Below are 115,343 nucleotides of genomic sequence, written 5' to 3'. Positions count from 1 at the left end.
TTCATTAAAACCAATTTCTAAATGAGCGTCGGGATTATCGTTAAGAAAACGTTTTTCATGTAAAAACCAATTGTTAATATCTACCGAAGTTCCCGAACCCAATAAAACAAATTGCGCTTCGCGTCCGAGAGCATAATATATAGCATGATGCACCAGATGTACGCCTTTTTGATCGTCCAAACGACCGATAAAAGCAACTATTGGCTTAGAGGAATTTTGCAGTAGTAGAGCATCTCGCAAAGCTTGTTTATCTTTGGCTTTTCCCGAAAAATCGTCGGCACTGTAGGCGTGAGGAATGAGGCTATCGGCTTCGGGATTCCAACTGTTGTAATCTATACCGTTAAGAATACCAGAAAATCTATCTTGATGAATTTCTAAAGTATGTCCCAAACCATAGCCAACATCGGTAAAACGTGCCTCCCAAGCGTGGTGAGGCGAAACGGTATTGATAAAGTTGGAGTACACTACCCCGCCTTTCATAAAGTTGACGGCAAAGGGATTAAAATTATCTTGCAAGCGGTCGTAGTGAAAGTAATACGACTCGCGATTTAAGCCCGTAGCGTGCAAAATTTCGACTCCTGCCACACCCTGATGTCTGAAGTTGTGAATGGTATAGCAAACCCGCTGTCGTTCCATGCCATAATACTGATACATTTCGTATAGCATCACTGGAATCAAACCAGTCTGCCAATCATGACAGTGAATAATATCTGGTCGCTTATTGCTTTTGAGCAAAAATTCCAAAGCTGCCTTGCTAAAAAAAGCAAAGCGCATCGGATCGTCATATCCGCCGTAGTAGTAACCGCGATCGAAAAAGCGATCGTCACTATGGGGTTGAATAAAGAAACACAGCCTGCCATGAACCCAACCGCAAAATACCGAACAGTGAATTTCTCCACCATACCAAGGTACGAATAGATCGCGATAGGCATCGTGAAGTCCCCAAATATGGTCGTATCTCATACAGTCATACATGGGTAAAATTAGCTCGACACAATGTCCTTGGTTTTCTAATTCTCTACTCAGACCAAAAACTACATCTCCTAAACCGCCTGCTTTAATTACGGGAGCGCATTCAGAAGCAATCTGTACGACGTACATATTTAACTTCCTCTTTAATAAAACTTTATTTTTTTAAATATTTTCCCTAAAATTTTAGTCTACAAAGGTGGTTTATTCGAAGAAAATGCCAAAAAAATGTTGAATTAAGTATTTTTCTCTAGGGTTTTAAGAAAACAAAATTAATATTGTTCGTATTGTTAACCTGGTTGTTTGACAACAAGAAAGTTACAGCGAGCGTAGCTAACTTAAATTAATTTCCTAAGTTGACTAAGAAAGAGGGAAAGGTGAAAAACATTTAGAGAATTGGTATTAAACTAGATGCGGTTTAATCGCGATCGCCCCTTACATAAGTTGCTTGGTGTATTGTTTGAAAAGACGAAGCGGTAGCTGTAGCGTTTTCGACTCCTGTGAAATATTTTGAATTTTTAACTGTTCTAAGCTATCAATTAAAGCTTGGCGTACTACTGGCACTTGTGGTTGACCTAACATCAAACCAAAATATTCGCTACACTGCCGAGAGTATTCGCAAGGTAAATGCTTACTTTGTAGCATCCGAGTCAACTGTCGAATGGCAATTAAACGTTTTAAAGAATCGCTATGAGTAAGATCGCCCTGTAGTTTTTCTAATTTACTTTCTATATATGGTTTTTGTCTCCGAACCATAGCCCAAACTAACAACAACAAAGCGATTAGACTACTACATCCCTGTAAAATAGAACCTACTGCTAGCCAGTGGTTTTCTGCGTCTGCCCAAATGCAGGCTGCTAAATAAGTACCAAAAGCTCCAATACTACCGCTGCCAACAGCTACAACTAACTTACGATTAAAACCCGTTAAAAAACGCCGCCATTTTGTCCAGTATTGCTGCCAACAGTGATTTTGCATCCAAAATGCCAGCAGCATACAACAGATTCCTGCTACTGTAGCCAAAAGTAGTTTCCAGTTCCACAACCAGATTGAAGCGATCGCCACCAGACCACATAACCAAAAGCTGTTTTGCCGTTGCTGGAACGCAAATTTTTCAATACGGCTCTTATTTCTGACGATTTCTCGACTAGTAGCTTGAAACAATTCCCACCAAGTTAATACTTTGGTCACAAAGATTTACCAATCACAATCCCAATATAATATACTATCGATTTTGACTCTCTGCGATCGGAAAAATTAGTTTGATTATCGACAGGCGATCGTTTTGTATATGGTGCATATTCTATATTTTGTTTTGTATAGTGTAGTTTAAACTATCTTCACTTCGGCAATAGATATATTGCACTTTATTTTACTTTTATGATCGATACCTCTAAGTCTGGTTTGCGCTCTTCAACCAACAAATGGTGGACTATTTTGGGGATTGGTCTTGGCGTTCTGATGTTTAGCCTCGACACCAGTATTGTTTATATTGCAATGCCTACCTTAGTACGCGTGTTTGACACCGATTTTACAACGGTTCAGGGAGTTGTGGTTGGCTATACCATCGTGCTAACTTCTTTTGTTTTAAGTGGGGCGCGACTGGGAGATATTTTTGGCAGAAAACGCCTATATTTGGTTGGTTTGGCTGTTTTTACCATTGGCTCTTTACTGTGCGGACTATCTCAATCGATCGAGTGGTTGATTTTTTTTCGAGTTTTTCAAGGTTTGGGAGCGGTGTTTATTTCGGGGTTGGGAACGGCGATCGTAACCGAGGTATTTCCCGATTCTGAAAGAGGTCGCGCTCTAGGTATTTTAGGGGCGATCGTGGCTACTGGTATAGGGGTTGGTCCTTCAATTGGCGGTGTGTTAGTCGGTTTGTTAGATTGGCGAGCAATTTTTCTAGTTAACGTACCTATAGGAATTGTGGCAGCCATAGTGGTAATGCGATTCGTACCGAAGCTGAAAGTTCACGATCGCTCAGAACAGTTTGATGCTATAGGCGCGATCGTTTTAGCTGTTTGTTTGATCTGTTTTACGGTTGCCATGTCTTTTGGACAACGTCAGGGGTTCGATCGCCCGATCGTTCATATTTTACTGGTTAGTGCGGTTTTGGGTTTTTTAATCTTTTTGGCGATCGAAGCTCGCGACAAACAACCGATGTTAGAACTGCGCCTGTTTCGTAACTTAGAGTTTAGTCTCGGCTTAATGACAGGGTGGTTGGTATTTATTGTCATTGCAGGTAATTTTTTTGTTTTACCTTTTTTGCTAGAAGATTTTTTAAATTACTCGACATTGACCGCAGGTTTGTTATTAGCCGCAGGTTCTCTAGCAGGAGGAGTTGGAGCATTGCTTGCTGGGACGCTGTCCGATCGCTTTACTCCCAGATTTATTAGTCTCGGTGGACTGATATTTATGGCGGCAGGCTGTCTATTGTTTAGCAGACTCAGTCCCGAAACAGGAGAGTTGGGTTATATGGTTCGAGGGATGGTATTTGGCTTTGGCTTGGGAGCTTTTCAGTCGCCTAACAACAGTGCGGTTATGGGGGAAGTATCGCGGAATAAATTTGGTGCTGCTTCGGGGCTTTTAGCTCTTTCTCGTAGTCTTGGTCAAACTACAGGTGTATCATTACTTGGCGCAATATTTAATGCAATAGTCATTTCTCAAGCTCACCTCAATTCTAGAACCGATGTCACTAAAGCACCAAAGGCGGCTCTTGCGGTAGGGTTTCAAAATACTTTTTTTACCGCTGCAATTATCTTGAGTCTGGGAATAGCTTTTTTATTAATTGCTTGGTGGTTAGACAATAAAAAAAGCAAACAATTCTTTCAACAATAATAATTATGCGATCGCGTCTTTGTAGGTGAGCAAATAAGAATTAAAGCCAAGTACAATTTTTGGAACTGCTTTTTACCTACCAAATTAATCAATCATCGACAAACGAAAAGTATTACCGTACAGCCTATTGCACCGAGATTATGTAAACTTATATTACACAAAATCTTATCCAACTTCATGCAAACCAGTCAAAATAATACTCCTATACTAAAATCCCTGCTAATAATTTCTCCCTTTTTCTTTTGGGGGACGGCAATGGTAGCCATGAAAGGTGTTATCCCCCACACTACGCCGTTTTTTTTAGCTGGAGTGCGCTTGTTACCTGCGGGAGTATTAGTGTTAATTGTGGCGGCGATGCTAAAACTTCCCCAGCCTAAAACAATTAAAGCCTGGTTATGGATTGCTATTTTTGCTGTAGTAGACGGGGCAATGTTTCAAGGCTTTTTAGCCGAGGGATTGACGAGAACTGGTGCTGGTTTGGGTTCTGTTACTATTGATTCGCAACCTCTGGCGGTAACTATTTTATCGAGATGGCTGTTTGGGGAAGTAATTGGTTTGTGGGGCTGGCTGGGTTTAGTTATTGGTATATCTGGTATTAGTTCGATTGGATTTAGCGATCGCCTGATTTATAGCGTCTTTCAGGGAGATTTTACCCCGATCGATTTTGATATTTTGCGGTTATTTGATAACGGCGAGTGGTTGATGCTGCTGGCGGCTTTATCGATGGCGGTGGGTACGATTTTGATTCCCTACGTAAGCAAACACAGCGATCCTGTAGTCGCTACTGGTTGGCACATGATTTTAGGGGGTATTCCTTTGTTTGTTTGGTCTTTTTGGCAAGAATCTGGGCAATGGAATGATCTCGATGTATCAGATTACTTAGCTTTGGGCTATGCAACGGTTTTTGGGAGCGCGATCGCCTATGGAGTATTCTTTTATCTGGCATCTAAGGGGAATTTAACTAGTCTGAGTGCTTTAACCTTTTTAACACCAGTGTTTGCTTTATTGTTTGGCAATTTGCTGTTAGGAGAGGTTTTAAGCTTTATCCAAACTATTGGGGTTTGTCTGACTTTAGTTAGTATCTTTTTAATCAACCAACGAGAAAATATCGATAGTTTGTTTGTTTCTGTAAAGGAAAAACTGGAATGAGAACTTTAAGTCGATCGCACTAATTCAAACAATATTTTATTCTCAACTTCAGTCAATTCTCGCCATTGTCCTGGCTGAAGATTACTTAAGGTTAAAGCGCGATTACGCTCCGCGTACCGCCCAAGGCGATCGCCACCAACGGCAACTCTAACTAATCTCAGGGTAGGAAATCCTACTGCTGCCGTCATCCTTCTTACTTGGCGGTTGCGCCCTTCGGTAAGAGTCATTTTTAGCCAGCAGGTAGGAACGCTTTTGCGATAGCGGATGGGAGGATGACGAGGTGGAAGCTTGGGTTCGTTGAGTAATATTTCGACTATGGCGGGACGAGTGAAATAGTCTTTGATTTTTACTCCCTTTCTGAGACGTTGCAGGGCAGCTTCATCGGGAATACGTTCTACCTGGACGTAATAAGTACGAAGGTGTGCAAACTGGCGATGGGCGAGGCGATGCTGTAGCTGTCCGTTATTGGTTAGTAACAATAATCCTTCGCTATCGAGATCCAATCTACCTACGGGATAAACAGACGGAATAGAAATATAGTCTTTTAAAGTCTGACGCTTATCTCCCGCGCTATTATCTGTAAACTGACATAAAACGCCGTAAGGTTTGTAAAATAAAATTGTCGTCATTTTTTAGAAAGTCTGCGATCTCTACCAACAATAAAAGACTTCAAACTTGGAATTTTTAATCAATTGAAATCCTCAACAAATTTTTGGATTCTAGTTAAGACTGTATCTATTAAATTGGGACTATTGCTATCAAACCATTCGATGTCAGCAGTGTTTCTAAACCAAGTGCGCTGACGTTTGGCAAATTGACGGGTGTGAGTAATTGTAAGCGCGATCGCTTCATCGAGAGTAATTTGATTTTTTAAATACTGTTTGATTTCGCCATAGCCCAAAGTATTGAGTAAGGGTAAATCTTCACCGTATTTTTGACAGAGGTATTCTACTTCAGCAATCAAACCCAACTCGATCATCTTCTGAGTGCGTTTGGCAATTCTGCGATCTAAAGCTGCCACATCACAATCTAAACCAATTTGCAATATTGGATAGTTCGGTGGGTTTTCTCCTTGCTGCTGACTAATGGGAATGCCCGTAACGTAAAATACTTCTAATGCCCGTAAAGTTCTAACTTTGTCGTTGGGATGAATTTTGCTGGCGGCATCAGCATCTACTTGAGTTAAATAGGCATAAAGTTGAGTTTGTCCTAATAAAGCTAGTTGCGATCGCAATTTTGGTTGGGGAGATACTCTGGGAATCTTTAAACCTTTAGTAATCGATTTAATATATAAACCCGTACCGCCTACCAAAAGTGAAGGAAGATTTTGGCGATCGCCGATTAGATTATTTGCCAACTGTTGATATTGAGCGAGAGTTAGGGTTTCGGTAGGTTGGCAAATATCGATTAAATGGTGAGTCACTAACTTTTGTTCGGCAATAGTTGGTTTTGCCGTACCAATATCGAATTCCCGATATACCTGACGAGAATCGGCACTAATAATTGCTGTATTCAAGCTTTGGGCTACTTGTAAAGCCAAATCTGATTTACCAGTCGCCGTCGCACCACAGATAACAATAAGCATCAAGCAAAAACTAGGTCACAAAGCGATCTAAAGCAGCCTTTAATTCTTCAATTTCTGCTTCGATGTTGCCCTCTTTAGCAGCGCGAACCAAGCATTCTTGAAGGTGTTCGTCCAGGATAATTCTCGCCACGCGATCGATCGCGCCTCTAACTGCTGCTATCTGACATAAAACTTCAGGGCAGGGTCGGCTATCTCGAACCATAGTTTTAATTCCTCGAATATGACCTTCAATACGAGATAAACGATTGGTAATTTGTTTTAATGATTGCTCGTCATGAACGTGAGGAGTTAGCTTTGTCATTTAGTATTGTCGTGCTGAAATTGTACTTTAAATGTGAGGTCGCGGTTGTGGTTTAGACAAGAGGACTATTGAAATTAGTTTATATAAATAAAGTACAAAAAATAAGCAGCGAGAGGAAATATTATAAATTCTTTCCTTTCGCTACTACTATAGAACGGCTGGCAAAAAACCAACTTAAAGACTAAATTATGATTCTAATTCGTCGTCATCTTCATCGTTATCATCGAGATCTGAATTGCCAAATCCCGTATAGGCTCTAGCGGTGCGATCGTCTAAAATAACGTTTTCATCATCACTCAAATCGGGGTAATTATGAGCGGAATTTAAATCGCTATCAGTAATAGAATCATCAGATAAACGATAGTCAAGTTCGCCGTTATAGCCATAAACCGAATTATTGCGTCCCGCATTATCCACATCGCTGCGTACGGTAGTTAAAGGCTCTTCCTGAGAGCTAAAGCCCGTCCCTGCTGGAATTAAGCGACCGATAATTACGTTCTCTTTCAAACCTCTCAGCCAATCTGATTTTCCTTCAATCGCCGCTTCAGTTAAAACACGGGTAGTTTCTTGGAAAGAAGCCGCAGAAATAAAGCTATCGGTATTTAAAGAGGCTTTAGTGATACCTAACAATACAGGTGTATATTTAGCTGGTGCGCCTCCCGTAATCGACATGGCTTCGTTGACCTGTTCGATTTGTCTCAACTCTACTAGCTCCCCTGGCAGAATAATTGTATCTCCACCATCATCAATTCTGACTTTGGCAGTCATCTGTTTGACGATGACTTCAATGTGTTTGTCAGAGATATCAATTCCTTGGCTTTGATACACCGACTGTACCTGAACCACTAAGAACTTCTGCGCTTTTTGCAGGGCAATTAAAGATGCCTCATAACAGCCTTTTTCTTCTAGGTAATAGTTGTAGAAAGTTTCTAAGATCTCGTGAGGATTGGCAGGACCATCTGTCAGAGGTTCTCCTGGTCCGACAACCTGTCCGTCGGTGACGATGGGGTTTTGACTGGGTCCAATAGGATAGTCACTAACTACGCCATCCTCTTCAACAATTTTGATGTCAACCGTTTCATTTTCTTCAAAAACTACCTGACACGAACCAGGGCGACGGCTGAGAATACAACCTTCTTTTGGTTTACGAGCTTCAAGTAATTCTTCAATCCGAGGTAAACCTTGAATGATGTCTCCTGTCTTAGACCGCTCGAAGACCAACAAAACTAAGTTATCTCCCCTTTGAACCAAATCTCCGTCGTCAATGTGTAGCACTGCTCCCGACGATACGCGATAGGGTCGAGCATGACGTATTACTATATTAGTCTTACCATCTGCCGTTTCTACCATTTCGACGATTTGACCCGATTCTTCCAGGGTTACACCAGAAGCAATTTTTGTACCTGCTACTAGTAAATTGTCTTCAGCACACTCACATTCGCTTTTGCGAGCGTCTATTTCCAGATTGATGAGATCGCTATCATCGCGGACGATTAAAATTCTTCGTACTGCTTCGGCATCGGCTTTAATACCTCTAACTATTCCCGAAGTTTGACACTGAATTTCAGTGCGAGCGATAGTCGCACCGCTAGCAATTTCTTGTCCGTCTTCTACTAATACCCGCGTTTGAATTTCGCCACTATAAGGATCGGCATCGGTATCTCTTCTCAATACCAGCGACTCTAAAATCACCATCTGCAATCTTTGAACGTCGGGATCGTTTTCGTCTGGCTGTAGTTCGATATCGGCACTAAGATTGGCTATGGTTTCAGATTCATCGCCAGCATCGATTTCCAATATTAGCTGGGTACTCAATAGAGAAACGCTTTTAACTGATTTAACTCGCTCTCCATCTTTGAAGTATAGACGCTGTACCGATCGCAGTTCGATTTGGCGACCGTCATCTTGAGCGATAGAAGCTTGGGAAGGAACGTCGGGTTCGTCAGCAACCTGAAACTCTTGAACGGGTCGCAGTAAAAGAGCTATTCCTTCGGTAGTTTCGACAACTTCTCCATATTTAAGTTCTTCTACAGTTACCCCAGGAACTACTTCGGTTCCAGGCTGGATTAACTGACCGTCCCATTCGCTGCTAACATCATCGAGGAGATGGATTTCACCAGGTTTGATGATAATTTCGCGCAGAATGTCATTTTTTTGGACGACTTCGGCAACACCAGAAGACTGAGCAAAAATATCTTTAACGACTTCTGCTCCTGCTTCTACATATTCACCATCTTCGACAATCAATAATGAAATATCTTTGTTGACTTCGTGGCTTTCTTCAGGTATCCACAACAGGCTACCGCCTTTTTCTATTTCGTATCCTTGCTTGCGGTTGCCCTTACCGATTTCTACACCGCCATACTTAATAATTCCTCCCGTATGGGTTTCGTAGCGGTCGTCGATTAGTTCTGCTACTATCTGATTGTTTTGAACTTTAGTACCTGGAGTGGCTTTGAGTAAGAATTTGCGATCGTCTGCGGTATAGATGATGTATTGTTCGCGACCGCCATCGCTTTCAATTTCTACTCTTGCCCGATCTAGTGCTACCGAAGCGGTAACAATTTCAATTTCTCTGCTATTGGGAATCATCCTGACAACTCCACCATTAGCAGATGTTAGTCTGGTTTGTGCCAGAATCGTTCCTGGTTCGATGCGATCGCCGTTTTTAACCAGGGGTTCGGCACCAGGAAGCAAGTTATAAACTTCACCCGATAAAATCCACAGCAGACCCGATCTTTGAGCAACGCGAGTAGTATTACCCTGACGGTCTTTTTTGTCTTCGGGCATCAAGTTGGCAAATAGCACTTCCCCTGCCAAATCGGAAGTTACATCTTTGGCAGCTTTTTCAGTCGATTTTTGGACTTTAGCTTTGGCAACTTCAACCAGTAACTGGTCTTTAGTAACTGATTCACCATCTGTTACGTAAACCAAAGAACCAATGGTGAGATTGTAAGAGAGGTTTTTGCCTTTATCTGTAACTAAAACCAAATTGCCTACGGTTTCAACCTGTTCCCGTTCATCTCCGTGGCGAGTACGAATCTTTCTCGTACTCAAACCTTTCTCGAATTTAATTTTACCGCTGGTTTTTGCTTTAATCTGTCTGGCTACCTCTCCTGTAAATACACCACCAGTGTGGAATGTCCGCATGGTCAGCTGGGTTCCAGGTTCGCCAATCGACTGAGCGGCGATAATTCCTACTGCCTCGCCCATATCTACCATGTGTCCGTGTGCCAAACTCCAGCCATAGCATTTTTGACAGACAGAACGAGCGGCTTCGCAAGTTAGGGGAGAACGTACTACGACCGATTCTACGCGATCGCCAATTTCTTCTGCCAGCTCGAGATCCATATCCTGGTTGCGTTGGGCAACTACCTCTTTAGTTTTTGAGTCGATAGCATCTTCAGCCAATACTCTACCCAACAAGCGATCTCTTAAGGGAATCAAGGTGCGATCGCCGTCTTTCATTGCCTGTAGCTCGATACCTCTTTGAGTACCGCAGTCTACTTCCCGCACGATTACATCCTGCGATACGTCTACCAAGCGACGGGTTAGATAGCCAGAGTCAGCAGTACGCAGGGCGGTATCTACCAACCCTTTTCTAGCTCCATAAGACGAGATAATGTATTCGGTGACGGTCAATCCTTCACGGAAGTTGGTTTTAATTGGCTGGTCGATGATTTCCCCTTGTGGATCTGCCATCAAACCGCGCATACCTACGAGTTGTCGTACCTGAGACAGGTTGCCTCGCGCTCCGCTAAACGCCATCATGTAGACGGAGTTTAGGGGATCGGTAGCTCTGAAGTTGGTAACTACTTGGTCTTTGAGATTTTCTGAGGTGCTATTCCAAGTGTCAATAACTTTTTGAAACCGTTCGACTTCGGTAATTTCGCCGCGAGCATAACGATTTTCGGTTTGTTTGATTTCTGTTTCGGCAGCTTCGAGGAGTTGAGTTTTAATTGGCGGTACTTTTAAATCTTCGACGCTAATGGACACTCCTGCTTTGGTGGCATAGCGAAAACCCAAATTTTTCAGCCGATCCGCCATAGTGGCACAGTGAGCCGAACCATAGTTGGTAAACGCCCAGGCAATGAGTTTTTTGAGCAGACCTTTATCGACAATGCGATTGTAATATTTCATGGTTTTTCTAGCTGTAAACTTGATTGAGAGAGCGAATCGGGATTAGGAAGCGATTGCTAAGGCTTCTTGAATGGTATGGTTGTAAATAATTCTGCCTACAGTAGTATTTACGTACTGCGATAGCTGTTCTCCATTAGCCGCTCTTCTGACAAAACGCTGGCGATAGTATTCAATAGTACTACCGTCCTGTAACTGTTCTGTTTCGACTATTTCATTATCGGGAGCCTCGGATTCTACCTCACCTTCATAACGCAGCCAAACATGAGCGTGAAGATCTACTAACCCCTGTTCGTAGGCTTTGATAGCATCTTCTAAATTACCAAAGCGTCTACCTTCGCCTTTGGTTGCTTGAGGATTTTCGGCGGTCAGATAATAACAACCCAACACCATATCTTGAGAGGGGGCGACGATTGGTCTTCCCGTAGCAGGGGATAAAATGTTGTGGCAGGCTAGCATCAATAATCTGGCTTCGGCTTGTGCTTCTAAAGACAGAGGCACGTGAACCGCCATTTGGTCGCCATCAAAATCGGCGTTGAAAGCGGGACATACTAAAGGATGTAGCTGAATGGCTCTACCTTCTACCAAAATTGGCTCGAACGCTTGAATTCCCAATCTATGTAACGTTGGAGCACGGTTGAGCAATACGGGATGTCCGGCAATGACCTCTTTTAATACTTCATAAACTCCAGGATCGTTACGCTGGATGAGCTTTTTGGCGGCTTTAATATTGTTGACCATACCGCTTTCGATCAGGCGATGGATGACAAAAGGTTGAAATAACTCGATCGCCATTTCTCTAGGCAAACCGCACTGATAGATTTTTAGATTGGGTCCGACGACAATTACCGAACGTCCTGAATAGTCAACCCGTTTTCCGAGCAGGTTTTGCCGAAAACGTCCCTGTTTACCTTCAATAATATCCGATAGAGATTTTAGCGGACGATTGTTAGCTCCAACTACGGTACGACCGCGACGACCGTTATCGATTAGTGCGTCTACTGCTTCTTGCAGCATTCTTTTTTCATTACGGACGATGATTTCAGGAGCGAGAATTTCTTGCAGACGAGCCAAACGATTATTACGGTTAATTACGCGGCGGTAGAGATCGTTAAGGTCGGAGGTAGCAAATCTGCCGCCGTCTAGCTGCACCATCGGACGTAAATCTGGTGGTATTACAGGAATGGCAGTTACTACCATCCATTCTGGACGAGCTCCCGTAGCGATAAAGTTATCGATAATCCGCAGGCGTTTGATGAGTTTTGCCCGTTTTTGTCCTTTAGCGTCGTTGATTTCTTCTCGTAGTTTTTCTGCCGCTTCTTCCAAGTTGACTTCTTCTAACAGTCGCTGCACTGCTTCGGCACCAATGCCCACCTCAACCCCGACTAGCTCGGAATCTTCGCTGTAAAGCTGATCTTCAATTTCAATCCACTGATCTTCGGTAAGTAACTGTTTTGCCGATAGGTTTTGAGCATTACCTGGATCTAAAACAACGTAGGCATTAAAGTAAACTACCTGCTCTACATCTCGTAAAGGCATATCCAGTAGAATGCTGAGGTAACTGGGAATACCTTTAAGATACCAAACGTGAGTAACTGGTGCGGCGAGCTTGATAAAACCCATCCGATGGCGGCGCACCCGCGATTCGGTTACTTCTACACCGCAGCGTTCGCAGACGATTCCGCGATGTCGCACTCGCTTGTATTTACCGCAGTGACATTCCCAGTCTTTAGCAGGACCAAAAATTCGCTCGCAAAATAACCCATCCATTTCGGGTTTTAGCGTCCGATAGTTGATAGTTTCGGGTTTGGTTACTTCTCCGACTAACTGACCGTTAGGCAATGTCCGTTCGCCCCACTCGCGAATTCTTTCGGGGGAAGCAATGCCAATTTTTACGTAATCAAATCTGGGTTCTTGTAGGTTTCTCATTAACTAACTATTACTGAACTTAAATTAAAACTCGTACTCGCTCGGAAATGGCGATGAAGGATAAATCCCACTTCATCCTTCATCATTTAATTAATAATTCATCGCTCCAAATTAAGCTTCTCCTTCGGTAATTTCTTCTCGCGATAGAGATTCATAAGTAGGACGGTTGGGAGTGCGTCTGGGGCTATCTGCCATCAAATCTACTTCTACATCGCTACTGCTACCGTCTTCTACGGTTTCTAGTTTGTGTACGGCAATATCCAATCCCAACGATTGAAGTTCGCGCATCAATACCTTAAAAGATTCGGGCGTACCTGGGCGAGGAATGGGTTTGCCTTTAACGATCGCATTGAGTGCTTCATTACGCCCCTGCATATCGTCGGATTTAACAGTGAGTAATTCTTGTAGGGTATATGCCGCACCATAAGCTTCTAACGCCCAAACTTCCATCTCACCGAAACGCTGTCCGCCTTGCTGGGCTTTACCACCAAGAGGCTGTTGGGTAACCAGGGAGTAAGGTCCTGTAGAACGAGCGTGAATCTTGTCGTCTACTAAGTGAACCAGCTTGAGCATATAGGCTTTACCAATAGTTACGGGGCGATCGAATGCTTCGCCAGTACGTCCGTCAAAAACCTTAATTTTACCTGGGTTTTCTGGATCGAACACCCAATCTTTTCCTGGTTTGTAAGACGCTTCTTTGATCTTGCCGTGTACGCTCTCTCTAGAGGCTTCTTTACCATACATTTCATCAAACGGCATCATTTTAAAGCGCATCGCCAGGTTTTCCCCTGCCCAGCCGAGAAGACATTCAAACACCTGACCGACATTCATCCTTGAAGGAACCCCCAGAGGATTGAGGGCGATATCTATTGGGGTACCGTCGGGGAGATAGGGCATATCCTCGATGGGTAAGATACGGGAAATAATTCCTTTATTACCGTGGCGACCAGCCATTTTATCCCCTACCTGAATTTTACGTTTTTGAGCTACGTAGATTCGTACTACCATGTTGGCTCCAGGGGGCAGTTCGTCTCCTTGCTCCCTGGTAAATACTCTAACGTCCACCACTCTGCCTTTTTCGCCGTTAGGAACTCGCAAAGAATTATCGCGAACATCTCTAGCTTTTTCACCAAAAATGGCTCGCAGTAACTTTTCTTCTGGAGGCTGATCTGATTCGCCTTTGGGAGTTACTTTTCCAACTAAGATTTCTCCCGCTTCTACCCAGGCACCAATATGGATGATGCCTCGTTCGTCTAGATGGCGCAGGGCATCTTCACCGACATTGGGAATTTCTCTGGTAATCTCTTCAGGTCCTAGTTTGGTTTGGCGCGCTTCAATTTCATATTTTTCAACGTGAATACTAGTGTATACATCGTCAAATACTAGCCTTTCGCTAATTAGAATCGCGTCTTCGTAGTTATAACCTTCCCAGGGCATATAGGCAATCAGTACGTTCTGCCCTAAAGCCAATTCGCCTCCTTCAGTAGAAGAGCCATCGGCTAGAACCTGTCCTGGCACCACATCTTCACCGATGTAAACTAAAGGTCTTTGGTTCAAGCAGGTATCCTGGTTGGAACGCTGATACTTTTGCAGCTTATAGCTGATTTCGGTTCCCACCTCGGGAGCGTATAGCCCGTTATTGCCTTCTGTAACTCTAACTTTAACTACGGTAGCATCGACGAAGGTAACAATTCCGTGTGTCCGTGAGACTACTACCATGCCCGAGTCTCTGGCCGCCTGTGCTTCTAACCCAGTTCCTACTAAGGGACGTTCGGGACGTAGTAAAGGTACCGCTTGCCGCTGCATATTAGAGCCCATTAAGGCACGGTTAGCGTCATCGTGTTCGAGGAAGGGAATTAAGCTAGTAGCTACCGAAACAATTTGTAAGGGAGATATAGCTACATAGTCAATTTCATCGGGATTACAGGTAGAAAATTCTTGGCGGTAGCGAATGGGAATATTTTCACCGACGATATAACCATCGTCGTCTGTAGCTACGTCTCCAGGAGCAACACGCAAATCGTCTTCTTCATCGGCAGTTAGATAGATCTGCTGCTGGTCATACAAGACTCTGCCATTTTCTACTCGATAGTAAGGAGTAGCAATAAAGCCGTAGTCGTTGACTCGCGCATAGGTGGCCAGCGAACCAATCAATCCTGCATTTGGTCCTTCAGGAGTTTCAACGGGGCAAATTCTACCGTAGTGGGAAGGATGAATGTCGCGAACCGCAAAACCCGCTCTTTCTCTGGTCAAACCTCCAGGACCTAATGCCGACAACCGACGTTTGTGGGTCAATTCTGCCAGAGGATTGGTTTGATCCATAAACTGAGACAGTTGAGAAGAACCAAAAAACTCTTTAATTGCTGCTACCAAAGGTTTGGGGTTAACTAAAGCCGCAGGTGTCAGACTGTTAGACTCGCTGACGGTCATACGTTCGCGAATGATTCTTTCTAAGCGATTCAAGCCGACTCGAACCTGGTTTTGCAACAGTTCTCCTACAGAGCGAACTCGACGATTGCCCAAGTGATCGATATCGTCGGTGCTACCGCCATCAAATTCGAGGTTAATTAAATAATCTACTGCCGCCATAATATCGGTAGTAGTAAGGACTCTGATAGTATCGGGAACTGTAAGTCGCAGCTTTTTATTTAGTTTGTAACGACCTACCCGACCGAGGTCGTAACGTTTGGGATCGAAAAAGCGCGATTCTAGTAGCTGTTGTCCGCCACTTACAGTAGGTGGCTCGCCGGGACGCAGCTTGCGATATAACTCTAGTAAGGCTTCTTCTTCGCTAGGATTACCTTCTTTATCTAAAGTTTTTTGATAGAAGTCAGGATGGCGCAATCCATCGAGAATTTCGTTGTCGCTCAAGCCAATCGCTTTTAACAGTACTTGAGCCGATAATTTGCGAGTTTTATCAATTCGCACCCAAACCAAGCCATTTTTGTCAGTTTCAAATTTTAACCAGGCTCCTCGGTTGGGTATTAAAGAGGCTGAATAGGTTCTACGTCCATTTTTATCAGTTTCGGCTTTGTAGTAAACCCCTGGCGATCGCACGATTTGGTTGACAATTACTCGCTCGGCACCGTTAATAATAAAGGTTCCCCGTTCGGTCATTAACGGTAAGTCCCCGACAAATACCTCCATTTCTTTGATTTCTCCGCTTTCTTTGTCAATCAAGCGCGTGGGAACGTACATTTGCACGTTATAGGTACTGTCGCGGCGTTTGGCTTCTTCCATCGAGTACTTAGGTTCTTTGAGTCGATAGTTTTCGCCAATAAAATGCAGTTCAAACTTCCCCGTATAGTCGGTAATTGGAGAAAAACTGTTAAATTCTTCGATCAATCCTTCTTCTAAAAACCAACGAAAGCTAGAGCGCTGGATTTCAATTAGGTCTGGCAGTAAGTTATTGTGAGCGGTAATGGTCATAATGTTGTTGCTGGTAGAAGAATTTGATAAAGCGATAAATAATAGATTAGCTATTGCTGTTTTTTTATTTTGCCAATTGGTAAAATAAACTCTGACTCAAGTTGCTATCGCTCCTATTTCTGCGTTTGTCGCTTTGGTGAAGGTTTTTACCCCGATATTTTAGAATGGAACTGTGTTTAAAACCCAATAGGCGATCGCCGCAGGTACTTTTACAATTGTGGTGATGAAATTGGCAATGTTTGCTCTAAAGGAATTTTAAATAACCTACAGGCGTTAGCTGTTGTTTGTTTAGCAATGGTCTCTACAGAAACATCTCGCAGCGATGCTAAATGCTCGGCTACGAAACGCACATAGGCAGGTTCGTTGGTTTTTCCTCTTTGAGGTACGGGAGCTAAAAAAGGGCAGTCGGTTTCTATAAGCAGGCGATCGCTAGGAACTATTTTAGCTGAGGCTTTAACCTGTAAAGCATTTTTAAAAGTAACAATACCGCTAAAGCTAATATAAAAACCCAGATCGAGAAACCATTTAGTTTCTCGCTCGTTGCCACTCCAACAGTGCATTACTCCTTTAACCGCTCCCTGAGTTTGCCAAAAATCCTGTAAAACGTTTCTCAATCGCTCGGCAGCATCTCGACAGTGAATAATAACTGGCTTATCCAGTTTTTGAGCTATCTTAAGTTGTTCTCGTAATACTTTTTCCTGTAAACTATAGTCGTTAGCCTTATAAAAATCTAAGCCCGTTTCGCCGATAGCTACAACTCGCGGCTCAGAGCTTGCCAGTGACAGAATTTTAGCGGCAGTGTCTTCCTGCCATTTGTCCGCATCTAAAGGGTGCAAACCAACCGCCATAAACAGTTCGGGAAACTTATCTGTTAGAGACTTTATTCCCCAAAACTCATCTGGCTCTACACAGGAATGCACCAAACGAACTACCTCTGCTTCAGTCCAACGTTTTCTAAGCGAGCCGAGGTTCCCCTGAAAAACATCGAAGTTGATGTGAACATGGGTATCGATTAACTGCATTTACTTGGGGTACTTGCTTGCTGTGATATTTCAAGTGAGATTTTAACGCTTGTAATTTCAATATTCGTCTATAAAGCGATAGTTAAATTTCTAAATTTTAAGAAGCTGCTTGGCTAACTTGAGACAAATGCTTTGCCAGACGCGCCTTTTTTCTAGCTCCGTTGTTTTTGTGCAGTACATTACGCTTAACTGCTTTATCTATCTTACTGTATGCAGCAGACATAGCTTGCCGAGCCTCACTCATATTTTCCGAGTTTGGTTCTGCTGTATAGCGGTCTACAGCATTAAAATATTTTTTCATCAGAGTTCTTACTGCTGACTTATATGCTTTGTTACGAAGCCGATTTCGTTCTGCCGTTCTGATACGTTTGATTGCCGATTTAGAGTTAGCCACAGTTATCTACTAATAATTGTCTTGCTAGTATTTTTATGAAAGATTCTGAGGAAATAGAAATTAAATAAAACTAGATTCTATATGCTAACAAGCTATAAAGATTTTTGTCAACAGATAATAGCCATAGCTATAATGGTTGTCTGGGTACGCTAATAAAAATCTGAAGCGACAACTAAGTTTAGTTTACTCTATATAGTCTATATAGTAAGTACGATCGCTAAAGAGTTAATTCGTTACCCACAAAGAGATTTTATCTCAAGCGCACGACCTACAATATAAATAATACAAGTTAAGCTAAAGATACAGCGAGCATTGTAAGCGCGGAAATTTACAAAAATAGTAGTCAGGTTCGTCTGATATATAGGCAGCATAGAACCAACTGTTATCGAATGACCGAACTTAGCTCGCATTGGGTAGTAACTCCAAGGGACATGAGAACTCGATGCTGCGAATAATCGAACGGCAAGCTGAGGCACAAGCAGAACTCCAGCGAATTAGCAATCGTACGACCGACAACGATATTCAACCTCAAGAAGCAAAGGTAAGAGAAATTATTGCTACCGTCAAATCTGATGGCGATCGTGCCTTGCTCGAATATACCAAAAAATTTGACGGACAAAGTTTAAATGCAGAACAATTAAAGGTAAGTAGTTCCGAGTTGGATGCTGCTTATCGGCATATTTCTCAAGATTTGCTCCATGCCATTCAGTTAGCCTGTCAGAAAATTGAGGCTTTTCATCGTCAACGAGTTCCCAAATCCTGGGTCAAGTTTGAAGATGATGGTGTGGTTTTGGGCAAACGCTACACTCCTGTCGAGCGAGCGGGTTTGTACGTACCTGGCGGTAGAGCAGCTTATCCGAGTACGGTATTGATGAACGCCATTCCCGCTAAAGTTGCCCAGGTACCTCAAATAGTTATGGTGACTCCCCCTGGTTCGGAAGGAGAAATCAATCCAGCCGTTCTAGTTGCGGCTCAGGAGGCAGGAGTAAAAGACATCTATCGTATTGGAGGAGCGCAGGCAATTGGGGCATTAGCTTATGGAACGGAGACAATTCCTAAAGTAGACGTAATTACAGGTCCTGGTAACATTTATGTAACCCTAGCCAAAAAAATGGTTTACGGTACGGTAGGAATAGATTCTCTAGCAGGACCTTCTGAGGTATTGGTAATTGCCGACGAATATGCCAACCCCGTACATGTAGCGGCAGATCTACTGGCTCAAGCAGAACACGATCCCTTAGCAGCAGCAATTCTACTAACTACCGACAGCAATCTAGCCAGAAAAGTCCAAACTGAAGTCAGCAGGCAACTAACAAATCATCCCCGAAAAATTTTAACCGAAAAAGCGATCGCCCACTATGGCTTAATTGTCATAGTTGAGTCGCTTGAAATCGCAGCAGAACTTTCTAATTTGTTTGCCCCCGAACATTTAGAATTGGAAGTAGAACAACCTTGGGAATTAATCGAGCAGATTCGCCATGCAGGAGCAATCTTTATCGGCAATTCTACGCCAGAAGCTGTCGGCGACTATCTAGCAGGTCCCAACCACACCTTGCCTACGTCGGGAGCCGCTCGTTATGCTTCGGCTTTAGGAGTGGAAACGTTTATGAAACACTCTAGTCTTATTGAATACTCTTCTACCGCTTTGAAGAAAATGTCAAGTACGATTCAAATTTTGGCGCAGGCAGAAGGATTGCCTTCTCATGCAGATTCGGTGAAGCTACGAACAGAGAAGCAAGAGTAATATTAGTTGAAAGCGGTTTGATTGATTAGCTTGAGGTAAAGCTGCTCCAATTGAGTAGCTACGCCTTCCCAGCTAAATTTTTCTTCAACTCGCTTTCTGGCATTTTTGCCTAATGTATCGCGCAGTTTGGAATTATTTAAAAGGCGATCGATGGCTATAGCAAATGCTCTAACATCTTTGGCTGGTGCCAGCAAGCCAGTTTCGCCGTCAACTATTGTGTACTGAAGTCCACCTACATTTGATGCAACTACAGGAGTACCGCTAGCCATAGATTCAATTGCTACTAAGCCAAAAGGTTCGTAATGACTGGGAACGACACATACATCAGCAGCAGCATAGTATAGTGGCAATTCTAAATCGCTAATTCTACCTGGAAAAAAAGTTTTTGCTTCTAGCTTCAACTCGACAACAATTGCTTCAATTCTTTCCCTTTCTAGTCCATCGCTTTCGCCAGGACGAGAGCCACCGCCAATAATTAGCTGTAGACGGTCATCGTCTTTCCAACTAGATTTACCAATGGCACGCACTAGAGTTTCAATACCCTTACGTCGGTCAAAACGTCCGATGTAAAAAATAACTTTAGCATTCTTGGGAATTCCTAAATGCGATCGCCCTTCTGTTTGACCGATAGTATAGAAACGTCTGATATCAGTACCACAAGGAATAACTTCGATGTTTCCTAGCTGAGAAACCAAAGAGCGCATGTGTTCTTTTTCTTGCGGGCTAGTAGCAATAATGCAGTCGGCTCGTTCCAAACAGTCTCGTTCTATTTTTAAACGAGTAGCACCAATTTTGGGAATTTCGGTTTCCGTCTGGTATTTTACTGCCCCCAAAGAATGATAAGTATGTATTTGGGGAATCGCTAACTGCTGCCGTAATTGTAGTCCTACCCAGCCTGAAATCCAGTAGTTTGTGTGTATTAAAAAATAGTTTAGTTTTTCCCTGGTTTGAAACTCTAAAAATGAGTTAACAAATTGCGCGCCATAATCAAAAATATCTTGCCGAGGAATAAATTTTTCAGGTCCAGCAGTCAAACGGACGGTACGACAGCGATCGCCATGTTCGACTATTTTGGGCTGTTGCGAACTACTAGCACGGGTAAACATATCTACGTGCCATCCCTGCCTTGCCAGTGCTTCACCGACTTGACGCACGTAAACATTTTGTCCTCCTGCTTCTTCTCTGCCGATTTCGACAGCAGGATCTCCATGTACGGAAATTAGTGCAATGGCTCTAGTCGCTCGATCGTTCATAAGCTGGGATTGTTTACACTTTTGTTAAATCTGCTATAATAATAAGCCATTGGAACCTTGGAGAGGTGGCTGAGCGGTTGAAAGCGGCTCCCTGCTAAGGAGTTATGAGGTGTAAACCTCATCGAGGGTTCGAATCCCTCCTTCTCCGTATCTTTACTTGAATTTAGATTGGTTTTAAAACTGAAAAGCCATCATAAAGCGATTCTACATAAATAGCGACAATTATCCTTGATTGATTGCCAATCGATTTTAGCTCGCGGTCGCTTGCTAAAATAACCATTCAAACTTTATTTTCCGTGTAAGAGTAATGGCAAACTGTGTCAAAATGTAAAGCGTGTGGATTGCATCTTCAATAGAACAGATTAAAACTCCAACAGCGATCGCCCTCGGTAATTTTGACGGCTTACATCAAGGGCATCAAACGGTCTTGGAACCAATTATCAGACTAAAAAGCGATTGTGCTTTATCAATATATCCTTCAGTAGTTAGCTTTTCGCCTCATCCCCGTGAATTTTTTACGGGCAAAAAAATTAAGCTTTTAACTCCCGTTGCCGAAAAAGCACAGCAGTTAGATAGATTTGGCATCGAACAACTAGTTTTGTTACCTTTTAATCGCGAACTGGCTGCTTTAAGCCCAGAACAATTTGTCAGACAAATTTTAGTAGAACAGTTACAGGCTACTCATATTAGCGTTGGGGAAGACTTTCGTTTTGGCAATCAAAGAAAGGGAACGGCAACAAAATTAAAAAGCATTGCTACAAATTTAGGTATCGAAGTATATCTCAACTCGCTACACAAATGTTGGGATAATAGCAAATCGGTTCGGGTTAGCAGTTCTTTAATTCGACAAGCATTAGCTAATGGAGAAGTGGAAAAAGCTAACCTCATGTTAGACCGACCGTATACTTTAATTGGTAAAGTAGTAACGGGACAGCAATTAGGCAGAACTATTGGCTTTCCCACCGCCAATTTGCAGTTATCACCAGACAAGTTTTTGCCACGCTTTGGTGTCTATGCGGTAGATATTTTATTAGAGTCTATCGTAAAAGGCGTAATGAACATTGGCTGTCGTCCTACCGTAGCAGGAAAAGACCCCACTATTGAAGTACATCTGTTAAATTGGTCGGGAGATTTATACGGTCAAACCTTAAATGTAAATTTAAAAAAGTTCTTGCGACCCGAACAAAAGTTTTCTTCTTTAGACGATCTCAAACAGCAAATTACCAAAGATTGCCAAGCCGCACTCACAAATTAATATCTGGTTTTAATCGATGAATTCTGCAAAATTATTAGAATCTGGAACGCTTTGGACAAAACTAAAACAGCAAACTAAATTAGCTCGCGAACGAGGCGCACTTCAGTCAATTAAAACCGAACACAAATTTATCGAACAAGATGGCATTACTTTCGTAGTTCATACTCTATCGAGTTTGGCGCGTAAAGAGACGGCAAAACAAAAACAAAAGCAGCACGAAATTAAAACTGGCAAAAGATCCGATCCTTTTTTACCCTACGAAAAAGATTTGTTTGTAGGTAATCTTTCATCAACACATTTTTGTTTACTCAATAAATTTAATGTTGTCGAACATCATTTACTAATCGTAACTCGTGCTTTTGAAGAACAGACAGATTTGCTCAACTTGAATGATTTTGAAGCTTTACATATCTGTATGCAAGAGATCGACGGTTTAGCTTTTTATAATGGGGGTAAAATTGCGGGTGCATCTCAAGCACACAAACACTTGCAACTATTACCGTTACCAATTATTCCTAACCTTAAAGGGGTTCCCATCGACAAGGCGATCGCTGAAGCTAATTTTAATAGTCCTCTCGCTACAATATCCAACTTTACTTTTCGTCATGCGATCGCTCTATTAGATAAAAATTATACTCCCCAAATGATGCTGGACAACTATTATGCTCTGCTAGAAAAAGTTGGTTTTGACATTGATAAAAATGTTGTTAAACAGCCTGGTGCTTATAATTTGTTGGTAACTAATAACTGGATGTTGCTAGTTCCGCGATCGCAAGAGGCTTATCATGGTATTGCAGTTAACTCACTAGGTTTTGCTGGCTCTTTATTCGTTCGCGATCGCGCCGCCTGGGAATTATTGCAGTCGATCGCACCAATTGAAGTCCTCCATAATGTAGCAATCGAGCTTTAAACAGAAAGAATGTTCGCGATTCAAAGTTTATTTCTCCTGCCAATTGAGAATCGATCGGCTACCAACAGTTTAAAATATTGGTACTAACTTGAAAGAAAAATTAGCAGTAGGAAAAATTCTTTCTGAGTTAAAATCTTGGCTGGATCGACCGTACCGTCGCGAACCAGATCTACTAAAGTTGAAATATACTTGCGATGATTGCAGTTACCCATGTTAATTGTGAGATTTTTTACGATTTTGCCTTAAGGATTAACATTGTCGCACTGCGCCTGATAACCGCTACAACAATAAGAACAATGACCGCAGGCAATTGTAGAGGGAAAGTACCACAGCGATCGCCTTGTTTTAGATTTCGCACGTTAGAACCAATCTTTTCGACAGGTACTTACATATCATGCTATCGACGTTGCTATATTTTATAGTCTTTCTCAAGATAGACATAACGAATATAAATTTACTTTTTGTGTTTAATACAGAGCAATTTAACTAATATTAAACGTTGCTATATCTGTAGAGGTATAGTTTATTTATAACTATGGTTAGAGGAAATAAAATAGAGTGATTTATATATTAAATTTAAGTTTTCAAGTTCTATCAAACTTGTATTGTAAAACTGTTAAAAAATAATTTTTATAAACCTTACAGAGCATAATTTTAATTTTTTAGTATTAAAATTTTGTATACTTTTGGCTCAAACCGTTTACAAAACATTTTTCGAGCCAAATTTAACACTGCAATGTAGTTTTGCTAGAGCGAACTTTCATGTTTTTGTTTTAAAATAAAAAAGATAATTTATTAGCTTTTGCTTTCAAAGAAAGTAGTTAATAATACTTGGTAAGCGTAGTTTTATAACCTCGTATAAAAAATACTGTTTAGATTACGTTGTTGACAAGTTAAGCTACACAAGCTGACTTTAAAAAAAAATAGTACAGTTGAGAAATAATAATGCTTAAAGATGACAAGGTACTTCAATTAAAAGAAATTTTACTTAATGGTTCAATAAAAAGCAATTTGGGCTTTGAAGAAGCAGACATTTTACCTTTGTTTGATAAATATTTATGTAAAAAGAAAATAGCATTGAATTTGTTGAGTTTGTTTAGATATATTGCAACTCTACCAATTAAAATATTTTTTATGGATAAAAAAGGTTAGTTTCTAATTAAGCTTGACTCTAATTTTATTGAAGAGCTATAGCGCTTCTATTTCATTATTTAGATATTAAAGAAATAAAAACATTTGTATTAATAGTCGCTTGCTTTGCGATCGCTGCGTTATAAATTTATGAACCTCAACCTAATTTTTTCTTAATCTTAAAATCATTAATTAATAAATTTTGTAACCTTTGATAGATAATCTACAGCAGTAAGTCGTAAATCTGATTGTGTGTGTCCTTTGTTAAAATATTATTTGAGAAAGCGTGAATCTCCTAAAGAATCCAAGCGATATTTAGTGCCGTGACGTGAAGATAGCACCAGTTAAAACCAGGAGGAACTTTTTTGCGTCTTTGAGGATTTTGTAAATATTAGAAAGTTGTTTATTATCTCGTATCGCTAGCATTAAGAAGCCTAAATATTTGCCGCTATTGTCTTTAAATAAATCGGATACACAAGCGATAGAAACATAATTGCGACTTTACATTGGATCTGCTTGTGGGTTAGCCAGCATCACCTTGAGTTTTTTGATTCTGGCTAGTGTGGGAGTGTCTTTGCATAAGTCATAGTCAATTAAAAGTTAATGATGTCAAGTCAAATTTTCTGGTAATTCTTGAGTAGACTGGCAATAAGAGCTAGAAAAATTTTTGATATCTATGAGCATTAGTACTAACTTACAGCCAATGGGTATTACTGCGGGGTCTTTACGCAGAGTACATCACATTGCCTTAAACGTAAAAGACATGGAAGCTTCGCGACATTTTTATGGCAATATTTTAGGACTTCACGAACTTAAGGGTGATGAAGTACCAGAAACCTTAATTGAGTTAGTTGCAGCTGGTAAAGTTACCAATTTTGCTACCCCAGATGGCACAATTCTCGATTTGTTTTGGGAACCAGATTTATTACCGCCAGATCCCAATCCAGAAAGGGGATTTACTCGCGCCAATCATTTAGCTTTTGATATCGATCCGCGCAGCTTCGATCGCGCTGTAGAAATCCTCAAACAAAATCAGGTAAATATAGCTGGTGATATAGTAAGCCGCCCTACTGGTAAAGGATTTTATCTCTACGATCCCGATGGTTTTATAGTTGAAATTCGCTGCGATCCCTTACCTGAATCTTAATTAAGTTAAATTTTTTAGTTGACTGTGAAGCGATCGCTTCTGCTATGTTCGAGAAAAAGTTTGGCGGCTACTTGTGTAAATTGACATTTCGAGATAATCTTTCGTAGAAAATAATATTTTCTGGCTAGCTTTAGATACAAAATAGACAAATCTATCTCCACAAGAACAAAAAATCCTTTTAGCCAGGTAAGATAATGATTTTGTCTGTTTATCTAATTTTGGTCAAATAAACTATAGTGCGATCGCTATTATCCAAGCTATCGGCAAGACTAGCCTAAGATGCTGGGATGATTTATCCCACAAAAAATCTTTTGTACCCAGCTTTAATGAGGGTTTTAGGCGATATTTCGTCGCCTGAGAAACTCACCTCACGGGTTCGGGTTTGGGAGCTTAAAGCGATTTGATTTATCCAACCCATTAAGTTGCCTGCTACTACATACAGACGCAGATTACCAAAAGTCTCACAGACACATCAAATAATGCAGAATTATTTTCTTTTTTCGCACCTATTTGCCTGGAATTCTTACCAAGACAATCGAGCTTCCGCATCCAAAACCGTTAACTCTGCTATTCATAAACTCAAGCGAGCTTTAGTCTTATTCCTGTTAGGCTTGACGTTTTTTTGTAGTATTAGTATTTTAATTTTTAATCGGCATCAGCCAGTTGCAGCCACAGAAGTTCCAGTCGAACATCAATCTGAAGCTGTTACTAATATAGCGACTGGCGATTACGCTCCGCGATGGGGCTTACAAGCAGAGGGGTCGCCTGCCGAGGCTTCCTCGGCAGTTTATGAACCCCGTCCTGAAGTGAATTCAGGTGACAGCCCCTCCACTGGCAAAGCCAATCGCTGGCAGATACTCGATTATGATTTACCCTCGAATCCTCAAACTGCAATTACCGCTCAAATACCAGTTTCTAATTCGAGCGCGACACCGATCGACAAAATTCCCAAACATCTTAATAACTTTAAAACAGAAGAAACTTTAAGTGAAAACAAAACATTGTCTAGAGAGCATAGACTAGTTAACACTGCAACTAGAGAAACCCCATCGTTCGGTGAGGCAACTTCTTCTAAGTTTGTCGATATAGAAAATAGAAAGCCGCAATCTCCAACTTCGTTAGCCAAACAACTTGCCATCGAACTTCCTCCCTTGTCTTCTCCAGAAAAATATCTTCCCGAGACATTTGATGGCTATATTTGGCCCGCACGAGGAAGTTTTACTTCTGGCTATGGCTGGCGCTGGGGAAGACTGCATCAGGGAATTGATATTGCTGCACCCGTTGGCACGCCAGTTATGGCAGCAGCAGCAGGCACGGTGATTGAAGCCGAATGGAGTTCGGGCGGTTATGGTAACTTAATTAAAATACAACACTCTGACGGTAGTATTACTGTGTATGCTCACAATAATCAAATTTTGGTTAGTGTCGGTCAGCAGGTCGAACAGAATCAACAAATAGCCGAAATGGGTAACACGGGTAACAGCACTGGTTCTCATCTGCACTTTGAAATACATCCCAGCGGCGATTTGGCAGTCGATCCGATGATCTTTTTGAGCAATAGATAAATAGATGAAAGGGAAAACCGAGCGAGAAAAAATGCTCGATGGCGAGTTGTATTTAGCTAAAGATGATGAGCTAGTTCAAATGCACCTTGCTGCCCTGAGACTACTTCATACTTTTAATAATTCTCATCCCGATAAATTAGATAAACGCTCGGAAATTATTTCTCGTTTATTAGGCAGTATTGGTTTGAATGCCGAGATTAATCCTCCATTTTATTGTGATTATGGCTGTCATATTTTTGCTGGTGATAATTTGTACGTTAACAGCGATTGTGTAATTCTCGACTGCAATACAGTATATCTGGGAGACAATGTTTTACTGGCACCAAAGGTGCAAATTTATACGGCATATCATCCTATAGAACCCGAATTGAGGTTAACTAATAAAGAATTGGCAAAACCCGTCATAATTGGCAACAATGTCTGGTTTGGTGGGGGTGCGATTGTTTGTCCTGGAGTATCAATAGGCTCGAACGTAACTATCGGTGCTGGTAGCGTAGTTACCAAAAATATTCCCGATAATGTTGTTGCTGTTGGTAATCCCTGTCGCATTATTAAAGAGATTTAATAGGGGTTCTTTAAGGCAGATGTACTTTGTTTCTAACTTAAATTAACAAGAGAACATCTGCCTTCTGCCTTCATTTAATCTCGATTGCAGCGGTCGCCCGTTTCGAGATCGAACCAGTGAATTTTTTGACTCGGTAATGTTAAGTGAATACGATCTTCATCCCATTGGCGATCGCTCGGTAGCAAGACTCTCAGGGTAATATCTGGTTCGACGCGGACGCTAATTAACTTTTCTTTGCCTAATTGCTCGACTAAAAAGACTTTACCCGCAATCGAGTTGCTGTCTTCTGGTGTAGCCAAATAAATATCTTCAGGACGAATACCGAGCAACATTTGTGGTGGATTGATAGCTAGATGTGGCAGAGGAAGTTTATAGTTACCTAAAAATGCCGTATTGCTCTCGCATTTTACCGTTAGTAAATTCATTTGCGGACTGCCAACAAAACTAGCCACAAATTCGTTAGCAGGATGGGAATAAATGCGACTGGGGCGATCGAGTTGTTGAATCGAACCCCTACTTAACACGGCGACTTTGGTAGACAGGGTCATCGCTTCGGTTTGATCGTGGGTAACATAAACTACGGGTTTGTTTTGTTCTTTAAATAACTGTTTCATCTGCGCTCTTACCTGTTCTCTTAGTAAGGCATCTAAGTTACTCAAAGGTTCGTCTAACAAAAATACATCGGGATCGCGGACTAAAGCTCTGGCTAAAGCTACCCGTTGACGTTGTCCCCCAGACATTTGACCTGGTTTGCGGTCTAAAATACTGTTTAGCTCTAGTTGATTGGCAGCGTCGGTAACTCGTCGATTAATCTCTTCCTGGGGCAGTTTTCGCAGTCTGAGGGAGGTGCTAATGTTTTCTGCTGCTGTCATATGGGGATATAGAGCGTAACTTTGAAACACCATTGCCATGTTGCGATCGCCTGGAGGAACGCGGTTGATATTTTTCCCGCTGATAATAACTCTACCTTTGGTTGGTGTTTCCAAACCCGCAATCAAGCGTAACAAGGTCGATTTACCGCATCCCGAAGGACCTAACAAAGTCAAAAATTCCCCATCATCAACCGTTAGAGAAATATCTTTAACGGGAATAACGTCGGGACGATATTGTTTTTGCAGATTTTGTAATTCTAAACTTGCCATCAGTTAAAAATCGATTAATATAGACCAACTTCTACAATAAAAAGGTAGCCGAAAAGGTAGAAAGTGCGATCGCAATGGCAGTAACGATACAACAATTAACAAAGTGGAAACAGCAACATAGATCGATTGTGTGTTTGACTGCATGGGATTATAGTCTGGCACGAGTTTTAGATAAAGCAGGAGTAGACTTGATTTTAGTCGGTGACTCTCTAGCAATGGTAGGCTTGGGTCATGCCAATACCTTACCCGTGACTTTAGATGAAATGATCCATCATGCTAAAGCAGTGTGTCGGGGAGTCGAACGAGCTTTGGTAGTTTGCGACTTGCCTTTTATGAGCTATCAAGCTAGTATTTCGCAAGCTATTAAGGCGGCAGGGAAAGTTTTAAAAGAAGCAGGTGTCTCGGCGGTAAAACTTGAAGGCGGACATCCTCGTATTATCGATACTGTAGCCGAGTTAACCGCAATTGGCATTCCTGTTATGGGTCATGTCGGTTTGACTCCTCAATCAGTACGTATCCTTGGTTACAAACAGCAGGGCAAAACCGAAGTCGCAGCTAATAAAATTATCGATGAAGCGATCGCTTTAGAGCAAGCTGGCGCATTTGCGATTATCCTCGAACACATTCCTGGCGAACTAGCAGCCACCATTACTTCCAAGTTAGCAATTCCGACTATCGGTATTGGTGCGGGCAATCAATGTGACGGTCAGGTTTTAGTAACCGCTGACTTGTTAGGTTTATCTGCCAGTCAACCGCCTTTTGCCAAAGCCTATGTCGATCTGACTAAAATTATTACCGATGCCGTTGGCGATTTTAGCCGCGAAGTGCGCGATCGCACCTTTCCCTCAGAAAGTCGATAATTGGTCTATTCGCTATGGTCGGTCTTACTTTAATTAGTTAATTCTAGAAGTAGTAGCCCGTTTATTCCAATTTGCCAGGTAAGTTAAATTTGTTCGAGCACCAAAATAGCATTTGTGGAAATTGCCAACAACTAGAAAAAATTTGTCTACGCTACTCACTAATTCCAAACCTCTACTAATTTTTGCAGGTGTTCTGGTTGGTGGGTTGCCATTAAAGAAAAACGTATGCGACTAGTGGGAACAGTAGGAGGACGAATTGCAGGGGCAAATATTCCCGCTTCCTGTAAAGTATGCGATCGCTCTAAAGCTGCTTGAGGTGAAGCTAAACCCAGACAAATAATTGGTGATTCTGAAGAAAATAAATCGGCTTGGGGTAAATGTCGCTGTAAATATTGACGATGACTTATTAGAGTTTCGCGTCTTTCTGGTTCTTGTTTGACAATAGCGATGGCTGCCAGGGCTGCTGCAGTATCGGCAGGAGAAAGTCCTGTAGTGTAAATCCAGCTTGGGGCGCGATTGCGTAGAAAATCAATGAGATTGGCACTACCAGCTACATAACCGCCCAAACTACCTAAAGCTTTACTAAGGGTGCCTACTTGAATTAATTCTGCACCAGTAAGGTTAAAGTGTTCGACACAACCCGCACCAGTTTTACCTAAAACACCAGTAGCGTGGGCTTCGTCGATTAATAACATACACTCAAACTCTTGCGCGATCGCGCTTAATTCTGACAAAGGGCATAAATCTCCATCCATACTAAAAACGCTATCTGTAGTAATCAAACAACGTCGATATAGAGAACGTTTGATTGTTAGTTTGTGGCGTAAATCGTTTAGATCGCAATGATTGTAGTTAATTAAAGTAGCACCACTTAGTTTGCCACCTGCTTTTAAACTGGAGTGATTGTAGACATCACCTAAGATCAAATCTCTGCTGCCAACCAAAGCTGCGATGGTACCTATATTTGCCAAATAACCAGAACTAAAAACTAAGGCGGCTTCAGTTTGTTTTAATTGAGCGATCGCTCGTTCCAACTGTTGGTGTAACTCGCGGTGTCCACTTAGCAAACGCGAACCAGTACTACCAGTACCATAATCTTGCGTGGCTTCTATAGCAGCTTGAATTAATCTTTTGTCTCCTGCCAAACCTAAATAGTCATTACTGGCAAAGTTAATAACTTTTCGTCCTTCTAGATTAATTACTGCCCCAGGACGACCTTTAATTGTTTTTACCGAACGATACCAGTTTGCATGATGAATAGTTGCTAGAGCTTTTTCTAACCAACTATAGGGACTTTTAGCCATATATCAGCACAAAGATTTTAGATTAGAGCGGTATTTTTATTTATTAATTTTGTGTAAAATACATTTTTAACACTTCGGTTGTTGAAAGCGATAAATATCTTCAATAACTTTTACCCAACCATCGGCAACTGATTCTAAAATGCGATCGCCCTTTTCTTTAGTAGCGGCTTTAGCATCACCCATAACGCCACTCTTACTCAATTCTTTAGTCAACCAAGCAAAGGGTAGTTTACCTTCCATACTCAACAAACTATCTTTTGGCAATCCTTGAGGATATTCGGTTACGGCGCGATCCATTTTTACCTGTTCTGGTAACAAAGACAGCATAATGCTGGTTTCGGCATCTCCTGCATGAATGCCTAACTCTTTTTCTTGAGTCGACAGAAACTCTCCAGCTACATGAGGTACTTTCCAAGTAAATAAGGGAAATACGGCGAAATCTTGCTTTTCTTGGTGAATATCTCTGGCAGCTATTTCCATAATCTGTGGTTGTCCGCCATGAGAATTCATTAAAACCAGTTTGCGAAATCCCGCTTGATAGATACTATCTGCCACTTCTTTAATTACTGATAACAAAGTAGCGGCACTTAGAGTAATCGTGCCTGGAAACTGCCAGTGTTCGTTAGATTTTCCATAGTAAAGACATGGTAAGGCATAGGCAGGAATATTGTTATTTAGTTTACTCAAAGCTTTACCCAATACCCCTACGCTAATGGCAGCATCAACGGCTATGGGTAAATGAAATCCGTGTTGTTCGATCGCACCAACTGGCTGAACGATTACCACATTCTCCTTGTCTGGCATCTCTGCAATTTCATTCCAGGTTAAATAGGAAAAGTATCGTTCTGGCGGAATAAAACCGTGCATCATGGTGGAATAATTATTTCAAAGTTCTACGAATACAGCTGTTAGTCTATCAGATGAACCGTATCTAAATTTAGTGTCAAAGTCTTTATAAGACCGAATTTAAAAGGATATAAGCGAACAAAATCTTGTCTTAATTATAGTGTTCGTAATTTTCTATTCTCTATTTTTTATTCTTAATTTTCAACAACAGATCGTAAAAAGGTTGCCAATCATTCGCTGCGATAATTGGTTGCCATACCGATTCTATTACAGGACGTAGTAAAGCTGTCTGTGGATTGAATTTTTTCAGGCGATCGCCAACTGATTCCATCTCCTCTACGGCTAATTTGTTCAAACAAAGATGATATGTACTGCACCAGCGTTCGCTAACTTGTTTACTAAATTCAGTCTTTTCTAAAATTAGCTGACTTTCTTGCCGCCAATCATAATTAAAACCACTTGCTAGTTCGGCAAAAAACGCATGATAGCCAATATCTGTATCGCTTAGTAGTTTAATAGTCTGAGTAAGTAATTCTTCAGCCAGAGAAACGGGTAACTCTGCAAAACCCAATTTTTGCAACATCAATTTTTGATACTCCGACTGATAACTATCTTCAAACTGTGCCAAACCTGCTTCTAAATCCGATTGAGAAATTATTGCCTTCAAAGGTATTTGCAGCATTTCTAAATTGTGCTTGCAAATTAGCGGTTGATTGCCATAGCTGTAGAGTCTACCATAGTCAAAATATGCGGCTGTAAACTGCGGATCGTAGGTAGGAATAAAAGCGTAAGGACCATAATCGAAACTTTCTCCTGTTATCGACATATTATCTGTGTTCAATACGCCATGACAAAAACCTGCTGCCATCCACTGTGCGACCAACCGTCCCGTTCTTTCTACCAATTCGGCATAAAATTTACTGTATTTTTCTTCGGTGTCTGCCAAATGAGAATAATAAATTTTGATAACGCTATCTAATAACTTTTCAATCAAATCCGAACGCTGAATATAATGCAGTCTCTCAAACGTGCCAAACCGAATATGCGATCGACTCAATCTAACCATTACCGAAGAACGAGTTGGAGAAGGTTCGTCACCACGCCATAAAGATTCTCCCGTTTCAATCATGCTCAAACAGCGAGAAGTTTTAACTCCTAACTGAAACAAAGCCTCGGCTGCTAATATTTCTCTAACTCCACCTTTTAGAGTTAATCTGCCATCAGCAGTACGAGAATAGGGCGTTCTTCCCGAACCCTTAGTTCCCAAGTCATAAAGCTTGCCGTCTGTACCTCTTACCTGTCCGTATAAAAAACCCCTGCCATCACCAAGATAGGGATTATATTGTCCAAACTGATAGCCATGATATCTTAAGGCTAAAAACGGACGCATTCCTTGAAACTTACCAAATGCTTCAATGAAATCAGCATCGCTAACTGTTTGAGAATTTAATCCTATTAAAGGCAACAAAGAATCATTACGAAACCGCAAAATATGCTGGGGAAATTCGGCTGCTGGTACTAAATCGTAGTAATCATCTCCCAAAGTTTCGATCGCCAATTCATAATCGAGATTTAAAATTGGATTAGAATTATTTTTAATCATATAACTCTTAATTTAATAGTAAAAATAGCTAAATCTCGTCAGATAGGCGATCGCCTTTAATTTTTGGCTAGCGATCGAGCAAACTAAGTTTGACCGTCAGACTACCTATTCATACTTTAGAAATATAGCGTAGTTTAAAAAACAATGATAAGATCGATATTAAGTAGTAATTAGATAGGAAATCTTTTGAGAAGACCGAGAAGAAAAAAAATTATCAAGCCATTCCAAAAATCTGAAAAATATAAAGTAAACAATAAAATTAATGCCGAGCGCGTCAGGATAATAGACAGCGAAGGCGAACAGATTGGTATCCAACCGCTATCAGATGCCTTAACGCTAGCAGAAGAAAGCAAGTTGGATTTGGTAGAAATAGCACCGAAAGCTTCTCCGCCAGTATGTAAGCTGATTGACTACGGCAAGTTTAAGTATCGTCAACAAAAGAAACAGGCAGAAGCGAAAAAGAATTCGGCGGAAAATACTCTCAAAGAATTAAAATTAAGATACTGCACCGATACGGGAGATCTCGATACCAAACTGCGTCATGCACGCAAATTTCTCTCTAAAGGAAGCAAAGTTAAATTCTCTATGAGATTTAGAGGTAGAGAAAAAGCGTTTGTTCATAAAGGCAAAGAAAAGCTAGAAAATATAGTCGAACGGCTTTCTGATGTTGCCGATGTAGACGAACTAAATTCTAGAAGTAGAAGTCTAATGTATCTTACTCTAGCACCTAACTAATTTTATTTTGTATAGTTTGCTAGATTGAGTATTTTTCAAAAATTAATATCAAAGGTTTTGTAATTTTTACAAAACCTTTTCTTTTTGTCTTAACATCTAAAGCTAAAGTTTTTTTGATATAGCAAAACCCCAAGTGAAATCAGTCTCAAGATATATTTTGCTAAAAATATCTCGATCTAATATTGAAATATAAAATGTCATAAATTTAAACAAGACGATGAAAAATAATCATCTACTAGTAGCTTTAAGCACTGTAGGACTTACTTTAACTTGTGGAACGGCTTTTGCTAATGAAGATAATATTCCTTTAAATGACCAAGTTCGTTTTATTGGAGAATTAGAGTCAAGAAGTTCGGATAATTGGAATTTTAATACTAACGAAAGTACTTTTGGAGAAGAAGCTTATTTGCTTCAAATGTCACAACCCGATGTAAGATTGATCGAGCAAGATCGTTCGAGATGGGGTAACGATGGTGATGGACGCAATTACTCTATTTTGGTAGATGTTTATAATAGTGACGAAGAATAAATTTTTTGTTTTTTGATAATTTCGGTACTAGCTAACAAATTTCACCAACAAAAACTGTAGAATTACGTTAAACAGGTTAAGACCTCGATCGGTCTTGGTAGATAAAAGGCAGGAAGTAATAATTTTACGTTAAGGTTCTAATATTCTCTGGTACTGTTATATTTTAATGTTAGAATTTATACAAACGCAATTATTTTGGTTAGAAAGATATGCCGATCGCCTGGTTTCTACTCAACTAACCCATCTCAGCATCGTTAGTTTGGGAATTATTTTTGTAGCAGGATTGTTAACTAGTCTTACCCCCTGTATGTTGTCGATGCTGCCGATTACGGTTGGCTATATTGGGGGTTATGAGTCTCAGGGAAGATTGCAGGCTGCGGCACAGTCAATGTGGTTTGCTTTTGGTTTGGCAACAACGCTAGCAGCGTTAGGTATCGTTGCTACTTCTGTAGGTAAGGTTTACGGACAGATAGGTATTGGACTGCCAATATTTGTAAGCTTGGTGGCGATCGCCATGGGACTTAATTTACTAGAAATTTTGCCTTTGCGTTTTCCTTCATTAGGTGCAACCGACTGGATTGGCGAAGATTTACCTAGCGGAGTGCGTTCTTATTTAATCGGTTTAACTTTTGGCTTAATTGCTTCTCCATGTAGTACGCCAGTTTTAGCAACTTTACTCGCCTGGGTAGCTGCAACTCAAGATTTAGTAGTTGGTGCGGGTTTACTAGTTGCTTATGCTATTGGCTATGTTGCCCCCTTAGTTTTAGCAGGAACTTTTACGGCTTCGATTAAAAAACTCTTAGAACTGCGCCGTTGGTCTAGCTGGATAAATCCCGTAAGTGGTGCTTTATTGTTAGGTTTTGGTATATTTTCTTTGTTAACTCGCGTTAGTAGCGCGATCGCTTAACAATGAGCAATGAACAATGAGCAGTGTTAAATGCTAAATGCTAAATGTCTTTTTTCTAAAGCCTAAATTACTTTCTACTTTCTACTTTTTATAAATGTCGGATTCTAATTCTCTGTCACCCCGTTCTCTGTTTCGCCGTTTTGTTGGCATAATTGCCGATTTGCGTTTGGCGATTGTCATGCTGCTGGTAATTGCCGTATTGAGTATTGCAGGTACGGTTATCGAACAGGGAGAATCTCTAACTTTCTATCAGCAAAACTATCCCGAATCCCCTGCTTTATATGGCTTTTTAACGTGGAAAGTCATTTTAGCCTGGGGTTTAAATCATGTTTATAGTACCTGGTGGTATTTATCTTTACTGGTTCTATTTGGCACTAGCCTAACCGCCTGTACTTTTACTCGTCAGTTGCCAGCCCTAAAAGCTGCCCGTAAATGGAAGCACTATCAACAATCCCGTCAGTTTGAAAAATTAGCTTTGAGTACGGAGTTAGATTCTGGTTCCCTTAAAACTCTTGCACCTTTATTAGAACAAAAAAACTACAAAGTTTTTCAGCAAGATAATGCTATTTACGCTCGTAAAGGTATTATCGGACGTATTGGACCGATTATCGTTCATGCAGGGATGTTAATCGTTCTCGCTGGAGGAGTTTGGGGCATATTTACGGGGTTTTTCGCCCAAGAGATGATTCCTAGCGGTAAGTTTTTTCAGGTGAGAAATATTATCGAAGCAGGACCGTTAGCCACCGCGCAAATTCCTACCGACTGGGGAGTAAAAGTAAATCGCTTTTGGATTGACTATACAGAAGATGGCGCGATCGATCAATTTTATTCCGATCTTTCGGTAATAAGCGACTGCGGTGAAGAATTAAAACGCCAGACAATTTATGTCAATCAACCCTTACGCTACGACGGGGTTACTTTCTATCAAACCAATTGGGCGATCGCGGCAGTTAGAGTTCGACTCAACAACAGCCCCATTTTTCAGTTACCGATGGCTAAATTAGAAACATTAGGCGGCGGTAACATCTGGGGAACCTGGTTGCCCATCAAACCCGATCTCAGTAAAGGGGTTTCGTTGTTGGCACAAGACTTACAGGGTACTGTTTTAGTCTACGATCGCTCTGGAAAATTAATTAATGCAGTCCGTATTGGTCAGAGTATTGTTGTCGATGACATTAATCTCCAGCTAATCGACGTAATTGGCAGTACGGGTTTACAAATTAAAGCCGATCCTGGCGTTCCCATCGTTTATAGCGGCTTTGCCCTGTTGATGTTGGGTGTCGTAATGAGCTATTTTTCCCACTCGCAAATTTGGGCGTTAGAAACGGAAGATAATTTTTATTTTGGTGGTAAAACCAATCGCGCTCAGGTCACTTTTGAAAGAGAAATTATTGGTATTATCGAACAGTTAGAAGAATCATCCGTTAGCGAATCAGTTACAGAACCAAGCAAATCGACAGTTTGATTAATTGTGTCATCTTTCTCGTACTGAAGTAGTGGAGATTCCGTGGCTAGAAAGGCAAGCGAAATTGTTCGTAATTTCTATTTACTACACGAGGTCATGGTGGTTTGAGTTTAAAAATGCTATGGGAAAAATTATCAGGAAAATTTTAGGTGGCTTTGGTACTCTATCGGGGGCGAGTTATCCTTTAAGAGCATTGTTGACTTTTAAAAGGCATCCCCGTCTATGGAAATTTATTGCCGTCCCAATTTTGGTTAATTTTGTTGTGGCGATCGCGCTGTATGGAGGCTTACTTTTTTTTGGTTGGCAAATTGTTAACGGGCTAGAAATGGATTTGGCTTTATGGCTCGATAGAATAACTACTAATTTACCGCAATGGTTGTCTTTTTTGGAATATGCCATTACAGGATTGTTCTTTGTACTGCGCTTTATTTTAATAATAATTTTATTGGTAGCTACGGGATTTGTTCTCACCCAATTTGGAGTTTTGCTTGGCGCACCTTGGTACGGTCAACTATCAGAACAGTTAGAAAAAATTCGCACTGGTAAAGTAGAAATTATTGAAATTAATATCGTCAGCGATTTAGGCAGAGCAATTTTATACGAACTAAAAAAATTAGTTTTAATAGCCATAGTAGGTATCCCTTTACTTGTATCGGGTTTATTTCCAGGTGTGGGAACCGTTATTTCTACTGTTGGCTCTTTTATCTTAACCGTTACTATTGTTAGTCTCGATTTTCTCGATTCTCCTCTCGAAAGAAGGAGACTGCGCTTTCGTCACAAACTGTCAATTGTCGGGCGTAGTTTACCCGCTAGTGCGACGTTTGGTGTAGTTTGTCTGGGCTTGATAAGTATTCCCTTAGTAAATCTAGTAACTATTCCTTTGTGTGTCGCTTCGGGAACTTTATTTGTCTGCGATCGCATCTTACCAAGATTACCCAGGCATTATTTTCTCAAAAGTTGAAAGGTTAATAGTTGACAACAACTAAAACCCAAAAAAAGGCTCTACCAATTGGGCAGAGCAATATTAAAGGGACACCATCGTTAACAGACCATGCCTGTGCTAACCGCATTTCGCAGGCACAAGCAAAATAGGCTATTTATCGCGCAAAAAAAGATATTTGCTAAATTTAAGCCTCATTTTCGATGTATATGAATAAAAGAGCCATAGCAACCCCAGCACCCACCAAGCCGACTAAAGGAACCATTGCTACGGGAAGCCAAGCTGCTGCATAATCGCCAATCATATTTTTTTTTCCTATTTTGTATTAAAACGTTGACAACTTGGATATTACTGCGAACATAGGTATGATTTGGCTAGTTATAAAGATTCTTAACAAAAATAGGGCTTAAACCAAGTTAAAGTGGTGCTATTTCAAGGATTTGTAAAATATTATTATCTAAGGAGAAATCAAATTTTATGGACGAATATACTTCAATTCAACCTGCTGCTGGAGATCCTCAAAGAGGAAATCTAGCAACCCCTTTAAATTCATCCGATTTTAGCAAGACTTTTATTGGCAACCTTCCTGCTTACCGTTCGGGATTATCTCCATTTCGTCGGGGTTTAGAAGTTGGATTGGCTCACGGATATTTTATCTACGGTCCTTTTTTAGTATTGGGTCCCCTACGGGATACGGCGAGTGCTGACATTGCTGCTTTCTTGTCTTCCCTGGGTTTGATAACAATTCTGACTTTATGTCTATCTTTGTATGCTAACGCCATGGGCGGAGAACCAGTTGCTACAGTAACTACTCCCGAAATTCCTGAAGGTTTAAAAACTAAAGAAGGCTGGAGTGAATTTGCCAGTGGCTTCTTCGTTGGTGGCGTAGGTGGAGCGTTCTTTGCCTATTTCTTGTTATCTACGGCATATATTGGGAATATTCAAGAACTAATTCCTGGTCTTTAATAGATTTTTGGTATTAAGTACCACAAAAACAACAGTTCTTTAATCTCAATTTTGAAAATAGATTTCAGCCCAGAGGTATCTCTGGGCTTTATTATTTAATTAATACAATTTACATCAGACTTTTTTGGTTGCAGATTACTCTGTAGTCAAGCGCAGTTTACAATTTTCAAAACGAAACCATATCTAGCGTAGTTAATCAAACTAACTTTACATTATGCTTAAACGCCTTATTCCTCCAATATTATTGCTTGTATTTGCCGTTTTTTCTCTGGCAATGCCAGTATTCGCTACTGGAATTTCCGATCTACCCAATCCCAATACTGAAGATGTTTGGGTCGTAGATACAGCCGATGAAATTAGCTTTTCTAATGAAAGCAAATTAACCAGTACCTTTAAAAAATTAGCTAAAGAGACTGGTCAAGAAGTCAGGATGGTAGCTATTCGTCGCTTGGATTATGGAGAGACAATCGATAGTTTGGCTGACAAACTATTTACTACTTGGTACGATAAATCGGAAAGAGCCAATCAAACTCTACTAGTTTTAGATACCCTAACTAATAACGCAGCCATTCGTACTGGCGAGAAAGCTAAAAAGTTAGTCAATGAAGAAATAGCTAAAAGCTTAGTCAATGACACTGTAGGCTACGATCTTAGAACGGGTAATAAATACAATCAGGCTTTTCTCGACTCCAGCGATCGCTTAGTAGCAGTGTTATCAGGACAAGAAGATCCAGGACCGCCAGAAATAGTTGATAACGTTCAGGTTGAAGGTACGTTTACCAAAGCCGAAGATACCAAGCAAGGTATTTCGGCAGCTTGGATTATTGGCTTTCTAGTTTTAGCAACCATAATTCCTATGGCTACTTATTTCTGGTACGTTAGCGGCACTTAGTCTTGAATGTATTCTTCGTTGTTAATTAACGCATACTCAGCCCTGGCAAACTCCCGACCCAAATATGCCGCATGATCCAACATGGTAATAGGACAGGGTTGAGGTTCTTCTATAACCTTGACGCACAATTCTTTAGCGGTTCTGCCTACATAAAGTTTGGTTGCCTGACGTTCGATTTTTTTCCCTCTAGCGGCAATCACTTTACCCGTTTCGGGGTCTACTGCCAAACCTTTGTCATTAATAATGTTGGTATAGTGTTTGGCGCAGATTAATCCCGCTTGGCGGTCTAAATAAATAATATAATATCCTCCTGGGTCTAGCGCGATCGCCCGTTTAGAAAGTTTATCATCTATAGCTTTAAGTTCTTGAGTATCAATAGTAGTCGGCATCAAAATCTAACAGTTTATAAATACATCAATACTTATGATAGTAGGTTGGAGTATTCAATAATTGATAATTAAGAATGGATAATGAATAATTGTCGATTATCAATTGTTCATCGATCGATTACTTAGACCGTTATTGTTCGTAGTCGCTGTCTATTTCTACCTCAAGAGTATCTTCATCGACACGCACGTACAGAACGTTGGGACGACAACAAACCTGACAGTCTTCGGTATATGTTTGCTGTATTCCCCCACTAATATCGACAAAGGTAGTATTGGGTTCGCCACAAAAAGCGCAAATATATTCAGATGTGGTTTGCATTAGTAAGTTTTGGGTAAATTGATTTAACTCTATTCATACTATTGACAGAAAAGAATTTCTGATAAAATACTTTTTTTAGTTCTCAATACCGATAGCGATTCAGTTGCAAACACCAATATTTTTAATCGAAATATTAATTAGATGCTTGTTAACATTAGCACTTATACTTCTTTGACATTACTGCTTAATTCTTCACTATCGGCAGAGCAATATTGTTGAATTGCCAGACAACATTCTTCCACAGAAGCTCTAGCTTTCATTGCCTCTACTAAAGCTTGATAAGATTTTTGATGTCTTTCTAACAAATTAGTAGCCTGTAACCTCGCCCAGCGTTCTTTTTGTGGATAGGCTTTTTTTTGCAAACCTGCTAGAGTTAAGGCTTTTCGTAATTGAGCGCGATCCTCAGCACCGCCTTTAGCGTCACCGTGTTGCATTTTTTCTGCGGCAATTCCTGCCATCCATACCGTACAACAGCGATCTAGAGTCAAACGCATCTGTTCTAAATCGAATGGCTTATCTGTCAGAGCTTCCGTATCGAACTCTACACCGCCATTACCCAAGCGACCTTGTTTGATTACTTCCCAAGCTGTTAGGGTATAGCCAGTAATGGGAATACCCAAAAAATAAGCGGTTAAAAAATGACCCGCTTCGTGTTCGATAATTCGTTGGCGTTGTTCTTTGGTGGCAAATAAATCGAGCAACAAACTAACTCCCCGACTATCGCAGGTTAGAGTGTCTACCGTTGCTAAACCCAATATTCCAAAGGTAGCGGCAGCAGGTATGTAGGGAGATATATCGAATAAAGGACCTAGTAAAGTAAACATGGTCATGGTAAAAATCCCGATCGCGATTAAATTTAAAGCGGTTTGTGGCATTTTATTTGTCCCGTTCAGCTATAAGTAATTATTAAGAAGTGTAAATTAAATTAATTAGATTGTAGCTAAAGGTAAGGGCGATTCGCGAATCACCCTTACCTGAATTTTCTTGATGAGATGCTCGTACAAATATATATAGAAGTTTTTATGTCCCAAGCAAAATTAAAACCCTGCGAATTATGTCAAAATCTTAGCGATATACGCTATCGCATTCAGTATCGAGAAGAAGCCGACTGGGTGTTAGTTTGTCCTCAGTGCTGGCAACAAGTAAGCAAAGATAATCCTTATTATCGCTATGGGGGAACTTGGAAAGCTCGTAAAAAATAATGAGAGGTGAAGTGGAAGACGATTAACTTTCGGTAAGTTTATGAGTCAAAATTAAGTTATATAGATAACAATTTTCCGATCTAATTCTTATAAAATATGACTCCTACAGTTTTGATTACGGGCGCATCTCAAGGTATTGGTAAATCTACCGCATTGCTATTTGCTCGTCGTGGTTACAATACAGTTATTGCCTCACGTACTGCCAGCGAACTCAATGCAGTTGCTAAAGAGATTGAAAGTTTGGGCGGTGAAGTATTAGCTATTCCTACAGATACACGCGATCGCGCCGCCGTAGAAACTCTCGTTGCTAAAGGTATAGAACGCTTCGGTCAGATCGATGTTTTGATTAACAATGCAGGTATATGCATGAGTGCGAGTATGGCACAAACCAGTATTGAAGATTGGGAAAAAATTATTAACACCAATCTTTGGGGCTATATTTACGCAATTAAAGCCGTATTGCCCCAAATGCTGGAGAGAAAACAGGGCAGCATTATCAATGTCGGTTCTTTTGGTGGTAAAGTACCTATGCCAAATATGACTGCTTACTGTACTAGCAAACATGCGATCGTTGGCTTAACCGAAACGATGCGAATCGAACTAGAACCACAAGGCATTCATGTTAGCGGCGTACATCCTAGCGTTACTAAAACTGATTTTTTAGAAAGAGCCGTTTTTAGAGATAAAGATCCTCAAAAAGAAAAACAGCGCCGCCAAGATATGGAAAAATTTATTGAAAGTCCCCTTGCTAGCGAGTCAGAAGATGTCGCCAAAGCAATTTGGAAAGCAGTTAAACACTCTCATGGTTCGATAGTTGTCGGTTCGGCTAAGTTTCCTGCTTTCTTCCATCGATTGTTTCCCAGCATGAGCAAAACTATATTGCAAGTGGCTACAAATTTGTGATTAATAAACTTATCGTGCGCCTGCCTAGTTTTGTATGAGATGTTAATAGTTAATGGTTAGTTGAGCAGTCGATCGCGTAACTAATAAAATACTAAATTTTGTTTTTGGCATTAAAGCGACTAGTTTTAACGATAACCAAAAACTAGCGACAAATCTGAGAGCTTTATGAACGAGAATTCAAACAAAATTCATCTTCCCGTAATGGGTTGCGGTACCTGGGCTTGGGGTAATCGCCTACTCTGGAATTACGATAAAAGCATGGATGAGGAGCTACAGGGCGTATTCGATCGCTGCGTCAGTAACGGGGTGACATTGTTCGATACTGGAGATTCTTACGGTACTGGCAGACTAAGCGGACGTAGTGAAGAACTATTAGGTAAATTTGCCAATGAATATAGCGGAGCAAATCGAGATAAAATTTGTCTGGCAACCAAACTCGCTCCCTATCCCTGGAGATTGACTGCTGGTTCGGCAGTTTCAGCAGCAGAAGCTTCGGCAAAACGTATGGGACGAAACATAGATTTAGTGCAAATGCACTGGTCTACAGCCAATTATTTTCCCTGGCAAGAATGGTGGTTTTTAGATGGACTGGCAGATCTATACGAACGAGGACTAGTTGAGGGAGTCGGTTTGTCTAATTATGGTCCTAAAAGACTGAAAGAAATACACCAAAAATTTAGCGATCGCGGCGTTCCCATTACTACTTTACAGGTTCAATACTCCTTGCTTTCTACCAAACCCGTTACCGAACTAGGAGTTAAAGAAGTTTGCGATGAGTTGGGAATTAAACTTATTGCCTACAGTCCTCTATGTTTGGGAATTCTTACGGGTAAATATACAGATAAAAGCACTTATCCCAAAGGACTCAGAGGTTTGTTGTTTAGAAGATTGGTTCCCCAGGCGCGATCGCTATTAAACTGCCTACAGGCGATCGCCGAATCTCGTCAGAAAACCATGTCCCAAGTAGCAATTAACTGGTGTATTGCCAAAGATACAATTCCCATTCCAGGAGCCAAAAACGCCAAACAAGCCCAAGATAACATTGATGCTAAAGATTGGTTGTTAGACAGTGGGGAAGTAGCAGAATTAGACCGCGCTGCGGCTGGTGTAGACAAACCGATGATTCAAAATATCTTTCAAACTCAATAAAAACACAAGCTGCAAGCTGTACGGGTACTATTGCCAATTCAAATACTTTTTTTCGATTTGGTTATGCTAGTTTCTAGTTGCACTCGCCCTTTTTTTCATAACTACAGATGCCATTTAAACTCAATAGTTGGAATCATTGGAATCAACTTCTAGTAAGTCTATCTATTTTAGTTTTTTTGCCTTTACAGTTTCCCCAAGTTTTGCGGAATTACGAACTAATTACTAGCGCAGATCCTGAAGCGATCGCTACTTTAGCGGTAATTCCTGCTATGGGTTATGCTTCGGGAATGCTCGGCAATTTGCTGTTAATGAACTTCTTAGCCGAACAAAAAGAGTTTTGGGGAACCACGGTGCAGGCTGTAGGCATGGTAACTTCAGGAATCGTTCTAACTCAGCTTTTTAGCGTCGGTTTAGTTTCCACATTTTTTTTTATACCTTTTGTAGCGACACTAGCATTAGGTTTAATTTTCAATTACTCAAACTTTTTTTTGAGCAAACAGCCGCTTTGGTCGGAGCGTATCTGGACTACTGGTCGTCTCTGTATGCGGTTAATTGGCATCGCTTTGCTGCCAGTTTTTGCCGTTTTACAATTACACGATGCTTTATTTCCCACATTACCGCAGTGGCCTGGTGCATTAGGTATTGCCTTACTTGCCAGTTTTTTAGTTCTGACCTTAATTCGCCAACAGGCAGAAACTTTTCCTCAATTTTTTGCCGAGAAAAATCAATGGCGACGACGAGTACTCAATCGCAGCGAATGGCTTGATGCCTGGATGAGAAGAGGTTGGCAGGGTTTAGCTGGCTGGACGGCAAATCTGTTATTTATGTTTAGTCCTTTAGCTCAACTAATAAATAGCATTATTCATCCCGACAGCTTGGGCGCACTCTCTCTTACTACTCAGTTTCTCTGTGTCGGCGGTAATTTACTCATGCTTTCTCGTTCGGGAACATTACTTATAGCAGGAAAAGATCGGATTTGGTGCTTTAGCAGTCTTTGGGACACGGCAATGCGAACTGGAATCTTTTTCTGCGTGATGTATTTTCATCTCATTACACCTACTATATTTTTTATCTATTCTTGTTTGGTTGTCGGATATCTGGGATTTATTTACATCATGGCGAAGCGAGAATACGAGAAGGCTTCTCTCATGAGAACTTTTGAGTTTTTACTTCTGGGACGAAGCGATCGAGTTCGAGCCTGACGGGAAACATTAAACATTGAACATCGAACAATAATTATTAAGCAGTTGAAAACGACAAATGCTCAATGTCGTTTCCCTATAGCCCAAAATATCTTTCTACTTCCTACTTTCATAAAGTTTTGCTACGATTTGACAGTTGTTGAGTGATGCTGCTGATTTTTTGACGCAGATTACTCCATAGGTTTTTTAGCCATTCTGGAGTTTTTAACTTTGAATTTGAGGGTGTTTCTGTCGGCAACAAATCTTCGGTAGAATCAGCTTCAATAATTTTTACTGTTTCTGTCTTAGGAAGTTCGATCTCAGCTATTGGTTTTTCTGTTTCTAAATTTTCTTCGGTTTCAATTATTTTAATAGAGGTAGTTTTATTATTTATCTCTGGTTGGGATGAATTTTCTACCTTTTCAGTTTCGCTTATTTCTACCGTTTCGGTTGGAGATACTTTAATTTCGGCTGTAGTCTCTGTTTCTGAATTGTTTTCTATTTTTATTATTTCAACGTTGCTGGCTTTTGGTTCGATTTTAATTGGCTCGGCTTGCTTTGAAGTTTCTATAGTTGTCGGTTCTGATTCTTCAAACCGCTCGGCTTCTTTCGGCTGCGTTGCTTTAGGTACAATTATTGGCTGTTCTTCAATAATTTTAATTTCTCTGTCTTTGTCTTCGTCGGGTTTGATAATTACTGGTGTTTCTACTGGTTGAGTTTTAATTTTACTTTTTGGCTCGATTATCGAACTCGCTTCGGTTGTTGATATCTGTCCCGTTACTAATCTAGCCAGCGCGTCTTGGGCTTTTGGCTCGTAAGTTACTAACCTAACCGTATTATTAAAAGCATTTTCTAAATTATTACCTTCTTCGTCGAGTAGTTCGATCTGTACCCAGTTGTTACCTCGTTCAAATCCTGTTAGATATATTGGTTGCCATTCTTCTAAAATAAAACTTTCACCGTTAATAGTTACTCGAATACGCCAGTCTTTAATATCGTCGTCGGGATTTTCTCTAGCGATAAGATGTAGTGGAGCATTAGTTAGATAAAAATCCAGTAAAATAGGCTCTGCGCCATATGTGCCTTCAGGGCTGTTATAGGTTAATAAAGGAAGATCCGAGCGAGGATTATTGTTGTTAGTTTTTGTTAAAATGTGGAAAGTTGTTTGAGCATAAGCTTCGTCGTTTTTGTAACTTTCATTCCAGGGAAGAACGGCAAACGCTCTTAAGGTATGAGTACCTGGAGCCAAATTTTCTAAAATTATTGGTTCTTCTAGATCGTATATTTGCTGCGCGGGGCGATCGTCTAAAATTAAATTTAGATGGGGTCCCAAACCTAGCTGCTTATCACGATATAATAATAAATTTTCTATTTCTAGCTCTACTTTGACATTAGAATCGTTCAAAATGCGATCGTTTTGAGGAGCGTTAAATTTAACTTGAGGCGTGCGATCGCTTTTTCTGGCTAAATCTAGAACTGTCGTTGGAGGAGCTACTTCAGAAAGCTTACCTGCCCGATTATTAAAAGCTACGGGATTTACGACTGGTATAGTCGGAGAAGACTCAATTCTATCTTTCCCAATTAAGTCGCTTCTTAATTTTCCACAACTAATTAGACTCCAGCCCAAACAAATTAATAATAAAAATATCTTAATAGTTTTCATTGAGGTCGCTCTATAATTTAAAGCCTAATTTTATGGTGTAGGTTCTAATTAATAAACTACATTAAGATGCTTGATTATTTTTACAACTTTTGTTTATTGCTTTTTATTAAGAAACTTTATTTTATATTGATTTTAAAATAAAGTTCGCTATGGCGCAAAGCTAAGTGCATCAATAATTAGCTCGTTATAAAGTTTTATTAAGTATTACCAGATTTGACGATATATCGGTCTTATCATCTATAGTTAATGCCTGTAGCTTTATTAACAACAAAGTACGCAGGTTGAATTTAGCTAAGTTATTTAAAACAGCGATTGCTAATCGCTTGTTTCTCATAAAAAGAAAACCTATTATCAAAATAGGAAAAATTTAAAGTCTATTGCCCTAAGAGGAGAATCCTCATGACAATTAGTCCTCAACAAAAAGGAGAGGAAAAAGTCAAGGTAACGGTTGATGTCGATCCTACTCCTACTTCATTTGAGAAGTGGGGTAAACCAGGTCATTTTGACCGCACTCTGTCGAGAGGTCCCAAAACTACAACTTGGATTTGGAATCTCCACGCAGATGCTCACGATTTTGACAGTCATACCAGTGACCTCGAAGATATATCTCGCAAAATTTTTAGCGCGCATTTCGGTCATCTAGCCGTAGTTTTCGTTTGGTTGAGTGGCATGTATTTTCATGGAGCTCGCTTTTCCAACTATGAAGCTTGGTTAACCGACCCTACCAACATCAAACCTAGCGCGCAGGTAGTCTGGCCCATTGTCGGTCAAGATATTCTCAACGCCGATGTCGGCGGTGGTTTTCACGGTATTCAAATTACCTCGGGTTTCTTCTATCTTTGGAGAGCCTCTGGTTTTACAGATAGCTTCCAACTATACTGCACTGCAATCGGCGGTTTAGTCATGGCTGGCTTGATGATTTTTGCTGGTTGGTTCCACTACCACAAAAGAGCTCCAAAATTGGAATGGTTCCAGAATGTAGAGTCAATGCTCAATCACCATTTAGCTGGTTTGTTGGGTTTAGGCTCTTTAGGCTGGGCTGGTCACCAAATTCACGTATCTTTGCCAATTAACAAACTCTTAGATGCGGGAGTTGCACCTAGTGACATTCCTTTACCCCATGAATTTATTTTAGACCCCAGTAAAATGGCAGAGCTATATCCTAGTTTTGCTGAAGGAATTAGACCTTTCTTTACTTTAAATTGGGGAGTATATTCCGACTTCCTAACCTTTAAAGGCGGCTTGAATCCTGTTACTGGAGGTTTGTGGTTGTCCGATACGGCACACCATCACTTAGCAATTGCCGTACTGTTTATTATTGCTGGACATATGTACCGCACCAATTGGGGTATCGGTCATAGCATCAAGGAAATTTTAAACAATCATAAAGGCGACCCTTTACTATTTGGAGGTAACGGTCACCAAGGGCTGTATGAAGTTTTAACTACTTCCTGGCATGCTCAGTTAGCGATTAACCTGGCTTTGCTTGGTTCTTTAACTATCATCGTGGCGCAACATATGTACGCCATGCCTCCTTATCCCTACATGGCTGTTGACTACGCCACTCAAATATCCTTATTCACTCATCATATGTGGATTGGCGGATTTTTGATTGTCGGTGCGGGAGCGCACGGTGCAATCTTTATGGTGCGTGATTACGATCCCGCTAAAAACGTTAATAACGTTCTCGATCGGGTCATTCGCGTTCGCGACGCAATCATTTCTCACCTTAATTGGGTTTGTATTTTCCTTGGTTTCCACAGCTTTGGTTTATACATTCACAATGACACTATGAGAGCTTTGGGTCGTCCCCAAGATATGTTCTCAGATACTGCAATTCAACTACAGCCCATTTTTGCTCAGTGGGTACAAAATCTCCATACTTTAGCTCCTGGTAATACTGCTCCTACAGCGTTAGAACCAGCAAGTTATGCTTTTGGCGGTGATGTTATTGCAGTAGGTGGTAAAGTAGCTATGATGCCCATTACTTTGGGAACGGCGGACTTTATGGTTCATCACATCCATGCCTTTACCATTCACGTAACCGTATTAATTCTACTTAAAGGCGTACTTTACGCTCGTAGCTCTCGTTTAATCCCCGATAAAATGAATCTCGGTTTCCGCTTCCCTTGTGACGGTCCGGGTCGTGGCGGTACTTGCCAAGTATCTGCTTGGGATCACGTTTTTCTAGGTCTATTCTGGATGTACAATTCCCTTTCCATCGTGATTTTCCACTTTAGCTGGAAGATGCAGTCCGATGTCTGGGGAACGGTGGCACCAGATGGTAGCGTATCGCACATTACATATGGTAATTTCGCCCAAAGTGCTATCTGTATTAACGGCTGGTTACGCGATTTCTTATGGGCGCAAGCTTCTCAAGTAATTAATTCATACGGTACGGCTCTGTCTGCTTATGGCATCATGTTCCTAGCAGGTCACTTTGTCTTTGCCTTTAGCTTAATGTTCCTCTTTAGCGGTCGTGGTTATTGGCAAGAACTTATCGAATCAATTGTTTGGGCTCATAATAAACTTAAAGTAGCACCAGCTATTCAGCCCCGCGCTTTGAGTATTACTCAAGGTCGCGCTGTAGGAGTCGCTCACTATTTATTGGGTGGCATCGTAACTACCTGGGCATTCTTCTTAGCTAGGACTCTTTCGTTTTAGAGTTTCAATCGTGTTTATCAATCTAGCAAGATGGTTAGAGCTTATAGCAAGGGCTATCTATCTTGCCAGATTGGTAACTCAACTATCTAAAGCGGGTTACACCCGATAAATAGCTAAAATGCGGTTGAGATAGTAGTTTTAAATAGCTTCGATTCTCACCGTTTAAGATAAAATTTACGACCTATAATTTTTAAGGTTGTTATAACCGAAAATGAGCAGTTAGCAGCATCAGTCTCATTTTTCATAAATCAGGAGAATTCCACTCATACCTATGGCAACTAAATTCCCGAAATTTAGCCAGGATCTCGCACAAGACCCGACTACCCGTCGTCTCTGGTACGGAATTGCCACAGCTCACGACTTTGAGCTTCACGACGGTATGACCGAAGAAAATCTCTATCAAAAGATTTTTGCCTCTCACTTCGGTCATATTGCAATTATTTTCTTGTGGACGTCCGGAACTCTGTTTCACGTTGCTTGGCAAGGCAACTTCGAACAGTGGATTACAGATCCTTTGAATATTCGTCCGATCGCCCATGCGATTTGGGATCCTCAATTTGGTGATGCAGCAGTTGATGCTTTTACCCAAGCAGGTGCTTCATATCCGGTAAACATTGCTTATTCTGGGGTTTACCACTGGTTTTACACCATTGGCATGACCAACAACCAAGATTTATATCAAGGAGCGATTTTCTTATTAATCCTCTCTTCTTTATTTCTTTTTGCTGGTTGGTTACATTTGCAACCCAAGTTTCGTCCAAGTCTGGCTTGGTTTAAAAACGCCGAGTCTCGCCTCAATCACCACTTAGCTGGTTTGTTTGGGGTTAGCGCTTTAGCTTGGACGGGTCACCTAGTTCACGTAGCTATCCCCGAATCTCGCGGACAGCACGTAGGTTGGGATAATTTCTTATCTACTCCTCCCCATCCAGCAGGCTTGGGTCCATTCTTTAGTCTTAACTGGGGCGTTTACGCTCAGAACCCCGATACTGCTAACCATGTATTTGGGACTTCCGAGGGAGCAGGAACGGCAATTTTGACTTTCTTGGGTGGTTTCCATCCTCAAACCGAATCTCTGTGGCTTACAGATATGGCGCATCACCATTTGGCGATCGCGGTTATCTTTATTATTGCTGGGCATATGTACCGTACCAACTTTGGTATCGGTCATAGCATCAAAGAGATTCTCAATACTCACCGTCCTCCCGAAGGTACACCTGGTGATTTAGGTGCGGGTCATAAAGGTCTTTACGACACGATTAATAACTCCCTACACTTCCAGTTAGCTTTGGCACTAGCTAGTTTGGGTACTATTACTTCGTTAGTCGCGCAGCATATGTACTCGCTACCGCCCTATGCTTTTATCGCTAGAGACTACACTACTCAAGCTGCTTTATATACCCACCACCAATATATTGCTGGCTTTATTATGGTTGGTGCGTTTGCTCACGGCGCAATCTTTTTAGTTAGAGATTACGATCCCGAAGCGAACAAAAACAACGTTTTGGCAAGAGCATTAGACCACAAAGAAGCGATCATCTCTCACTTAAGTTGGGTATCTCTCTTCCTTGGTTTCCACACCTTGGGTCTATACGTACACAACGATGTAGTAGTCGCTTTTGGCACTCCAGAAAAGCAAATCCTCATTGAGCCAGTGTTTGCTCAATGGATTCAAGCTTCCCATGGTAAAGCTTTATACGGATTTGATACTTTACTCTCCAATCCAGATAGTCTGGCTCAGACTGGAGCGGCTTGGTTACCTGGGTGGTTACAAGCAATCAATAGCGGTACTAACTCCCTATTCCTCACCATCGGACCTGGCGACTTCCTAGTACACCATGCGATCGCTCTAGGTTTGCATACCACAGTCTTAATCTTGGTTAAAGGTGCTTTAGATGCCCGCGGTTCCAAATTAATGCCCGACAAGAAAGACTTTGGTTTTGCTTTCCCCTGTGATGGACCTGGTCGTGGTGGTACTTGCGATATCTCTGCTTGGGATTCGTTTTACCTTGCTATGTTCTGGATGCTCAACCTCTTAGGTTGGTTGACTTTCTACTGGCACTGGAAACATCTCGGTATCTGGCAGGGTAACGTAGCTACGTTTAATGAAAACTCCACCTATCTCATGGGTTGGTTCCGCGATTATCTCTGGGCGAACTCCGCACAGTTAATCAACGGCTATAATCCCTATGGTGTTAACAACCTGTCTGTTTGGGCTTGGATGTTCCTATTCGGACATCTGGTCTGGGCAACTGGTTTCATGTTCCTTATCTCTTGGCGTGGTTACTGGCAAGAGCTAATCGAAACCCTAGTTTGGGCGCACGAGCGTACTCCTCTAGCTAACCTGGTTCGCTGGAAAGATAAGCCCGTTGCTATGTCCATCGTTCAAGGTCGCGTAGTTGGTCTAGCTCACTTTACAATCGGTTACGTACTGACTTATGCCGCCTTCCTGATTGCTTCGACTGCTGGTAAGTTTGGTTAACCGTAGCCAAAAGTATCATTTAGTCAAGTAAACAAAATCCTTTACCTTCGGGTAGAGGATTTTTTATTATCAAAAAGATAATCTTCTTTTTTATTATTGTTAAATACAATTGATGGGTATTTAATTGATGTCTACTCTGTAAAAAATAACTAAATCGATCGCGCTATAATTGTCGCAATTATTTTTTGTAAAAAAAAAATTATTCAATAGCCAAATCTAGAACGATAATGTTTAAATATTTAATTAATTTGCTAGCTACTGCCACGAGTTTGGTAACGCTGTTACTGATAGCTACCTCAGCAACTGCTTTACCTCAAAAGGTAGAGTTTCCAAAAGCTCTTGTTGATTCTCAATTGCAACGGGTTAGTTTAAATGTTATTAGTCCCGAACTAAAAACAGCTACAGAATCATATACTTCTTTTTCTCACTTTGGTTGTACCTGTGCTGTTTGTACTCAAGCGATAAAGCCACAGTTCAATTTGTAAAATTTAATATTGACTGAGGAAGAAGAGCGAGGGAAGATGTTTTTTCTCTTCTTCTTTCCTGGAGCATGGTAATGTTACCTGAAGCTTATCGCTCGCTCATAGCACTCATCGCTCCAGCTTCAGCGATTAATTCTTCTCTAGTATTTGATTTTACACGGGCGATCGCGCTATCGGACTGTCGTAATAATTCAATTTCCATTCTAAATTCGTCTTCTATTAGAATGAATTAGCATGTTTGAGCATTTTAGGAGTTAAAAAACTTAAGAACCCTTTGATGCTACGAGATTGCAAATAAATCTCACCCTCACCAGATAAACGATTGATAAAGTCTTCTCTAGAAGCCATCGAACTCAGCAAACCACCCGATAAACCAATACCCATTTCGATATAAAACCAACACGATAAGATTCGTAATTACCGCTATTTCCTTTTTTTTGCTTCTTGCATCTAGCAATAAAACGATCGCGCCAGAAAAACTTTTTCTATAATTAAGATAAATAGATTACAAATCTCAAGTTAGGGAAATATTTAGTTTTGCCCAAAGAATCGAAGTTTGGGAAATGTCCATTTTGTAAGCGAGATGTCAATCTAACCTTTCATCATCTAATTCCCAAAAAGATGCACCGTAGAGAATACTTTAAAAAGAAATATAGCAAAGAATGCTTGAACGAGGGTATAGATATTTGTAGATTATGTCATAACGGTATCCACGATCTATACGATGAAATGAGGCTGGCAAAAGAATTTAACTCAGTTGACATACTCAAACAAGACAAATCCTTGCAAAAACACTTTAGTTGGGTTGGCAAGCAAAAAGTAAGAGCGTAGTTTATAGTGGTATTTTCATTAATTAATGATGGGTAATATTTCTCCCAATTCCCCAGTCAGACGCAGCCTGCCCAAACCCCTCAGTTTAAAGATGACGGACTAATAGGGTAATTTAGGACTGGAGCAAATTTGAGAGAGTTTGCAATTGGCTTTTACACTACCAAGTTAGCTTTTTGCTATTTTCTTCATTTTCAAAATTGCGGTCGCTTAATACTCAGGCGATTGCCTGTTAATTTGAGATCCCCCAAAATCAAAAATATCTAACAACTCTAAAATTACCCCATTAGTCCAGCCAAAACCAATTTCGTTGGAGCTATAGCCGAACTTAATTTCGTCAGAAACATTAGCAGAAGCAGCGCAGACATCGTATTTTTCTACTAAAGTTCCATTTTTGTCAAATTCTTCGAAAGTCATTTCTAAGAACTTACGGGCAATACGTTTGGCATCGTCATGAAAACCATAGTTTAATAATCCTTGGATGGCAATTAAATTTAACGGTGCCCAACCAAAAGGTGCGTCCCATTGATTGCCGCTGACCTGCGTACTAGTGAGTATCCCTCCTGCAACTTCAAATTTAGCTAAATTTTGCCAGACGCGCTTGGCTTGTTCGGGAGATGCCAGACCAGCCCATAAGGGATAAAAGGTCGTAGCATATTCATATTTTCTACGCTTGCCAGTGTGAAAATTGTAGTCAAAATACAGTCCCGCTTCTTCATCCCACAAGAAACGATCTATGCGTTCGTGTCGTAACTTAGCACGATCGCGCCACTGGCTGGCAATTTCTGAATAGCCTAAGTTTTCGTAGACTTTAGCCGTATCTGCTTCCATTTGACACAGCAAGACATTGAGGCAGACGGGGGCATAGTGAATAATATCGACGCTAAAAGGACCAAAACGATTGGTAATATCAAAACCCGATTCGCGCATCGAGCGATCGCCCTTGTAAAATAATTCGGTTAGTTCATCGGTGTCGCGGTCGTAGTAAAGATTGACATCGTAATCGTCAAAATCAACCTGTTGGTAATATTCTTTGACGCGATCGAAATGAGTTCTGCCCCGTTCGTCTAGTTCCGAGGCAATTACTTCTGGTGCGGGACCATAACCAAAACTAGAATAATGAGATAGTCCAGTTGCTTGATTGAGGTGTGGCGGAACGACCCAATAGTAATAATAAGCCTCGACAGTCGGTAAGAGCGATTGCAGCCATTGTTTATCTTGAGTGTGTTCGTAAAGCTTGAGTACCGCGTGAGTAAGTATGGGAGGTTGCGATCGCGTCAAAAAATAAGTACGGTTGGCATTGAGAATCATGCCAAAATGCTCGACTTCATAAGCTAACTGCTCGACCATATTTTTCGCGAGTTCTATTTCGTCGTCCTGTAACAAGCCGAGAATAATAAAATAGCTATCCCAACCGTACATCTCGTTAAAACGTCCCCCAGGAACTACATAAGGATGGGGCAGATAGAGCAAACCGTGTTCTTTAATTAATTCGATTTCTGTAGGTAGAACCCTTAGTTCTAACTGTTGCCATTCTTCAGCAGGCAGCATTTTTTGTAGAGAGGCTTTTATACTATCTAGATCTTCTTGCGGGGAAACATAAACCAACCAGGGCTTATTAGGGTTATGTTCGATCTTGGGATCTCGTGCTGCTACCAACAGGTCTTTCTGCGAGCGAGTCAGGGTTTTCCAAGTTTGTTTGATATAAGCTCTAACTCTTTCTATCTGTGAAGGGTCGAGAAATTCCATTAATTATCTACCTACTACCAAAAGTTATTTACTATTTTCAACGATTTTTTTACTTTTGGTAGCGATGAAACCAATTTACTGCATCGGCTAAAGCGCGATCGATTGAAGATTGCGGTAAACTTAAATGGCTGACGGCTTTAGCAGCATCGTAAAACATCTTTTGACGAGACATTCGCACCCCATCTAAAGCCAAAGAAGGTTTTTTGCCCAAAGGTGCGAGAACTTTTTCATCTAGCCACGCTGCCGTATATGGTATCTGGAAGAGAATTTTTCTTTTGGGTGCGGGTAAACCCGTTATTGCCTCTAATTTAGCTAGTAGCTGCTGGAAGGTTAAATTTTGATTGCCCAAAATATAGCGATCGCCCGTTTTTCCTTTTTCTAACGCCAGTAAATGTCCCCAGGCAACATCTCTAACATCGATTAAATTTAAACCCGTATCTACATAAAAAGGCATCTGACGACGCAGAAAACGTAAAATAATTTCTCCTGTAGGGGTGGGTTTGATATCTAAAGCACCGATGGGGGTACTAGGGTTGACAATAACTATATCTTGTCCCAACTTAACGGCTTTATCTGCCTCGCGTTCGGCATAGTATTTAGATTTTTTGTAATCTCCTACTAGCTTATCGACCGCGCTTTGATAGGTTTCGTCTACAGGTTTGCCGTTTCCTCCTACCCCAATTGCCGCCACCGAACTAGTATGGACAGTACGCTCTATTTTAGCTTGCCGTGCGGCTGCTAAGACGTTACGAGTTCCCAATACGTTATTGTGATATAAAGAGTTGCGATCGCGCTGCCAGAGAGAATATTGTGCCGCAACGTGAAATAATACCCGACATCCCCGCATCTTTTGTGCCAAGTCGCGATCGTTCAAATCTCCTTTGACAATTTCTATATCTAACGAAGCGAGATTGTCCAGACAACTGTTAGCACGAACTAGAGCTTTAACTTCATAACCTCGTTCTAACAACAGCCTGACTAAATTGGCTCCCACAAAACCAGTTCCACCCGTAACGAAAGCTCGCATAAATTTGCCTTTAAAAATTGCTCTAAACTGTCTTTAAATTACCATTTTTGTCTCTTTTCAAATTACTTAAGTAGGTAGGCGAAATAATTTATAAAACTCGAACGTTAAATTTTATCCCTAATCCCCAATACCCAATCCCTAATCCCAAAATAAACTATCTTATATTTAATTACACCCACTTACTTATAGCTTTTGCTGCTGATTTTTGAAAAAGTGACTTAAGGTAAGATTAAATTACAATTTTTAGCACCACAATATGAAGTGAATATTGTATTAACATACAATACATATCAACCAATCTTTGGCTACAATTTTTAACCGTAAAAAAAGTGCAGGATCGACTATATGCTCAGGCTATCTACTAAATTATCTGTCTTGGCGATTGTTGTAACAATTTTATTACTGTTCTATTTTCAATCATTTAAAAAACCTGCTCTACCCGAAACAACAAGTACTTACTCTCTTAAGCAAGAAACTGTTGCGACTGCTACCGCTCCGCCAAAACTCGTATCTGCCATTTTAGGAGGTAAACAGGTTTATGTTTTATATGTTACTCAAGCTGACGATACTGTCTTGGTGCGCTGTTACCCTACCTATGAACCAACAATAACAGTCAGAGCGATGGGAAATAATTCCGATACCAACACCCAAAAAGAAGGAGTCATGACTTGCCGTTCTTCTTCATAACAGCAATGCTGTAAGAGGAAGCGAATCGAAGAAAATAACATTTGGGCTAATTCGTTTATGTTTAATAAGCTTTTATGCGTAGTAATGCGTTAAGGTATATCGAGATTTAGTAAATATCCTTAGCTCGACAACATGGATAGTAAAGAATTAGCACAGTATATCGAAGCTACCGATGGCATATCTAAACCCTGGCTATTGGTGCAGTTAAGGCTTAAGAAATTACAAGAGCGAAAAGACGAGCTAGATAAAAACGAATATTTTCAACAATTACAAGATATCCAGCAAGATTTACTAAATTTGGGTGAATGGTGGAAAGGTAGAGAAGAAGAAGTGTTTCGTCCTTAGTTAAATATTACTTGAGATACAGTTAACCAGAGGTGATCGCTTTCATCAAATAAATGACCTTTACTCATTCTCGAATGGTTTACCTATCAGATACAGATGCGGCAGGAGTAGTTTATTTCGCTACTGGATTGCAGATGTGTCACGAGGCTTATGAAGCATCTTTAGATTCAGTGGGAATTAGCCTGCAACAGTTTTTAGCTGAAGGAAAAATAGCTATACCCATCGTTCATGCCGCGATAGATTTTTTGCGTCCTTTACACTGCGGTGATAAGTTACAGATTAATTTGATAACCACTCGTCTGAAAGATAGTGAATTTGCGATCGCCTATCAAATAGTTTCTGTATCCGAACCAAATAAAGTATTAGTAAAAGCTAATACCAGACACGTTTGTATCGATCCTCAAGCTAGAACCAGAATCGAACTTCCCGATGCGATCGCCCAATGGCTCGATAAGATATAATTTGCAATTATTGAGAAAATCTTGATTGCGGTTATGGTTTTACAATATCCGAAAATAGCCTAATAATTTGCTATTCAAAAGTAAGAGTGTTAATTGGATTGAGAGGTAAGGTAAAAACATAATAAATAATACCTGCTCCTAACAACATCATAATAATACTAAACACTAACACCCTACGAATTGGCGGTTCGTATGAACTGTTATCTATGTCTCGACAGACAGCAAAGTAATGATAACTTGAAAACAACACGGTTAGTAATCCTACAATTGCAAAGATCGTTCCTAGCTTCCAGGTATTTCCAGGAGATGTAGTTATAGGGGGTCTAAAAAACCGTAGACGTACGATTACAACCCCAAAACCCATTAAAGAGATTGCCGTACGCATCCATGCTAGATAGGTACGCTCATTTGCTAGATGATCTCTAACGCGTGAAGAACTTGTAAGATTGAGTGTTTTTAAGTGTTCTCGACGTTTTTCTGTTTTAATAGATCGATTTGGTAACAAGGAAGGAAAAAAATTATCACTAGAAAATGTTTTTGCTTGATGGTAAGTCCTTTAAGCTATTAAACCTATGTATGGGAAAATGTAGCCAAAAAACTTATTCTTTATCTAACTAAAGATTTTGAATCAATAGAACAGTGGATAAACGAGTACGGTTATCTTAATAAGGCTATAGCTAACTGGCAATAAAAAATTAATTTATCTCAATTTTCACTGCATCTCATATCGGCTTATTAGACTGAAGATTTTTGCGCTTTATTATCTGCAAAGCTAGACATAAAGTTTTCAATTACTGTCACTCTAAAAGGTGTTGAAACATTATATGCGAGTATTCCTGCAATTATTGTAAATAATAGTAGCAAACAGTGATTAATAAAAACTTCAACTGGATTAAAATTACCTTTAACTCCAGCGCGAGCGTAAAATTCTTTATCGTCGTATAAAAATTTATTAACGCGATTGCCGAGGTTTTTCTCAGCTGATTTTTTAGATGGGCGTGAGACTACTAAACTGTTTTGAAGGCGATTCCAGCCAAATTTTTGTGAATTGTATTTGGCTTTATTTTCTTTGAGCAGGTTTATAGGAGTCGATATGGTAGACATGGTAATTTCTCAATGTGTTGGTTGTTTGTATTAAAGCGAATAAGCGTTTCGGTAAGTGCTTTAAGCGGCTATGGGAGATAGAGCAGTATCAGCAAAAGATCTGACATTTTGAGGTTTGACAAACACTCGTTGGGACGGTTGCAGATTCAATTGGGCAAACTTTTCACGGCTTAAATGTGCGACTACTGTTAGGTTATCTGGCAAAATCAGTTCTACCTGAACTTCCCAACCTAAACGGACTATACGTTTGACTATTGCTTGTGTAGTATTGCTATTAGCTGTTGTTAAAATTTCAACCTCATGAGGACGTATAAATACATCAGACTGTAAGGGATTGTGGCTGTGATGACGGAATAAATCTGCCGAACTGGGTAAAACGTTGACTTCGCCAACAAAACTCATTACAAACGGCGTAGCGGGGCGATCGTAAATCTCCGCAGGAGTGCCTACCTGTTCGATCTTGCCTTGGTTCATTACCACGATTTCATCAGCTACTTCCATCGCCTCTTCTTGGTCGTGAGTAACAAAAATACTGGTAACGTGGACTTCATCGTGTAGTCTACGCAGCCAGGCGCGGAGGTCTTTGCGGACTTTGGCATCTAATGCCCCAAAAGGTTCGTCTAGTAATAAAACCTGGGGTTGTGTAGCCAGAGCGCGAGCCAGTGCCACTCGTTGTCGTTGACCGCCAGAAAGTTGAGCGGGATAGCGATCGCCCAAACCCCGTAGCTGAATCAATTCTAATAATTCTTCAACTCTGTGTTTAATGCGCTGTCGGGGATGTTTGCGAATTGCCAGACCAAAGGCAATATTTTGGCGAATTGTCAGATGTTTGAATAAAGCATAGTGCTGAAAAACAAAGCCGATGTTGCGTCTTTGTACGTCAAGATTGGTAGCATCTCGACCATTAATTACAACTTGCCCCCTGTCTGGTAACTCTAAACCAGCGATAACTCGCAACAGCGTCGATTTTCCAGATCCTGAAGGTCCGAGTAATGCCACTATCGAATCCTCTTTTACTTCTAAAGTTACTCGCTCTAGAGCTTGAAAGTCACCAAATTGTTTGGAAACGCCTTTTACAAAAATACTCATCTGTGTTGTACCTCTTGTTTATTTGTTACCTATGTGTGTACGTCGTTCTAAAATTTCTTTAAAAATCAGCGTGATTACCGCTAGTAAAGCTAAAATCGCTGCCGCGCCGAAGGCAGCTTGAACCTGATAGTTTTTGTATGCCTGCTCGACAAAAATCGGTAGGGTTTGAGTCCGTCCGACAATACTGCCAGAAACCACCGAAACCGCTCCAAATTCGCCCATTGCTCTGGCATTGGTTAACAAAATGCCGTAGAGTAAGCCCCAACGAATGTTAGGTAGGGTTACTCGCCAAAAGACCTGCCAGTCATTCGCTCCTAAAGTTCTTCCCGCTTCTTCTTCCTCCGAGCCAATTGCCTCCAAGACTGGAATGACTTCTCTGGCGACAAAAGGTAAGGTGACAAACATGGTTGCTAAAATCATTCCTGGCGAGGCAAAAATAACTTTAAAATTTATGCTATCGAGCCAGCCACCAAACCAACCATTGCGTCCGTAAAGCAGAACTAGCATCAAACCAGCGACTACAGGGGAGATTGAAAAAGGCAGGTCGATAATGCTTAGAAGTAAAGTGCGTCCCCGAAAGCGATCGCGAGCAATGACCCAAGCCGCACACAGTCCGAAAATCGTATTTAGGGGTACGGCGATCGCTGCCATAATTAAGGTTAGCCTGGTTGCGTGCCAAAATTCTCTACTGTTAATTGCGTCAAAAAATGGTTCTAATCCTAAATGAAAAGCTTGGTAAAATACTGCGATCGCAGGAATAAACAACACTAGCAACAGGTAAATTAGGACAATGGTGATTAGTACTAGAGGAACGGCAAATTTGGGTTGGGATTGAGAACTGTTTTTACTCAACGGCATAACGACGACTCCACTGTTGTAAACCGTTGATTAGTAGCAATATTCCCAGGGATACCAGTAACAGCACCGTACCAATTACGGTCGCACCTGCATAGTCATATTGTTCTAGCTGTTGGAAAATTAGAACTGGAGCGATTAAATCTTTAAACGGAACGCTAGAGGAGATAATTACTACCGAACCATATTCCCCAACCGCTCTGGAAAAACCTAATGCTATTCCCGTTAAAATTGGCGGTATTAAGGGGGGAAATAACACGCGCCAAAATGTTTGTAGTTGGTTGGCACCAAGCGATCGCGAGGCTTCTTCTACTTCTTTTTCCATTTCTTGCATTACTGGCTGGAGGGTTCGCACGACAAAGGGTAGAGAAATAAAAATCATTGCTACGAATACGCCCAGGCGAGTAAAGGCAATTTTGATGCCAAGAGGAGCAAAAACTCCACCGATCCAACCCTTTTCGCTATACAAAGTTGCTAACACTACCCCCGCGACTGAAGTTGGCAGGGCAAAGGGTAAATCTACAATCGCATCAACCAATTTTTTACAGGGAAACTCGTAACGCACTAATACCCAGGCAACCAAAGTTCCCATCAAACCGTTAACCAAAGCAGCAAGCAAGGCGGTAATAAAGGTAACGTTGTAAGCGGAAAGAGCAATTTTACTGGTAGCAATTTGACGAAATTCACCTACGCCAACGCTTAAGGCACTGCTGAATAAAGCCGCGATAGGTAAGATTAAAAACAGAATTAAATAAAATCCCGTTATGGTTTTGGGTAAAGAAATTGAAGTCAATTTCGAGCGTAAAATTGGTAGTGGATAATTAGTCATGGCCTAGCGATCGTATACGTAAGTTAAGAGATATTAATAGTTGCGTTATTTACTACCAGCCATCGAGTTCCGAGGCTTCATTCCAAAACCGCACGTTCATTTCTGAAAGGTAAATTAAGCCACTATCGATTTGAGATTGAGTCCCATAAAGTTGGAGATCGAACCAACCGTCTCCATTAGCATTAGCATCTAGCAAAGCCGCAGCAATATTAACCTTTAAGCCATGTTGGTAAAAGAGATTAGCAATTACAGGTTCTCGATGGTATCGTTCGGGAACTTGGATCTTGATGCGAGTTTGCGTTAGTCTATTGCTATCTATTTCGCTTTTGGTTTGAGTAAGAAGTTTTTGCATTGTTAAAAGACTCCTAAGAAGTAAATTAGTAGTTCTTATTTCGCTGTGAGAGCTTTTTCCTGAATTTTGTCGAAAATTGCTTTATCGGCAAAGAATTTAGTTTGCACTTTGTCCCATCCGCCCATACTTTCGATAGTAAATAGCTTGTCGATTTTAGGGTATTGACTGGCAAACTCTGCTGCTACACTTTGGTCTACTGGACGAAAACCGACACGAGCAAATTCTCGCTGTGCTTCGGGTGTGTATAAGAAATTAACAAAGGCTTCTGCTACCTCACGAGTATTGTGTTTGTCTACATTGGCATCAACTACCGCAACTGGACTGTCAATAGAAATGTTGTAGTCGGTGGGAATAAAGTAGGGTAGTGTATCTCCCTGCTGTTTTGCCAACAGTACCTCGTTTTCATAGTTGATTAAGGCATTTCCCTGTCCCTGTTTGTAAAATACCTCTGTTGCCTCGCGAGCATCTTTAGGCAGTACGGGTACATTGAGATAAACTTTTTCAACAAAATCTTCCGCCTGTTGCTCGGTGCCACCAGCTTCAGTGACAGAACCCCATAAAGCTAAAAAGTTCCACCGCGCACCTCCAGATGTTTTAGGGTTAGCAGTAATGGCGTGAATATTATTATTAGCCAAATCCGACCATTTACTTATTTTTACGCTATCATCGCGAGTCACAACTGCCGCTACCGACTTGTGAACGATGGAGTCATTGGGCAACTCTTGTTCCCAACCTGGTTTGATTAATCCCGCTTGCTCAATTTTTTTGGTGTCTAGTGCCAGTGCCAATGCAACTACATCGGCTTCTAGTCCATCAACTACGGCGCGAGTTTGCGAACCAGAACCGCCATAGCTTTGGTCGAAAGTGACGGTTTGTCCAGTTTTTTCTTTCCACTGTTCGGCAAATTCGGGAATGATTTTTTCGTAGGCACTTTGAGTAACTGCATAAGATACCAAAGTTAAATTTACCGACTCGCTAGCCTCAGCATCATTGCTATCTGCTGGCGAACAAGCGGTACTGGTGAAACCAATTAACACTCCTGTCAGCGACAAACCTATAAATCTTTGTGGCGATTGGCGATGCCAGTGCGCAGAGCGCGATAAGTCCGAAGGGCATCCGCTTCGCGATCGCAGGTGGTGTTTGATATATCGGCTCCAAATCATGACAAGTTCCTCAACCTTTAGTTAAATCGAATTGTACCGCATAAATTCTAAAATGCAAACAAAAATGTTTTTAAAAACATTTTTAATACAAACAAGATTGGATCTTTTTTATATAATGCTTGCCATACAAGGGTTTTCTGCTTTTAGTTTGGTTATTATTGCGAAAGCTAATTGAGCCAAGATTAAATAGCGCGTAAATTTTTGACAGCAAAAAACCCAGTCACGCTTTTGGTAACTGGGCTTAATTATTAATCTATGTGACTAGAAGTGTGAACCTTTAGCTTTGAAGCACCAATTATGCAGTTTGGTTTTTAGCTTCACCAAGATTAATTTTCACTACCTTATTTTTTTCTGCTTCCGATTTAGGTAGAGTCAGATTGAGAATACCGTCTTTGTATTCGGCAGTAACATTGGTGTTTTGAATTTTTACGGGTAGAGGAATTACTCTAGAGAATTTGCCGTAACGAAATTCACTTCTGGTTTTACCACTGTCTTCAGATTTAGTTTCTGATTTGCGTTCGCCAGAAATCGCTACGCGATCTGCCATAACCTGAATATCTAGATCTTTAGCTTCCATGCCAGGAACTTCGAGTTTGAGATGCAAAGCATCATTTTTTTCGGTAATTTCGGCAGCAGGAACTCTAGACAAATTATTAAAGTCACTCCAAGATTCGGGAGTTAAAGCATCGTCGAATAAACGATTTAGTTGACGTTGTAAAGAGTTCATTTCTTGCCAGGGATTGTATCTTGTTAAAGCCATAATTAAAGTTTTCTCCGATTGCTATTTGCTTAACTTAGTTGGTTTATTTGTTTCTTTAATTATTATGTTAATTAGTAAGTTGAATATTCTTAAGTGTGGCTTGTATCCCATACATAGTAGTGCTTTCTGCCCGAACCAATAACAGCTTATTTAAGTAGAGTAAACTGCACTTCTATCGGTTCGGTTGAGTTTTTATTACCCGATCGACATTACGAACAATGAACAGTGAACAGTGAACAGTGTTTAGCGGTCCGTTGATAATTGCTCATTGCTCATTGAAAAGTTGTTCATTCGACTAACGACTAACAACACCAATTTTCGGTACGTACTGCGTAAAGTCAGTATCTAATATCTATCTAATTATATATATGCAAATTAAAAAAAGAACTTATATTTTTCTATTAAGCCTAGTCTCTACTAGCTAACTCAATTTAGCGACTAGAGAGCGGGGGAACCAAATCTGGGGCGTATCTCTAAGGAAAAAGCAGAGAAGGACAACTCTCAGTCCTAGCCCGTCAGCTAACCTCGTCGGCGTTGAGAGGAAACTGAAGGAATTTTTTAATTTATCCTCATCAGTCTTCCCGAATCATACTGTTCATTCGTGTGAATTCCTGAAACATGGGGGTTATTTATCATGAATTTGTCTATTCTTGCCGTTGCTGGGCAGATAGCCTGGAAGCGAATTAAGCCCGTAGTCATTCGTGACACTGTTTTATTACCTGCGGCGGGTTTTTTAGGTTTGATACTTGTTTGGTGGGCGATCGCGCTAGTACGCCACGAACTAATGCCCACACCCCCAGAAGCTCTAATCGAAAATTTAGACTATATTTTTCATCCCTTTTATCGTCGGGGACCTGGAGATTTAGGATTGGGTTGGCTATTGCTAGCAAGTTTGAGAAGGGTTACTATTGGCTTTTTAATCGGGGCGGCAGTAGCCATTCCCGTAGGATTTTTAATTGGAATGTCGCGATCGGCGATGCTGGCAATTAACCCCTTGATTCAAGTTCTCAAGCCCGTATCCCCTCTAGCGTGGTTGCCAATCGCTCTGGCTATTTTCAATCTTGCCAATCCTTCGGCAATTTTTGTAATTTTTATAACTTCTCTGTGGTCTACGATTATTAATACTGCGATGGGCGTAGCCAGCGTACCAAAAGACTATCAAGATGTGGCGCGAATGCTGGAAATGCCCACTTGGAAAAAGATCGTGAAAATTATTTTACCTGCCAGCTTGCCCTATATTTTTACTGGCTTGCGAATTAGTTTGGGGGTTGCCTGGTTAGTCATCGTAGCAGTAGAGATGTTGACTGGCGGTATCGGTATTGGCTTTTTTGTCTGGGATGAATGGAGTCGCCTCAATCTCAGTTCGGTATTTTTGGCTGTATTTGTTATCGGTTTGACGGGTTTGATCCTCGACTACCTCTTGAGTTTGTTGGAAACATGGATAACCCATCGTCCCGCTCGTTCTTAGTTGCCAAGTCTATTTAGCTAAGCTGGAGAATTTTTATAAATGAATAAGCTAACTCGAAGAGCCTTACTACAAGGCTTGGGGGCGAGTGCGTCAGCGATCGCCTTTGCTTCTTGTACTAATAGCAGTCGCACTACCTCAAAGTTAACCAAACCTGCCCTAGCAGTCGAACCAGTTGTAAATCCCAAAAGTTTAGAAAAACCCAATCTAACTATTGGCTATGTTCCCGTTAATGACTGTGCGCCCTTTGCCGTTGCCTGGGAAAAAGGTTTATTTCACAAGTATGGTTTAAATGTCACTCTCAGCCGCGAGGCTAGTTGGGCTAACTCTCGCGATGGGGTAATTTTTGGTCGCCTCGATGCTTCACCTGTAGTTTCTGGGGCGGTGATGAACGCTAGAGCAGGAGCCGAAGGAGCGCGTAAAGCACCCTTATGTGCGGCTATGACGATTCACCGTCACGGTAACGCTATGACACTGAGTAAAGAACTTTGGGATGCTGGTGTTCGACCCTGGCAAGATTATCGAGGAGATTTAGAACAGTTCGGACGCGATCTAGACGGTTACTTTGGCAAGGCTCCTCCAGAAAAAAGAGCTTGGGCAGTAGTGCTAAGTTCGGCAATTTATGAATATTTTACGCGCTATTTAATTGCTGCTACAGGTTTAGATCCCGTCGAGGAGTTTCGCATTTTAATCACGCCGCCACCCCAAATGGTTAGCAATATGCGTATCGGTGCGATGCAGGGCTATATGGTGGCAGAACCATGGAATACACGGGCAATTTCTGGTAATGAAGGCATTGGGTTTACTTTCGCTCAGGGTCGTGAAATCTGGAAAGGACATCCCGATCGCGTTTTGGCAGTAATGGAATCGTTTATTGACGAAAATCCCAAAACCTATCGTTCTTTAGTCAAAGCATTAATTGAAGCCTGTCAATATTGCAGCAAACCAGAAAATCGCCCAGAAGTAGCCGAAATTATTTCTGGACGTTCTTTTACAGGTGCCGAACCTAAAATAACTAGTGCTGGTATTGTGGGCAATTACAACTATGGCGGTTTTGACGACAAGCAGCGAATTGTAAAGAGCCTGGAAACTACCCTGTTTTTCGATCTTCCTAGCGATGTTTCCACTATTCCCAACGATCATTCGACTTTTTTATGGCAGTCGCAAAACTTATGGCTACTTACCCAAGCAGTACGCTGGCAACAGGTAGAAAGATTTCCCAAAAATGCCGACGAAATTGCCCGTAAAGCTTGGCGTACCGATCTGTATCGAGAAATTGCTGCCGAAATGGGCATCGAATGCCCGACAGAAAATCATAAAGTCGAATCAGCAGAGGCATTTATTGATAATAAAGCCTTCAATCCTAGCGATCCCGTTGGCTATCTCAACAGCTTTAAGATTCGCGCTAATGCACCGCGCTCATTTTTTATGTCTTGAGACGAGGCAATAGGCAATAGTAAATAGGATTCATCGAGCGCACAGTGTGTAGCGACTATAGCCTACAGCTTTAATTATTTTACTAAAACAGGAGCCTTTACAATGTACGATTATAATACTGCGACAACACATTATACGAGAGAGCGCGATCGAGAAGAATTTTTAGTAATTGAAAATTTAGTCAAAGCTTTTCCTACTCCCGATGGCGGACGGGTAGTAATTCTCGATGGCATCAACCTAACTATTGGTGCGGAGGAGTATATTTCAGTTATCGGTCACTCTGGTTGCGGTAAATCGACTTTATTGCGAATTGTTGCTGGTTTAGACAAAGCAACTTCGGGATTAGTAACTTTAGAAGGTAAAGAAATTCGTAAGCCTGGTGCCGATCGCATGATGGTCTTTCAGAACTATGCACTGTTACCCTGGCTGACGGTTAGAGAAAATATTCGCTTAGCAGTAGATGAAGTTCTCGATGGGGCATCTCGCGCTGAAAAAGCTGGTCTGATTGACGAGCATCTAGCAATGGTTAATTTAACCCAGGCTGCCGATCGCTATCCCGATGAAATATCGGGAGGAATGAAACAACGAGTGGGAATTGCTCGCGCTTTAATTACTCGTCCGAAAATGCTGCTTATGGACGAACCTTTTGGTGCTTTAGACGCTCTTACTAAAAGAAAGCTACAGAAGCAGGTACTAGAAATTTGGGAAGGACATCGACAAGCGGCAATGATGATTACTCACGATGTTGACGAGGCGATTTATATGTCCGATCGCATCATTTTAATGACTAATGGACCAGAAGCCAAAATTGGGGAAATTTTAAACGTGCCTTTTCCTCATCCACGCGATCGCCACGCAATTTATGAATCAGAAGAATATCATAAATTGCGCGATCGCGCCTTAGATTTTTTGGAACAATACCAATAATTAAATCATCAAGACTCTGTTGCAGTTGTCTTGTGAGAGATTCAGTTTACGATGCAGGCGATCGCCTGCATCGTATTTCAGTTAAATTTGCCAACAATTTACAGTTGTTAAGAATGTCACTAAATGTCTCTTAAATTTTCACGAGAAATTGAACTATTACTTATAAAATTAGCTGCTAAACCAATAACTCTCGGCGAGATGCTCGAAGAAACTGCCGAACGAGGATTTAGTTTGATTATTAGTTTATTAGCATTACCCTTTTTATTTCCGATGCCTCCTGGTTTGTCTAGCGTAATGGGTACTGGATGCTTGGTGTTGGGAGGACAAATGGCGCTAGGTAGCAAATCGCCTTGGCTGCCGCAACGAGTAGCTAAATTTAAATTCCCTCGTAGCCTTTGCCAGAAATTATTACAAAATGTTCGTCGCCTTACTCTTAGATTAGAGATAATTTTATGTCCGCGTTGGAAACGAGTAGCCACTAATATTTATGTCTGGAAAAGCAACGGCTTTTGTATCGCTTGGCTATCAATCTTACTAATGTTGCCAATTCCTTTTACCAATCCTTTGCCAGCCTCGACAATTTTGCTGTTGGCAATAGCTACTTTGGAAGCCGATGGCTTAGTAATGTGTATCGGTTATTTTTTTACTATAGTCAACACTGTATTTTTTTTCTTTATCGGCTATGCCTTTTGGCAAGCACCTAATTTATTACCCAACTTTTTTAGATGACTGATGACTTTTGCTTTAGCCCAACTTAATTTAATAAACAAAATAAATTTATGAATTTTCCTACTACTTCTAAGTCAAAAACAATACTTCAAACTAGCGAACCTTGGCAAGCAACCGATAGCGAACGAGCTATCGAATTACTACAAAGCGATCGCAAGAGAGGTTTGAATAGCGATGAAGTAAAAAGCAGACAGCACTACTTTGGCGTAAATGAACTAAAAGAAACTGGCGGACGCAGTGCCTTAAGCATTTTGTGGGATCAGTTTACCAACATCATGTTGCTGATGCTAATTGCGGTAGCGATAGTATCGGCAATTTTAGATCTACGTCAGGGCAACTTTCCTAAAGATGCCGTGGCGATCTCTGCCATCGTTATTTTAAACGGAATTTTGGGCTATCTCCAGGAAAGTCGGGCAGAACAAGCTTTAGCCGCACTCAAGCGTCTTTCTTCTCCCCAAGTACGAGTAATTCGCAACGGCAACACTCAGGAAGTCGATGCTAGAGAACTAGTACCAGGAGACATCATGTTGTTAGAAGCAGGAGTACAAATTGCTGCCGATGGACGCTTATTAGAAGCGCGAAATTTACAAATTGCCGAATCTACCCTCACGGGTGAAGCTACTGCGGTTGATAAAGATGCTAGTGCTATTTTAGCCGAAGATATTGCTCTAGGCGATCGCATCAACTTAGTGTTTCAGGGAACGGAAGTGATTCGGGGGAGAGCCACAGCAATCGTTACGCGCACGGGTATGGAAACCGAAATCGGTCGTATCGCTGCCATGATTCAAAGCGTAGAAAGCGAACCGACACCCTTGCAGCAAAGAATGACTCAACTAGGCAATGTCTTAGTTAGTGGTTCGATGGCTTTAGTAGCTCTAGTAGTTATTGGTGGGGTGTTGCGAGCGGGATGGCAGTTTTTTGACGAACTGTTAGAAATATCTTTGAGTATGGCTGTAGCAGTCGTGCCCGAAGGACTGCCTGCTGTAGTTACCGTTACTTTGGCAATTGGCACTCAAAAGATGATCCGCCGTCAGGCACTAATACGCAAACTCCCTGCAGTAGAAACCCTCGGTTCGGTAACTACTATCTGTTCTGATAAAACAGGAACTTTAACCCAAAACAAAATGGTAGTGCAGCAAGTATATACGGGTTCTTATAACTTTAGCGTTACGGGTGAAGGTTACGAACCATCAGGAACATTTGACTGTCGAGAAAGCAACAGCATTAAAAGAAAGCCAGAAGTCAACAAATTGTTTCAGGCTTGTGTCTGCTGTAACGATGCTCTACTAAAGCAAACCAAAGATCGTACCAAAAATAATATTGAGTATTCGATTTTGGGCGATCCGACAGAAGGAGCCTTACTCGCACTTGCTGGTAAGGCAGATATTTTCAAAGAAAATTTAGATTCCAAAATGCCCCGTTTGGGAGAGTTTCCCTTTTCCTCCGAACGCAAACGAATGTCGGTAATTGTGGCTAATCCTAACGAAAATGAACTGCCCTACCTGATGTTTGCCAAAGGCTCTCCTGAAATAATTTTGGCAAGATGCAATCGCTGGGAAAACAAAGATACTCCAGAAGCGATCGCCGAACCTCAAAGACAGCAAATTCTTGAAATTAATAACAAATTGGCAAGTAATGGCTTGAGAGTATTGGGTTTTGCTTATAAGCCCCTTGCCGAAGTTCCCCCCGCAGGTACAGAAGCTGAAGCCGAAAACAATTTAATTTGGTTGGGCTTGGTGGGAATGCTCGATGCACCCCGTACCGAAGTCAAAGAAGCCGTTAGACGCTGCAAACAGGCAGGAATTCGTACCGTAATGATTACTGGCGATCATCCCCTTACCGCTATAGCGATCGCCGCTCGCTTAGAGATTGCCAACAATAACGAAAGCTCTCTTACGGGACGGAAACTAGAAGCAATGTCTACGGAAGAACTAGAACGAGTAGTTGAAGAAGTAAATATCTATGCCCGCGTGGCACCAGAACACAAGCTACGCATCGTTAAAGCCTTACAAAAGCGTGGTGAGTTTGTAGCCATGACAGGAGATGGCGTTAATGATGCTCCCGCTCTCAAACAAGCCGATATTGGAGTGGCTATGGGAATTACGGGAACCGATGTCAGTAAAGAAGCCAGCGATATGATTTTACTGGATGATAATTTTGCTACCATCGTGGCTGCTACCGAAGAAGGCAGAGTAGTTTACGATAATATTCGTCGGTTTATTAAATATATCCTCGGTAGCAACATCGGTGAGGTGTTAACTATCGCCGCAGCACCATTACTCGGTTTGGGTGGAGTGCCTCTGTCTCCATTGCAAATTTTGTGGATGAACTTGGTAACAGATGGTTTACCCGCTTTAGCTTTGGCAATGGAACCAGCCGAACCCAACGTGATGCGCCGTCCTCCCTACAGTCCTAGAGAAAGTATTTTCGCTCGCGGCTTGGGTTTATATATGCTGAGAATTGGAATTATTTTTGCCTTATTATCGATTTCGCTAATGGTTTGGTCTTATAGATACGATAGTCTCGATGGCGACCCAGATCGTTGGAAAACAATGGTGTTTACTACCCTATGTCTGGCTCAAATGGGACACGCTATAGCAGTTCGTTCTGATACTAGACTTACTATCGAAATGAATCCTTTTTCTAACCTCTATGTATTGGGTGCGGTAATACTTACTACTGTTTTACAACTACTGCTTATTTATGTCGAACCTCTGCGTAACTTCTTTGATACTCACTTGCTTAGTTCTACAGAATTAGCTATATGCTTCGGTTTTAGTATGCTGATGTTTGTTTGGATAGAATTAGAGAAACTGTTTCAACGCTGGTTCTTGTCCCGTCGTCGCTCTTCTTTTTTGTAAATAAAATTGTTAAAAATGAACTCATAGTAAGATAAAACTCAACATAATGTATAAAGTCAGTCTAATCCGCGCCAGTTCTTACGACTTAACCAAACTGCGATCGCACTTGGAATATTTACTCGCACCCTTGGGGGGAATAAAAGCGATAGTTAGTAAAGGCGATCGTGTCTTACTAAAGCCCAATTTACTTACAGGTAGTCGTCCCACTAAAGAATGTATAACTCGTCCAGAGTTAGTTTACTGTATCGCTCAACTGGTAAAGGATGCAGGGGGTAAACCATTTTTAGGTGACAGTCCCGCTTTTGGTAGTGCCAAAGGTGTAGCTAAAGCCAATGGTTACTTACCCTTGTGTCAGGAATTAGATCTGCCAATTGTGGAATTTAAAGGCAAACGTTACCAGACGGAAAGCGAAAACTTCAATCATCTGCGACTTTCTAAAGAAGCAATGGATGCAGACGTGGTAATTAATTTACCTAAAGTCAAATCCCATATGCAGCTTACGATGACTATGGGGGTTAAAAATCTCTTTGGCTGCGTTCCTGGAAAAATGAAAGCCTGGTGGCACATGGAAGCAGGTAAAGATGCCGATCGCTTTGGTGAAATGCTGGTAGAAACGGCGAGAGCGATCGCCCCCGATTTAACTATTATTGACGGTATTATCGGACATGAGGGTAATGGTCCTAGCGGTGGCGAACCGAGAAATTTAGGCATTCTTGGCGCATCTACCGATGTTTTTGCTTTAGATCGTGCCTTTATCGACATTCTCAACGTCGAACCGCAATTAGTACCAACTCTAGCCGCGCAGTTTAGATTGGGGTTGTGTGAAGATTTAGCTGAGATTGAATTTCCTTACTGTAAACCCCAGGAACTACAGGTAACAAACTGGAAGTTGCCCGATGCGATAATGCCTATTGACTTTGGTTTGCCTCGCGTGATGCGATCGACCTTCAAGCACTTTTATATTCGCTTCGTGCGCGAACCGATTAAAGCTTATACCAGATGAGTTTGATAGATACAAACAATAGGCAACAGGCAAGAGATATTTGGTAAGTTTGTTATAAGTTCAAATTCATACCTCATTTATTTAAGAACCGTTATAAAAGCCTTTGGTTAATTTTGTTACAAACAAACTAGTCAATGTTTTGTAATCTAAAGTCTCCCTCCGATTGCTTATTTGAACCGCCCTGTGAGGCGGTTTTTTATTTACCGAACTTTAACCGCTTCGAGGTATCTATTTAACATCTCCTGGACTGCTCGCGGAGTAATCAGCGCGATCGCCTGTTTCTATACCGTTAATTACAAAGTTATTACTACCATCTAAGAAACTGAGTTCTATATCGATCCAATAGAATATTGTCTTAATTATTTTTATTTTTCAGGCTTTTTTAAATTTTTAGACTTAGTTAGTAGTTAATTAAAAGTGCGATCGCCCAATAAAAAAGACGAGAGTAAGTCGCCTATAATTAAACCGCCATTTATTTTGTTTTTATTTATTTAATATCGCCTGTAAGCGTCTGCGAAATTGCCCTTTGGGATGACCACCTTTTACTTCTCCAATGATGTTAAAATTGCCTTCAGGTGATTCGCAGATAATATATGTAGGCCAGCCAATGCCTTCTTTGTTAGGATATCGCGCCATTAAAATTTGACGATACTTGCGATAAGTAGTCGTGTCCTGCATTTTGACATCAATAAATTCTAAATCTAACTCGCTGGCAATTTTGCGATCGTAAAAAGACATTTTATGACAAGTGCCACAATCTTCTGAAGAAAATTTAATTAAGGTTTTGCTCATTTTTAATTAGTTAATTTAGCATTAATATGTCTGAATTATAAATATTAGTAGAGCCAATTTTACAAAAAATAATAGGAACATTCTAAAGAATATTCCTATTACTTTGTCGATAAATTTAGTTGGGTTTTAAGACTATCTAACTGAGTATTATCTTTAAAAGCCGCGCTCGTCACGCTTGCGGCGACGGCGATCGCGCCATTGAGCAGCAGAGAGATAAACAATTCCCAAACTGACGATGCCTAATAGCACCACAGCAGCTATAAACAGGATGTTTAGTAAATAATCCGTTTCCATTTTAGAATCCGTTACGCGCCCATACTACCATTGCTAAAGACCAAGTAAATAAAGCGAGCATGCCAACCCAACCTAATGTCAAAATATCCATATCAGTATTTATTTTGTAAAATATGCAGTTAATTTGCCGACTATATCTTACTATGATACTTCCTAGTGGTATTTTGCAGGGGCAATCGTGCCAAATTTAGTAACAGAAAGAATAGAATCGCTAAAAGCGGGAACTGTAGGGGCTAGCTCTTTGGCGATCGCCGAAACGACTATAGTTTTATTAGAAATACTGTTAATAGCTGAGAGCCAAATATTAGAGCCAGAATCGCTCCTCAAAATAACGATCGCTACCTTTAGCGGTTTTTTGTTTGGCGTAACTTATCGCTACATCGTTCGTAACGATCGCAACTCTCATCTTCAAGACGGTGCCGTGCTAGCTTTTGGCTTAGTTAGAGGTTTGGCACTGGCAGAAGGACAGTTAACGAACATTGAAGTTTGGTCGCTGGTGCTGATAATCGTACAAAGCTTGATTAGTTTTGCCTTCGCTCGTTGGGTTATAGATTTAGCGATCGCTCATAAGCTAATTAAACCGTTTATTTAAAGAAAAAATAAAATTTGCAGGTTGAGATGTCAATGACCGATCCCAAAGGATAAACTACAAAACGTCGATTCAATTAAACTAACTAAATAAAGTTTACGTATTCAAACTATGTCTTCAGGCACGATTGAAGTCGAACATCTTAGCAAGGTTTATGGTTCAAACACTGCTATTGAGGACGTTCATTTTTCTGTACAATCGGGAGAAATCATTGGTTTTCTAGGACCTAATGGTGCGGGTAAAACTACCACAATGCGAATTCTAGCTGGATATCTGCCCGCAACTACAGGCACAGCTAAAGTTGCTGGTTATGACGTTCATCACCACTCGCTGGAGGTACGTCGCCGTATTGGTTACTTACCAGAAAATCCCCCTTTGTATCCTGATATGAGCGTTGGAGGTTATTTACATTTTGTCGCCAAGCTTAAAGGAGTTGCCAGACGCAACCGCATCAAACAAGTTAAAGCAGCACTAGATCGCTGTCAACTGGTAGATAAAACTAAAACTACTATTCGCCAACTATCCAAAGGCTATCGTCAGCGAGTAGGTATTGCAGGGGCTATAGTTCACGAACCACCAGTGATTATTCTCGACGAACCAACTATAGGACTCGATCCGCGACAGATTATTGAAGTACGCAATTTAATTAAGAGTTTGGCAGGAGAACATACAGTTATTCTTTCTTCTCATATTTTGCCAGAGGTCAGTGCTACTTGCGATCGCGTCACCATCATTAACAAGGGGAAAGTCGTTACTACTAATACTCCTGGCGAGTTAATGAAACAGCTAAACAGTAATTCTGGTTATGAATTAGAGGTAGAAGGAGAAATTGCTTTACTGCTTCAGGAACTGCAAAACATTCCTGGGGTTGCCGAAGTAAAAGTCATCCCTCGTCAGACACCGACAAGACGAGAAGCGATCGAAGTTCTCTGTAAACCTAATTGCGAACCAGGAAAAGACTTGGCGGCAGCGATTATTACTAAAGGATTGAGTTTGCACGAAATGCGGCGCATTCGTCCGAGTTTGGAGGATGTATTCTTACAGCTAACTACAGAAGAAGCAAATTAAATGATTATTGCCAATATACTTGCGATCGCCCAAAAAGAATTACAGAGTTATTTTGCTTCGCCTTTATATTATGTTATTTTGGCGATTTTCTGGCTAATTTCGGGATTGTTTTTTGTCGAAATACTATTAGGAGCGCAAGGAATAATTCAACAGGTAGCTATAAGCGAACAGAGCGGTATTCCTACCGATGATATTGATGTGGCATATGTATTTCTTAACTCATTTTTTTCGATTCTAGGTTCTCTCTGTTTGTTTGTTTTGCCAATTCTTTCTATGGGTTTATATTCAGAAGAAAGAAAGCGCGGAACTTTAGAATTACTCGCGACATCTCCCATAACTAATTGGGTAGTTGCTTTGGGTAAGCTGGTCGGTGTGGTTATCTTTTTTAGCGTAGCAATTTTACCTTTGTTATTATACGAAGCGATCGCTTTTAGTGCTGCCGATCCTGCTTTTCCGGTTGCCGTTCCGCTTTTGGCGCACTTCGGTCTTATTTTGTTTGCAGCAGCAATTTTGTCTTTGGGAATGTTTATTTCGTCGCTGACAGATAGCACTATTCTGGCAGCAGTAATGACTTTTGCCATAATTTTGTTACTTTGGATTGTTGATTCGCTAGCTAATAATTTCCAGGGCTGGTTCGGTGAAGCTTTAAAAGAAATTTCGTTGTTAGAAAGCTACAACAATTTAATTCAGGGAGTCATTAATACTAACGATATTATTTTGTTGTTTAGTTATGTAGTTTTAGGTGTATTTTTATCCGCTCAATCGATTGAAATATTACGCTTTAATCGTCAATAATTAGGCACTAGGCTCTAAGAAAGACAAATTACATTTCTCAATCAAAAAAACAATTTAGTTGGTAGTTTTTCTATTCGATTGAAGTCGATGATAACAAAAATTTTATTCTTACTTGGTTTGGCTTTAGGGGTTGCAGGTTTAGTTGCAGGCGGTGTAGGCGAATGGAGTTTAATCCCAATTTTACTATTGGCTGCGGGAGTGATTTTAATTGTTATTAGTTTGGCGATCGCCAGTAAAAATCGAGGTATTTGGAGTAAAAGATCGACTCAGGTAGGAACTAACGCTTTAATTACTACTGTGTCGGTATTAGTTATTCTAGGTTTAATCAATTTTTTGGGGGTTCGACATGCAGCTAGATGGGATTTAACTGAAAATCAAATTTTTACTCTGTCAACCCAATCTCAGGCGATCGCCAAAAATATAGAGCAGCCGCTAAAAGTCTGGGTATTCGAGCGTAACCCCAACCCCGAATTAGAAAACCTGCTAGAAAACTATCGTCGCTATAGCTCGAACTTTCAGTACGAGTTTGTCGATCCAGACATTGAAATTGCCGTAGCGCGAGAGTTTGGCGTTACTTCACCAGGAGAAATTTATCTCGAATATAACGACAAACGCCAGCAAATAACCTTGCAATCAACTGCCTTGGGTGAAAATCTTACCGAAACCCAATTAACTAACGCGATCGCCAACATAAAGCGCGATCGCAACTATACGATTTATTTTCTTCAGGGACACGGAGAATCTTCCTTAGAAGCGGCTCAGGGAGGATTATCACAGGCAGTTGGTAGCCTAGAAAATAAAGGTTATACTGTCGAAACTTTTAATCTAGCTGCTAGCGGCAGTATTCCAGATAATGCCGATGTCGTTGTTATAGCAGGTGCGACTAGAACTTTACTCGCTGGCGAAGTAGAGGCACTCCAGCAATATATCGACAATGGTGGTAATTTATTGCTGATGCTATCACCCGATACCGAAACTGGCTTTGGTTCGCTATTAAACAACTGGGGTATAGAAATTGACGACCGTCTGATTATCGATGGTTCTGGTGCGGGTAACGTTTTGGGTTTGGGACCTGCGGTACTAATAATTAATAGTTACGGCAATCATCCAATTACAAATAGTTTTGGTAACGGCATTTCTATTTTTCCCGAATCACTTCCTTTAGAGATTCAAGAGCGTGAAGCGATCGATACTACTCCTTTGATAGTTAGCGGCGATAACACTTGGGGCGAAAGCGATCTAGCAGGAGAAATTACCTTCGATCCCGAAAGCGATCTTCGAGGTCCTTTAAACGTCGCAATCGCCAGTAGCAAACAGCAACCCCAATCTTCTCGCCTAGTTGTTTTTGGCAGTTCTACTTTTGCTACTAACGGCTGGTTCGAGCAACAGCTAAACGGCGATATTTTTCTCAATTCGGTTGACTGGCTGATAGGAGAAAACGAAACTGTTTTGGCAGTGCGTCCCAGAGAACAGACTAATCGACGCATCAATCTGACACCTCTGCAAGCAGGTCTTATTAGCTGGATGGCTTTAATAATTATGCCTTTATTGGGACTAGTTATCGGAGTAATCTTATGGTGGCGCAGAAGATAAGGTAATAGTGACTTCAAAACCCCTTAACGCCCAAAAGGAAATGTACTAGGTGGCACAATGAATTCGCCACCTGGCTTTTCAACAAATCAATGGCAAGGTATATATATAATAGTAATTTCATTAAATGAAACTCTATCTTTGCTAAAAATTGTTAGGACTTAACTCGGTAACAAAAGCAGATTGGCTGGTAGGAGCTAGAACTTCACTGTATTGTTTGGCGATAATCCTAGGAGTAAAATACTGCTCCATGTATTTACGTCCAGCATCTCCTAATTCAATTGCTTTTCTAGGATTGTTAGATAAAGTCAAGATAAATTCAGCCAAACTCTCGCTGCTATTATTATCAAAGCAAGCACCACAATTGGCATCAGAAATCAAGTTTCTTAAATAAGAGTGAGGTTCGCAAATTGCAGCGATCGCTCTTCCTGCGGCCATAATTCCATATAGTTTGCTTGGAGCTACTACTCCTTCTAAACCGGGAGCGATACTAACTAGTGCCAAATCACAAGCAGTTAGAGAATATGGTAAGTTTTTACGATCTTGATAGGGTAGAAAAATGCAGTTGTTTAACTTAAGTTCTGCTACAGTTTGACGGCAAAGATCGTGTTTAGCTCCCGCACCAATAAAAACAAACCGAACCGATTCTTTTTTGAGTAGTTTAATAGTGCCTAAAATTGTTTCTAAATCGTGACATCGCCCTAAGTTACCAGAATACAAAACTGTAAATTGGCAATCCATACCATGTTGGCGGGCAAACCAATTGTGTTTTTTTGCCATAGGTACGATCCAATCAGCATTTGCCCAGTTATGAATAATCGATATTTTGTCAGCAACCTGTGGATGTCTGGCTACGATGCGTTCTTTCATAGTGTCGCTAAGAACGACAATTTTTTTACTCCTCTGCCAGACTAAACTATTTAGTTTATGCCAGAGTTTAGTAATTGGGTGTTCGGGTGAAATTATATCTAACTCGATCGCCACTTCTGGATACAAATCGTATACCAAACAAACATAATCGAGTTTAAATAACAAATTAGCAATATAACCGACTGTGGATAAAAATGGTGGTGCAGTTGTTAATAAAACGATGTCGTTTTTTCGAGCCGAGCGCAATAAATGCAATAAAGCTCGCACACAAAAAAAGATACCGTTAAGAGTTTTGCCGCGTACTCTTTTAGACCAAAACTGTGCGGCTCGCGATCGCTTTATTCTTAATAGCCCATTTTCTTCGTAAGTTGGTGCCTGTTTTTGCTTGAAGGCATATCCAGGCTGTCCCGTAAATACACTTACCTGGATATTTTCTTTACTTAATTGAGTTGATAGTTCTTGAATGAGTTGCCCTGTGGCAGCATAGTCAGGGGGATAAAACTGAGTGACTATTAATAAGCGAAAGTTAGCATTAGCCTGCACTAATTCTTTGAAATTTTCCTGAAAAGTTTGTTTGAATAAATTTTTTACTTCAATCGCCCAAAAATTAGATAATTTAAACACCTTATATATTCACCCAAGTATTTAAGTGTAAAGTTTGCAAAGCCGATCTAAGTATTCCCAAAACTGCAAACTTTTACTCGGTATTTTCTCTGATTTATTAAATTTAAAGGCTATTTTCGTGTTTCAAATTGTTTGTTTTTCAAAAATATTTAAACATTTTTATAATATTGACAATGAAATAGCTTACAAGATACACAATCGATAAATTTAACGACCTATAAAGCCAATTTATTAAAGAGTCGGTTAATTTAATAATGTTCGAGCCACTTACGTAGAAATACGTAGTAATATACACATATTAATTTTTATATAAATAATTGATATTGTGAAATGGCTCTTAAAAAACTAATTATTAATACTTTGGTCGGTGTAAGTCTATTAGCTATACCCATCAAAGCTAATTCTAAAGATCTTATCTGCTCGGCAAACAGCGATAAAACCTATTTTTTCAACGAAAAACCTTTAAAATTTAGTACGGTAAAATCGATAATTACTGCTAAATTTGCCCCAAAAGACGATCTCGGACAACCAATAGAGTTAAGCAAACTGGCAACGAAATTGGGTTACGATCACTTTAATTGGGTTAGTTACGTCGAACGAGATCCCTACGGTATAGCCAATAATGCCGGTTCTTTAATGGTTACACCCTACAACGACCCACCAATAGGTGGATATCAGTACGAAACAGCAGACAACTTGCCTTTTTATTGGGATATGTCAAAATGTGAGGGCTGTCAGGAATACCATCACTATCAACATCCGCGCATTACTCGTAGGTTTGAGTTAGTGTTTGAAGACTTTCCCTCGGACTATAGACTAAAGCCAGGAGAAGCGATTGAGTTTGTTACCCATTTGGTAGGAGTAAAAAACTACGATCTAGATTCTAACGAAGCGCAGTGGAAAGCAATTAATACCTTTAAATGGCAATTAACAAACTCTCCTCAAGGTAGAGGTAGAGTAGCAATAGTACAACAGAATGTTGATTTAACCGAACTTTCACCTACTTTGTTAGCAGTAATGCAGGCAGACGGAGGCATATTACCAGAACGTGTTTACGAATTAGTACCTCAGTTAAAGTTGCCCGAAACAGTTGCAATTGCAGGAAAAATTGATATTTCAACACAGGCAAGTTGTAATATATGAATAAATATAAAGATGGGTGTTGCGATCGCAACACCCATCACAAGTGAAAATTACCTTAACTAAGATACTTTATTTTGTTTGAGGGTAAATACAATCTAAGCTACCACCAACCCCAATCACAAAATCATCAAAGTCAGCATCGCGATTGTTTTCTTTTACTAAAGCCAAACCAGTATCATCAAAGTTAAGTAGTAAGCCGCCATCAACTAACTTCTCAAATTTATTACCAGCAGGGCTATTTCTACGAGTAGCTACTTCGGTAGTAGAAATAATTTCGTTTTCAAATAAAGCCTGTCTTTCGCTTTGAGAGTTAATCGTATCTACGGAATAAACCGTACCAGCAGATCGGTCTTCAAACTGAGATTCGAGATAGAAAGCGTATCGTTTTCCAGCCTCAAATAAAAATTCTGCTTTAGGCTGGGGAACGGTATTACCAGGAGTTCCTGCAAAATCTGCCGAGTCTGCATTTCCTAGATTGGTCATATAGTCGGAACTGCGATAAACATTTTCGTATTGATAATTATCAGAAGGCTTAACTTCTTCTAGCAACGGAGTTTTATCGCAAGAATCAAGCATAATTGCGCCAGAAGCATCCATTTGACAAGAATCTAAATCGATCGCGCCAAAGGTAGATTGGTAAGCACCATGAGACTCGATAAATTCAAATTCTACAATCGTATCGCGCTCGAAGCTAATACCTTCATTACCAACATAATCTTCTGCTGCTGCTGGTGCATTAAGCAATCCCAAAATTCCTATAGCAATAGCCGCACTAGGTAGACTAAATAGATTGACTTTTATTGTTTTTGGCAACATTTTTTGCATCTGATGTTTGAACTTCATATTTTTCTCCTCACTACCAAAGTTCGTTTTGTGGTTCAATCGGATCTACTTGTTCGATAAATTTCTTCGACTGCTCTAATTTGCTTTCGACTTCTTGACTAGCTTTAATGTAAGGATTGACGCATGCGTCTTGACTGCTCCTTCTTACAATCCGTCTTGGTTCTAAAGCAGCTTTTTGCACTTCATCTTCAGCCCTCGCTAGCTGTTCTATAGAGCTATCTAGATCGAGTTCTAACAATTCGGCAATTTCGTTAAGGGTAATTTCTTGAGTTTCACCGAGCGATGCTTGTTGACAAGATTCGCCTACACACCCTTTTGAAATACTACTGTCAAATCTGCTTATAACTCTTGGGTCGATACTAAATTCTCCAGTAAAGCCTTCAAAACCAAAACTAATTTGTCCCGTAGCAGGATTGTAAGCTCGTCTTCTAATTCTACTCAGCGCACTAGCACTAGTCCCACCACTACCAATGGTAACGAAAGGTGCATTGTAGGTCTGATGACCCGAAGTATCTGACTGATTAGTTTGGGCAGCAACTGGGTTTGTAAAAGCAATCCCCACAAGTGCGGCAAATGAGCTTTTCCAGAGCCATTGTTTATATTGCATAATTGAATCCTCAATCTAAAGTTTGATTTAATTAAAATGATGTGCCAACACCCGCGACAAAACGCGCTCCATCTCCAGCGCCAGTAAGATCTCTTACGCCTACATTAATCGTGACGGGGATAGTTCTAAACGGTGATGCTGACAGACCTAGTGCCAAATCTTGTCCTGTCCACTCCGTAACAAAACTAACTGGAGGAGCTACACGAAAAGCCAAACTACCAAAGACATTAAACTGTTCTTCGTCATCTTCGATAGCACTTTCGGTACGAAATTGTCCGTTACCAACTCCAACAGTTGCCGCTATGCGACTAAAAGCAGAATCTAAATTTTCTCTGGTTTTGAAAATTTTGGTAGTCGTCAAGTACAAAGAATCTTGTAAGTCGTTATCGTCACCTACAGAAAGAAAGCTATTCCAACCCGCAGCAACACCCCAACCCTCTGAGAGCCGACGATGAACCTTGACATTAAAACCACCAGTACCAAAATCACGATTATTGCCAAAACTAGCTAGAGTGTAGCTGAGTTCTGCACCTACAGCTTTGCGAGCATCTCCAACCCCAAAACCAAAACCCATAGTTGCATCGCCATCGCTATCGTTGCCAAAGCGCGTATCAGTTTGATAGCTTAGACTTGAATAAAAACCTCGGTCGGAACCAAAACCGTAAGGATTAGCAATTGTTAAGGCTGGCGCACCTCGATTGGGGGTAAAATTACGCTCGCTAAGCTGTTGTAATTTAAATTTTACTTCTTCTACTTCATCCTGTTTGGCATCTGAGTCCGTCCAAGAACTATCGGCAACTTCTTCAGTTTCTCCATCAGCTTGAGCCACTTTAGGACTTAGAAATGTAGAATCTGTCACCCACTGGTTTTGAGCTAAATAGTCTTGCTTTGCAGTTACCGTACTTTGGCGATCGCCATTTGGCATCCGATTGTCTAAAGATAATAATTGTTCGGGCAATTCGACAGTAGTATTTGCGAAGGCACTCAAACTAGAAATTGGCAAAAATACCACACCACAACAAACAGAAGTTAATAATTTACGCATACACTTTAAGCAATAACTATTGCGATTGACAGCAAATCTAAAACAGTCGAATAAGAAATTTCGTTTATCTTTAATTGGTAAATAGACAAACATAGATAAACGAACACAGTTTCGATTTTTCAATCAATTAACTGCATTTAATTAGTAATACTTCTGCTGTTATACTCTGCTCTAATAAAAACCTCAAGTAAATATAATATTTTTAGTTATATTTACTTAAACAACCAAGTGTTTTTACGGAAAAATAGTTGATAATTACAGAATTGGTTGCTAGTTTTTGCCAATAAGAAATAAATTCCATAAAAATACCGAAAATTAAAGGTTAAACTAATATTTTTTTGTAAATATACGGATAGAAAACATTCGGCTTTAGTTTAAAGTAATGTTGACTAAAACAGCAAAGTAGTAACTATATACAAATTAAATTGAAACAAATGAAATTGTTTAATTTTTTAAACTTAGGATTTAGCACTTTACTTTTAGGATTAATCTCTACTCCAGCGATGGGTGTGACCATAGATTTGTTTACTACTCCATAAGATCCTCTCGTACAAACAGGAAAGGGATCTATTACTAGCAGTGTTACTACTAGCGGTTCCGATATTATTGGCGGACAGCGCAATATAGAGCTTGAGATTTTGAGCGGTGAAAGAAGCTCTCAGGTAGAGATTACTAATGAAACTGCTTACTTAGATACTCAATCGGGTGTACAATCTAAAGCTACTTTTACTTGGAACGGTGGTGACCCAATTAGTGGTTTTGGTGGCAATGGTATAGATTTAACTAAAAATGGCGATAATGCCTTTTTGATAAACGTTCTTTTTTTAGACCAAACAGCTAATTTAGAATTTATCGTTACCGACATTGAAAACGATTCTGGAAGTATTATAAAAAATGTGCCTAAGTACAATGAAAGTGTAGCTGGTTACACTCAAGGAGTCGGTAGAGATACCGCTTTTAACTATAATAAAATTGATAATAACGAAGTCAATGTTAAAAATGTTAAGTCTATATCTCTTACTACCAATAATGCACCTAGCGCACTAAATTTTCAATATAATTTTGTTCAAACTACCAAAGCTGTTCCATTCGAATTTAGTCCTAGCTTAGGAATTATTATTTGTGCTATTCTATTAGGATTTTTTAGGTTAAGAAAAATATATAAATATATATAGCCGTAGTTAAGTTAGGATTTTAATATTTTTCAAAGCTTATACCAATTCTCTAAAAAAAACGTCGTTTTTTATTCAATTATTTCTGGTTCGGAAGTTTCAGGTACGGTTTCTGAGTCATTACGATCGCCTGGTTCGGGTTGCAAATAAAAATACAATAACAATATTGTTACTAATGCAGACAAGATTAAGGCGACTGTTTTTAGTAGTTGTGAAGAGTTTTTAGTTTCAATTATTTCTGTTTTTTGGGTTGGTAAATCGTCTGAGGTATCTACAGTTTTAGTATCGGGTAACGATCTCGTTTCTGGCGCGAGCGGTGCCGATACAACAGATTCGCTAATAACAGGTTCGATCTCAGACCATGAAACCCTGACTTGAGTAGAGTTGGGTTTTGGTTTAACTCGACAATGTACCAAAGCTACTGTAGCATTGTCATGTCCATTTCGTTCGTTGGCAATTCTAATTAAAGTTTTAACCGAAGTAGCAATATCTTTTTTGTCATCTAAAACGGGTAAAACTATTTGTTTCCAGTATTGCTCGACTCGGTCGAAATCGCTCAAGCCATCACTGCATAGGAGAAAAATACAGTCGCGATCGACAAAGTGCCGCTGTATATTTGGGTGTAGCGACATCGAATCTCGCATTCCTATGGCTTGGATTAAAGCACCCGCAGAAGGATACTGAACAGAATCGCGGTAAACTGCATAACCCAGTCGTACTTCTCGCGATGCCAAATCGTCGTCAACGGTAAGCTGATGACAACTCGTTGAAGTGATACTATAAATGCGAGAATCACCTACATGAGCGAGATAGGTTTCATGAGCGCGAGATAGTGACATGACAAGAGTAGTACCCATTCGTTGCCTTTCTTGTCGCTGTTCGCTATCGTTACGTTTGCTGATAGCATCGTTGGTACTGTTGATAAATTCAATCAGTTTGGCGATTATAGTTTCTGAACTTTGACTGTCATTACTTTCAGAAAGTTTATAAATACGCGATCGCAACTGTTCGATCGCTTCAGTAGCGGCAATCTCTCCTCCTTCATGTCCTCCTACACCATCACAGACAATAGCTAAAGCTGGTTCTGTTCCTGTAATGCTTATCAGTTTGTTTTGAGGCGGGAAAACTGCATCCTGATTTTTTTGGCGATTGGGTCCCGTATCGGAAGTAGCATAAATTTGATAAGAGTATTCATAAGACTTGCTAACTAACTCGATCGCTCGATTTAATGCTGCTATTAACTGACTTACTGTGGCGATCGCACCTAGCTCTAATAGGTCGTATATTCGTTCTAACACCGATTCAATTTCAGGAGCGCGGGACTTAAGGTATTTTTTCCACACTCGACCTAAATCCTGCAAGCTAATCGAGCGATCGCGGTCGAATTCTAGCTGGAGTAATTGAACGTGTAAGCCATTAATTCCAATCGATTGTGGTACCAACAAACTTGAAACGACTTGTTTTTCTGTTAAAGGCTGCCATAATTTCGCCAGTTGGTGCAACCAATTTAGCTGTTGTAATGCTGTTGCTTGATGCCACAAATTTGTGATTCTGGGAATCATTGGTGCAATTAGTTTACCTGTATCGGTAGTAGGAACCGTTCCGAAGTCTAACAACCATACATCTGTACCTTCTAGTTGACCGTAAACTTGAGGAATATGAGGATAGAGAGAGAACAACTGCAAATAAGTTACTATGTTTGGTGGGATATTATCGGGAATCTGAGGAGATAGTCTCGGTTTGGTATCTAAAAAAATCTTATTACTTAGTGCTAAGTAACGACCGCCTATTAACCGATTAATTTGCTCTGGAGATATTGCTTCTTCAAATGCCCATAAGTAGCGTTTGGTTATTGGAGTTTTGCAGACATGACAAAGCTCGGCTTCTAACAAATTAGAAGCTACACAGTGGGGATTCGAGCATTGAATTCTCGGCTCAGAATTTGGCATAAATGTTTTAGGCTTAAATTCGCGCTCCATACTTTTTTGCGCTGAGTAAGTTTTGCTTTACGAGAGTTTATCCTACTTACAGGTTCTAAGACAAATACAAAACTCATTTGAAGGCTAGATGTTTTAGCCTTCAAATTACACTCTCTATAAAGACGGACAACTAAATTAGTTTGACCGCTCTAAGTGGATGAATTTTGCTATAAATTGCTAAAGCTGATAGCTTCAAGATCATAGTTCCCTTAATAACGACTAAACTAAACATTACTCTGACATTATTTTGAAAGCTTTTGCTTGCAGCAATTTTAAGTTGTCAGCAACCTAAAATTCACACGCTCGCATAAAAGTTACAGATTACTCCTTCATAAAAGCGGCATTCTCTTGCCAGGGAATGCTGCCCTCAAGCACTAAAATAAATTCCAGTGTCACGTCCTTGCGAACCTGTATCGCGTTTTTAAAGCCCCATTGGATCTAAGATGGATTACTGCTGCAAACGTCGATCTGATTGATGTCGTAAGCTTAATATATAGTTTATTACGCTAGCGATTATAGCGTCTAAAACTTATTTAAAAATGTATCACTCGAAATTTGTAGGCTCTAATTTGGGAAAGTTAAGTTTTACTAATGAGCGATCGCTTTTTATGCCGACTGGCTTTCGTATAATTCTTGCAGTCGTGCTTGTAAAGATTTTGTTAATTTTTGCGAACTACTGCGTAGGGATTTGCGATCGCAACTGAGAACCTTTAAAGGCGAACCAATATCAACTTTTACTCTGGTACCCCAAGTAGGATATCGCTCGTTATAGCGTATGCTGACAGGTAGTATATTTACATCTCGTTCGGGTTCCTTGAGTTTGGTTTCTAGAGCAATTGAAGCTACTCCTCTTTTTAATGGTTGAATGGTATCTTCGCGAAAAATATTTCCTTCAGGAAAAATTACTAGTATCTTGTCATCTTGCTGTAAGATGTCAATACTGTGAAGTACGCTATCAATTTGAGGACGTTCGGTATTGACGGGAAACCCGCCCATGTGGCGAATGAACCAACCCTGCAATCCTTTTACTTCATTAGTAGTAACCATAAAATGTACATCTCGCTTGCTAACTGTTTTACCCACAGCAGTAGGAACTATCACAGCATCCCATCGAGAACGATGTGTTGGAGCGACCAAAATCGCGCCAGTTTTAGGAATGTTTTGTCTACCGTTAATAACAATTTTTTTAAAGAAAAAAGGCAAAACTAAATAGCCACCAAGGGGATAGAGTATTCGTGCTAACCAAGGAGAGACGTGAGAATGTATGGAATCAGATCTTTTAAAATCGATATTACTTTTTACAGAATCTTGTTTGAGGTTAGCCATTAACGAACCAAATTTTTAGATAAGACTATATTTAATCTAGATTCAATATAATCTAATGTCTTTTCTTAAGAGGACAGTTGTTTGGTTGTCACCAAATTATTAAACTAAAAGATTTTAAAAATTAAATTTTAAGGTTTTAATAAACTAATAGCTCAGACAGAAGTAATAGAGATGACTACGTTTCTTCTCAATATAGTAAATATTTTGCAGCACCGAGTAGTTACGGCTATACTTAGACTACCAAACTTACAGGCTATAGAGCATTTAATAATGGCAATATTTATTTATGCTCTTTTAGCCTTAGTAACTGGCTTTAAAACTAAGTTTTTAACATTTGCAGTCGAACAGAACTGGATAAGTATTAGTCGTGTGACATTTACTGCTCTGCTAGCTCCTGCAATTAGCGAGGAAATCTTGTTTCGTGTTTTGCTGCTACCTCATCCTGAAGAAAATCATGGAGTAAACTATGTATTGATTTGGGTTTTAATTAGTTTACTGACATTTGTAATCTATCATCCAGTTAATGGTTTTACTTTATATACAGCAGGTGCAAAAACTTTTACCAATCCAATTTTTTTGCTTCTGGCTACTGGTTTGGGTATATCTTGTATCTATTTATATCTCGATAGCGGTTCTTTGTGGACTCCTGTAGTTTTTCATTGGTTAATTGTAGTTGTTTGGCTCCTGTGTTTGGGCGGCAGCACTAGATTGACACCATAACACCAAAATTCAAAAAACATAGCAATTTTTTATCAATAAAAAATACTTTAAAAAAGATAATCTTATTGTTAAAGTTACAGTATTTAAGTTTAATCTAAGACTAATTTTGTAATTAAATGGCGAGAGAAAACTCTAACTCCACTTCTATATTAAAAGCTAAAGAACTGTCCAAAAGCTTTGGCGGAATCAAAGCGGTAAATAATGTCAAAATAGCTGTTGAAACAGGAAGCATTACAGGCTTGATCGGTCCTAACGGTGCGGGCAAAACTACCTTATTTAATTTACTATCAAATTTTATTAAACCCGATCGCGGCAGCATCACTTTTGAAGATACTCCCATTCATCATCTGCCAACTCACGAAATTGCTGTTAAAGGCGTAGTTCGTACATTTCAGGTAGCCAGAGTTCTGTCTAAATTATCAGTATTAGAAAACATGCTCTTGGCAACACCCAGGCAAACTGGAGAAAACTTTTTTAGAATCTGGTTTCAACAATCACAACTGAGAACAGAAGAACGAGAAAATAAACAGCGAGCAATGAATATTTTAGAATCGGTAGGTTTGGCTGAAAAAGCGTACGATTATGCGGGAGCATTATCAGGTGGGCAGAGAAAGCTATTAGAAATAGCGCGTACTTTAATGACCAATCCCAAACTGATTTTACTAGACGAGCCAGCAGCAGGAGTCAATCCAGCTTTGATCGAACAAATTTGTCAACATGTTGAAAGATGGAATCAACAGGGAATTTCTTTTTTGATTATCGAACACAACATGGACGTAATCATGAGTTTGTGCGATCGCGTTTGGGTGTTGGCTGAAGGTACTAATCTGGCTGTAGGTACGCCAACAGAAATTCAAAACAACGAGCGGGTTTTAGAAGCCTATTTAGGTAAATGACACTTCCACAAAAATAGCAGGGCAATCGCCCTGCATGAATTAAATTAATTTGTTGTATTTAACTACACTAAAACTAGCTAGTTTGTATTCTAGTTAGAAAGTTCTGCTTGAGTTTTTTGTACGCGATCGCCCGCTTCATCTAAACTTCTAGAAGCTTTTTCTGGTAAATTTTCTAACTTTCCTTTAAGATTGCTAGCTTTATCTTGAGTTGCGTTGACCAACTCGTCTTTACGCTCTCCTAATTTTTGAGGAATTTCTTTTTGAGCTTGCTTTAGAGATTTGCCCGCACGCTCGCCAACACCTTCAGCAAATTCGGCTGGGTTGTCTTGACTATTAACCTGGCTCTTTGCTTGATTGATTAAAGTTTTAGCTTTTTCATTTGGTGTTTTGCCTGTAGATTTTAAAGGTTGGTCATAGCGAACATCGTCATTGTAGTTGTTCATGCCACCTTTAGCCGAATCTCTGGCATCGAGACTATCGTAACCGCGATCGCTTTTAGCTGTTATTTCTTCGCCGACCGTTTTATCAGAAGCGGTTGCTGGACCTTGGTTGCAGGCAGTACCAAAGATAAGTAACGAACTAGCCAATAAAACAATTAATAAATTACGGGGTTGGAAAGAACGGATTAGATTAATAATTCTCTTCATAATTTTAGTTCCTCTAAAAGGTTTTAAAAATCGTTAAATTGCAAATTTCCACATTACATCTTGCTAATTAAAAAGATGAGCGATCGCTTACAAAATAAAAGCCAACTAAATTATCTAAAAAGCAGGTTTGAAGATATTTGGCAATATTGAATGCATTCGACCTAGCGGAATTAAGTAATTGTAAACTAACTATACCAGTATAAAAAAATGGCTAATAGTTGCCTCTATCTAAAGTAACGTTATAGAAATAGCCGCAAAATTATAAATTCTAACTATTAATAGATATAACTTAATGCAATACGTGCCTTCAGTTAGAGCAGCAAAACAATATTTAATACTAACGAATTGTCAACGGTAGCTTATGGAATAATGAATATTTAAGTTTTAAACTTTATTTAAACTAAACTTTAGCGTTTTAGGAGTTATCTGATGTTTGTTTCTCCTGCCTAAAAGCTATTCAAACAAACTAATTTTAGCGTTAGTAGCTATTAAAAATATCAAGCTTAATATCCCTGTCTTCACTTATCGCTCGAAAATTTTGTCATAATATATTAAGAAATGTAAAAAAACTTTTATGGCATTGGCGGCAGATAGCAAACAAAACTCGATAGTTGTTGTTGGTGGGGGAATAGGTGGTCTGACTGCTGGAGCGTTGCTTGCCAAACGTGGTTATCGAGTAACAATTTATGATGGGGCGATCGTTCCTGGTGGTTGTGCTTCTACTTTCAAACGTCGTGGTTTTACTTTTGATGTTGGTGCGACTCAGGTAGCGGGATTAGAACCTGGAGGTATTCACCACCGTATTTTTCAAGAATTGGAAATCGAACCGCCAAAAGCTAGTTATTGCGATCCAGCCTGTGCGGTATTTTTGCCAGGAGAAACCCAACCGATTAATGTCTGGCGCGATGTTGGGCGCTGGCAAGAGGAAAGAGCCAGACAATTTCCTAATAGCGAAACATTTTGGCGGTTGATGAGACGTTTGTTTGAGGCTAGTTGGCAATTTCAGAAACGCGATCCCGTGTTACCACCCCGAAGTCCTTGGGATTTGTGGCAGTTAGTCTCGGCAGTAAGACTAGATACTTTAATCACCGTACCTTTTACTTTGATGACGGTTGGTGATGCTTTAAAAATCTACGGCTTGTATGATGATAAACGGTTGAAAACTTTTCTCGATCTGCAACTCAAGCTTTATTCTCAAGTAAATGCCGATGAAACAGCTTTGCTGTATGCCGCTACAGCATTGGCGGTATCACAATCTCCCCAAGGATTATTTCATCTTCAAGGCAGTATGCAGGTATTGAGCGATCGCCTGGTAGCGGGATTAGAAAAATATGGCGGTAAGTTATTGATGCGTCATAGTGTAGAGAAAATACACACCCAAGCAGGTAAAGTAACTGGAGTAACGGTTCGCAATCGCCAAGGAGAAATTAAAACTATACCAGCAAAGCAAGTAATTGCTAACGTTACCGCTCAAAATTTAGTATCTTTAATAGATACAAATGTTTCTGGTTACGGTTGGAGAGACAAACTATTAAATATTTTTCAACGCCGAGTAGATAAATTACCCCAACCATCGGGTGCTTTTGTAATCTATTTGGGTGTCAAACGCGAAGCTATTCCTCAAAACTGCCCGCCTCATCTTCAGTTTTTTTACGATGAAGAAGGCGTTATTGGCGAAAATAATTCGCTATTTGTTTCGGTTAGCAAGCCAGGAGACGGACGCGCCCCCGAAGGCTACGCGACTTTGATTGCTTCGACCTTTACCGATGTCGATTTGTGGTGGCATTCGGAAAATTACGAGACACTAAAACAACAGTATACCCAAGAAGCGATCGCTCGTTTGGGAACATATTTCGCTCTGACTGACGATAATATTATTCACGTTGAAGCAGCTACCCCCCGCACCTTTCAAAAATTCACCTCTAGAGATAAAGGCATAGTTGGCGGCGTAGGACAAAGAATATCTACTTTTGGACCTTTTGGTTTTGCCAACCGCACTCCGATTAAAAATTTATGGTTGGTGGGAGACTCTACCCATCCTGGCGAAGGTACGGCAGGAGTGAGCTATTCTGCTTTAACAGTAGTAAGACAGATAACAGAAAGCAACTAGCGTTCGAGGGTTAGTTATAAATTGTGTAATTAAGAATGGACATAGAAAGTAGGAGCAAAGATAAACAAAAAGCTCAACGTCGATTGCTTATTAGCACTGATTCACTGCTCGCTGCTAATAACTTATACTTTAAAATATGGTATAGATAATCGAAAATCTAGTTGCAATTGTTTTTATATATAACGGAGAAAATTTAATTTATGGAACTAATAGTTGCCAGCCTAATTCAGTTTTTGCAAATTTATTGGGTATTACTAATCGTCAGAATTTTGCTTTCCTGGTTTCAAACTGCATCTTGGGCAATGCAAATTATGTCTTTCCTAAGTCCTATAACCGATCCCTATCTCAATATATTTCGTTCGATTATCCCACCTATAGGCGGCATTGATATTTCGGCGATTTTAGCACTTTTGGTTTTACAATTCATTCAGCAATCCTTAGTGCCACTAACGCAAACCGCAGGATTATATTTCTAATATTCAAAATCATCATAATAGTAAGGACGTACTTTTCCAGCAAAACCAGAAGCTTTAAAATGCTCTAGTTTTAGAGGAGTTGGTTGGTTGGCAGCAACGTCAATTCTAATGGAAAAATCGCTGGTTCCAGGAGGTACTTGTTCGAGAGTGCCAATTCTGCCACGGTTTTCCATTGCAGGGTTTTCGTTCGCGTCATAAATGTACCCAAATACGTCAGCATCGACAACGGTTTTACCAGAAGGATTTTTTGCTTTTCCTTTAACTAAAAAGCAGTTGACTGGCTGCATGGTACCGCTGCTGACGCTGCCTTCTGCCTGCATTGCTTCGGGACAGGGTTCGTAGGAAAGATCGGAAAGCTTAATAGAGGTTAGAGCTTCTGCTGCTGGAGCAATTGCCCAACTTGCTAGCCACAACCAACCCGAAACTAACAGTACTGTTAACAATCGCGGTTGCATCATAAAAATATAATTTTTTTACTCAAATATAGTTTGCTTATATTTCAGCTTAACTTGAATTGTCATCTCTAGGAATATTTGGTATCGAGATATACGCTGAAAACAATGAGCAATGAACAGTGTTAAATGCTAAATGTCTTTTTCCTAAAGCCTAGTGCCTAGTGCCTAATCATGATATTGATAATAAATAGTCAATTAAACTGTTCGCTGCTATGCCCCGCGCTCCAAAACTGCAATTTGACAGAGGAACTTTGCTATTACATCCGCCTCCAAGAGGTAAAGCCTGGTTAGATTTTGCTACTTGGGACGATCGCGTCGAAAAGTTTCGTATTCCTGCAATTTATTATCGTCCCTTAGTAGAAGCTTTACAAGCAGACAATAAAGAGTTTGTTGACGAAGCCAGTGAATTTTATAATCTGCAACTCGACTCCCAAACCAATTTAGAACCATATCTCCATCAGCAAGAGGCATTAGAGGCATGGAAACGAAATGGCAGAACGGGAGTGGTAGTGTTACCGACAGCAGCAGGAAAAACTTATTTGGCACAGTTGGCAATGCAGGCAACTCCTCGCACTACCTCGATCGTCGTGCCGACTTTAGACTTGATGCATCAGTGGTACACTCAGATAAAAGCTGCGTTTCCCAATGCTGAAGTAGGTTTGTTGGGTGGCGGTTCGCGCGATCGCACGCCAATTTTAATTGCTACTTATAACAGTGCGGCAATTCATGCCGAAACTTTGGGTAATCGATACGCCTTACAAATTTTTGACGAATGCCATCATTTACCCACCGACTATTTTAAAGTCATCGCCGAATATGCGATCGCTCCCTATCGGTTGGGTTTGACAGCTACGCCCGAACGTAGCGACGGTTCCCATCGCGATTTAGACACCCTGATCGGTAAAATTGTCTATCGCAAAACTGCTGCCGAACTTTCTGGACAAGCTTTAGCACAGCACAAAATAGTGCAAATTAGAGTCGAATTAGCCGTAGAAGAAAGAAAAAAATACGACGCGGCAATCGCCACGCGCAATAATTTTTTACGCCAGTCAAATATTTCTCTGGGCAGTCTCGAAGGTTGGCAGCTATTTGTAAAAGCCAGTGCGCGATCGCCATTGGGTAGAAAAGCAATGCTAGCACATCGAGAAGCCAAAGAAATTGCTTTGGGAACCGAGGCTAAATTACGAATTCTGTCTGACTTAATCGAACGCCACATTCCCGAACCAATTTTAATTTTTACTAATGATAATGCTACTGTCTATCGCATCTCGCAAGAGTTTCTCATTCCTGCCATTACCTATCAAACACCCGTTAAAGAACGTCACGACATTTTGCAGGGATTTAAAACAGGAGACTATAAAACTTTGGTGGCCTCCCACGTACTTAATGAAGGTGTCGATGTACCTGAGGCTCGAATTGCCGTCATTTTATCTGGTACGGGTTCGACAAGAGAATATATTCAAAGACTCGGTAGAGTATTACGTAAGGGAAAAACCAACCACAAACAAGCAATTCTCTATGAAGTAGTTACCGAAAACACTAGCGAAGAGAGAACTTCCGAACGCCGTCGGGGCGAACAAACCGATAAATCTGCCTATCGTCAATTAGAAATAGTTCCTTCTCAAGTAAATAAAAATAAAAAATTAAAAGCAGCAGAAAAATCGAGTAAATGGGATGATAGATAAAGTTTATCTTGCTTGACGACAAAACAGAGCGTTTAACTTCAAACTGTTTGCTACGTTTTTGTTGCATACTTACTATAGCAATACGTTATTGGATTGTGGCATCAATTGCTTTTGTCAGGCAACTTTTTTACCTGAAAAAACAAAAAACTATGGTTTTCAAATAAAGGCAGTTTAGTAAAGACGCTCGATGACAAACACAAAAAAAATATAGGTTTGCTCGCATAGCAGATGCTTTTTTTTATCTAAAATAAATTTACTACAGGTTACGGTTAGCAGGATGGACACAGATATTGCTCGCGTCTCAAATTCTAACCCATCAAAAGGAATGCTGTTGCAGTTAGCAGACGGTAGCATTCAAGGCTGTAACGAAGACGCAGTCAAGATTTTAGGCTACAGCGTCGAGCAACTAATGGGTACTTCTTCCTTTAAACCTCCCTGGCAAACAATTCATCAAGATGGTTCTCTTTTTTTACCAGAAACTCATCCAGGGAACGTTTCAATCGCTACTGGCGAATCACATTCTGCTGTAGTAATGGGATTGTATCAACCCAGTGGAAAATTAGTCTGGTTATCTATTGACTCTCAGCCATTATATCAATCGGGCGATCGCCTGCCTTATGCTGTAGTAGTCACTTTTAGCGATATTAGCGAACAGATTGCCAAGTCAGAAGCTACGCCAACCGAGCCGATACATACTCCTTTTTTATTTACCCAGGAAGTAGCCGATGCTATACCAGGAATACTGTATTTATTTGACGCGATCGCCCAACGCAGTCTTTTTGTTAATTCTCAAGTATACGACCGCTTGGGCTATACCCCAGAACAAATACTGGCTATGGGGGCAAATTTTATTGAGGGATTAATGCATCCTGAAGATCGCGACCGCTTTGTCTCTCATATCGAGCAGCTTCATCGCTCAAGATCGTCAGCGGTGTATCCATTTGAATATCGCCTGCGTCATAAAAATGGAGAATGGCGGTGGTTTCGCAGTCAAGATCGAGTGTTTAGTCGCACTTCTGATAATTCTGTACATCAGATCTTGGGTATTGCCGAAGAGATCGCTCAACGCAAACAAGCCGAAGCCGAGTTAGTCAAAACTAATAATATTTTGCAATCTATTATTAACGATACTCCCGACGTAATTTATGTCAAAGATTTACAAGGTCGCTATGTAATCGCCAATCAAGCGGCAGCTGACTGGTTAAATATTAAGATTTCAGAGATAGTGGGGCGAGATGACGCTGCTTTGTTTCCGCCTCAAATCGCTCGATCGATTATAGAAAAAGACCGTTTGGTAATCAAAAGTGGGGAGTTTATTGCTTACAAAGAACAAGTTCCCTATCGAGATACGATGCGATCGCTACTTACTAGTAAATATCCCTGGCGCGACGAAACGGGAAATATTTTAGGAGTTATTGGTATTTCTAGAGATATTACTTCTCTAGAAGAAGCAGAACAAAAACAACAAGAACAAGAACAACTGCTCAAACTAGCACTATCAAGTGCCAAAGCAGGTTTCTGGGTTTGGCAAATTGCTGCTAATAAAGTTTTTTGGTCGCCAGAAAATTACCATTTGTATGGTATCGATCGCCAATGCAATCCCTTGCAATTTCAAGATTGGGAACGTACTCTTTATCCAGAGGATTTAGAATCAACCAATCGGCAAATAGAAAAGGTTTTAGCTGGTGAGAAAGCGGAGTTACGAATCGAATTTCGGATTTTTCATCCCCAGAAAGGAATTCGCTGGTTGTTGGGTATCGGCAATGTGACCTTTGATGACTATGGTAAACCAATTCGTCTCAGCGGCATCAATCTCGATATCACCGAGCGCAAACTAGTAGAAGCAAAGTTACAGAACAGCGAACGACACCTAAGACGTGTTTTGGACAGTTTAACCAGCTTTGTCGGCGTAATGACACCTGACGGAGTATTAATTGAAGCCAATCGTACGGCTTTAGCAGCTGCTAAGTTGCAAGCGGCAGATGTCATAGGCAAACCGTTTGCCGAAACTTATTGGTGGTCTTATGATTCTGAAGTTCAAGCGCAGTTAAATCGGGCTATTAAAAGGGCAGCAACAGGAGCAGTGGTTCGTTATGATGTTGTAGTTCGATTGACATCAAAAAACTATATTTTAGTTGATTTTAGTATTTTTCCTCTATTCGATCCTAATGGACGAGTAGAATACTTGATTCCATCGGGTATTGATGTCAGCGATCGCGAAGCAAGCAAACAAGCCCTACGGCAAAGCGAATACGAACTCAAACTAATTACTGAAGTAATTCCCCAACAGATCTGGACGGCAACCCCAAACGGTGCCGTAGACTATATCAATCAACGTTGGCAGGATTATGCGGGTGCTACTCTAGCACAAATACAAGAGCGTGGTTGGGTGACAATGGTACATCCTGACGACTTCTCTCGGCTAAATAGAACTTGGATGGACTCGGTACGTTCGGGAAAAAAATACGATATGGAAGCGCGTTTACGTAAAGCTGATGGAACCTACTGCTGGTTTTTAGGTAGAGGTAGACCATTGCGCAACGAAAAAGGAGAAATTATTAAGTGGTATGGTACCAATACAGATATTACCCGCATTAAAGAACTAGAAGAAGAACTACGGCAACAAACAGAAGATTTACTTCACGCCAACCAGCTAAAAGATGAATTTTTAGCGATTGTCTCACACGAACTGCGTACCCCACTCAATCCTATTTTAGGTTGGTCGCAACTGTTAATCGATGGCAAACTCAAAGCACAGCAAATAACTACGGGACTAAACACAATTTACAAAAACGCCACCCTACAGTTGCAGCTTATTAACGATTTATTAGATGTATCGCGGATTCTGCGGGGAAAACTAGAACTCAAACTAACTTCAGTCAACTTAAGCTCTATCATTGCTGATGCCCGAGAAACCGTAAGGCTAGCGGCTGAAGCTAAATCAATTGAGATTCTGACTATATTTGACCCCAATGTCGGTCGAGTTTTGGGAGACTTAGCCCGTCTACAGCAAATCCTCTGGAATCTGCTGACCAATGCAATCAAATTTACCAGCGAGGGTGGGCGGATAACTATCAAACTGCAGGGTGATGCTGCTCGCGCTCAAATTCAAGTTATCGACACGGGAATTGGGATCGAATCTGACTTTTTGCCCTATGTATTCGAGCGCTTTCGTCAAGCAGAAAGCAGCAATACCCGCAATTTTGGCGGATTGGGATTGGGTTTGGCAATCGTTCGCCATCTAAGCGAACTACATGGCGGAACCGTAAAGGCAGAAAGTCTTGGTAAAGGAAAAGGAGCGACTTTTACCGTTACCCTGCCAATAAGCGGTAGTTGCCTAGAAATCGAGCCAGCAGAAACGGTTAAATTGACGCCAACTAATTTAACGGGAACTAAATTTTTGGTAGTTGATGACGATGCTGACTCTCGCGACATGCTGCTGTTTATCCTCAAAGCGGAAAATGCCGAAGTAAAAGCGGTAGCATCGGGCAGTGAAGCTATAGAAATATTTAAAGAGTTTAAGCCTCACTTTTTAATTAGCGATATTAGTATGCCCGAGATGAATGGCTATCAATTACTGCAAAAAATACAAAGTTTGTCTGTAGAACTAGAAATAGAAGTTATAGCAATATCTCTTTCTGCCCATGCCACCGAACGAGATCGTCAACAAAGTATGGAAGCGGGATTTGCCAGACACATCAACAAACCAATCGATATAAACGCATTTATAGACTTAATGGTGCAATTAATTAGTAAAGATTAACAACAGTCGATAAGCGTTGATAGAATTAACTAGCAAAAATTTCGCTCTAAAGTTTGATGAACGAGGAAGCAAAATTATTACGGCAGGTTAGAATCATCGACCCTGTAGCCAACAGCGATCGCCAGCAAGACGTGTTACTCGTTAACGGTAGAGTTGCCACTATAGAAACTTCTCTAACCAATTATCCTCAACATACAGCAGTAGTCGATGCCAGAGGAATGGTTTTGGGTACGGGACTGGTTGACTTGTACAGTCACAGTGCAGAACCTGGAAACGAAAGCCGAGAAACCTTACAAGAGTTAGCAGAAACGGCGGCAGCAGGAGGATTTACTCAAATAGCCATTCTTCCCGATACGGTTCCCGCCATCAATAATCCCGACATACTGGCATCTCTACAGCAGAGAAGCAAAAATTTATGCAGTAGAGATGTTACCTTACCTCAAATTCATTTTTGGGCGGCTGCTTTTGCCAATACCCAGACAATGAACGAACTAGCAGAACTTAAAACAGCCTCTGTTGGCTTCACAGGCAAATATAATTTGGGCGAACTTTACTTGCTCAAACAAATGCTGGAATACATTAAACCCTGGCAAAAACCAGTAGCGATCGCTCTAACCGACAAACCTCTCAGCGGTATGGGTGTTGCCAGAGAAGGAGCTGCTTCTATACGTCAGGGTTTACTGGGTAATCCTGCTTATTCTGAAACGGCAACCATTGCTGCCGCTTTAGAAATTATTGCCGCCATTAACACACCCGTCCACATTATGCGGGTTTCTACTCAACGCAGTGTAGAACTAATTGCCAGTGCCAAACAACGTGGGGTACCAATTACTGCCAGCACTACCTGGATGCACCTCCTGCACGATACCGAGACGCTCGACAGCTACGATCCCAATTTGCGTCTCGAACCACCACTGGGAAATAAAAACGACCGCCTTGGTTTGATTGATGGGGTAAAACAGGGCATCATCGATGCGATCGCCATCGACCATCGCGCCTATACCTATGAAGAAAAAACAGTATCATTCGCACAGACACCACCTGGAGTAGTTGGTTTGTCAATAGCATTGCCTTTGTTATGGCAGAGGTTTGTCAGTAGCGGTGAGTGGACGGCATTAGAACTATGGAAAGCCCTTAGCAGTCGTCCCCTTAGTTGTTTGCAGCGAGCCACCCTGCCAATTTCTGCTTTAGACGCAACCGAACTAGTATTATTTGCTCCCACCCAAACTTGGTTAGCCAGCAGTAACAATCTTAAATCTCCTGCCAACAATACACTATGGCGCGATCGACAAATTACAGGCAAAGTAATTCAGACCTGGCGAGGAAAAAATAGTTAGTTTTGTTGCTAATTGGGGAAGTATAGATTTAGACGGATGCCGCCATAATTAGCATAAATCGAATGTCCAATCGAGAACAGGAGTCTGTATCCCAGCGAAATGCCCCTAAGACTGAAACCCTCGATGTTTTCTCAAATCTTGCTTCATCTCATCAAGCTAATGGTTCTGAGATTTCATCAGAACTGCTGTCTTCACTTTTAAGACGCATACAAGAAGTATTACAAGAAAATCAACAGCTAAAACAAGAGCTAAGGGAACTAGAAGAAAGAGAAGAAAGATTTAGAGAGATTGCCGAAAACGTAAGGGAAGTTTTTTTTGTTATTTCAGCCCAAACTGACGAAATACTCTATATTTCTCCCGCCTACGAAAAGATTTGGGGTAGAAGTCGCCAAAGTTTGTATGAAGATCCACAATCCTGGTTGATGGCAATTCATCAAGATGATATTTTAAATGCTCTGGCGACAGTTGAAACACAATTTAGGACGGGCGATGAATTTGAAGAGCAGTATCGTATCGTCAGACCAGATAATACTATCCGTTGGGTTAGGGTACGTGCTTTTCCCGTCCGCGATGTCTTGGGAAAAGTCAGTCGCTTTGTCGGTATTGCTGAAGATATTACTCAACGTCACGAAGCCGAAGCAGCAATGAGAAAGAGTGAGGAACAATTTCGCCTGACTTTTGAAATGGCTCCTATTGGCATGGCAATTACCGACCTCGACGGCAAATTTAAACGTGTTAATAAGTCTTTATGTTTGGCTTTAGGCTATTCTTCAACAGAATTACTACAGCTTTCTTTAACTAAAATTGCCCATCCAGAAGATTGGAAATTACAGCGTGAATTGCAACAAAAGCTGATTGCCGAACGAGACTCTAATCTTCAGATTGAAACCCGCTATCTTACCAAAGACGGACGAGTGATGTATGCCCTGCTAAAAATAGTAATCATGTGCGACTCGATGGGCGACGTGCTTCATTTTAACAATCAAATTGTCGATATTAGCGATCGCAAAAAAATGGAGCAGCAGTTACTTCACGATGCTCTACACGATACTCTGACAGGATTGCCCAATCGTGCTTTGTTCATGGATCGTCTCGCCCAACAGCTAAAAAAAGCCCAGAATTCTGAAAACTATATATTTGCCGTTTTATTTCTCGACTTAGATCGTTTTAAAGTAGTTAACGATAGTGCGGGACATCTAATAGGTGATAAATTACTGATTCAGATTGCCAAAAGACTTGAAAAATCGATCGCTCCTACCGATACGGTAGCACGCCTCGGCGGAGATGAGTTTACAATTTTACTCGAAAATATACGGGGAATTGAAGATGCTACTTTAGTGGCTCGCAGCATCGATCGAACTCTAGCTTATCCCTTTAAAGTTGGCAATTACGAACTATTCACTACTGCTAGTATTGGTATTGCCCTTTCTACTTCAGATTACCAAAAACCCGAAGATATTTTGCGCGATGCCGATCTAACTATGTACAGTGCCAAACATCAAGGCAAGGCTCGCTACGAAGTTTTCGATCGCTCGCTGCGCGATCGCGCCTGTTCTCAACTACAGTTAGAAACCGATCTAAGACGGGCGGTAGAACGCCAAGAATTTGAGGTTTACTATCAACCAATTGTCAGTCTAAAATTGGGTGTTCTTACAGGTTTTGAAGCTTTAGCTAGATGGCGGCATCCCAGCCAGGGTTATATTTCACCTGTAAACTTTATTCCTCTTGCTGAAGAAACGGGAGCGATCGTTCCTTTGGGAACTTGGCTACTCAAAGAAGCCTGTCAACAACTACGGAATTGGCAAACTAAATATCCCCAAGTAGAACATCAAGATTTAGCTCTCAATATCAGCATTAATCTTTCTGGTAAACAATTTAGCCAACCTCATTTAGTTAAAACTATCGAGCGCACTCTGACTGAAACTGGATTAGAGGGCAAACATCTCAAGTTAGAAATTACTGAAAGCATTTTAATTGATAATTTAGAAGCCGTTACTAAAAAGATTTTGCAATTAAAAGCAAAACAAATCAGGTTTAGTATTGACGATTTTGGTACTGGTTATTCATCTCTAAGCTATTTGCATCGTTTTCCCGTCGATACTATTAAAATAGACCGCTCTTTTATCGCTCGAATGCAGTCTAATCGCGAAAATTCGGCAATTGTCGAAGCGATTGTCACTTTAGCTCACATTTTAAATATGGACGTTATCGCCGAAGGTATAGAGACTTCCGCTCAACTAGCCCAACTGAAATTACTTGAATGCGAATATGGACAGGGCTTCTTTTTCTCTCCACCTCTGTGTAAAGCTGAAGCTGAAGCTTTAATTGCTAGTTTTCCTCGTTGGTAAGGTTATAGAGCTATTTTATCTAGTCATTAGTATGTGGAAAACCGTATTTCATTCGGGTTTTCTGCTGTTTTAATATTAGAATAAAGATAAATATAAATTAATTTAAGGTCAAATTTTTAATAATAATTGACAAAATCGAGATAGCAATTATGGGATTTTTTGATTCTCAAGTAGTTCAGCAAGAAGCCAAACAGTTGTTTGAAGACTATCAATCTTTAATGCAGCTAGGTGGGGAATACGGCAAGTTCGATCGCGAAGGTAAAAAGCTATATATCGAACGTATGGAACAGTTAATGGAACGCTACCGTATTTTTATGAAGCGTTTCGAGCTTTCTGAAGACTTTATGGCGCAGATGACGGTTCAGCAGTTAAAAACTCAACTCGACCAGTTTGGCATTACTCCCCAGCAAATGTTCGATCGCATGGAAATGACTCTCAAAAGAATGAAATCGGAAATTGAACCCTAAGTTCAAGCGAAAAAATTTATAATCAATCTTGGCGATCGGCTAGATTACTGTCAGTGTCCGCTAGACAAACAATTATCATTTAACATCGTACAATTGATATATTACTCGTTAATATTTCCTCATTGTTTATTGCTTCCTGTTGATTGTTAAATCGATAGAAACTATTTGAATTGTATAGTAAACAAAAACTATATTAAAAGTAGATTCAGACTATTTTTAATCGAGCCACAAGCTAAAAGCTAAGAACTAGAATAAATAATAAATAAATGATGTGTATTAGTTAAAAATCAAACTGATATAAAACTAAGGACGAGGATATTTAGAGGCCGCAGGAAACTGCTTGACTGGTTCGTTTTCTAAAGCTTTTAACATAAAAGAACGCCAAACTGGTGCGGCAAAATCGCCTCCAGTAATTCCCTTACCCATACTTCGATAATCATCATTTCCCACCCAAACTGCTGTTGCTAACTGGGGTACATAGCCTACAAACCAAACATCGCGTTCTGAGGAAGTGGTTCCAGTTTTACCTGCTGCGGGGCGACCAATACTAGCTTTTCTACCAGTACCTTCATTAATTACTCCCTGTAACATGGTAGTAAGACTAGCAGTTGCCCAGGGATCTAAAATACGTTGCGGTTCTGGTCGATTGTCTAACAGAATATTGCCTTTACTATCTGTTACTCGAACAATTGAAGTTGGCTTAGAATGCCAACCATTACTAGCAAAAGTAGCAAAAGCGCCAGCCATTTCTAAAGGAGTTACGCCTATCGAACCTAAAGGCAAAGAAATTACTGGCTGTAAAGGACTTTCAATTCCTAAAGCCCGACAAATTTCAATTACTTTTTCTAAGCCTACTGCTTTACCTAGTTTTACCGCAGGCACGTTACGCGACTGAATTAAGGCTGTCGAAATAGACATTGCCCCTTTAAAATCTCCCTTTCCGCCATAATTTTGCGGTTCGTAATAACCGCCAGGAACGCGATAGGTAACGGGAGCATCGGTAATAGTGGTGCTAGGAGTATACTTACCACTTGCCAATGCAGTATAGAAAACAAAAGGTTTAAAAGAAGAACCAGGCTGTCTGCGAGACTGTACCGCTCGATTGAACTGACTTTCATCGTAATTGGTGCCACCCACTAAAGCTTTGACAAAGTGAGTTCGGGGATCGACTGCGGCAAGAGCAATTTGATCGGCTCGCAAGCCCCAGCTTTGCAGTAGCCGATGACTGTCTTTGACGCTTTGTTCCGCCATTTTTTGAAAGTTAAGATCGATAGTGGTTTGAACCCTAATACCGCCTTGCAGAACTTTATCTCTACCAAAACGTTCTTCTAGTTCTCTAACTACTGCTTCGGTAATAAAAGGTAGTTTGCTTTTACCCCACGCCGTTGGTTTTCCGACTAATAAAGGTTCTTTTAGAGCGAGATCGGCCTGTTCGGGCGTAATCCAGCCGAGAGTTTGCATTCGCTGCAATACTACGGCTTGTCTTTGTTTGGTTTCGGCATAGTTAAGAAAAGGACTGTACTGCTGTGGTGCCTGAATTAATCCAGCCAATACTGCTGCTTCTGATAGGCTTAATTCTGAAGCACTTTTATTAAAATAGGTTTCGGCTGCGGTTTGTATGCCGTAGTTATTATGACCCCAATAAATGTTATTGAGATACATTTCTAAAATTTCGTCTTTAGTAAAAACCTGTTCTACCCTTATTGCCAAAACTGCTTCTGCCAGCTTGCGGCTAAAAGTGCGCTCGCTAGTCAAGAACAAATTTTTAACTAGCTGCATGGTAATCGTAGAAGCTCCCTCAGATACGCCGCGACTTTGAAAGTTTACTAAAGCTGCACGACCAATACTGTATGGATTGATTCCTGGATGCCGATAAAAACTACTGTCTTCAATTGCCAGTACCGCTCTTTTTAGATCGGGAGAAATTCCTTCTAGTGGCGCAATTTCTCGGTTAGCTTCGCCATGAAGCCTCGTAAGCAGTCTACCTTTGATATCGTAAATATAGCTAGTTTCTGAGGGAACGTAATTACGCAATACTCTTACGTCGGGAAGGTTGCGGAAGCTAAATGCCAAACCGACTAAACCTCCGGCAACAACCGAGCTAGTAATCATGGTAATTCCCAGTACGGTACCGCCTGTAGCTTGAGCGACTCCAGATAAAAAATTTAGAGCGATCGCACCTTTGCCAATTGATTTTGATTTCTGTCTAATAGTTTTAGACGACACGATATTTCAATTTCCTCCAGAAGATCGGAATGCACCAAAGACAGTTGCTTGAATAGTAGACTAACCTAAACCTAAATAGTACGTAAAGAATTAGAAATAGCAGATAATAATCGCGATTGTAAACTACCTAAGAATTTTGTGCCCACTATAGATCGACAATTGTAGCAATCAAAAAGCAAGTATCGGTCAAATTAAAGTTATTAGCAGCTAAAATCTATTTTTACTCGATGTCTCAGAGCCAGCGAAAAAATATAATAATGAATAACTAATTTTTAAAAAAGCAAGTCATGCCTACTATAACCGTCAGCCTTCCTCAAACTTCCTATCAGATTGATATTGCTTCTGGTAGTCTCAACCAGTTAGGCAAGCAAATGCAAAAGCTTGGTGTAGGTAAAAAAGTTTTAGTTGTTTCCAACCCAGAAATATTTGACTACTATGGCGATACTTGTATCAACTCCCTACAGAATAATGGTTTTGAAACTTTTACTCATTTAATACCTGCGGGAGAACAATATAAAAATCTCCGCTCTATAGAACAAATATACGATACCGCCCTAACCAACCGTATCGAACGTTCTTCTACTTTAGTTGCTTTAGGAGGAGGGGTAATTGGCGACATGACAGGATTTGCAGCAGCAACCTGGTTGAGAGGTGTTAACTTCGTACAGGTACCAACCACTTTGCTGGCAATGGTGGATGCTTCTGTCGGCGGAAAAACGGGTGTCAATCATCCTCAAGGCAAAAATCTTATTGGTGCTTTTTATCAACCCAAACTGGTGGCAATCGATCCCGATGTTTTAAAAACTCTACCAGAAAAAGAGTTTAGGGCGGGAATTGCCGAGGTTATTAAGTATGGCGTTATCTGGGATGAAGATTTATTTACCAAACTAGAACAAGCCGAGCATATAGATAACTTTAGCGCGATCGCTCCAGAATTTTTGCAAACAATTTTAGTTCGTTCTTGTCAGGCTAAAGCTGATGTTGTCAGCCAAGACGAAAAAGAAGCAGGTTTGCGAGCAATTTTAAACTACGGTCACACTATCGGTCATGCTGTAGAAAGTTTGACTAACTATCAACAGTTCGTTCACGGTGAAGCGGTGGCAATAGGCATGGTAGCAGCAGGAAAAATTGCCGTTCGTATGGGACTATGGACAAAAGCTGAAGCCGCACGACAGGATAAATTAATTGCCAAAGCAGGTTTACCTTTAGATATTCCCTCACAGCTAAAGATTGATGACATACTCGAAACGATAAAAAGCGACAAAAAAGTTAAAGCAGGAAAAGTACGCTTTATTTTGCCAACTAAAATAGGTGCGGTGACAATTACCGACCGCTCAACTTCCGAGCTTATTAAAGAAGCTTTGCCGTAGAAAAAACACCTCAGCAATAGACCTCGAACATACAAAATTTATCTGTAGTTTTTTATACTGTAAATGTTTCCCTAAAAACACCGATAGTTAGATGTTGCTGCTTTCAAAAGTAAAAATGCGTTTTATCGTGCATACCTGCATTTTATTCTTAAAATAAACAATAATGCGTAGCAAAGCCATGCCGCGCTTGCTTATCGCCAGTTCTGATATTTAACGCTTGAATTTTCATACATATTTCTAATCAAATAAACCTTCTACCTGTTGTCTATAGGCAATCAAAGCGTGATTTTGCGGAAAATGCTTTAGCTCTTCAAGTAACTGGTCGGATGTTTCAGATGTGACGATAGTTTTGACTTCAATATTGGTGTTGTAACCAGCCATATCTCCCATGCGTCTGCCATGTCCACCCGCACCCTGTGCGGGAATAATCGTATATCCAGAAACAGCTAACGTTTGTAGTAACTTAATTAAACGGTCTTGCAAAACCGCTTCGCAGATAATAGTTACAAGCATACCTCTATTTAAAGAAGACATAATAATTTTTAAAATGATATGTTTGGTAAGTTTTGCAGCGATCGCTAGCTATTTGAGACGATCGCTTGAAGATTGTCTTTATTATCTATGAAAGAGCTTCAATTAGATAATCAAAGTAAGCTTCAACTTTGTTAGTATCTTCTAAAGACAATAGGGAAAGCGTATTTTCTTATATTACGGACACTTTTGGCAACTGAGTCAATTGGAGTACCAAGTGATTTGTACATTTATCGAACGCCAACGATTGCGATCGCTTAGAGGTGTTTCTGATTGCCACTGAATTACGCGATCGCGTAATTTACGAAAGATTTGTAGCTATTGTTAGCATTACGTAAGTACATTATTGTTACGCTACTTATCTTATCTTTTAATGAAAAAACGAATAAATAACTTTTCTAGTTCCACCCAAACAAACATTAGCATACTAAAACCCAGGCAAATTAATAATTGCCCTCCCGTTAACACTTGCGTTCCGAAGAAACTGCGTAATGGCGGTACGTAAATTAGCATTAGCTGTAAAACAGTAGTAACTGCAACCGAAACGAGTAAGTAAGGATTGGAAAAAGGATTAATTTCTAAAGTCAAACGTTCGTGCGATCGCACCGCTAGAGCGTGTCCCATTTGAGCGATACACAGGGTAGTAAATACCATCGTACGCCAGGTGTCGGGAAAAGCTTCATAAGCCGAAACCATAAGAGTAATGGTAATAATAGAAAAAATAATACCGATGCGAATGATGTAAAGACCCAAACCTCTAGCAAAAATACTTTCTTGGGGATTTAACGGAGGACGATTCATAATGTTAGGTTCGGGAGGTTCGACCGCTAAAGCCAAAGCTGGTAAACCATCGGTAACTAAGTTCATCCAGAGAATTTGTAACGGAGTTAGGGGAACATCGGAAAGTCCGATTATTGGTGCGGTAGCAATCACGATTACTTCTCCAATATTACTTCCCAGAATATATTTAATAAAGCGGCGAATGTTGCTATAGACTACTCTGCCTTCTTCGGTAGCGGCAACGATAGTAGCAAAATTGTCATCGAGCAACACCATATCGCTGGCTTCTTTACTTACGTCCGTCCCTGTAATGCCCATAGCAATACCGATATCGGCTTGTTTGAGGGCTGGCGCATCGTTGACTCCATCTCCAGTCATCGCCACGAATTTACCCTGTTTTTGTAATGCCTGCACAATGCGTAACTTATGTTCGGGAGAAACACGGGCGTAAATACTTACTTCTGCTACTTCCCGTTCTAAATCTGCTTGCGAAAGTTGTTCTAGCTGTTGTCCATTGAGTACGCGATCGCTCTGAGTGGCAATGCCCAAACTTTGGGCGATCGCCTTAGCAGTTAGCTGATGATCCCCCGTAATCATTATTGGGCGAATGCCCGCTTGCAGACATTCTGCCACTGCATCTTTAACTTCAGTGCGCGGTGCATCCATCATGCCCACTAATCCCAACCAAATTAGGTTGCTCTCGGTAGCTTCGGCAGCAGCTTCTGAGGGAACTTCCGCCAGGGGTTTGTATGCCAATGCCAAAATCCTTAAAGCGTTAGCTGCCATACGGTCATTGGTTGCCATAATGCGATCGCGTTCTGTGTCGGTTAAAGGTAAGATGCGATCGCCCTGTTGCCAAAAACTGCACCTTTCTAAAATTAATTCTGGCGAACCTTTAGCAAACAAAATTAACTCGTAACTTTCTATTCCCGCAATCGATTTATCCCGATATGCTCCTAGATTACAAACAACGCTCATCCGTTTGCGTTCTGAGGAAAAGGGAAACTCGGTAACTCTGCGGATTTTGCTGTTAAGTGTAGGTTGGTCGAAACCTGCTTTACCAGCTAAAGATAATAATGCTCCTTCGGTAGGATCGCCGATAATCTGCCATTCTTGTTTATCATTTTGCGCCAGAGTAGCATCGTTACATAGTATGCTGGCAAGCAATAAAATTTCTAATTCGGAATGGTTAGCAGGTTCGATTGCTAAATTGCTATTGGTTTTAAATTGTCCAGATGGCTGATATCCCTCTCCTGTAACTATCCAAGAACCCGCTACACATTCTACCTGCTGCACTACCATCTTGTTTTGTGTTAGAGTTCCCGTTTTATCGGAACAAATAGTATCGACAGAACCCAAAGTTTCAACCGCAGGTAGCTTGCGAATCAGGGCGTGGCGTTTGACCATTCGTTGGGTTCCTAATGCCAGAGTAACGGTAATAACGGCGGGCAAACCTTCGGGTACTACTGCCACCGCCATCGATAGAGAAACTTCGACTAAATCTTGCAGGGCATCCCAACCGCCAGCAATTACGCCAATAATAATGACAATTGCTACCAAAATCATCGAACCAGTTACTAACACCTGTCCCAACTGATTCATTCTTTGCTGCAAAGGCGTATCTTCCTGTTCTACCGACTGCAACATCTGAGCTATTTTACCCAACTCGGTAGCCATACCCGTTTTAGTGACGATTACTTTGGCTCTGCCTTGTAATACCTCCGTACCAGCAAAAACCATATTGACGCGATCGCCAATTAAAGTATCTTCGTTCAAACCTTCTTGGCAGCGTTTGGTTACGGCGTGTGCTTCTCCCGTTAAAGCCGATTCTTGAATTTGCAGGTTTGCCGCCTCTAATATCTGTCCGTCAGCACACAAGCGATCGCCAGCTTCGAGGAAAATAATATCTCCAGGTACGAGGTTGGGGGCATCTACCTCAACTTTCTTGCCATTACGCAGCACTTCTACCAAAGGGGAAGTCATATTTTTCAGAGCAGCCAGGGCTTTTTCAGCGCGGCTTTCCTGTAGATAACCTAAAACTCCATTGAGAATAACAATAGACATAATGGCGATCGTATCTTTGAAGGGTAGTTCTCCAGACGTATTACCTCCCTCTTTCAACTTGACTAAATCGAGAATTCCCGAAATGACTGCCACCGCAATCAGCATCAATAACATGATGTCTTTGAACTGATCGAGTAAAATTTCCCAGTTGCTATGTCCTGCGGATTCTTCAATTTCATTTTTGCCGTAGTGTTTTAGTCGTCTTTCTACTTGAGCCGAAGTTAGTCCGTTTTCAATATTACTATTGAGTAATTCGAGGGTATTAGCAACAGGTAGCGTATGCCAGGGATGTTGGATAGCGGGCAAAGAATTAGAGCGATCTGATGGGTTCACGGGAAAATTTATGATAAGAAATGCTAGTTGAAAACTTGTATTTGAAGATTAAACTCATACAGCTATAAATTGTCAAACTTGAAAATTAACAATTCAAGCAATAAGTATTGATAGATCGAATTTACCGATCTAGTTGTTGCTACTATTATGTACATCTCCTTAGTTAATTGACCTTGGAGAACAACAAAGCTTAATGGCGAGCCAACTCCAGTTTCTATAGTTTTGCAAGGACGAGGCTTTGGGCTTTATGTCAAGCCTGTTCTGAAATATTATGTTTGAAACTCCTCAGTTTTAGGAAACATATTTCTAAAAGATTAGAGCCTAAAGCTTATGAAGTATAGCGGTTTTGACCGAGGGCAAGGTGAAATTTTAAATTTAGTAAAGTCTTAATAACTCAAGCCTGATTCGATCGACTCTATTTTACGCGAAACCTGCTATAAAACTTAAATATCAAACAACTACTAACCAATGACCATCTCTAAAATAGTCACTTCTGTCAGCACCTCCAAAACTATTAGACCGATCGCGGCAAGTTCGATTTACGGTATTGTCTTTTATCAAGGTTATTTGTGGGCGATCGATTCGAGAAACGGCTATTTATTAAAGATCGACCCCGCTACAGATAATACCGTTATTGTCAACTCTCATAACTGGTCGGATTTTTTAGGTGCCACGGGTTTGGCGATCGCTGAAGATCGTCTTTGGTTTACCAATCGCGAAAGCGTTTATTATTGTTCTCTCGATGACGACATACTCAAACCAGAGGTATTTGTCCGCCTCGATAGCGATGCTGATGGGATCGCCGTTTGGCAATCTACCATTTATATTACCAGTCAAAGATTGGGGCAAATTCTTATTTACAGTCGCGATCGCGCCAGCAAAATCACCCATTTTTACACCCCTGGGATTGGTTTGGAAAACATTACCGTCACCGAAGAACATATTTGGCTCAGTGATACGCTCGAACAAACCGTCTACTGTCTCGATCGCGCTACGGGAGAGACTATTTTTAGCGTCCTGACTCCCTTTGAGTCGCCTACGGGACTGGCTTTTGCTCCTAATTCTGACGGCAAAGAAACCCTGTATGTCGCTTATGCCGACCGCGAAGTTTATATCCGCGATAATCCTAACGCCGAACCCAACTACGAATTACAGTATCGCGATCGCACTTTTATCCATCCCCTACACTTTTGCTACTATCCAGACCAGAAATATGCCCTTTCTAATGGCTATGCGATCGAAATGTCCTACGCCGAAGAAATTTCGCCTCTCGATCCTGTAGAGTTAAAAGATTTAGAATGGCGCATCGCTCTACCTGCTGAAACCGACCGTCAAAAGATTAGAGAGGTAGAAGCGATCGGAATCCCCTTTACCGAAGAAGTCAAAGATGGACAGAGAATCGCCGTTTTTAAATTCGATAAATTAAATTCGGAAGAACGTCACGTTTTTGGTTGGAGGGCAATTATCGAAGTCTGGAGTATTAAATATCAAATTAAACCCCGCGACTGTGAAAACCTGAGTGAACTTTCCGAAGAATTTGCCGCCAAATATTTAGTCGATAACGATAATTTGGCTATGAACAGCGAAATAATTCAACGCGCTGCTAATGATGCCGTAAGCAGAGAAACCAATCTATTGCGAAAAGTCTACAGTATTCGCAACTATGTTTATGACAAACTAACCTACGGCATTAAACCTCACATCGATACGCCCGATATTGTCCTCAGACGGGGTGTCGGTTCTTGTGGCGAATATTTAGGTTTACTTTTAGCTTTGTGTCGTCTCAATGGTATTGCCTGTCGTACTGTAGGACGTTATAAATGCCCTCCCCATCCCAACAATAAACATAATCCCCTTCAACCTGATTACAATCACGTTTGGATGGAGTTTTATCTTCCCGACTATGGCTGGCTACCAATGGAGTCTAACCCCGACGACATCTTAGAAGGAGGTCCTTATCCCACCCGCTTTTTTATGGGACTGGCTTGGTATCATGCGGAAATGGCAAAAGACACTTCTTTTGAAACTTTAACTAGTGAAGGAATGCCAGTAGACAAAGAAAAAGTTTCCATCGGCGAACTGGCTCTAAATCACGTACGGTTTACAATTTTGGAAGAGTTACAGCCAAGCGAAGCCCAATAGAATGGCAAAATCATGTGTTGTGATTCACCAGGACAAAATCTTATTTCTAAAAGCAGTAGCAAAGTAACTAGCTTTGGCATAACCTGCTGTCAAAGCCACTGCTATAACACTCATGTTACTCTCTAATAAAAGATTTTGTAGTATTAACTAGCGACAAACAACAAAAAGAATTTCGATCCAGCAATTCTTGACTGGCGTTTAGAATAGCGATCGCCAGACGCGCCTCCGCTACTTTTAATCGCGATAACTTTAGTCATGCCTACCAAAGCTAAACATTAGAATTTTTTTCTTCAGGAAAAGTTTCGTGAAATTCTTCAACTAATTCATCTAATTCTTCTAGTGCCTGATCGACATCTACTCTTAAAGTACCGATACTAGGGTCTTCTAACAAGTTGACTAATAGTTCGCGCTTGGTTTCAATTTCGGCAACTTTAGATTTAATAGTAGCTTTATCCATATCTTGCTTTAAGTTAAATTAACGTGTCCCATAGCTCTAGAATAGACAATATTGACAAATTTAAACAATATTTTCTAGCTTATGTTTCGCAAAATACCTTTAGCTGCTGTTGGTTTGACCGTAGGTGGCATTTTAACGACGATCGGTTTTTATGCTTATGCGGTCGGTAAACCTACACTTAATTTAGCAGGATTCTTTTACGGTATTCCCTTGTTATTAGGAGGTTTTGCTCTTAAGGCTGCCGAACTAAAACCAATTCCCTACACCAAAGAAACTCCACCAGAAATTGTTGCGCTGCGCGAACAGGCAACCGCAACCCAAACCCAGTTGAGAAAAGATGTAACTCGCTACCGTTACGGACAAGAAGCACATTTGGATGAATCTCTAGAACGACTCGGCTTGAGTCCGACTGACGAAGATCGACCAGTATTAATTGGCATTCAAGAAACTAAAACAGACGGTGCTTATACTTTACTGATGCAGTTCAATTCGCCATTTATATCTCTCGAACAGTGGCAAGAAAAGCAAGAAAAAATAGAGAAGTTTTTCGGTCCTAATATTAAAGCGGTAATTACTCAACCAGATAAATCGAGAATCGATCTGGCATTAATTAAATGCGATCGCACCGAGAAGGAAAAAGCTGAAAATGAAGAATAAGTTCAACTAATTACTCGATGCAGCAAATTAGCACCGAAGTTTTAGTCGTTGGTGGTGGTACTGGAGGAGTTGCAGCCGCCATTCAAGCTGCTCGTCGGGGAGTAGCAACTACTGTAGTTAGTGAATTTTCCTGGTTAGGAGGAATGCTTACCAGTGCGGGTGTCTGTGCGCCTGACGGCAATGAATTAGCAGCCTGGCAAACTGGTTTGTGGGGTAAATATTTAAGAGAGTTACAAAAAAAACAGTCTGGAGGATTGGATAATGCTTGGGTCAGTTTGTTTACCTATCATCCCCAGGTAGGTGCCAAGATTTTCGCCAACTGGGTAAGAGAATTACCCAATCTTAACTGTATTTATAACTATAAACCACTGGCAGTAGTAAAACAGGGTAATAAAATTACTAAAGTTGAGTTTGAAGATTTTGTCGTTACAGCCAAAGTTATTATCGACGCTACGGAATTAGGCGATTTACTGGCGTTGGCTCAAATACCCCATCGTTGGGGTTGGGAATTACAGGCAGAATTTAACGAACCTAGCGCGCCCGTAGCACATAACCAACTAACAGCTAAATATCCCGTACAAGCTCCAACTTGGGTATTTATGCTACAACATTCTAATAATTCTCAAAATTTTTATACTTTAAAAGATTCATCGCCTTTTAGAGATGCCTGGGCTAGTTATGGTGCAGAAACTTTTTTAAATTATGGCAAACTGCAAAATAATCTCTATATGATTAATTGGCCGATCGTAGGTAATGATTATGGAGAAAATTTAAATCGCCTTATCGCTTCTGAGACTGAAGCAAAGCAATTTTTAGCAGAAGCATATCAACATAGTTATGACTTTGCCGTTTATATTCAATCTCAGTTGCCAAACTATAGTATGGCAACAAATATTTTTCCTCAATCACAATTAAATTCAGCTTTTGCCCTACACCCTTACTATCGAGAAAGTCGCAGATTAAAAGGTAAAACAACTATTACCGAAAATGATATTTTACCTATAGCCAATGGCTGTGTCGCACCCTTACCCATAAATGCTAATGGAGAAGTTAGCGCGGTCGCTATTGGTAATTATGCTAACGATCATCACTATCCTGGGTTCGATTTTTCCTTGCAGCCCAAATCGATACGTTGGGGTGGAAGATGGACTGGTACGCCGTTCACTATTCCCTATGAAGCTTTAGTTCCAGAGTCTACCGAAGGTTTACTTGTCTGCGAAAAAAATATTTCTGTCTCTCATATTGCCAATGGCAGTACTCGTCTACAGCCTGTAGTAATGAATATCGGACAAGCAGCAGGTATGGCAGCAGCATTATGTATCGAAGCTAATTGTCAGCCACAAAAACTATCAGTTAGAAAATTACAGGAAGCGTTGCTAACAGATAAAGATGCACCTGCTGGTGTTGTTCCTTTATACAACTTACCGCCAGAACACCCCCAATGGCTTTACTGGCAACGATATTATCTGGATAGTCCTCAAGATTACCCCGTTGACGGTAATTGTCCTACCAATTGCGCGAGCGAAACTACTGCTAACGGCAATTACTATCGAGGTACTTTTCATAATGTAGGCGATGGAGAATACGCTATTACTTTAAAAGAACCGCAAAATAATATTTCTCGCTGGCAGTTAATTACTTTAAATTCGACAGTAAATGAACGATTACAGTCTTATTGGGAAGGTAAAGAAATTTTTGTTGTGGGAAGATTTAATTTAGCAGGTAATTGGTTTATCGCTGAAGCAATTTTATCGTAAAGCTATTAGTTTTAGGAATGAACTTAGGTTGTAACCAACCAGTAATTTATCGAGCAATTGAAGGGATAATAACACTGGTTATCAAGATACAGCTTTACGTATAAAGATTAGGACATAATCAAAGGGAAGCGAAAAATAAGTAGTAAGGCAAATTTAATTACATACTTTAGTCTCCCTTTTCCCTTTGCCCTTTAACCTTTTCCCAATCTCAACCGAGAAATTTATTTGGCACAAGTACCTAAAATAAGATAAAGGTCAAAGCATTCAAGAAATAGCGATTGATGCAGAATGTGAAATTTGGTATTTACCACCATACTCGCCTGACCTGAATAAAATCAAGCGTTGGTGGTCTATTCTCAAAACTTGGATGAAACAGAGAATTTATGACTTTGAAAATATCAAAGAATGTGTTGATTCTGCTTTTGCTCAATGTCCTAACGTATTCGCGTAATGCTATAAATTTTATATAAAAATAAAGTGGGACGAAATTTAATTCTTATCCCACTTACATTAGTTTATTGTTAAATATTGTAGTTAGTCGAGCAACACTGGCATCCATCTGGACGGAGTCGTTCGTTTTAAATTAGATCGAACGACTTAGCACGAGAGTGACGCGCTTGTGATACTACAGTACTGTATCTTTTCTTGAGTTTAGATTACATCTACATTTCTACATTAGTGGCTGTGCATCTAAGAGAAATTCGGTTTTTGGAGCATGAGAGCTTAAGTTTGCAGGGCTATCGTTTACCAGATAGTCACCTACGGAAGTAAGACCACTAAATTTTCGGTTGGAACTAACTACATCACCATATCCAGCATCTGACCAAACCCAATAAAAGCTGCCAAGATCTCTTTTATAAGTTTCATCCCATACTTTTTTGTAAGTATTGGGTTTATTACCATAGCCGTTCTCTAGCCCTATACCGAAGTTAGACGCTCCTACTAAAATCGGTGCGGGAAAGTTCTGAAGTTTATCAAGAGTATTAGTTACTCCACCCCTAAGCTCAATTTCTGAATAGGCTTGGGTTACGAAAACTACGTTATTTAAAGGATCGGAATTTAAAATCGCCTTACCTTGATTCAGAATCATTTCAAATCTTTGCCCATAAAAACCAGCGGTGATTTCAATTGGGGCTTTATATCCAAGTGCTCTAATTTCCTTAATTGCTTTAATAGAATCTTTTCTCCACTTGTTTTCATCTTCATGAACTACTTCGCCCTGAGCATGAAGCGTGACGTAAGCTTCGTAGTCCTTAATTGTTTTCATGACTTGTTTGTCTCTGAAATCGACGTGTCCGATTGAAACCCAAAGATTATTATCTATTGCCTCTTCAAGGGCATTCTTAAACTCGTTTGGTCGTCCGCCTATCAAGCGCGTGGCGTTAGCTCCAGTCTTAGCAAGTTCTGCAACATTATCACCATTGCCATCGATTAGCGAACCATTTTCGTAAGGGTCATTCCATTCACCCGAACCTTGATACTCACCATATCGAACGACATTTTCAATTCCTCTCATGATCACCTTATCGCCATTTGCATCGTAGAGGAATCTTCCTTTTACTTGGAGATGTTGGTCATCTCCAGATTGGTCGCGACCGTTTTGATTGTTAGGGTTAGTAGGCTTAGGGTTAGTAGGTTTAGGGTTAGTAGGTTTAGGGTTAGTAGGCGTATTTATGGTTCCGTTAGATTTACCGCCATTGAAAGATAAATTTTTAGGAGCAACTACTTTGCCGTTAACTTTGGTGGCATTGAAGGTAATAGTTTCGGTTTC

At 40.6% G+C, this 115,343-nt stretch carries 98 protein-coding genes, 1 tRNA gene, 4 pseudogenes and 1 riboswitch (1 of these 104 running past the window's edge); of the genes and pseudogenes, 55 read left to right on the top strand and 48 right to left on the bottom strand.

The window, feature by feature from the left end; genetic code table 11:
• Both glgA and KV40_RS15920 read right to left on the bottom strand, forming a co-directional pair.
• Positions 1–1,101 carry the 5' portion of a glycogen synthase GlgA gene (gene glgA / locus KV40_RS15925; protein WP_036483482.1) on the bottom strand. It extends 375 nt beyond the left edge of the window, so the window shows 1,101 of its 1,476 coding nt (coding positions 1–1,101); the start codon lies at positions 1,099–1,101; its stop codon lies beyond the left edge, outside the window.
• 303 nt (positions 1,102–1,404) lie between these two features.
• The gene (locus tag KV40_RS15920; RefSeq protein WP_052055684.1) at positions 1,405–2,160 is read right to left on the bottom strand and encodes a hypothetical protein; all 756 of its coding nucleotides are present in this window, start codon (positions 2,158–2,160) and stop codon (positions 1,405–1,407) included.
• Between the two features lie 189 nt (positions 2,161–2,349).
• On the opposite strand from KV40_RS15920, the gene KV40_RS15915 reads away from it, so the two are divergent.
• Positions 2,350–3,807, top strand: coding sequence for an MFS transporter (locus tag KV40_RS15915; protein WP_036483481.1), 1,458 nt, complete (start codon positions 2,350–2,352; stop codon positions 3,805–3,807).
• A gap of 177 nt (positions 3,808–3,984) precedes the next feature.
• The gene (locus KV40_RS15910; protein WP_036483480.1) at positions 3,985–4,956 is read left to right on the top strand and encodes a DMT family transporter; all 972 of its coding nucleotides are present in this window, start codon (positions 3,985–3,987) and stop codon (positions 4,954–4,956) included.
• Between the two features lie 5 nt (positions 4,957–4,961).
• On the opposite strand, the gene KV40_RS15905 is transcribed toward KV40_RS15910, so the two are convergent.
• The 7 genes and pseudogenes from KV40_RS15905 to rpsT all read right to left on the bottom strand — a co-directional run bounded on the left by KV40_RS15905 (position 4,962) and on the right by rpsT (position 17,753).
• Positions 4,962–5,585, bottom strand: coding sequence for a pseudouridine synthase (locus KV40_RS15905; protein WP_036483478.1), 624 nt, complete (start codon positions 5,583–5,585; stop codon positions 4,962–4,964).
• Positions 5,586–5,644: 59 nt separating this feature from the next.
• Complete coding sequence (gene miaA / locus KV40_RS15900) at positions 5,645–6,541, bottom strand: tRNA (adenosine(37)-N6)-dimethylallyltransferase MiaA (RefSeq protein ID WP_036483477.1); 897 nt, start codon at positions 6,539–6,541, stop codon at positions 5,645–5,647.
• Between the two features lie 10 nt (positions 6,542–6,551).
• Positions 6,552–6,842 (bottom strand): metal-sensing transcriptional repressor, encoded by a 291-nt coding sequence (locus KV40_RS15895; RefSeq protein ID WP_052055683.1) that lies wholly within the window; start codon positions 6,840–6,842, stop codon positions 6,552–6,554.
• 186 nt (positions 6,843–7,028) lie between these two features.
• A pseudogene (locus KV40_RS15890) lies at positions 7,029–12,908 on the bottom strand (DNA-directed RNA polymerase subunit beta').
• Positions 12,909–13,019: 111 nt separating this feature from the next.
• Positions 13,020–16,337 carry a DNA-directed RNA polymerase subunit beta gene (gene rpoB, locus KV40_RS15880; RefSeq protein WP_036483472.1) on the bottom strand — a complete coding sequence of 1,106 codons (3,318 nt, stop codon included), beginning with the start codon at positions 16,335–16,337 and terminating at the stop codon, positions 13,020–13,022.
• A gap of 209 nt (positions 16,338–16,546) precedes the next feature.
• Complete coding sequence (locus KV40_RS15875) at positions 16,547–17,359, bottom strand: TatD family hydrolase (RefSeq protein WP_036483469.1); 813 nt, start codon at positions 17,357–17,359, stop codon at positions 16,547–16,549.
• 97 nt (positions 17,360–17,456) lie between these two features.
• Positions 17,457–17,753 carry a 30S ribosomal protein S20 gene (gene rpsT / locus KV40_RS15870; RefSeq protein WP_036483466.1) on the bottom strand — a complete coding sequence of 99 codons (297 nt, stop codon included), beginning with the start codon at positions 17,751–17,753 and terminating at the stop codon, positions 17,457–17,459.
• Between the two features lie 442 nt (positions 17,754–18,195).
• On the opposite strand from rpsT, the gene hisD reads away from it, so the two are divergent.
• Positions 18,196–19,497 (top strand): histidinol dehydrogenase, encoded by a 1,302-nt coding sequence (gene hisD / locus KV40_RS15865; protein WP_036483464.1) that lies wholly within the window; start codon positions 18,196–18,198, stop codon positions 19,495–19,497.
• Positions 19,498–19,499: 2 nt separating this feature from the next.
• On the opposite strand, the gene KV40_RS15860 is transcribed toward hisD, so the two are convergent.
• Positions 19,500–20,750 carry a glycosyltransferase family 1 protein gene (locus KV40_RS15860; RefSeq protein ID WP_036483461.1) on the bottom strand — a complete coding sequence of 417 codons (1,251 nt, stop codon included), beginning with the start codon at positions 20,748–20,750 and terminating at the stop codon, positions 19,500–19,502.
• A gap of 59 nt (positions 20,751–20,809) precedes the next feature.
• Between KV40_RS15860 and KV40_RS15855 the strand changes: the two genes are divergently transcribed.
• The 3 genes from KV40_RS15855 (at position 20,810) to KV40_RS15845 (ending at position 22,915) form a co-directional block, all read left to right on the top strand.
• Positions 20,810–20,898 (top strand) — tRNA-Ser (locus KV40_RS15855).
• A gap of 186 nt (positions 20,899–21,084) precedes the next feature.
• Entirely contained in the window at positions 21,085–22,005 is a 921-nt protein-coding gene (locus KV40_RS15850; RefSeq protein ID WP_036483458.1) for a bifunctional riboflavin kinase/FAD synthetase, read from the top strand.
• A gap of 16 nt (positions 22,006–22,021) precedes the next feature.
• The gene (locus KV40_RS15845) at positions 22,022–22,915 is read left to right on the top strand and encodes a phosphorylase (protein WP_036483455.1); all 894 of its coding nucleotides are present in this window, start codon (positions 22,022–22,024) and stop codon (positions 22,913–22,915) included.
• Positions 22,916–22,998: 83 nt separating this feature from the next.
• On the opposite strand, the pseudogene KV40_RS37335 reads toward KV40_RS15845, so the two are convergent.
• Positions 22,999–23,145: pseudogene (locus tag KV40_RS37335) on the bottom strand (glutathione-dependent formaldehyde dehydrogenase); the annotation flags it as partial.
• 715 nt (positions 23,146–23,860) lie between these two features.
• Here KV40_RS37335 and KV40_RS15840 point away from each other — a divergent pair.
• The 4 genes and pseudogenes from KV40_RS15840 to KV40_RS15825 all read left to right on the top strand — a co-directional run bounded on the left by KV40_RS15840 (position 23,861) and on the right by KV40_RS15825 (position 27,323).
• A complete protein-coding gene (locus KV40_RS15840; protein WP_036483452.1) occupies positions 23,861–24,067 on the top strand; it encodes a hypothetical protein in 207 nt (68 codons plus the stop codon).
• A gap of 655 nt (positions 24,068–24,722) precedes the next feature.
• Positions 24,723–25,193, top strand: coding sequence for a VOC family protein (locus tag KV40_RS15835; protein ID WP_036483450.1), 471 nt, complete (start codon positions 24,723–24,725; stop codon positions 25,191–25,193).
• A gap of 1,139 nt (positions 25,194–26,332) precedes the next feature.
• A pseudogene (locus tag KV40_RS37330) lies at positions 26,333–26,758 on the top strand (M23 family metallopeptidase); the annotation flags it as partial.
• Between the two features lie 4 nt (positions 26,759–26,762).
• Positions 26,763–27,323 carry a sugar O-acetyltransferase gene (locus KV40_RS15825; protein WP_036483447.1) on the top strand — a complete coding sequence of 187 codons (561 nt, stop codon included), beginning with the start codon at positions 26,763–26,765 and terminating at the stop codon, positions 27,321–27,323.
• A 74-nt stretch (positions 27,324–27,397) separates the two neighbouring features.
• On the opposite strand, the gene KV40_RS15820 is transcribed toward KV40_RS15825, so the two are convergent.
• Entirely contained in the window at positions 27,398–28,465 is a 1,068-nt protein-coding gene (locus KV40_RS15820; protein ID WP_036483444.1) for an ABC transporter ATP-binding protein, read from the bottom strand.
• Positions 28,466–28,539: 74 nt separating this feature from the next.
• On the opposite strand from KV40_RS15820, the gene panB reads away from it, so the two are divergent.
• Positions 28,540–29,325, top strand: a complete 786-nt coding sequence (gene panB, locus KV40_RS15815) for a 3-methyl-2-oxobutanoate hydroxymethyltransferase (protein ID WP_036483441.1) — start codon at positions 28,540–28,542, stop codon at positions 29,323–29,325.
• A gap of 158 nt (positions 29,326–29,483) precedes the next feature.
• On the opposite strand, the gene bioF is transcribed toward panB, so the two are convergent.
• The 3 genes from bioF to KV40_RS15800 all read right to left on the bottom strand — a co-directional run bounded on the left by bioF (position 29,484) and on the right by KV40_RS15800 (position 33,078).
• The gene (gene bioF, locus KV40_RS15810; RefSeq protein ID WP_036483439.1) at positions 29,484–30,629 is read right to left on the bottom strand and encodes an 8-amino-7-oxononanoate synthase; all 1,146 of its coding nucleotides are present in this window, start codon (positions 30,627–30,629) and stop codon (positions 29,484–29,486) included.
• A gap of 66 nt (positions 30,630–30,695) precedes the next feature.
• Complete coding sequence (locus KV40_RS15805) at positions 30,696–31,499, bottom strand: creatininase family protein (RefSeq protein ID WP_036483436.1); 804 nt, start codon at positions 31,497–31,499, stop codon at positions 30,696–30,698.
• Positions 31,500–31,656: 157 nt separating this feature from the next.
• On the bottom strand, positions 31,657–33,078 hold the full coding sequence (locus KV40_RS15800; protein ID WP_036483433.1) for a YdiU family protein: 1,422 nt from the start codon (positions 33,076–33,078) through the stop codon (positions 31,657–31,659).
• Between the two features lie 186 nt (positions 33,079–33,264).
• Between KV40_RS15800 and infC the strand changes: the two genes are divergently transcribed.
• From infC to KV40_RS15775, 5 genes are all read left to right on the top strand, one after another.
• On the top strand, positions 33,265–33,813 hold the full coding sequence (infC, locus tag KV40_RS15795; RefSeq protein WP_052055680.1) for a translation initiation factor IF-3: 549 nt from the start codon (positions 33,265–33,267) through the stop codon (positions 33,811–33,813).
• A 217-nt stretch (positions 33,814–34,030) separates the two neighbouring features.
• On the top strand, positions 34,031–34,342 hold the full coding sequence (locus KV40_RS15790) for a hypothetical protein (protein WP_036483431.1): 312 nt from the start codon (positions 34,031–34,033) through the stop codon (positions 34,340–34,342).
• A 166-nt stretch (positions 34,343–34,508) separates the two neighbouring features.
• On the top strand, positions 34,509–35,249 hold the full coding sequence (locus tag KV40_RS15785; protein ID WP_036483428.1) for a cytochrome c biogenesis protein CcdA: 741 nt from the start codon (positions 34,509–34,511) through the stop codon (positions 35,247–35,249).
• 94 nt (positions 35,250–35,343) lie between these two features.
• Positions 35,344–36,714, top strand: coding sequence for a cytochrome c biogenesis protein (locus KV40_RS15780; protein WP_036483426.1), 1,371 nt, complete (start codon positions 35,344–35,346; stop codon positions 36,712–36,714).
• A gap of 121 nt (positions 36,715–36,835) precedes the next feature.
• Positions 36,836–37,675, top strand: coding sequence for an EI24 domain-containing protein (locus KV40_RS15775; protein ID WP_216595625.1), 840 nt, complete (start codon positions 36,836–36,838; stop codon positions 37,673–37,675).
• A gap of 166 nt (positions 37,676–37,841) precedes the next feature.
• On the opposite strand, the gene KV40_RS15770 is transcribed toward KV40_RS15775, so the two are convergent.
• Positions 37,842–37,958: a photosystem I reaction center subunit VIII gene (locus tag KV40_RS15770; RefSeq protein WP_036483424.1), complete on the bottom strand. Its 117-nt coding sequence runs from the start codon at positions 37,956–37,958 to the stop codon at positions 37,842–37,844.
• Positions 37,959–38,131: 173 nt separating this feature from the next.
• Between KV40_RS15770 and KV40_RS15765 the strand changes: the two genes are divergently transcribed.
• Both KV40_RS15765 and psb32 read left to right on the top strand, forming a co-directional pair.
• Complete coding sequence (locus KV40_RS15765) at positions 38,132–38,620, top strand: photosystem I reaction center subunit XI (RefSeq protein WP_036483422.1); 489 nt, start codon at positions 38,132–38,134, stop codon at positions 38,618–38,620.
• Positions 38,621–38,834: 214 nt separating this feature from the next.
• Positions 38,835–39,512 carry a photosystem II repair protein Psb32 gene (gene psb32 / locus KV40_RS15760; RefSeq protein ID WP_172657297.1) on the top strand — a complete coding sequence of 226 codons (678 nt, stop codon included), beginning with the start codon at positions 38,835–38,837 and terminating at the stop codon, positions 39,510–39,512.
• Here the strand turns inward: psb32 and KV40_RS15755 are convergent.
• From KV40_RS15755 to KV40_RS15745, 3 genes are all read right to left on the bottom strand, one after another.
• A complete protein-coding gene (locus tag KV40_RS15755) occupies positions 39,509–39,901 on the bottom strand; it encodes a DUF4346 domain-containing protein (RefSeq protein WP_036483420.1) in 393 nt (130 codons plus the stop codon). The genes psb32 and KV40_RS15755 overlap by 4 nt on opposite strands.
• A 130-nt stretch (positions 39,902–40,031) precedes the next feature.
• Positions 40,032–40,220: a CPXCG motif-containing cysteine-rich protein gene (locus tag KV40_RS15750; RefSeq protein ID WP_036483417.1), complete on the bottom strand. Its 189-nt coding sequence runs from the start codon at positions 40,218–40,220 to the stop codon at positions 40,032–40,034.
• A 161-nt stretch (positions 40,221–40,381) separates the two neighbouring features.
• Positions 40,382–41,095, bottom strand: a complete 714-nt coding sequence (locus tag KV40_RS15745; protein ID WP_036483415.1) for a hypothetical protein — start codon at positions 41,093–41,095, stop codon at positions 40,382–40,384.
• 147 nt (positions 41,096–41,242) lie between these two features.
• Here KV40_RS15745 and KV40_RS15740 point away from each other — a divergent pair, with 147 nt between their 5' ends.
• The 4 genes from KV40_RS15740 to KV40_RS15725 all read left to right on the top strand — a co-directional run bounded on the left by KV40_RS15740 (position 41,243) and on the right by KV40_RS15725 (position 44,676).
• Positions 41,243–41,422 (top strand): hypothetical protein, encoded by a 180-nt coding sequence (locus KV40_RS15740; RefSeq protein ID WP_036483848.1) that lies wholly within the window; start codon positions 41,243–41,245, stop codon positions 41,420–41,422.
• Positions 41,423–41,518: 96 nt separating this feature from the next.
• A complete protein-coding gene (locus KV40_RS15735) occupies positions 41,519–42,325 on the top strand; it encodes an SDR family oxidoreductase (RefSeq protein WP_036483412.1) in 807 nt (268 codons plus the stop codon).
• A 165-nt stretch (positions 42,326–42,490) separates the two neighbouring features.
• Positions 42,491–43,474 (top strand): aldo/keto reductase, encoded by a 984-nt coding sequence (locus KV40_RS15730; protein WP_036483409.1) that lies wholly within the window; start codon positions 42,491–42,493, stop codon positions 43,472–43,474.
• A gap of 107 nt (positions 43,475–43,581) precedes the next feature.
• On the top strand, positions 43,582–44,676 hold the full coding sequence (locus tag KV40_RS15725) for a hypothetical protein (protein WP_036483406.1): 1,095 nt from the start codon (positions 43,582–43,584) through the stop codon (positions 44,674–44,676).
• 109 nt (positions 44,677–44,785) lie between these two features.
• Here the strand turns inward: KV40_RS15725 and KV40_RS15720 are convergent, their stop codons facing one another.
• Positions 44,786–46,318, bottom strand: a complete 1,533-nt coding sequence (locus KV40_RS15720) for a hypothetical protein (RefSeq protein WP_036483403.1) — start codon at positions 46,316–46,318, stop codon at positions 44,786–44,788.
• A 399-nt stretch (positions 46,319–46,717) separates the two neighbouring features.
• Here KV40_RS15720 and psaA point away from each other — a divergent pair, with 399 nt between their 5' ends.
• The 3 genes from psaA to KV40_RS15705 all read left to right on the top strand — a co-directional run bounded on the left by psaA (position 46,718) and on the right by KV40_RS15705 (position 51,946).
• Positions 46,718–48,982 (top strand): photosystem I core protein PsaA, encoded by a 2,265-nt coding sequence (psaA, locus tag KV40_RS15715; RefSeq protein WP_036483400.1) that lies wholly within the window; start codon positions 46,718–46,720, stop codon positions 48,980–48,982.
• Positions 48,983–49,253: 271 nt separating this feature from the next.
• Positions 49,254–51,461, top strand: coding sequence for a photosystem I core protein PsaB (gene psaB, locus KV40_RS15710; protein ID WP_036483397.1), 2,208 nt, complete (start codon positions 49,254–49,256; stop codon positions 51,459–51,461).
• Between the two features lie 227 nt (positions 51,462–51,688).
• Complete coding sequence (locus KV40_RS15705) at positions 51,689–51,946, top strand: hypothetical protein (protein WP_036483395.1); 258 nt, start codon at positions 51,689–51,691, stop codon at positions 51,944–51,946.
• 85 nt (positions 51,947–52,031) lie between these two features.
• On the opposite strand, the gene KV40_RS34980 is transcribed toward KV40_RS15705, so the two are convergent.
• Both KV40_RS34980 and KV40_RS34975 read right to left on the bottom strand, forming a co-directional pair.
• On the bottom strand, positions 52,032–52,145 hold the full coding sequence (locus tag KV40_RS34980; protein WP_216595624.1) for an AIM24 family protein: 114 nt from the start codon (positions 52,143–52,145) through the stop codon (positions 52,032–52,034).
• Between the two features lie 17 nt (positions 52,146–52,162).
• Positions 52,163–52,327: a hypothetical protein gene (locus KV40_RS34975; protein WP_156114050.1), complete on the bottom strand. Its 165-nt coding sequence runs from the start codon at positions 52,325–52,327 to the stop codon at positions 52,163–52,165.
• A gap of 153 nt (positions 52,328–52,480) precedes the next feature.
• On the opposite strand from KV40_RS34975, the gene KV40_RS15700 reads away from it, so the two are divergent.
• On the top strand, positions 52,481–52,774 hold the full coding sequence (locus KV40_RS15700; protein WP_036483392.1) for a hypothetical protein: 294 nt from the start codon (positions 52,481–52,483) through the stop codon (positions 52,772–52,774).
• A 207-nt stretch (positions 52,775–52,981) separates the two neighbouring features.
• On the opposite strand, the gene KV40_RS15695 is transcribed toward KV40_RS15700, so the two are convergent.
• Positions 52,982–54,520 (bottom strand): trehalase family glycosidase, encoded by a 1,539-nt coding sequence (locus tag KV40_RS15695; RefSeq protein ID WP_052055679.1) that lies wholly within the window; start codon positions 54,518–54,520, stop codon positions 52,982–52,984.
• 49 nt (positions 54,521–54,569) lie between these two features.
• The gene (hpnA, locus tag KV40_RS15690; protein WP_036483389.1) at positions 54,570–55,547 is read right to left on the bottom strand and encodes a hopanoid-associated sugar epimerase; all 978 of its coding nucleotides are present in this window, start codon (positions 55,545–55,547) and stop codon (positions 54,570–54,572) included.
• Between the two features lie 345 nt (positions 55,548–55,892).
• Between hpnA and KV40_RS32210 the strand changes: the two genes are divergently transcribed.
• From KV40_RS32210 to KV40_RS15675, 3 genes are all read left to right on the top strand, one after another.
• Complete coding sequence (locus KV40_RS32210; RefSeq protein WP_052055678.1) at positions 55,893–56,234, top strand: hypothetical protein; 342 nt, start codon at positions 55,893–55,895, stop codon at positions 56,232–56,234.
• A gap of 132 nt (positions 56,235–56,366) precedes the next feature.
• Positions 56,367–56,579: a hypothetical protein gene (locus KV40_RS15680; protein WP_036483385.1), complete on the top strand. Its 213-nt coding sequence runs from the start codon at positions 56,367–56,369 to the stop codon at positions 56,577–56,579.
• 53 nt (positions 56,580–56,632) lie between these two features.
• Positions 56,633–57,040, top strand: coding sequence for a thioesterase family protein (locus KV40_RS15675; protein WP_036483382.1), 408 nt, complete (start codon positions 56,633–56,635; stop codon positions 57,038–57,040).
• 70 nt (positions 57,041–57,110) lie between these two features.
• On the opposite strand, the gene KV40_RS15670 is transcribed toward KV40_RS15675, so the two are convergent.
• The 8 genes from KV40_RS15670 to KV40_RS15635 form a co-directional block, all read right to left on the bottom strand.
• The gene (locus KV40_RS15670; protein WP_052055704.1) at positions 57,111–57,527 is read right to left on the bottom strand and encodes a DUF202 domain-containing protein; all 417 of its coding nucleotides are present in this window, start codon (positions 57,525–57,527) and stop codon (positions 57,111–57,113) included.
• 248 nt (positions 57,528–57,775) lie between these two features.
• Positions 57,776–58,144 carry a hypothetical protein gene (locus KV40_RS15665; protein ID WP_036483377.1) on the bottom strand — a complete coding sequence of 123 codons (369 nt, stop codon included), beginning with the start codon at positions 58,142–58,144 and terminating at the stop codon, positions 57,776–57,778.
• A gap of 60 nt (positions 58,145–58,204) precedes the next feature.
• Entirely contained in the window at positions 58,205–59,233 is a 1,029-nt protein-coding gene (locus KV40_RS15660) for a sulfate/molybdate ABC transporter ATP-binding protein (protein WP_036483375.1), read from the bottom strand.
• An 18-nt stretch (positions 59,234–59,251) separates the two neighbouring features.
• On the bottom strand, positions 59,252–60,091 hold the full coding sequence (gene cysW, locus KV40_RS15655) for a sulfate ABC transporter permease subunit CysW (RefSeq protein ID WP_036483372.1): 840 nt from the start codon (positions 60,089–60,091) through the stop codon (positions 59,252–59,254).
• Entirely contained in the window at positions 60,078–60,917 is an 840-nt protein-coding gene (gene cysT / locus KV40_RS15650) for a sulfate ABC transporter permease subunit CysT (protein ID WP_036483370.1), read from the bottom strand. The genes cysW and cysT overlap by 14 nt, the downstream gene beginning before the upstream one ends.
• Positions 60,918–60,969: 52 nt before the next feature.
• Positions 60,970–61,269: an NIL domain-containing protein gene (locus KV40_RS15645; RefSeq protein WP_052055677.1), complete on the bottom strand. Its 300-nt coding sequence runs from the start codon at positions 61,267–61,269 to the stop codon at positions 60,970–60,972.
• A 35-nt stretch (positions 61,270–61,304) separates the two neighbouring features.
• Positions 61,305–62,432, bottom strand: coding sequence for a sulfate ABC transporter substrate-binding protein (locus KV40_RS15640; protein WP_081942872.1), 1,128 nt, complete (start codon positions 62,430–62,432; stop codon positions 61,305–61,307).
• A gap of 295 nt (positions 62,433–62,727) precedes the next feature.
• Positions 62,728–63,192 (bottom strand): Hsp20/alpha crystallin family protein, encoded by a 465-nt coding sequence (locus KV40_RS15635; RefSeq protein WP_036483368.1) that lies wholly within the window; start codon positions 63,190–63,192, stop codon positions 62,728–62,730.
• Positions 63,193–63,586: 394 nt separating this feature from the next.
• A riboswitch (cyclic di-AMP (ydaO/yuaA leader) is annotated at positions 63,587–63,738 on the top strand.
• Between the two features lie 88 nt (positions 63,739–63,826).
• On the opposite strand from KV40_RS15635, the gene ntrB reads away from it, so the two are divergent.
• From ntrB to KV40_RS15605, 6 genes are all read left to right on the top strand, one after another.
• Positions 63,827–64,660: a nitrate ABC transporter permease gene (gene ntrB, locus KV40_RS15630; protein WP_036483367.1), complete on the top strand. Its 834-nt coding sequence runs from the start codon at positions 63,827–63,829 to the stop codon at positions 64,658–64,660.
• 39 nt (positions 64,661–64,699) lie between these two features.
• On the top strand, positions 64,700–66,094 hold the full coding sequence (locus KV40_RS15625) for a CmpA/NrtA family ABC transporter substrate-binding protein (RefSeq protein ID WP_036483366.1): 1,395 nt from the start codon (positions 64,700–64,702) through the stop codon (positions 66,092–66,094).
• A gap of 102 nt (positions 66,095–66,196) precedes the next feature.
• A complete protein-coding gene (locus KV40_RS15620) occupies positions 66,197–67,021 on the top strand; it encodes an ABC transporter ATP-binding protein (RefSeq protein ID WP_036483364.1) in 825 nt (274 codons plus the stop codon).
• Positions 67,022–67,144: 123 nt separating this feature from the next.
• Positions 67,145–67,750 carry an exopolysaccharide biosynthesis protein gene (locus KV40_RS15615; RefSeq protein ID WP_036483363.1) on the top strand — a complete coding sequence of 202 codons (606 nt, stop codon included), beginning with the start codon at positions 67,145–67,147 and terminating at the stop codon, positions 67,748–67,750.
• A gap of 50 nt (positions 67,751–67,800) precedes the next feature.
• Complete coding sequence (locus tag KV40_RS15610) at positions 67,801–70,611, top strand: cation-translocating P-type ATPase (RefSeq protein WP_036483360.1); 2,811 nt, start codon at positions 67,801–67,803, stop codon at positions 70,609–70,611.
• 46 nt (positions 70,612–70,657) lie between these two features.
• The gene (locus KV40_RS15605) at positions 70,658–71,614 is read left to right on the top strand and encodes a DUF362 domain-containing protein (protein ID WP_036483357.1); all 957 of its coding nucleotides are present in this window, start codon (positions 70,658–70,660) and stop codon (positions 71,612–71,614) included.
• Positions 71,615–72,097: 483 nt separating this feature from the next.
• Here the strand turns inward: KV40_RS15605 and KV40_RS15600 are convergent, their stop codons facing one another.
• The 3 genes from KV40_RS15600 to petN form a co-directional block, all read right to left on the bottom strand.
• On the bottom strand, positions 72,098–72,406 hold the full coding sequence (locus KV40_RS15600) for a hypothetical protein (RefSeq protein WP_036483354.1): 309 nt from the start codon (positions 72,404–72,406) through the stop codon (positions 72,098–72,100).
• A gap of 153 nt (positions 72,407–72,559) precedes the next feature.
• Positions 72,560–72,700: a hypothetical protein gene (locus KV40_RS35765; RefSeq protein WP_172657296.1), complete on the bottom strand. Its 141-nt coding sequence runs from the start codon at positions 72,698–72,700 to the stop codon at positions 72,560–72,562.
• Between the two features lies 1 nt (position 72,701).
• The gene (gene petN / locus KV40_RS33435) at positions 72,702–72,791 is read right to left on the bottom strand and encodes a cytochrome b6-f complex subunit PetN (RefSeq protein WP_072013831.1); all 90 of its coding nucleotides are present in this window, start codon (positions 72,789–72,791) and stop codon (positions 72,702–72,704) included.
• 87 nt (positions 72,792–72,878) lie between these two features.
• On the opposite strand from petN, the gene KV40_RS15595 reads away from it, so the two are divergent.
• From KV40_RS15595 to KV40_RS15580, 4 genes are all read left to right on the top strand, one after another.
• Positions 72,879–73,292 (top strand): hypothetical protein, encoded by a 414-nt coding sequence (locus KV40_RS15595; protein WP_036483351.1) that lies wholly within the window; start codon positions 72,879–72,881, stop codon positions 73,290–73,292.
• 108 nt (positions 73,293–73,400) lie between these two features.
• Positions 73,401–74,357, top strand: coding sequence for an ATP-binding cassette domain-containing protein (locus KV40_RS15590; RefSeq protein ID WP_036483348.1), 957 nt, complete (start codon positions 73,401–73,403; stop codon positions 74,355–74,357).
• Positions 74,358–75,152 (top strand): ABC transporter permease, encoded by a 795-nt coding sequence (locus KV40_RS15585; RefSeq protein WP_036483345.1) that lies wholly within the window; start codon positions 74,358–74,360, stop codon positions 75,150–75,152.
• An 87-nt stretch (positions 75,153–75,239) separates the two neighbouring features.
• The gene (locus KV40_RS15580) at positions 75,240–76,745 is read left to right on the top strand and encodes a Gldg family protein (RefSeq protein ID WP_036483342.1); all 1,506 of its coding nucleotides are present in this window, start codon (positions 75,240–75,242) and stop codon (positions 76,743–76,745) included.
• Positions 76,746–76,886: 141 nt separating this feature from the next.
• Here the strand turns inward: KV40_RS15580 and KV40_RS15575 are convergent, their stop codons facing one another.
• Positions 76,887–78,236 (bottom strand): glycosyltransferase family 4 protein, encoded by a 1,350-nt coding sequence (locus KV40_RS15575; protein ID WP_172657295.1) that lies wholly within the window; start codon positions 78,234–78,236, stop codon positions 76,887–76,889.
• Between the two features lie 330 nt (positions 78,237–78,566).
• Here KV40_RS15575 and KV40_RS15570 point away from each other — a divergent pair, with 330 nt between their 5' ends.
• Complete coding sequence (locus KV40_RS15570; RefSeq protein ID WP_052055676.1) at positions 78,567–79,379, top strand: hypothetical protein; 813 nt, start codon at positions 78,567–78,569, stop codon at positions 79,377–79,379.
• A gap of 69 nt (positions 79,380–79,448) precedes the next feature.
• On the opposite strand, the gene KV40_RS15565 is transcribed toward KV40_RS15570, so the two are convergent.
• From KV40_RS15565 to KV40_RS15555, 3 genes are read right to left on the bottom strand one after another with little or no spacing between them, the layout of a single operon-like run.
• Positions 79,449–80,222 carry a hypothetical protein gene (locus KV40_RS15565; RefSeq protein WP_036483339.1) on the bottom strand — a complete coding sequence of 258 codons (774 nt, stop codon included), beginning with the start codon at positions 80,220–80,222 and terminating at the stop codon, positions 79,449–79,451.
• Between the two features lie 13 nt (positions 80,223–80,235).
• Positions 80,236–80,829: a hypothetical protein gene (locus KV40_RS15560; protein ID WP_036483336.1), complete on the bottom strand. Its 594-nt coding sequence runs from the start codon at positions 80,827–80,829 to the stop codon at positions 80,236–80,238.
• A 31-nt stretch (positions 80,830–80,860) separates the two neighbouring features.
• Complete coding sequence (locus tag KV40_RS15555; RefSeq protein WP_036483829.1) at positions 80,861–81,874, bottom strand: hypothetical protein; 1,014 nt, start codon at positions 81,872–81,874, stop codon at positions 80,861–80,863.
• A 638-nt stretch (positions 81,875–82,512) separates the two neighbouring features.
• Here KV40_RS15555 and KV40_RS15550 point away from each other — a divergent pair.
• On the top strand, positions 82,513–83,049 hold the full coding sequence (locus KV40_RS15550) for a hypothetical protein (protein ID WP_036483334.1): 537 nt from the start codon (positions 82,513–82,515) through the stop codon (positions 83,047–83,049).
• A 68-nt stretch (positions 83,050–83,117) separates the two neighbouring features.
• Here KV40_RS15550 and KV40_RS15545 read toward each other — a convergent pair whose 3' ends face one another.
• Both KV40_RS15545 and KV40_RS15540 read right to left on the bottom strand, forming a co-directional pair.
• The gene (locus KV40_RS15545; RefSeq protein WP_052055675.1) at positions 83,118–85,025 is read right to left on the bottom strand and encodes a PP2C family serine/threonine-protein phosphatase; all 1,908 of its coding nucleotides are present in this window, start codon (positions 85,023–85,025) and stop codon (positions 83,118–83,120) included.
• Between the two features lie 606 nt (positions 85,026–85,631).
• Positions 85,632–86,351, bottom strand: coding sequence for a 1-acyl-sn-glycerol-3-phosphate acyltransferase (locus tag KV40_RS15540; protein WP_036483330.1), 720 nt, complete (start codon positions 86,349–86,351; stop codon positions 85,632–85,634).
• 171 nt (positions 86,352–86,522) lie between these two features.
• Here KV40_RS15540 and KV40_RS15535 point away from each other — a divergent pair, with 171 nt between their 5' ends.
• Positions 86,523–87,071 (top strand): type II CAAX prenyl endopeptidase Rce1 family protein, encoded by a 549-nt coding sequence (locus tag KV40_RS15535; RefSeq protein WP_036483327.1) that lies wholly within the window; start codon positions 86,523–86,525, stop codon positions 87,069–87,071.
• Between the two features lie 116 nt (positions 87,072–87,187).
• A complete protein-coding gene (locus KV40_RS15530) occupies positions 87,188–87,967 on the top strand; it encodes an ABC transporter ATP-binding protein (protein WP_036483325.1) in 780 nt (259 codons plus the stop codon).
• 89 nt (positions 87,968–88,056) lie between these two features.
• Here the strand turns inward: KV40_RS15530 and KV40_RS15525 are convergent, their stop codons facing one another.
• Positions 88,057–88,614: a hypothetical protein gene (locus KV40_RS15525; RefSeq protein ID WP_036483322.1), complete on the bottom strand. Its 558-nt coding sequence runs from the start codon at positions 88,612–88,614 to the stop codon at positions 88,057–88,059.
• Positions 88,615–89,188: 574 nt separating this feature from the next.
• Between KV40_RS15525 and crtD the strand changes: the two genes are divergently transcribed.
• Together crtD and KV40_RS15515 are read left to right on the top strand one after the other, a co-directional pair.
• Positions 89,189–90,724, top strand: a complete 1,536-nt coding sequence (gene crtD, locus KV40_RS15520) for a C-3',4' desaturase CrtD (protein ID WP_036483320.1) — start codon at positions 89,189–89,191, stop codon at positions 90,722–90,724.
• 200 nt (positions 90,725–90,924) lie between these two features.
• Positions 90,925–91,200, top strand: coding sequence for a YggT family protein (locus tag KV40_RS15515; protein ID WP_036483318.1), 276 nt, complete (start codon positions 90,925–90,927; stop codon positions 91,198–91,200).
• On the opposite strand, the gene KV40_RS15510 is transcribed toward KV40_RS15515, so the two are convergent.
• On the bottom strand, positions 91,197–91,655 hold the full coding sequence (locus tag KV40_RS15510; protein WP_036483316.1) for a hypothetical protein: 459 nt from the start codon (positions 91,653–91,655) through the stop codon (positions 91,197–91,199). The two genes, KV40_RS15515 and KV40_RS15510, sit on opposite strands and share 4 nt — an antisense overlap.
• 212 nt (positions 91,656–91,867) lie before the next feature.
• Here KV40_RS15510 and KV40_RS15505 point away from each other — a divergent pair, with 212 nt between their 5' ends.
• The 5 genes from KV40_RS15505 (at position 91,868) to KV40_RS15485 (ending at position 101,255) form a co-directional block, all read left to right on the top strand.
• Positions 91,868–93,340 (top strand): DEAD/DEAH box helicase, encoded by a 1,473-nt coding sequence (locus tag KV40_RS15505; RefSeq protein ID WP_036483314.1) that lies wholly within the window; start codon positions 91,868–91,870, stop codon positions 93,338–93,340.
• 277 nt (positions 93,341–93,617) lie between these two features.
• Positions 93,618–97,103 carry a PAS domain S-box protein gene (locus KV40_RS32205; RefSeq protein WP_052055674.1) on the top strand — a complete coding sequence of 1,162 codons (3,486 nt, stop codon included), beginning with the start codon at positions 93,618–93,620 and terminating at the stop codon, positions 97,101–97,103.
• 56 nt (positions 97,104–97,159) lie between these two features.
• Positions 97,160–98,440, top strand: coding sequence for a dihydroorotase (locus KV40_RS15495; RefSeq protein ID WP_036483312.1), 1,281 nt, complete (start codon positions 97,160–97,162; stop codon positions 98,438–98,440).
• A gap of 62 nt (positions 98,441–98,502) precedes the next feature.
• Positions 98,503–100,788, top strand: coding sequence for an EAL domain-containing protein (locus KV40_RS15490; RefSeq protein ID WP_081942871.1), 2,286 nt, complete (start codon positions 98,503–98,505; stop codon positions 100,786–100,788).
• Between the two features lie 149 nt (positions 100,789–100,937).
• Entirely contained in the window at positions 100,938–101,255 is a 318-nt protein-coding gene (locus tag KV40_RS15485) for a DUF1825 family protein (protein ID WP_036483309.1), read from the top strand.
• Positions 101,256–101,558: 303 nt separating this feature from the next.
• Here the strand turns inward: KV40_RS15485 and KV40_RS15480 are convergent, their stop codons facing one another.
• On the bottom strand, positions 101,559–103,481 hold the full coding sequence (locus tag KV40_RS15480) for a transglycosylase domain-containing protein (protein ID WP_036483306.1): 1,923 nt from the start codon (positions 103,479–103,481) through the stop codon (positions 101,559–101,561).
• 287 nt (positions 103,482–103,768) lie between these two features.
• Here KV40_RS15480 and aroB point away from each other — a divergent pair, with 287 nt between their 5' ends.
• On the top strand, positions 103,769–104,851 hold the full coding sequence (aroB, locus tag KV40_RS15475; RefSeq protein ID WP_036483303.1) for a 3-dehydroquinate synthase: 1,083 nt from the start codon (positions 103,769–103,771) through the stop codon (positions 104,849–104,851).
• 237 nt (positions 104,852–105,088) lie between these two features.
• On the opposite strand, the gene KV40_RS15470 is transcribed toward aroB, so the two are convergent.
• Positions 105,089–105,385, bottom strand: coding sequence for a DUF3240 family protein (locus KV40_RS15470; RefSeq protein ID WP_253274276.1), 297 nt, complete (start codon positions 105,383–105,385; stop codon positions 105,089–105,091).
• A 360-nt stretch (positions 105,386–105,745) separates the two neighbouring features.
• A complete protein-coding gene (locus KV40_RS15465; RefSeq protein ID WP_036483298.1) occupies positions 105,746–108,559 on the bottom strand; it encodes a cation-translocating P-type ATPase in 2,814 nt (937 codons plus the stop codon).
• Between the two features lie 468 nt (positions 108,560–109,027).
• On the opposite strand from KV40_RS15465, the gene KV40_RS15460 reads away from it, so the two are divergent.
• Positions 109,028–110,701, top strand: coding sequence for a transglutaminase domain-containing protein (locus KV40_RS15460; RefSeq protein ID WP_036483296.1), 1,674 nt, complete (start codon positions 109,028–109,030; stop codon positions 110,699–110,701).
• A 268-nt stretch (positions 110,702–110,969) separates the two neighbouring features.
• Here the strand turns inward: KV40_RS15460 and KV40_RS15455 are convergent, their stop codons facing one another.
• On the bottom strand, positions 110,970–111,158 hold the full coding sequence (locus tag KV40_RS15455) for a hypothetical protein (RefSeq protein ID WP_036483294.1): 189 nt from the start codon (positions 111,156–111,158) through the stop codon (positions 110,970–110,972).
• 81 nt (positions 111,159–111,239) lie between these two features.
• Between KV40_RS15455 and KV40_RS15450 the strand changes: the two genes are divergently transcribed.
• From KV40_RS15450 to KV40_RS37325, 3 genes and pseudogenes are all read left to right on the top strand, one after another.
• A complete protein-coding gene (locus KV40_RS15450) occupies positions 111,240–111,815 on the top strand; it encodes a DUF2854 domain-containing protein (RefSeq protein ID WP_036483293.1) in 576 nt (191 codons plus the stop codon).
• A 17-nt stretch (positions 111,816–111,832) separates the two neighbouring features.
• Complete coding sequence (locus KV40_RS15445) at positions 111,833–113,572, top strand: FAD-dependent oxidoreductase (protein ID WP_036483291.1); 1,740 nt, start codon at positions 111,833–111,835, stop codon at positions 113,570–113,572.
• A gap of 250 nt (positions 113,573–113,822) precedes the next feature.
• A pseudogene (locus KV40_RS37325) lies at positions 113,823–114,023 on the top strand (transposase); the annotation flags it as partial.
• A gap of 219 nt (positions 114,024–114,242) precedes the next feature.
• Here KV40_RS37325 and KV40_RS35755 read toward each other — a convergent pair.
• The coding region (locus KV40_RS35755) for a hypothetical protein (RefSeq protein ID WP_036483289.1) at positions 114,243–115,343 on the bottom strand (1,101 nt) is incomplete at its 5' end.

This window comes from Myxosarcina sp. GI1, from assembly GCF_000756305.1.
GTDB lineage: Bacteria > Cyanobacteriota > Cyanobacteriia > Cyanobacteriales > Xenococcaceae > Myxosarcina.
This window is presented reverse-complemented; position numbering and strand designations above follow the sequence as displayed.

What these genes read in the sequence shown, in the direction of transcription:
- KV40_RS15915 (WP_036483481.1), top strand. Translation starts at nt 2,350, where the DNA reads ATGATCGATACCTCTAAGTCTGGTTTGCGCTCTTCAACCAACAAATGG.
- KV40_RS15910 (WP_036483480.1), top strand. Translation starts at nt 3,985, where the DNA reads ATGCAAACCAGTCAAAATAATACTCCTATACTAAAATCCCTGCTAATA.
- KV40_RS15905 (WP_036483478.1), bottom strand. Translation starts at nt 5,585, where the DNA reads ATGACGACAATTTTATTTTACAAACCTTACGGCGTTTTATGTCAGTTT.
- miaA (WP_036483477.1), bottom strand. Translation starts at nt 6,541, where the DNA reads ATGCTTATTGTTATCTGTGGTGCGACGGCGACTGGTAAATCAGATTTG.
- KV40_RS15895 (WP_052055683.1), bottom strand. Translation starts at nt 6,842, where the DNA reads ATGACAAAGCTAACTCCTCACGTTCATGACGAGCAATCATTAAAACAA.
- rpoB (WP_036483472.1), bottom strand. Translation starts at nt 16,337, where the DNA reads ATGACCATTACCGCTCACAATAACTTACTGCCAGACCTAATTGAAATC.
- KV40_RS15875 (WP_036483469.1), bottom strand. Translation starts at nt 17,359, where the DNA reads ATGCAGTTAATCGATACCCATGTTCACATCAACTTCGATGTTTTTCAG.
- hisD (WP_036483464.1), top strand. Translation starts at nt 18,196, where the DNA reads ATGCTGCGAATAATCGAACGGCAAGCTGAGGCACAAGCAGAACTCCAG.
- KV40_RS15860 (WP_036483461.1), bottom strand. Translation starts at nt 20,750, where the DNA reads ATGAACGATCGAGCGACTAGAGCCATTGCACTAATTTCCGTACATGGA.
- KV40_RS15845 (WP_036483455.1), top strand. Translation starts at nt 22,022, where the DNA reads ATGAATTCTGCAAAATTATTAGAATCTGGAACGCTTTGGACAAAACTA.
- KV40_RS15840 (WP_036483452.1), top strand. Translation starts at nt 23,861, where the DNA reads ATGCTTAAAGATGACAAGGTACTTCAATTAAAAGAAATTTTACTTAAT.
- KV40_RS15835 (WP_036483450.1), top strand. Translation starts at nt 24,723, where the DNA reads ATGAGCATTAGTACTAACTTACAGCCAATGGGTATTACTGCGGGGTCT.
- KV40_RS15825 (WP_036483447.1), top strand. Translation starts at nt 26,763, where the DNA reads ATGAAAGGGAAAACCGAGCGAGAAAAAATGCTCGATGGCGAGTTGTAT.
- KV40_RS15820 (WP_036483444.1), bottom strand. Translation starts at nt 28,465, where the DNA reads ATGGCAAGTTTAGAATTACAAAATCTGCAAAAACAATATCGTCCCGAC.
- panB (WP_036483441.1), top strand. Translation starts at nt 28,540, where the DNA reads ATGGCAGTAACGATACAACAATTAACAAAGTGGAAACAGCAACATAGA.
- bioF (WP_036483439.1), bottom strand. Translation starts at nt 30,629, where the DNA reads ATGGCTAAAAGTCCCTATAGTTGGTTAGAAAAAGCTCTAGCAACTATT.
- KV40_RS15805 (WP_036483436.1), bottom strand. Translation starts at nt 31,499, where the DNA reads ATGATGCACGGTTTTATTCCGCCAGAACGATACTTTTCCTATTTAACC.
- KV40_RS15800 (WP_036483433.1), bottom strand. Translation starts at nt 33,078, where the DNA reads ATGATTAAAAATAATTCTAATCCAATTTTAAATCTCGATTATGAATTG.
- KV40_RS15790 (WP_036483431.1), top strand. Translation starts at nt 34,031, where the DNA reads ATGAAAAATAATCATCTACTAGTAGCTTTAAGCACTGTAGGACTTACT.
- KV40_RS15785 (WP_036483428.1), top strand. Translation starts at nt 34,509, where the DNA reads ATGTTAGAATTTATACAAACGCAATTATTTTGGTTAGAAAGATATGCC.
- KV40_RS15780 (WP_036483426.1), top strand. Translation starts at nt 35,344, where the DNA reads ATGTCGGATTCTAATTCTCTGTCACCCCGTTCTCTGTTTCGCCGTTTT.
- KV40_RS15775 (WP_216595625.1), top strand. Translation starts at nt 36,836, where the DNA reads ATGGGAAAAATTATCAGGAAAATTTTAGGTGGCTTTGGTACTCTATCG.
- KV40_RS15770 (WP_036483424.1), bottom strand. Translation starts at nt 37,958, where the DNA reads ATGATTGGCGATTATGCAGCAGCTTGGCTTCCCGTAGCAATGGTTCCT.
- KV40_RS15765 (WP_036483422.1), top strand. Translation starts at nt 38,132, where the DNA reads ATGGACGAATATACTTCAATTCAACCTGCTGCTGGAGATCCTCAAAGA.
- psb32 (WP_172657297.1), top strand. Translation starts at nt 38,835, where the DNA reads ATGCTTAAACGCCTTATTCCTCCAATATTATTGCTTGTATTTGCCGTT.
- KV40_RS15755 (WP_036483420.1), bottom strand. Translation starts at nt 39,901, where the DNA reads ATGCCGACTACTATTGATACTCAAGAACTTAAAGCTATAGATGATAAA.
- KV40_RS15750 (WP_036483417.1), bottom strand. Translation starts at nt 40,220, where the DNA reads ATGCAAACCACATCTGAATATATTTGCGCTTTTTGTGGCGAACCCAAT.
- KV40_RS15745 (WP_036483415.1), bottom strand. Translation starts at nt 41,095, where the DNA reads ATGCCACAAACCGCTTTAAATTTAATCGCGATCGGGATTTTTACCATG.
- KV40_RS15740 (WP_036483848.1), top strand. Translation starts at nt 41,243, where the DNA reads ATGTCCCAAGCAAAATTAAAACCCTGCGAATTATGTCAAAATCTTAGC.
- KV40_RS15735 (WP_036483412.1), top strand. Translation starts at nt 41,519, where the DNA reads ATGACTCCTACAGTTTTGATTACGGGCGCATCTCAAGGTATTGGTAAA.
- KV40_RS15730 (WP_036483409.1), top strand. Translation starts at nt 42,491, where the DNA reads ATGAACGAGAATTCAAACAAAATTCATCTTCCCGTAATGGGTTGCGGT.
- KV40_RS15725 (WP_036483406.1), top strand. Translation starts at nt 43,582, where the DNA reads ATGCCATTTAAACTCAATAGTTGGAATCATTGGAATCAACTTCTAGTA.
- KV40_RS15720 (WP_036483403.1), bottom strand. Translation starts at nt 46,318, where the DNA reads ATGAAAACTATTAAGATATTTTTATTATTAATTTGTTTGGGCTGGAGT.
- psaA (WP_036483400.1), top strand. Translation starts at nt 46,718, where the DNA reads ATGACAATTAGTCCTCAACAAAAAGGAGAGGAAAAAGTCAAGGTAACG.
- psaB (WP_036483397.1), top strand. Translation starts at nt 49,254, where the DNA reads ATGGCAACTAAATTCCCGAAATTTAGCCAGGATCTCGCACAAGACCCG.
- KV40_RS15705 (WP_036483395.1), top strand. Translation starts at nt 51,689, where the DNA reads ATGTTTAAATATTTAATTAATTTGCTAGCTACTGCCACGAGTTTGGTA.
- KV40_RS34980 (WP_216595624.1), bottom strand. Translation starts at nt 52,145, where the DNA reads ATGGAAATTGAATTATTACGACAGTCCGATAGCGCGATCGCCCGTGTA.
- KV40_RS34975 (WP_156114050.1), bottom strand. Translation starts at nt 52,327, where the DNA reads ATGGGTATTGGTTTATCGGGTGGTTTGCTGAGTTCGATGGCTTCTAGA.
- KV40_RS15695 (WP_052055679.1), bottom strand. Translation starts at nt 54,520, where the DNA reads ATGGAATTTCTCGACCCTTCACAGATAGAAAGAGTTAGAGCTTATATC.
- hpnA (WP_036483389.1), bottom strand. Translation starts at nt 55,547, where the DNA reads ATGCGAGCTTTCGTTACGGGTGGAACTGGTTTTGTGGGAGCCAATTTA.
- KV40_RS32210 (WP_052055678.1), top strand. Translation starts at nt 55,893, where the DNA reads ATGCTCAGGCTATCTACTAAATTATCTGTCTTGGCGATTGTTGTAACA.
- KV40_RS15680 (WP_036483385.1), top strand. Translation starts at nt 56,367, where the DNA reads ATGGATAGTAAAGAATTAGCACAGTATATCGAAGCTACCGATGGCATA.
- KV40_RS15675 (WP_036483382.1), top strand. Translation starts at nt 56,633, where the DNA reads ATGACCTTTACTCATTCTCGAATGGTTTACCTATCAGATACAGATGCG.
- KV40_RS15665 (WP_036483377.1), bottom strand. Translation starts at nt 58,144, where the DNA reads ATGTCTACCATATCGACTCCTATAAACCTGCTCAAAGAAAATAAAGCC.
- KV40_RS15660 (WP_036483375.1), bottom strand. Translation starts at nt 59,233, where the DNA reads ATGAGTATTTTTGTAAAAGGCGTTTCCAAACAATTTGGTGACTTTCAA.
- cysW (WP_036483372.1), bottom strand. Translation starts at nt 60,091, where the DNA reads ATGCCGTTGAGTAAAAACAGTTCTCAATCCCAACCCAAATTTGCCGTT.
- cysT (WP_036483370.1), bottom strand. Translation starts at nt 60,917, where the DNA reads ATGACTAATTATCCACTACCAATTTTACGCTCGAAATTGACTTCAATT.
- KV40_RS15645 (WP_052055677.1), bottom strand. Translation starts at nt 61,269, where the DNA reads ATGCAAAAACTTCTTACTCAAACCAAAAGCGAAATAGATAGCAATAGA.
- KV40_RS15640 (WP_081942872.1), bottom strand. Translation starts at nt 62,432, where the DNA reads ATGATTTGGAGCCGATATATCAAACACCACCTGCGATCGCGAAGCGGA.
- KV40_RS15635 (WP_036483368.1), bottom strand. Translation starts at nt 63,192, where the DNA reads ATGGCTTTAACAAGATACAATCCCTGGCAAGAAATGAACTCTTTACAA.
- ntrB (WP_036483367.1), top strand. Translation starts at nt 63,827, where the DNA reads ATGAATTTGTCTATTCTTGCCGTTGCTGGGCAGATAGCCTGGAAGCGA.
- KV40_RS15625 (WP_036483366.1), top strand. Translation starts at nt 64,700, where the DNA reads ATGAATAAGCTAACTCGAAGAGCCTTACTACAAGGCTTGGGGGCGAGT.
- KV40_RS15620 (WP_036483364.1), top strand. Translation starts at nt 66,197, where the DNA reads ATGTACGATTATAATACTGCGACAACACATTATACGAGAGAGCGCGAT.
- KV40_RS15615 (WP_036483363.1), top strand. Translation starts at nt 67,145, where the DNA reads ATGTCTCTTAAATTTTCACGAGAAATTGAACTATTACTTATAAAATTA.
- KV40_RS15610 (WP_036483360.1), top strand. Translation starts at nt 67,801, where the DNA reads ATGAATTTTCCTACTACTTCTAAGTCAAAAACAATACTTCAAACTAGC.
- KV40_RS15605 (WP_036483357.1), top strand. Translation starts at nt 70,658, where the DNA reads ATGTATAAAGTCAGTCTAATCCGCGCCAGTTCTTACGACTTAACCAAA.
- KV40_RS15600 (WP_036483354.1), bottom strand. Translation starts at nt 72,406, where the DNA reads ATGAGCAAAACCTTAATTAAATTTTCTTCAGAAGATTGTGGCACTTGT.
- KV40_RS35765 (WP_172657296.1), bottom strand. Translation starts at nt 72,700, where the DNA reads ATGGAAACGGATTATTTACTAAACATCCTGTTTATAGCTGCTGTGGTG.
- petN (WP_072013831.1), bottom strand. Translation starts at nt 72,791, where the DNA reads ATGGATATTTTGACATTAGGTTGGGTTGGCATGCTCGCTTTATTTACT.
- KV40_RS15590 (WP_036483348.1), top strand. Translation starts at nt 73,401, where the DNA reads ATGTCTTCAGGCACGATTGAAGTCGAACATCTTAGCAAGGTTTATGGT.
- KV40_RS15585 (WP_036483345.1), top strand. Translation starts at nt 74,358, where the DNA reads ATGATTATTGCCAATATACTTGCGATCGCCCAAAAAGAATTACAGAGT.
- KV40_RS15580 (WP_036483342.1), top strand. Translation starts at nt 75,240, where the DNA reads ATGATAACAAAAATTTTATTCTTACTTGGTTTGGCTTTAGGGGTTGCA.
- KV40_RS15570 (WP_052055676.1), top strand. Translation starts at nt 78,567, where the DNA reads ATGGCTCTTAAAAAACTAATTATTAATACTTTGGTCGGTGTAAGTCTA.
- KV40_RS15565 (WP_036483339.1), bottom strand. Translation starts at nt 80,222, where the DNA reads ATGAAGTTCAAACATCAGATGCAAAAAATGTTGCCAAAAACAATAAAA.
- KV40_RS15560 (WP_036483336.1), bottom strand. Translation starts at nt 80,829, where the DNA reads ATGCAATATAAACAATGGCTCTGGAAAAGCTCATTTGCCGCACTTGTG.
- KV40_RS15555 (WP_036483829.1), bottom strand. Translation starts at nt 81,874, where the DNA reads ATGCGTAAATTATTAACTTCTGTTTGTTGTGGTGTGGTATTTTTGCCA.
- KV40_RS15545 (WP_052055675.1), bottom strand. Translation starts at nt 85,025, where the DNA reads ATGGAGCGCGAATTTAAGCCTAAAACATTTATGCCAAATTCTGAGCCG.
- KV40_RS15540 (WP_036483330.1), bottom strand. Translation starts at nt 86,351, where the DNA reads ATGGCTAACCTCAAACAAGATTCTGTAAAAAGTAATATCGATTTTAAA.
- KV40_RS15535 (WP_036483327.1), top strand. Translation starts at nt 86,523, where the DNA reads ATGACTACGTTTCTTCTCAATATAGTAAATATTTTGCAGCACCGAGTA.
- KV40_RS15530 (WP_036483325.1), top strand. Translation starts at nt 87,188, where the DNA reads ATGGCGAGAGAAAACTCTAACTCCACTTCTATATTAAAAGCTAAAGAA.
- KV40_RS15525 (WP_036483322.1), bottom strand. Translation starts at nt 88,614, where the DNA reads ATGAAGAGAATTATTAATCTAATCCGTTCTTTCCAACCCCGTAATTTA.
- crtD (WP_036483320.1), top strand. Translation starts at nt 89,189, where the DNA reads ATGGCATTGGCGGCAGATAGCAAACAAAACTCGATAGTTGTTGTTGGT.
- KV40_RS15515 (WP_036483318.1), top strand. Translation starts at nt 90,925, where the DNA reads ATGGAACTAATAGTTGCCAGCCTAATTCAGTTTTTGCAAATTTATTGG.
- KV40_RS15510 (WP_036483316.1), bottom strand. Translation starts at nt 91,655, where the DNA reads ATGCAACCGCGATTGTTAACAGTACTGTTAGTTTCGGGTTGGTTGTGG.
- KV40_RS15505 (WP_036483314.1), top strand. Translation starts at nt 91,868, where the DNA reads ATGCCCCGCGCTCCAAAACTGCAATTTGACAGAGGAACTTTGCTATTA.
- KV40_RS32205 (WP_052055674.1), top strand. Translation starts at nt 93,618, where the DNA reads ATGGACACAGATATTGCTCGCGTCTCAAATTCTAACCCATCAAAAGGA.
- KV40_RS15495 (WP_036483312.1), top strand. Translation starts at nt 97,160, where the DNA reads ATGAACGAGGAAGCAAAATTATTACGGCAGGTTAGAATCATCGACCCT.
- KV40_RS15490 (WP_081942871.1), top strand. Translation starts at nt 98,503, where the DNA reads ATGTCCAATCGAGAACAGGAGTCTGTATCCCAGCGAAATGCCCCTAAG.
- KV40_RS15485 (WP_036483309.1), top strand. Translation starts at nt 100,938, where the DNA reads ATGGGATTTTTTGATTCTCAAGTAGTTCAGCAAGAAGCCAAACAGTTG.
- aroB (WP_036483303.1), top strand. Translation starts at nt 103,769, where the DNA reads ATGCCTACTATAACCGTCAGCCTTCCTCAAACTTCCTATCAGATTGAT.
- KV40_RS15470 (WP_253274276.1), bottom strand. Translation starts at nt 105,385, where the DNA reads ATGTCTTCTTTAAATAGAGGTATGCTTGTAACTATTATCTGCGAAGCG.
- KV40_RS15460 (WP_036483296.1), top strand. Translation starts at nt 109,028, where the DNA reads ATGACCATCTCTAAAATAGTCACTTCTGTCAGCACCTCCAAAACTATT.
- KV40_RS15455 (WP_036483294.1), bottom strand. Translation starts at nt 111,158, where the DNA reads ATGGATAAAGCTACTATTAAATCTAAAGTTGCCGAAATTGAAACCAAG.
- KV40_RS15450 (WP_036483293.1), top strand. Translation starts at nt 111,240, where the DNA reads ATGTTTCGCAAAATACCTTTAGCTGCTGTTGGTTTGACCGTAGGTGGC.
- KV40_RS15445 (WP_036483291.1), top strand. Translation starts at nt 111,833, where the DNA reads ATGCAGCAAATTAGCACCGAAGTTTTAGTCGTTGGTGGTGGTACTGGA.